General features: G+C 70.0%; 99 protein-coding genes and 1 pseudogene (1 of these 100 only partly in view). 50 read left to right on the top strand and 50 right to left on the bottom strand.

Annotated features, from left to right (window positions below; genetic code table 11):
• Together ABEB03_RS35235 and ABEB03_RS35230 are read left to right on the top strand one after the other, a co-directional pair.
• Nucleotides 1–381: the 3' portion of a CoA-acylating methylmalonate-semialdehyde dehydrogenase gene (locus ABEB03_RS35235; protein WP_345656958.1), read on the top strand. It extends 1,128 nt beyond the left edge of the window; 381 of the gene's 1,509 nt are visible here — the last part of the coding sequence; its start codon lies off the left edge, out of view; it ends in the stop codon at nt 379–381.
• Nucleotides 382–1,202: 821 nt separating this feature from the next.
• Nucleotides 1,203–2,504: a cytochrome P450 gene (locus tag ABEB03_RS35230; protein WP_345656957.1), complete on the top strand. Its 1,302-nt coding sequence runs from the start codon at nt 1,203–1,205 to the stop codon at nt 2,502–2,504.
• An 89-nt stretch (nt 2,505–2,593) separates the two neighbouring features.
• Here the strand turns inward: ABEB03_RS35230 and ABEB03_RS35225 are convergent, their stop codons facing one another.
• A complete protein-coding gene (locus ABEB03_RS35225) occupies nt 2,594–3,151 on the bottom strand; it encodes a GNAT family N-acetyltransferase (RefSeq protein WP_345656956.1) in 558 nt (185 codons plus the stop codon).
• A gap of 288 nt (nt 3,152–3,439) precedes the next feature.
• Here ABEB03_RS35225 and ABEB03_RS35220 point away from each other — a divergent pair, with 288 nt between their 5' ends.
• Together ABEB03_RS35220 and ABEB03_RS35215 are read left to right on the top strand one after the other, a co-directional pair.
• Nucleotides 3,440–3,799 carry a PH domain-containing protein gene (locus ABEB03_RS35220; RefSeq protein ID WP_345656955.1) on the top strand — a complete coding sequence of 120 codons (360 nt, stop codon included), beginning with the start codon at nt 3,440–3,442 and terminating at the stop codon, nt 3,797–3,799.
• A 350-nt stretch (nt 3,800–4,149) separates the two neighbouring features.
• The gene (locus ABEB03_RS35215) at nt 4,150–6,405 is read left to right on the top strand and encodes an MMPL family transporter (RefSeq protein WP_345656954.1); all 2,256 of its coding nucleotides are present in this window, start codon (nt 4,150–4,152) and stop codon (nt 6,403–6,405) included.
• 579 nt (nt 6,406–6,984) lie between these two features.
• Here the strand turns inward: ABEB03_RS35215 and ABEB03_RS35210 are convergent.
• On the bottom strand, nt 6,985–9,558 hold the full coding sequence (locus tag ABEB03_RS35210) for an FtsX-like permease family protein (RefSeq protein WP_345656953.1): 2,574 nt from the start codon (nt 9,556–9,558) through the stop codon (nt 6,985–6,987).
• Nucleotides 9,558–10,331, bottom strand: a complete 774-nt coding sequence (locus tag ABEB03_RS35205; protein WP_345656952.1) for an ABC transporter ATP-binding protein — start codon at nt 10,329–10,331, stop codon at nt 9,558–9,560. Before ABEB03_RS35205 ends, ABEB03_RS35210 begins: the two co-directional genes overlap by 1 nt.
• Nucleotides 10,332–10,627: 296 nt before the next feature.
• On the opposite strand from ABEB03_RS35205, the gene ABEB03_RS35200 reads away from it, so the two are divergent.
• The 5 genes from ABEB03_RS35200 to ABEB03_RS35180 all read left to right on the top strand — a co-directional run bounded on the left by ABEB03_RS35200 (nt 10,628) and on the right by ABEB03_RS35180 (nt 15,429).
• The gene (locus tag ABEB03_RS35200) at nt 10,628–11,896 is read left to right on the top strand and encodes a sensor histidine kinase (RefSeq protein WP_345656951.1); all 1,269 of its coding nucleotides are present in this window, start codon (nt 10,628–10,630) and stop codon (nt 11,894–11,896) included.
• Nucleotides 11,893–12,564 carry a response regulator transcription factor gene (locus tag ABEB03_RS35195; protein WP_345656950.1) on the top strand — a complete coding sequence of 224 codons (672 nt, stop codon included), beginning with the start codon at nt 11,893–11,895 and terminating at the stop codon, nt 12,562–12,564. Before ABEB03_RS35200 ends, ABEB03_RS35195 begins: the two co-directional genes overlap by 4 nt.
• Nucleotides 12,565–12,642: 78 nt before the next feature.
• Nucleotides 12,643–13,662, top strand: a complete 1,020-nt coding sequence (locus tag ABEB03_RS35190) for a GlxA family transcriptional regulator (protein WP_345656949.1) — start codon at nt 12,643–12,645, stop codon at nt 13,660–13,662.
• 173 nt (nt 13,663–13,835) lie between these two features.
• Nucleotides 13,836–14,816 (top strand): sensor histidine kinase, encoded by a 981-nt coding sequence (locus tag ABEB03_RS35185; protein WP_345656948.1) that lies wholly within the window; start codon nt 13,836–13,838, stop codon nt 14,814–14,816.
• A 175-nt stretch (nt 14,817–14,991) separates the two neighbouring features.
• Nucleotides 14,992–15,429, top strand: coding sequence for an STAS domain-containing protein (locus ABEB03_RS35180; RefSeq protein ID WP_345656946.1), 438 nt, complete (start codon nt 14,992–14,994; stop codon nt 15,427–15,429).
• A 527-nt stretch (nt 15,430–15,956) separates the two neighbouring features.
• Here ABEB03_RS35180 and ABEB03_RS35175 read toward each other — a convergent pair.
• The 4 genes from ABEB03_RS35175 to ABEB03_RS35160 form a co-directional block, all read right to left on the bottom strand.
• Nucleotides 15,957–16,091, bottom strand: a complete 135-nt coding sequence (locus tag ABEB03_RS35175; protein ID WP_345656945.1) for a histidine phosphatase family protein — start codon at nt 16,089–16,091, stop codon at nt 15,957–15,959.
• Nucleotides 16,092–16,156: 65 nt separating this feature from the next.
• Nucleotides 16,157–16,576, bottom strand: coding sequence for an OsmC family protein (locus ABEB03_RS35170; protein ID WP_345656944.1), 420 nt, complete (start codon nt 16,574–16,576; stop codon nt 16,157–16,159).
• Nucleotide 16,577: 1 nt separating this feature from the next.
• A complete protein-coding gene (locus tag ABEB03_RS35165) occupies nt 16,578–17,000 on the bottom strand; it encodes a universal stress protein (protein ID WP_345656942.1) in 423 nt (140 codons plus the stop codon).
• Nucleotides 17,001–17,029: 29 nt separating this feature from the next.
• Nucleotides 17,030–18,361, bottom strand: a complete 1,332-nt coding sequence (locus ABEB03_RS35160) for a YbfB/YjiJ family MFS transporter (RefSeq protein WP_345656941.1) — start codon at nt 18,359–18,361, stop codon at nt 17,030–17,032.
• Nucleotides 18,362–19,037: 676 nt separating this feature from the next.
• On the opposite strand from ABEB03_RS35160, the gene ABEB03_RS35155 reads away from it, so the two are divergent.
• Together ABEB03_RS35155 and ABEB03_RS35150 are read left to right on the top strand one after the other, a co-directional pair.
• On the top strand, nt 19,038–19,670 hold the full coding sequence (locus tag ABEB03_RS35155) for a S1 RNA-binding domain-containing protein (RefSeq protein ID WP_345656940.1): 633 nt from the start codon (nt 19,038–19,040) through the stop codon (nt 19,668–19,670).
• 323 nt (nt 19,671–19,993) lie between these two features.
• Nucleotides 19,994–20,947 carry a serine hydrolase gene (locus tag ABEB03_RS35150; RefSeq protein ID WP_345656939.1) on the top strand — a complete coding sequence of 318 codons (954 nt, stop codon included), beginning with the start codon at nt 19,994–19,996 and terminating at the stop codon, nt 20,945–20,947.
• Between the two features lie 119 nt (nt 20,948–21,066).
• On the opposite strand, the gene menC is transcribed toward ABEB03_RS35150, so the two are convergent.
• The 3 genes from menC to ABEB03_RS35135 are packed head-to-tail and all read right to left on the bottom strand — an operon-like array spanning nt 21,067 to nt 24,754.
• Nucleotides 21,067–22,185, bottom strand: coding sequence for an o-succinylbenzoate synthase (menC, locus tag ABEB03_RS35145; RefSeq protein ID WP_345656938.1), 1,119 nt, complete (start codon nt 22,183–22,185; stop codon nt 21,067–21,069).
• A complete protein-coding gene (locus ABEB03_RS35140; RefSeq protein ID WP_345656937.1) occupies nt 22,182–23,069 on the bottom strand; it encodes a GNAT family N-acetyltransferase in 888 nt (295 codons plus the stop codon). The genes menC and ABEB03_RS35140 overlap by 4 nt, the downstream gene beginning before the upstream one ends.
• Before the next feature lie 47 nt (nt 23,070–23,116).
• Nucleotides 23,117–24,754, bottom strand: coding sequence for a helix-turn-helix domain-containing protein (locus ABEB03_RS35135; RefSeq protein WP_345656936.1), 1,638 nt, complete (start codon nt 24,752–24,754; stop codon nt 23,117–23,119).
• A gap of 161 nt (nt 24,755–24,915) precedes the next feature.
• Between ABEB03_RS35135 and ABEB03_RS35130 the strand changes: the two genes are divergently transcribed.
• Both ABEB03_RS35130 and ABEB03_RS35125 read left to right on the top strand, forming a co-directional pair.
• Nucleotides 24,916–26,514, top strand: coding sequence for an N-acyl-D-amino-acid deacylase family protein (locus ABEB03_RS35130; RefSeq protein WP_345656935.1), 1,599 nt, complete (start codon nt 24,916–24,918; stop codon nt 26,512–26,514).
• Entirely contained in the window at nt 26,511–27,635 is a 1,125-nt protein-coding gene (locus ABEB03_RS35125) for a M20 family metallopeptidase (RefSeq protein ID WP_345656934.1), read from the top strand. The genes ABEB03_RS35130 and ABEB03_RS35125 overlap by 4 nt, the downstream gene beginning before the upstream one ends.
• Before the next feature lie 46 nt (nt 27,636–27,681).
• Here ABEB03_RS35125 and ABEB03_RS35120 read toward each other — a convergent pair whose 3' ends face one another.
• The 7 genes from ABEB03_RS35120 to ABEB03_RS35090 form a co-directional block, all read right to left on the bottom strand.
• A complete protein-coding gene (locus ABEB03_RS35120; protein WP_345656933.1) occupies nt 27,682–29,067 on the bottom strand; it encodes a serine hydrolase domain-containing protein in 1,386 nt (461 codons plus the stop codon).
• Complete coding sequence (locus tag ABEB03_RS35115; protein WP_345656932.1) at nt 29,064–30,101, bottom strand: ABC transporter ATP-binding protein; 1,038 nt, start codon at nt 30,099–30,101, stop codon at nt 29,064–29,066. The genes ABEB03_RS35120 and ABEB03_RS35115 overlap by 4 nt, the downstream gene beginning before the upstream one ends.
• Nucleotides 30,098–32,065 carry a dipeptide/oligopeptide/nickel ABC transporter permease/ATP-binding protein gene (locus tag ABEB03_RS35110; protein ID WP_345656931.1) on the bottom strand — a complete coding sequence of 656 codons (1,968 nt, stop codon included), beginning with the start codon at nt 32,063–32,065 and terminating at the stop codon, nt 30,098–30,100. The genes ABEB03_RS35115 and ABEB03_RS35110 overlap by 4 nt, the downstream gene beginning before the upstream one ends.
• A 6-nt stretch (nt 32,066–32,071) precedes the next feature.
• Complete coding sequence (locus ABEB03_RS35105) at nt 32,072–32,998, bottom strand: ABC transporter permease (RefSeq protein ID WP_345656930.1); 927 nt, start codon at nt 32,996–32,998, stop codon at nt 32,072–32,074.
• Nucleotides 32,999–33,129: 131 nt separating this feature from the next.
• Entirely contained in the window at nt 33,130–34,728 is a 1,599-nt protein-coding gene (locus ABEB03_RS35100; protein ID WP_345656929.1) for an ABC transporter substrate-binding protein, read from the bottom strand.
• Between the two features lie 355 nt (nt 34,729–35,083).
• The gene (locus ABEB03_RS35095; protein ID WP_345656928.1) at nt 35,084–36,316 is read right to left on the bottom strand and encodes a serine hydrolase domain-containing protein; all 1,233 of its coding nucleotides are present in this window, start codon (nt 36,314–36,316) and stop codon (nt 35,084–35,086) included.
• Between the two features lie 320 nt (nt 36,317–36,636).
• Nucleotides 36,637–37,869, bottom strand: a complete 1,233-nt coding sequence (locus ABEB03_RS35090; protein ID WP_345656927.1) for a serine hydrolase domain-containing protein — start codon at nt 37,867–37,869, stop codon at nt 36,637–36,639.
• Between the two features lie 493 nt (nt 37,870–38,362).
• Here ABEB03_RS35090 and ABEB03_RS35085 point away from each other — a divergent pair, with 493 nt between their 5' ends.
• The gene (locus ABEB03_RS35085) at nt 38,363–39,484 is read left to right on the top strand and encodes a GlxA family transcriptional regulator (protein WP_345656926.1); all 1,122 of its coding nucleotides are present in this window, start codon (nt 38,363–38,365) and stop codon (nt 39,482–39,484) included.
• A gap of 449 nt (nt 39,485–39,933) precedes the next feature.
• Nucleotides 39,934–40,515, top strand: a complete 582-nt coding sequence (locus ABEB03_RS35080) for a DUF3152 domain-containing protein (RefSeq protein ID WP_345656925.1) — start codon at nt 39,934–39,936, stop codon at nt 40,513–40,515.
• Nucleotides 40,516–40,671: 156 nt separating this feature from the next.
• Here the strand turns inward: ABEB03_RS35080 and ABEB03_RS35075 are convergent, their stop codons facing one another.
• Nucleotides 40,672–41,088 carry an ATP-binding protein gene (locus ABEB03_RS35075; RefSeq protein ID WP_345656924.1) on the bottom strand — a complete coding sequence of 139 codons (417 nt, stop codon included), beginning with the start codon at nt 41,086–41,088 and terminating at the stop codon, nt 40,672–40,674.
• 288 nt (nt 41,089–41,376) lie between these two features.
• Between ABEB03_RS35075 and ABEB03_RS35070 the strand changes: the two genes are divergently transcribed.
• Entirely contained in the window at nt 41,377–41,853 is a 477-nt protein-coding gene (locus tag ABEB03_RS35070) for a hypothetical protein (protein ID WP_345656923.1), read from the top strand.
• Between the two features lie 85 nt (nt 41,854–41,938).
• On the opposite strand, the gene ABEB03_RS35065 is transcribed toward ABEB03_RS35070, so the two are convergent.
• On the bottom strand, nt 41,939–42,637 hold the full coding sequence (locus ABEB03_RS35065) for a TetR/AcrR family transcriptional regulator (RefSeq protein ID WP_345656922.1): 699 nt from the start codon (nt 42,635–42,637) through the stop codon (nt 41,939–41,941).
• A 101-nt stretch (nt 42,638–42,738) separates the two neighbouring features.
• Between ABEB03_RS35065 and ABEB03_RS35060 the strand changes: the two genes are divergently transcribed.
• Nucleotides 42,739–43,296, top strand: a complete 558-nt coding sequence (locus ABEB03_RS35060) for a hypothetical protein (protein WP_345656921.1) — start codon at nt 42,739–42,741, stop codon at nt 43,294–43,296.
• Between the two features lie 81 nt (nt 43,297–43,377).
• On the opposite strand, the gene ABEB03_RS35055 is transcribed toward ABEB03_RS35060, so the two are convergent.
• The 7 genes from ABEB03_RS35055 to ABEB03_RS35025 all read right to left on the bottom strand — a co-directional run bounded on the left by ABEB03_RS35055 (nt 43,378) and on the right by ABEB03_RS35025 (nt 49,749).
• Complete coding sequence (locus ABEB03_RS35055) at nt 43,378–44,202, bottom strand: MIP/aquaporin family protein (RefSeq protein WP_345656920.1); 825 nt, start codon at nt 44,200–44,202, stop codon at nt 43,378–43,380.
• 75 nt (nt 44,203–44,277) lie between these two features.
• A complete protein-coding gene (locus ABEB03_RS35050) occupies nt 44,278–45,138 on the bottom strand; it encodes a patatin-like phospholipase family protein (RefSeq protein WP_345656919.1) in 861 nt (286 codons plus the stop codon).
• The gene (locus ABEB03_RS35045) at nt 45,138–46,130 is read right to left on the bottom strand and encodes an alpha/beta hydrolase (RefSeq protein WP_345656918.1); all 993 of its coding nucleotides are present in this window, start codon (nt 46,128–46,130) and stop codon (nt 45,138–45,140) included. Before ABEB03_RS35045 ends, ABEB03_RS35050 begins: the two co-directional genes overlap by 1 nt.
• 34 nt (nt 46,131–46,164) lie before the next feature.
• Nucleotides 46,165–46,827 carry a histidine phosphatase family protein gene (locus tag ABEB03_RS35040; RefSeq protein ID WP_345656917.1) on the bottom strand — a complete coding sequence of 221 codons (663 nt, stop codon included), beginning with the start codon at nt 46,825–46,827 and terminating at the stop codon, nt 46,165–46,167.
• 200 nt (nt 46,828–47,027) lie between these two features.
• On the bottom strand, nt 47,028–47,450 hold the full coding sequence (locus tag ABEB03_RS35035; RefSeq protein ID WP_345656916.1) for a universal stress protein: 423 nt from the start codon (nt 47,448–47,450) through the stop codon (nt 47,028–47,030).
• Between the two features lie 28 nt (nt 47,451–47,478).
• Nucleotides 47,479–48,732, bottom strand: a complete 1,254-nt coding sequence (locus ABEB03_RS35030; RefSeq protein WP_345656915.1) for a YbfB/YjiJ family MFS transporter — start codon at nt 48,730–48,732, stop codon at nt 47,479–47,481.
• Between the two features lie 273 nt (nt 48,733–49,005).
• Entirely contained in the window at nt 49,006–49,749 is a 744-nt protein-coding gene (locus ABEB03_RS35025) for an aquaporin (protein WP_345656913.1), read from the bottom strand.
• Nucleotides 49,750–50,210: 461 nt separating this feature from the next.
• Between ABEB03_RS35025 and tal the strand changes: the two genes are divergently transcribed.
• Together tal and ABEB03_RS35015 are read left to right on the top strand one after the other, a co-directional pair.
• On the top strand, nt 50,211–51,320 hold the full coding sequence (gene tal / locus ABEB03_RS35020; protein ID WP_345656912.1) for a transaldolase: 1,110 nt from the start codon (nt 50,211–50,213) through the stop codon (nt 51,318–51,320).
• Nucleotides 51,321–51,465: 145 nt separating this feature from the next.
• Nucleotides 51,466–53,355: a BTAD domain-containing putative transcriptional regulator gene (locus ABEB03_RS35015; RefSeq protein WP_345656911.1), complete on the top strand. Its 1,890-nt coding sequence runs from the start codon at nt 51,466–51,468 to the stop codon at nt 53,353–53,355.
• A gap of 120 nt (nt 53,356–53,475) precedes the next feature.
• On the opposite strand, the gene ABEB03_RS35010 is transcribed toward ABEB03_RS35015, so the two are convergent.
• The gene (locus ABEB03_RS35010) at nt 53,476–54,441 is read right to left on the bottom strand and encodes a pirin family protein (RefSeq protein ID WP_345656910.1); all 966 of its coding nucleotides are present in this window, start codon (nt 54,439–54,441) and stop codon (nt 53,476–53,478) included.
• A gap of 453 nt (nt 54,442–54,894) precedes the next feature.
• Nucleotides 54,895–55,920: a nuclear transport factor 2 family protein gene (locus tag ABEB03_RS35005; RefSeq protein WP_345656909.1), complete on the bottom strand. Its 1,026-nt coding sequence runs from the start codon at nt 55,918–55,920 to the stop codon at nt 54,895–54,897.
• 324 nt (nt 55,921–56,244) lie between these two features.
• Between ABEB03_RS35005 and ABEB03_RS35000 the strand changes: the two genes are divergently transcribed.
• From ABEB03_RS35000 to ABEB03_RS34980, 5 genes are all read left to right on the top strand, one after another.
• Nucleotides 56,245–56,460 (top strand): hypothetical protein, encoded by a 216-nt coding sequence (locus ABEB03_RS35000; protein ID WP_345656908.1) that lies wholly within the window; start codon nt 56,245–56,247, stop codon nt 56,458–56,460.
• 148 nt (nt 56,461–56,608) lie between these two features.
• The gene (locus ABEB03_RS34995; protein WP_345656907.1) at nt 56,609–57,385 is read left to right on the top strand and encodes a class I SAM-dependent methyltransferase; all 777 of its coding nucleotides are present in this window, start codon (nt 56,609–56,611) and stop codon (nt 57,383–57,385) included.
• A 133-nt stretch (nt 57,386–57,518) separates the two neighbouring features.
• Nucleotides 57,519–57,653, top strand: coding sequence for a hypothetical protein (locus ABEB03_RS34990; RefSeq protein WP_345656970.1), 135 nt, complete (start codon nt 57,519–57,521; stop codon nt 57,651–57,653).
• A gap of 140 nt (nt 57,654–57,793) precedes the next feature.
• The gene (locus ABEB03_RS34985) at nt 57,794–58,450 is read left to right on the top strand and encodes a hypothetical protein (RefSeq protein WP_345656906.1); all 657 of its coding nucleotides are present in this window, start codon (nt 57,794–57,796) and stop codon (nt 58,448–58,450) included.
• 50 nt (nt 58,451–58,500) lie between these two features.
• A complete protein-coding gene (locus tag ABEB03_RS34980; RefSeq protein ID WP_345656905.1) occupies nt 58,501–59,025 on the top strand; it encodes a hypothetical protein in 525 nt (174 codons plus the stop codon).
• Nucleotides 59,026–59,905: 880 nt separating this feature from the next.
• On the opposite strand, the gene ABEB03_RS34975 is transcribed toward ABEB03_RS34980, so the two are convergent.
• Nucleotides 59,906–60,232 carry a hypothetical protein gene (locus tag ABEB03_RS34975; RefSeq protein WP_345656904.1) on the bottom strand — a complete coding sequence of 109 codons (327 nt, stop codon included), beginning with the start codon at nt 60,230–60,232 and terminating at the stop codon, nt 59,906–59,908.
• Between the two features lie 171 nt (nt 60,233–60,403).
• Nucleotides 60,404–60,817 (bottom strand): DUF6193 family natural product biosynthesis protein, encoded by a 414-nt coding sequence (locus ABEB03_RS34970; RefSeq protein WP_345656903.1) that lies wholly within the window; start codon nt 60,815–60,817, stop codon nt 60,404–60,406.
• 271 nt (nt 60,818–61,088) lie between these two features.
• On the opposite strand from ABEB03_RS34970, the gene ABEB03_RS34965 reads away from it, so the two are divergent.
• Together ABEB03_RS34965 and chvE are read left to right on the top strand one after the other, a co-directional pair.
• Nucleotides 61,089–61,481, top strand: a complete 393-nt coding sequence (locus tag ABEB03_RS34965; protein ID WP_345656902.1) for a hypothetical protein — start codon at nt 61,089–61,091, stop codon at nt 61,479–61,481.
• Nucleotides 61,482–61,987: 506 nt separating this feature from the next.
• Nucleotides 61,988–63,076, top strand: coding sequence for a multiple monosaccharide ABC transporter substrate-binding protein (gene chvE, locus ABEB03_RS34960; protein WP_345656901.1), 1,089 nt, complete (start codon nt 61,988–61,990; stop codon nt 63,074–63,076).
• Between the two features lie 345 nt (nt 63,077–63,421).
• Here chvE and tnpA read toward each other — a convergent pair.
• Nucleotides 63,422–63,764, bottom strand: a pseudogene (gene tnpA / locus ABEB03_RS34955) (IS200/IS605 family transposase).
• 75 nt (nt 63,765–63,839) lie between these two features.
• Between tnpA and ABEB03_RS34950 the strand changes: the two are divergent.
• From ABEB03_RS34950 to ABEB03_RS34940, 3 genes are all read left to right on the top strand, one after another.
• Nucleotides 63,840–65,087 carry an RNA-guided endonuclease InsQ/TnpB family protein gene (locus ABEB03_RS34950; RefSeq protein WP_345656900.1) on the top strand — a complete coding sequence of 416 codons (1,248 nt, stop codon included), beginning with the start codon at nt 63,840–63,842 and terminating at the stop codon, nt 65,085–65,087.
• Between the two features lie 45 nt (nt 65,088–65,132).
• Nucleotides 65,133–65,696, top strand: coding sequence for a dihydrofolate reductase family protein (locus tag ABEB03_RS34945; RefSeq protein ID WP_345656899.1), 564 nt, complete (start codon nt 65,133–65,135; stop codon nt 65,694–65,696).
• Nucleotides 65,697–66,085: 389 nt separating this feature from the next.
• Nucleotides 66,086–67,684 (top strand): phytoene desaturase family protein, encoded by a 1,599-nt coding sequence (locus ABEB03_RS34940; protein ID WP_345656898.1) that lies wholly within the window; start codon nt 66,086–66,088, stop codon nt 67,682–67,684.
• A gap of 138 nt (nt 67,685–67,822) precedes the next feature.
• Here ABEB03_RS34940 and ABEB03_RS34935 read toward each other — a convergent pair whose 3' ends face one another.
• Nucleotides 67,823–68,815 (bottom strand): immunity 49 family protein, encoded by a 993-nt coding sequence (locus ABEB03_RS34935; protein WP_345656897.1) that lies wholly within the window; start codon nt 68,813–68,815, stop codon nt 67,823–67,825.
• A 272-nt stretch (nt 68,816–69,087) separates the two neighbouring features.
• Between ABEB03_RS34935 and ABEB03_RS34930 the strand changes: the two genes are divergently transcribed.
• A complete protein-coding gene (locus ABEB03_RS34930; RefSeq protein ID WP_345656896.1) occupies nt 69,088–70,521 on the top strand; it encodes an outer membrane protein assembly factor BamB family protein in 1,434 nt (477 codons plus the stop codon).
• A 283-nt stretch (nt 70,522–70,804) separates the two neighbouring features.
• Here the strand turns inward: ABEB03_RS34930 and ABEB03_RS34925 are convergent, their stop codons facing one another.
• Together ABEB03_RS34925 and ABEB03_RS34920 are read right to left on the bottom strand one after the other, a co-directional pair.
• A complete protein-coding gene (locus ABEB03_RS34925) occupies nt 70,805–72,121 on the bottom strand; it encodes a cytochrome P450 (RefSeq protein WP_345656895.1) in 1,317 nt (438 codons plus the stop codon).
• A 55-nt stretch (nt 72,122–72,176) separates the two neighbouring features.
• On the bottom strand, nt 72,177–73,532 hold the full coding sequence (locus ABEB03_RS34920; RefSeq protein WP_345656894.1) for a glutamine synthetase family protein: 1,356 nt from the start codon (nt 73,530–73,532) through the stop codon (nt 72,177–72,179).
• Nucleotides 73,533–73,845: 313 nt separating this feature from the next.
• On the opposite strand from ABEB03_RS34920, the gene ABEB03_RS34915 reads away from it, so the two are divergent.
• The 8 genes from ABEB03_RS34915 to ABEB03_RS34880 all read left to right on the top strand — a co-directional run bounded on the left by ABEB03_RS34915 (nt 73,846) and on the right by ABEB03_RS34880 (nt 81,839).
• The gene (locus ABEB03_RS34915) at nt 73,846–74,034 is read left to right on the top strand and encodes a ferredoxin (RefSeq protein WP_345656893.1); all 189 of its coding nucleotides are present in this window, start codon (nt 73,846–73,848) and stop codon (nt 74,032–74,034) included.
• Between the two features lies 1 nt (nt 74,035).
• Entirely contained in the window at nt 74,036–75,256 is a 1,221-nt protein-coding gene (locus ABEB03_RS34910; protein WP_345656892.1) for an NAD(P)/FAD-dependent oxidoreductase, read from the top strand.
• 13 nt (nt 75,257–75,269) lie between these two features.
• Nucleotides 75,270–76,082 (top strand): acetoacetate decarboxylase family protein, encoded by an 813-nt coding sequence (locus ABEB03_RS34905; RefSeq protein ID WP_345656891.1) that lies wholly within the window; start codon nt 75,270–75,272, stop codon nt 76,080–76,082.
• 96 nt (nt 76,083–76,178) lie between these two features.
• Nucleotides 76,179–77,639 carry an aldehyde dehydrogenase gene (locus ABEB03_RS34900; protein ID WP_345656890.1) on the top strand — a complete coding sequence of 487 codons (1,461 nt, stop codon included), beginning with the start codon at nt 76,179–76,181 and terminating at the stop codon, nt 77,637–77,639.
• A complete protein-coding gene (locus ABEB03_RS34895) occupies nt 77,632–78,573 on the top strand; it encodes a 3,4-dihydroxyphenylacetate 2,3-dioxygenase (RefSeq protein WP_345656889.1) in 942 nt (313 codons plus the stop codon). Before ABEB03_RS34900 ends, ABEB03_RS34895 begins: the two co-directional genes overlap by 8 nt.
• 10 nt (nt 78,574–78,583) lie before the next feature.
• A complete protein-coding gene (locus tag ABEB03_RS34890) occupies nt 78,584–79,429 on the top strand; it encodes a fumarylacetoacetate hydrolase family protein (protein WP_345656888.1) in 846 nt (281 codons plus the stop codon).
• Nucleotides 79,430–79,509: 80 nt separating this feature from the next.
• Nucleotides 79,510–80,145 carry a TetR/AcrR family transcriptional regulator gene (locus ABEB03_RS34885; protein WP_345656887.1) on the top strand — a complete coding sequence of 212 codons (636 nt, stop codon included), beginning with the start codon at nt 79,510–79,512 and terminating at the stop codon, nt 80,143–80,145.
• Between the two features lie 215 nt (nt 80,146–80,360).
• The gene (locus tag ABEB03_RS34880; RefSeq protein WP_425589344.1) at nt 80,361–81,839 is read left to right on the top strand and encodes an APC family permease; all 1,479 of its coding nucleotides are present in this window, start codon (nt 80,361–80,363) and stop codon (nt 81,837–81,839) included.
• Nucleotides 81,840–81,924: 85 nt separating this feature from the next.
• On the opposite strand, the gene ABEB03_RS34875 is transcribed toward ABEB03_RS34880, so the two are convergent.
• Complete coding sequence (locus ABEB03_RS34875; protein ID WP_345656885.1) at nt 81,925–82,638, bottom strand: type 1 glutamine amidotransferase; 714 nt, start codon at nt 82,636–82,638, stop codon at nt 81,925–81,927.
• Nucleotides 82,639–82,750: 112 nt separating this feature from the next.
• On the opposite strand from ABEB03_RS34875, the gene ABEB03_RS34870 reads away from it, so the two are divergent.
• The gene (locus ABEB03_RS34870; RefSeq protein ID WP_345656884.1) at nt 82,751–84,241 is read left to right on the top strand and encodes an aldehyde dehydrogenase; all 1,491 of its coding nucleotides are present in this window, start codon (nt 82,751–82,753) and stop codon (nt 84,239–84,241) included.
• A gap of 11 nt (nt 84,242–84,252) precedes the next feature.
• Nucleotides 84,253–84,957 carry a gamma-glutamyl-gamma-aminobutyrate hydrolase family protein gene (locus tag ABEB03_RS34865; protein WP_345656883.1) on the top strand — a complete coding sequence of 235 codons (705 nt, stop codon included), beginning with the start codon at nt 84,253–84,255 and terminating at the stop codon, nt 84,955–84,957.
• A gap of 51 nt (nt 84,958–85,008) precedes the next feature.
• Here ABEB03_RS34865 and ABEB03_RS34860 read toward each other — a convergent pair whose 3' ends face one another.
• The 3 genes from ABEB03_RS34860 to ABEB03_RS34850 form a co-directional block, all read right to left on the bottom strand.
• Nucleotides 85,009–85,581: a MarR family winged helix-turn-helix transcriptional regulator gene (locus ABEB03_RS34860; RefSeq protein WP_345656882.1), complete on the bottom strand. Its 573-nt coding sequence runs from the start codon at nt 85,579–85,581 to the stop codon at nt 85,009–85,011.
• A gap of 342 nt (nt 85,582–85,923) precedes the next feature.
• Nucleotides 85,924–86,442 (bottom strand): hypothetical protein, encoded by a 519-nt coding sequence (locus ABEB03_RS34855; protein ID WP_345656881.1) that lies wholly within the window; start codon nt 86,440–86,442, stop codon nt 85,924–85,926.
• Nucleotides 86,443–86,642: 200 nt separating this feature from the next.
• On the bottom strand, nt 86,643–87,119 hold the full coding sequence (locus tag ABEB03_RS34850) for an ArsI/CadI family heavy metal resistance metalloenzyme (RefSeq protein WP_345656880.1): 477 nt from the start codon (nt 87,117–87,119) through the stop codon (nt 86,643–86,645).
• 80 nt (nt 87,120–87,199) lie between these two features.
• Between ABEB03_RS34850 and ABEB03_RS34845 the strand changes: the two genes are divergently transcribed.
• Genes ABEB03_RS34845 through ABEB03_RS34830 form a run of 4 tightly spaced genes read left to right on the top strand, consistent with a single transcriptional unit; the run spans nt 87,200 to nt 89,273 of the window.
• Nucleotides 87,200–87,580 (top strand): ArsR/SmtB family transcription factor, encoded by a 381-nt coding sequence (locus ABEB03_RS34845; protein ID WP_345656879.1) that lies wholly within the window; start codon nt 87,200–87,202, stop codon nt 87,578–87,580.
• Entirely contained in the window at nt 87,577–88,320 is a 744-nt protein-coding gene (locus ABEB03_RS34840) for an aquaporin (protein ID WP_345656878.1), read from the top strand. Before ABEB03_RS34845 ends, ABEB03_RS34840 begins: the two co-directional genes overlap by 4 nt.
• Before the next feature lie 27 nt (nt 88,321–88,347).
• Nucleotides 88,348–88,770 carry an arsenate reductase ArsC gene (locus ABEB03_RS34835; RefSeq protein ID WP_345656876.1) on the top strand — a complete coding sequence of 141 codons (423 nt, stop codon included), beginning with the start codon at nt 88,348–88,350 and terminating at the stop codon, nt 88,768–88,770.
• Between the two features lie 29 nt (nt 88,771–88,799).
• On the top strand, nt 88,800–89,273 hold the full coding sequence (locus ABEB03_RS34830) for a GNAT family N-acetyltransferase (protein ID WP_345656967.1): 474 nt from the start codon (nt 88,800–88,802) through the stop codon (nt 89,271–89,273).
• 60 nt (nt 89,274–89,333) lie between these two features.
• Here the strand turns inward: ABEB03_RS34830 and ABEB03_RS34825 are convergent, their stop codons facing one another.
• Nucleotides 89,334–89,474, bottom strand: a complete 141-nt coding sequence (locus ABEB03_RS34825; RefSeq protein WP_345656875.1) for a hypothetical protein — start codon at nt 89,472–89,474, stop codon at nt 89,334–89,336.
• A 378-nt stretch (nt 89,475–89,852) separates the two neighbouring features.
• A complete protein-coding gene (locus ABEB03_RS34820) occupies nt 89,853–90,341 on the bottom strand; it encodes an HIT family protein (RefSeq protein ID WP_345656874.1) in 489 nt (162 codons plus the stop codon).
• 141 nt (nt 90,342–90,482) lie between these two features.
• Here ABEB03_RS34820 and ABEB03_RS34815 point away from each other — a divergent pair, with 141 nt between their 5' ends.
• Entirely contained in the window at nt 90,483–91,247 is a 765-nt protein-coding gene (locus ABEB03_RS34815; RefSeq protein WP_345656873.1) for an IS5 family transposase, read from the top strand.
• A gap of 293 nt (nt 91,248–91,540) precedes the next feature.
• Here ABEB03_RS34815 and ABEB03_RS34810 read toward each other — a convergent pair whose 3' ends face one another.
• The 5 genes from ABEB03_RS34810 to ABEB03_RS34790 form a co-directional block, all read right to left on the bottom strand.
• A complete protein-coding gene (locus tag ABEB03_RS34810) occupies nt 91,541–92,128 on the bottom strand; it encodes an SMI1/KNR4 family protein (protein ID WP_345656872.1) in 588 nt (195 codons plus the stop codon).
• A 132-nt stretch (nt 92,129–92,260) separates the two neighbouring features.
• Nucleotides 92,261–92,890 carry a class I SAM-dependent methyltransferase gene (locus tag ABEB03_RS34805; RefSeq protein WP_345656871.1) on the bottom strand — a complete coding sequence of 210 codons (630 nt, stop codon included), beginning with the start codon at nt 92,888–92,890 and terminating at the stop codon, nt 92,261–92,263.
• Between the two features lie 173 nt (nt 92,891–93,063).
• The gene (locus ABEB03_RS34800) at nt 93,064–93,627 is read right to left on the bottom strand and encodes a DinB family protein (RefSeq protein WP_345656870.1); all 564 of its coding nucleotides are present in this window, start codon (nt 93,625–93,627) and stop codon (nt 93,064–93,066) included.
• Between the two features lie 285 nt (nt 93,628–93,912).
• Entirely contained in the window at nt 93,913–94,437 is a 525-nt protein-coding gene (locus tag ABEB03_RS34795; RefSeq protein WP_345656869.1) for a GNAT family N-acetyltransferase, read from the bottom strand.
• Between the two features lie 213 nt (nt 94,438–94,650).
• Nucleotides 94,651–95,235 carry a TetR family transcriptional regulator gene (locus ABEB03_RS34790; protein ID WP_345656868.1) on the bottom strand — a complete coding sequence of 195 codons (585 nt, stop codon included), beginning with the start codon at nt 95,233–95,235 and terminating at the stop codon, nt 94,651–94,653.
• A gap of 73 nt (nt 95,236–95,308) precedes the next feature.
• Here ABEB03_RS34790 and ABEB03_RS34785 point away from each other — a divergent pair, with 73 nt between their 5' ends.
• The 3 genes from ABEB03_RS34785 (at nt 95,309) to ABEB03_RS34775 (ending at nt 97,146) form a co-directional block, all read left to right on the top strand.
• The gene (locus ABEB03_RS34785; RefSeq protein ID WP_345656867.1) at nt 95,309–95,830 is read left to right on the top strand and encodes a GNAT family N-acetyltransferase; all 522 of its coding nucleotides are present in this window, start codon (nt 95,309–95,311) and stop codon (nt 95,828–95,830) included.
• Nucleotides 95,831–95,992: 162 nt separating this feature from the next.
• Complete coding sequence (locus tag ABEB03_RS34780; RefSeq protein WP_345656866.1) at nt 95,993–96,772, top strand: arsenate reductase/protein-tyrosine-phosphatase family protein; 780 nt, start codon at nt 95,993–95,995, stop codon at nt 96,770–96,772.
• Nucleotides 96,769–97,146, top strand: a complete 378-nt coding sequence (locus ABEB03_RS34775; protein ID WP_345656865.1) for a VOC family protein — start codon at nt 96,769–96,771, stop codon at nt 97,144–97,146. Before ABEB03_RS34780 ends, ABEB03_RS34775 begins: the two co-directional genes overlap by 4 nt.
• 280 nt (nt 97,147–97,426) lie before the next feature.
• Here the strand turns inward: ABEB03_RS34775 and ABEB03_RS34770 are convergent, their stop codons facing one another.
• Nucleotides 97,427–104,479: a glycoside hydrolase domain-containing protein gene (locus ABEB03_RS34770; RefSeq protein WP_345656864.1), complete on the bottom strand. Its 7,053-nt coding sequence runs from the start codon at nt 104,477–104,479 to the stop codon at nt 97,427–97,429.
• 464 nt (nt 104,480–104,943) lie between these two features.
• Between ABEB03_RS34770 and ABEB03_RS34765 the strand changes: the two genes are divergently transcribed.
• A complete protein-coding gene (locus ABEB03_RS34765; protein ID WP_345656862.1) occupies nt 104,944–105,291 on the top strand; it encodes a hypothetical protein in 348 nt (115 codons plus the stop codon).
• Nucleotides 105,292–105,356: 65 nt separating this feature from the next.
• Here the strand turns inward: ABEB03_RS34765 and ABEB03_RS34760 are convergent, their stop codons facing one another.
• On the bottom strand, nt 105,357–106,088 hold the full coding sequence (locus tag ABEB03_RS34760) for an alpha/beta hydrolase family protein (RefSeq protein ID WP_345656861.1): 732 nt from the start codon (nt 106,086–106,088) through the stop codon (nt 105,357–105,359).
• A gap of 333 nt (nt 106,089–106,421) precedes the next feature.
• Here ABEB03_RS34760 and ABEB03_RS34755 point away from each other — a divergent pair, with 333 nt between their 5' ends.
• Nucleotides 106,422–107,636, top strand: a complete 1,215-nt coding sequence (locus tag ABEB03_RS34755; RefSeq protein WP_345656860.1) for a glycoside hydrolase family 3 N-terminal domain-containing protein — start codon at nt 106,422–106,424, stop codon at nt 107,634–107,636.
• A gap of 174 nt (nt 107,637–107,810) precedes the next feature.
• Here the strand turns inward: ABEB03_RS34755 and ABEB03_RS34750 are convergent, their stop codons facing one another.
• The 3 genes from ABEB03_RS34750 to ABEB03_RS34740 all read right to left on the bottom strand — a co-directional run.
• Nucleotides 107,811–110,288 (bottom strand): SpoIIE family protein phosphatase, encoded by a 2,478-nt coding sequence (locus tag ABEB03_RS34750; RefSeq protein WP_345656859.1) that lies wholly within the window; start codon nt 110,286–110,288, stop codon nt 107,811–107,813.
• Between the two features lie 336 nt (nt 110,289–110,624).
• Nucleotides 110,625–111,341, bottom strand: a complete 717-nt coding sequence (locus tag ABEB03_RS34745) for a response regulator (RefSeq protein WP_345656858.1) — start codon at nt 111,339–111,341, stop codon at nt 110,625–110,627.
• Nucleotides 111,338–114,117, bottom strand: a 2,780-nt coding sequence (locus ABEB03_RS34740) for a hybrid sensor histidine kinase/response regulator (RefSeq protein WP_345656857.1), incomplete at its 5' end; no start/stop codon positions are given. The genes ABEB03_RS34745 and ABEB03_RS34740, both read right to left, overlap by 4 nt.

Here is a 114,117-nt window from a genome sequence, read left to right as displayed (position 1 = left end):
ACCGACTCGGACGCCTACCGGGACGAGATCTTCGGCCCCGTTCTGTGCGTGGTCCGCGCGGGGACCTACGAGGAGGCGATGCGCATCATCAACGGCTCTCCGTTCGGCAACGCCAGCTCGATCTTCACCCGCGACGGCGGCGCGGCCCGCCGGTTCCAGCTGGAGGTCGAGACGGGCATGGTCGGCGTGAACGTTCCGATGCCGGTGCCGGTGGGCTACCACTCCTTCGGTGGCTGGAAGGACTCGGCCTTCGGCGACCACCGCATGTACGGCAGCGAAGCCGTGCACTTCTACACGCGCGGCAAGGTCATCACGAGCCGCTGGCCGGACCCCGCCGAACTGGCGGCCGGTCCGGACCTGGGCTTCCCCGTGACCCGCTGACCACCCCGCACCCGCGGCCGCGCCGCCGCCTACTACGGCGCCGACGCGGCCGCCACGGAATCTCGCCGCCCGCGTAGTTCTGGCGGGTGCCGGAAGGTGCGACGTCCCACGAACATCCCCTTCTCCGAGGAAGGGCGAACGATGACGGGTTGCGCGTCGCCGTGGTCACAGAGAAACGTAGAGCCCGAGGGCAGCGAACGTCGACACATCCTTGACCAATTCTTTGAGGCCGACCGATGAGTAAATATCGCGCAAAGAGAGCCTGCGTGCGACCAAAAGAACTGCCCGCTATTTTCCCGCAAACTACCGCCCGCCCATGGTCGAAATTTGAACGTCCGGCATTGAAGTGAGGGTTCGACTCTCCACGGTGACTTTCGCCCATGGCGCGGCCCGGTGCGCCATATCGCCAGTCCCGTGCACGGTCTCGATCCCGGCGTACCGGCAACTCGCCGCCGCGGGCGGTGGGCCCGAAAGCGCGCGCCTTATATCCATGCGCGCGGCTGAAAGTCCGAGTAGGTCGAATTGACAGATGTGGCACCATGGAACACGTGGCATTTAATGCTGATGGGTGCTTCCATCAGTGAACCCTCAGCGGGGAGAGCTCAAACAGGCGAGAGGAGTACATCATGATCGCCAAGCTGCTCGGGAAGCTGTCCTTCACCCGCCACTACGGTGCGTATGGCGAACACGAATGGGATGCGTACGCCGGCGCCGACTCGGCCTGACCACACTGCCGGCGGGAGCCCCTGGGCGCCCGCCGACTCCCAACTGCACTGCCGACGACATCGGCCTGGACGGGTACGAGAGCCAGGGACGATCTCATGGGCCGAACGAACGAGCCGCCGCGGTTGCCCGAAGGCGGCTTCGCGGCCTGGAGCCGCGACCGGCTGGCCGTGGCGCGCCGTGGCGCTGAAGAGTGCGGCGACGTCTGGCAGCTGGAGCCGGGTGTCTACGTAGCCGCCGCGGCCGGGCCCTGCGAAGAGGTCCTGCGCAACGCGGAGGAGTTTCCCAAGGCACCCTCGCCTCTGTTCCCGCCGTTGAAGCGGTCGAGCGGAGCGCCGACGCGCGAGGAGCGCGCCCGCGCTCACGCCGCCCGCATGCGGGGGCTACGGGCGCATGCGGTTGCCGCCCGGATCGGTGAGATCGCGCCCAGTGCCGCTCGATTCGCCGACCAGTGGCCCACGGGCGAGGACGTCGAGATTCTGCCCCTGGTCAGGCAAGCCCTGGCGGACATCGGCGTGCACTATCTCTTCTCCGAAGACGCTCCCACCCTGCTGCCCTTCGCCTCACAGCTCTTCCTGGCCCGGGAAGTGCTCGTGCGCCCCTCGCGCTGGATAGTGCCGCGCTGGATCCCCACACCCGCACGGCGGTTCCGCACACGGCAGCAAGTCGCCTTCACGAACGCTTTGCGGCCCGTCGTCCGCCGGCGCCGTTCGTCGGGCCGGCTCGGTGACGACCTGCTGGGGCAGATGCTCCGGCCCACGTCCCGCTACGGCCTCCTGTCGGAAGAGGCCATCCTCGACACGCTGCCCGGAATCACCGTCGCCACCTTCGAGACACCGTCCCGCGCCGCCGGATGGATCCTGCTCTACCTGGCCCGGCACCCCCGGGCGGCGGATCGCGTCTCCGCCGAAGCCGCCTTGCTGCCCGCGGACCCGGCCGCGACGACCAACACCCACCTCGACAGCCTCCAGTACACCCAGGCGCTGATACGCGAGGTGCTCCGACTGCACCCCCCGAGCTGGCTGCTGACCCGGCGCGCCACACGACAGACCCAGCTCGGCGGCTACACCATCGACGCCGGTTCCACCGTTCTCGTCTGCCCCTACACCGCCCACCGCGACGCGCGGGAACACTCCGAGCCGGACCGGTTCGAGCCCGAGCGCTGGCTCGACGACTCGGGCTCGCCGGCGAAACCCGGGGCCTTCCTTTCCTTCGGTACCGGGCCGCACGGCTGCGAGGGGGTCGCTCTGGCCATGGCGATGCTGACACTCCTGACCGCGCAGACCGCCCGCCGCTACCACTTCAGCGAGCCGTCCGGACCGGAACCCAGCTTCCAGGTCACCACCTTCGAAGGTCTCACGACTGCCGGCTTGCGCCTGCGTGCCACCGTGCGCAGCTGAGGGCAGACCTGCTGTCTGTGACGGGCCGCAGCCACCCGCGAACACTGATCGAGTTCAAGTGCCGTTCCGTACAAGCTCGGACAGCCGGCTCATGGTCCACTCATCGTGTGTCGCCGGTCGAACTCGTCGGCGAGCATGCCCATCATGACGAGGTCGTGGTGCCGGCCGGCGAAGAAGACGTGTTCCCGCAGGCGCCCCTCCTCGGTGAAGCCGACCCGACGAGTGAGCGCCAGGGACGGCTCGTTGTGAGCCAAGATCACTGCCAGGCATTTGTGATACCGCCGCTCGGCGAACATGAAGCGCGACAGCAGCACGAGGGCTTCTGTCGCGTAGCCCTTGCGCCGGTGGTCAGCGCCGACCATGACATCGAATTCGAACCAGCCTGAACGAGGGCCGCTGCGATGCGAGCCGATCGTGCCGACCAGCTCTCCCGTGTCCGCCGTCACGACGGCCAACCGGAAGCGGTCGTCATCGCACTCGGCGACGGCTTGCTCCTTCGCCCAAGCGCGATAACTCTCGGCGGACCGCGGCAGATCCAGCCGGCCCGCTCGCCGCCCGTCCTCGTCGGCGAAGCGCGTGAACGCTGTCCAGTCGTCGGGTTCGATGGCGCGCAGGCGTACCCGTCTACCAGTCCAGGACGATGCCATGCCCCATTGGAGCACGCTGCGGCGCACGCGAGGCCGAGGGGCACGCCGCGCTCCGTCTCGTGCCGTCGTCGCGGTCTCTCCATGTGCTGTGGGGCAGTCAGTGGCCCGCTGACGTGTGATCGCGCAGCTGTCTCCCGGAGCGAGGGGAGCGACCTGCCGGTGTCAAGCCACGAACTGCCGTGTCATGACGCCATGCGTAGGCCGCGGCCTACTTGGGACACGGGCTTCCGCTGAACATGCGGCTCACTCGCACCAACCAATCACGTTCTGCAACTGGAGACGATTCTCATGCCTCGTACGTACCAGGATCGCTGGATCGAATGCACGGCCGAGGCCCTTCGGATCCGCGGCTACTACTTTCCCTGGGGCACAAAGCGCATCCCCTACGCGAGAATCCGCTCGGTCCGCCGCGTCGCGATGAGCGCCCTCACCGGAAGGGGTCGCATCTGGGGGACGGCGAACCCGCTGTACTGGGCGAGCCTGGACCCGCAAAGGCCGGCGAAGAGCATTGGACTCATCCTCGACATCGGCTGGGGCGTGCGTCCGTTCATCACCCCGGACGATCCCGACGCCGTGGTGAGCGTGATCCGCGAGCACACGGGCCTCAGCGCCGCCGGCGAGGCCGACAAGTACGGCCCGATCCTGTGAGGCCGGCGAAGCGGACGGCCCGCCTGACCTCGAACAGTTCACGCAACCGCCTCCACGACCAGTGAGGCTCCCGTCGGAACTCGCCTTCGGCCCGTACCAGGCCAAGGTTGTGTCGGCGCCCCTCGCAGTGCCATCGGTGGCGCGTGGACGTTCGATGCCGATCAGCGCGTGCCGGGGACCGTGTCGGCCTGGTGGATGACCTCGAAGGCAGCTCATTCCTGAGGCTGAGACCCAAGTTCGTCGTGAGTGCGGAAGGACTGGGTGACCAGGCACCCAAGACTGAACGAGTGCCCTGACCAGCGGGCATTTCCCCTTCCTGAGCACATCGACTGCGAGCGGAGCACAGCCGCGTGGCTACATTTCTCTACAGAGTGGGCAGATTCGCCTTCCGGCACCGGTACGGCGTGGTCGTGGCCTGGATCGCACTTCTCGTCCTGGGCGGCCTCGGGGCATCCGCGGCGACGCCCCCCACCCCGAGCTCGTTCTCCATGCCCGGGACAGAGGCCCAGCGGGCCGTCGATCTGCTCAAGGAGCGCTTTCCCGATGCCAGAGCCGACAGCGCGACGGCCCGTGTGGTCTTCAAGGCGCCGGGCGGCCACAAGGTCACCGAACCAGGCACCCGGGCAGCCATCGAGAAGACCCTCGCCGCGGTCAAGCGGAGTTCCGCCCAAGTCGCAGGCGTCGCCGACCCGTTCCGAGCCGGAACCGTGAGCGAGGACCGGTCCACCGCCTTTGCGCCGGTCACCTACAAGGTCGGCGCGGCCGCTCTGAACGAGACGGCCAAGGACGCGCTGCTGAGCACGGTGCAAAAGGCCCGTACCGATGGGCTGACCGTCGAGGTGGGCGGCAGTGCCGTGCAGCAGGACGAGGAGGACTCGGGGGCAGAGATCATGGGTATAGCGATCGCCGCGGTCGTCCTGGTCCTCACCTTCGGGTCGCTGGTGGCTGCCGGTCTGCCCTTGCTCACCGCGCTGCTGGGCGTGGGGATCGGCGTCTCCACGATCAGTGCGCTCGCCCACACCCTCGATCTCGGCGACACCACCTCCACCCTGGCGATGATGCTGGGCCTGGCGGTCGGCATCGACTACGCGTTGTTCATCGTCACTCGCTACCGGACCGAACTGGCCGAAGGGCGGGACCGGGAGGAGGCCGCCGGCCGAGCCACGGGAACAGCCGGCTCCGCGGTCGTGTTCGCCGGCCTCACCGTGGTGATCGCCTTGGCGGCCCTGTCCGTGGTCGGTATCCCGGTACTCACCAAAATGGGTCTGGCCGCGGCCGGTACGGTCGCACTCGCCGTGATCGTCGCGCTGACCCTGCTCCCGGCACTGCTGGCGATCGCGGGCAAGCGGATAATCGGCCGGCGGGGCCGCCGGGCACTGGCGAAGCAGGCGGGCCATCGGGCACCCGCGAAGCAGGCGGGCGGTGGGTCGACCGTCGGTGCTCGATGGGCGAGATTCGTGCTGCGGCGGCCGGTGGCGGTGCTGGTCGCATCGGTGATCGGCCTCGGCGCCCTCGCCGTACCGGCCGCTTCCCTCAAGCTCGGCCTCCCCGACGAGGGTGCCATGCCGACCGCCAGCACCCAGCGCAAGGCCTACGACCTGATCTCCGAAGGATTCGGACCCGGGCTCAACGGCCCCCTCACGGTGGTCGTCGACGCCCACCGCGGCCACCATGCCGACGCAGCCGCACGGCAGGTCAGGTCCACGGTGCGGGACCTGGACGGTGTGGCCACCGTAGGCAGGGCCACCTTCAATCCGGCCCACGACACTGCGGTGATCACGGTCGTGCCGAGCACCAAGCCGGGCAGCGCCAAGACCGAGAACCTGGTGCACCGAATCCGCCACGTGGGAACGGAGTTGAGCGACGCCACGGGTGCCCCGGTCCTCGTCACGGGACAGACGGGCATGAAAGTCGACTTCTCCACGAAGATCAACGGGGCCCTGCTGCCCTATCTGGGCATCACGGTCGGCCTGGCGTTCCTGCTGTTGATGTTGGTGTTCCGGTCCGTACTCGTGCCGCTCAAGGCAGCCCTCGGGTTCCTCCTGTCCATCGGGGCCGCACTCGGCACGGTCGTCGCCGTCTTCCAGTGGGGCTGGCTGTCCGACGCGCTGGGTGTGGAGCAGACCGGGCCCATCGCGAGCACCATGCCGATCTTCATGGTGGGCATCGTCTTCGGTCTCGCCATGGACTACGAGGTCTTCCTGGTCACACGGATGCGCGAGGCTCATGCGTCGGGGCAGACAGCACGCGAGGCGGTCGTCGCCGGATTCCACCACGGCGGGCGCGTGGTGACCGCGGCCGCGGTGATCATGACAGTGGTCTTCGGCAGTTTCATCGCGTCGGGCGAGGACTCGGTCAAGATGATCGGTCTCGGACTCGCGGTCGCCGTACTCCTGGACGCCTTCGTCGTCCGCATGGCGATCGTGCCCGCTGTGCTGGCGCTCCTCGGCGAAGCGGCCTGGTGGCTGCCGGCGTGGCTGCGCAGGGTTCTGCCCGACGTCGATGTCGAGGGCCGCAAGCTGGACGGGGCAAGCGAGAACGCCGGTCCCACGGTGGTGACTTGCCTTCCGGAACAGGACCGGTACAACGAGTCCGTCCGCAGGTGACACGAGCCGTTCGGCACCTGGCGACCGAGCCCGGCTCCCTCACTGAGGGAGCCGGGCTCCACTGTTCGAGGTGGCGGCCGCGCACGGCTCTTGCCCACTTGGCCGGGTCTGGATCCCGTCGTCCTGTGCCTTCTTGCTGTTGCACGACCGACCTCAGCGGGGTGCGCGGTCGTATGGGTGGGGTACGGGCCGAAGCCGCTGCGCCGTGGAGGCCGTCCCCGGCGTCCACGACGAACCAACAACCGCGTGTAGGACAAGCCCGTCTCGCGGTCTGTCGCGGTGGAACGACAGGGGTCGTCTCGGCAGCAGTTCGCCGGATCCGGTACCAGGCGCGGGGATTCCGGTCGGTGAGGCGTGCGGCATCACTTCCGACAGGCCATCACCAAGGGAATCCCCGCGGCAGGGGCTGGACGAAGGTGAAGGGGTCTCGCGGCGGATGTCCGCTTGCGCTTGGCCGGATTCGGCGGATGTCCGCTTGCGCGTGACTGCATGCGGCCGATGTCCGCTCGCGCCTGACCGCATGCGTCGGCCACGGCTCGGTGCGGAGCTTGTCCGCCGCCGAGCCGTGGCCGCTGAGTGTTACTGTCTCGTGCCGATCGCCTCGACCGGACGGGTGCGCAGCAGGATCCGTGCCGGAACCAGTGCTGCCAGCGCCGCGAGCGCCGCCGTGGCCCCCGCGATCGCCAGGCAGACGAGAGGCGGAACAGTCGGCCAGGGACTGCCGGTCACGGCCAGGGACACCAGGACGAGGGCCGGCGCCGAGGCCAGCAAGCCGCCGCCCACTCCGGCGATGACCACTGCCAGGCTCTCCCAGCGCATCATCCGCATCACCTGGGCCCGCGTCGTGCCCGCCAGCCGGAGCAGAGCGAACTCCCTGCTCCGGGCAGTGGTGTTCATCGCCTGCGTGGTTGCGACCGTCACCCCGGCGTACGCCAGGATCAGGCCGGCCAGCAGGTAGTTGACCCAGGCGTTGGCCTCTTGCTGTCGGTGCGGTCCGCTGGACGCCCGGTCCCGCAGCACCGCGCCGGGATGGCGCCGGGCCAGTTCCTTCAGCGCCGCGTCGGTGCCCACCGCCCCCGGCGCCGTGCGGACGAGGACGGAGGTGTCCAGACGTGAGGTCGTGTGTGCGAGCAGCATGCGGTGCTCGAAGGTGACGTCCGCGAATCCCAGGCCGCGTTCGTAGACGGCCACGACGGTCGCGGTGACCGGAGTTCCGTCCCCCAGGCGCAGATCCACGGTGTCGCCGGGCCCGCGACCCAGTTGGGACGCCGCGCCGGCGCTGAGTGCCACGGAGTCGGCCGCGAGACGCGCCAGGCTGCCTCGGGAGGGCTTCAGATCCATGACGTCGTCCAGACGCCGGGGTTCCACGCCCTGAGCGCTGAGGGACACCAGTTGTTCGCGGCCGGCCCCGTCGGTGCCGGCCGTGCCGATGACGGTGGATGTGACCACGCCGGTTGCCTCCCGCACCTGCTTCAGGCCGCGGACCTCCGCGGCGACGCCCGGAGCCAGGCCCCCCGCTGCCGACAGGACGTGGTCGGCCCTGAGGCCCTGGTGCATCTGGTTCTCGGAAGCACGCTGAACGGTGGTCTGGGCGAAGACCACGGTCGCGGCGAAGGACACGGCGAGGATCAGCGGAGTGACCGCGGCGGCGAGGCGGCGGGGGTGTGCGGTGTGGTTGGCCGCGGCCAGGTACCCGGTGACCCGGGACGTACGCAGCAGGGGGCCCAGCACGCGCATCGCCGCCCGTGACAGCAGCGGGCCCAGAACGGCCACGGCGATCACGGTCACGAGCACGAGGGAATTGGCGAGTGCGGTCAGGACGGCGATGTCGCCGTCCTGCGTCAGGCCCGTGGTGAACATGCCGGCCACCGCCAGCGCGAGGAGGATTCCGGTGATCAGGCGTCCTCGGCCGGGTGCGGTGCGCTCGTCGGCGGCCTCGCCGAGTGCCTCGGTCGGTCTGATCCGGTTCGCGCGACGGGCCGAGACGAGGGCGGCCGTGTAGGCGGTGAGCACAGCGGTCAGCACGGCGGCGGCCGCGGGAAGTGGCCCGATCGACGGCTGGAAGTCGGCCGGGACGAGACCGTAGCCGGCCAGTCGGTCCTTCAACGCGCGGGCAACCGCCACACCCAGTGGCCAGCCGAGCGCTCCGCCGAGGAGGGACACCGTCAGGGCTTCCATCGTCAGCATGCGACGCACCTGCCCCGGGGTGGCCCCAAGGGCGCGTAGGAGCGCCGTCTCGCGCCGTCTCTGTGAGACGGCGAGCGACATGGTGCTCGCGACGACGAAGACGTTCACCAGCAGGACGTTCCCGGCGACAGCCGACGCCAGGAGGAGCAGCGTGGAGCCTGATGCGGCCACGTCGAGGAACTCGGCCTCGCCCCGGCCGTCACCCGTGCGTGCGTCCAGTCCCGGCTCCCCGAGCGCCCGTGCCACGTCCCGGGCCAGCTTCCGCGTGTCGGTTCCGGGATCCGCCAGGACGCCGAGGGCGTCGACGGCACCGTCTCGCGCCGCCAAGTGGCGGGTCAGCTCGTCCGAGAAGAAGACCACCGACCGGCGTGGCGACGGGTTTGCGGGGAGGGCGACCACTCCCGCGATGCGGAAGCGTTCGGGGGACGACCCGGTCGTCAGCGACACGGAGTCGCCGACCGTCGCCCGGGCTCGCGCGGCGAGACCTGCGTCGAGCACCACCTCGTGACGTCCGGTCGGCGCGCGGCCCTGGGCGAGCCGGTAGGCGCCCATGCGGGTGCTGGACCAGTTGTGCCCTGTGGACGGGACGCCGTGAGCACCGGGCAACGGGCCCCCGCTCGGACCGATCACCTGTGCCGGCACGCCGATGTCGGCGACTACGGCGGCGACACCGTCCACCGCGGTGACACGACGCTCGACGTCCGCCGGCACCGGCACGCGCTCGACGAGCGGCTGCGGAAGGGCGGCCGACGCCCCCCGGACGCTGCTCGAACTCTTGGCCTGCTGGTGGCCGGCGACGACGACGTCCGCGGACGCGTACCTCTCGGGCGGCCGGGACGCATGCAGCCCCGACTCCAGGAGGACACCGCACACGCTGAGGACGGCGGAGCCCAGGAGCAGGGCCACGAAGGTACCCACGAAGCCGCCCTTGCGCGTCCTCAGGGTCTGCAGGGCGAGGCGCAGCATCAGGCAGCCCCGCGCAGCCCGGCAATGGCGGCCGTGACGCGCTCCACGGTCGGGGAGGTCATGCCGGACGCGATGCGCCCGTTCGCGAGGAACACGGCCCGGTCGGCGTGGGCCGCGGCCACCGGGTCATGGGTCACCATCACCACGGTCTGGTGCAGGTCCGTGACGGCCTGGCGCAACAGTCCGAGGATGTCGTTCGCGGTGTCGGGGTCCAGGCTGCCCGTCGGCTCGTCGGCGAAGATCACCTCCGGACGGTTCACCAGGGCGCGGGCGATCGCGACACGCTGCTGCTGACCGCCCGACAGTTGCGAGGGCACATGACGCAGACGGTCGGCCAGGCCCACCCTGGCGACGATCTCCCCGAACCACGCGCGATCGGTCCTGCGGCCCTGGAGCCGCAGCGGGAGGGTGATGTTCTGCTCCACGGTGAGCGAGGGCACGAGGTTGAAGGCCTGGAAGACGAACCCCATGCTGCTGCGGCGCAGCCGCGTCAGCGGCGCTTCGTTGAGCCGGGCGAGTTCCGTGCCACCCAGCCGCACCGAGCCGCTGGTGGGCCGGTCGAGCCCGGCCGCGCAGTGCAGGAAGGTGCTCTTGCCGGACCCGGAGGGTCCCATGACCGCGGTGAAGGTGCCGCGTGCGATGTCCGCGCTGACCCGGTCCAGGGCCAGGACCGCCTGTGGGCCCTTCCCGTACCGCTTGGTCACCTCGTGCAGCCGAACCGCGTTGGCGGTGCCGCCGGTGGTGCCGTGCAGCTGTCGCTTCCAGCCGATCATGTGGTCGTCTCCTCATCCGGTCGGGAGGCGGTCGGTCGCCGGCGCGGGACCGCTCTCCCAGTGGATGCCGGACGGATCACCGATACCTCGGCCGAGCCGGTGACACAGCGGGTCCGTCGTCGGAGCGAGCCGTGGCGCGGCCGTCGGCCGGTGGACGGAGGGCTCGCCGGTCTGTGCCGCCGCTGACGGCGCAGGCGCTCCTCATTCGGGATGACAGCCACAAGGGCGAGGGGGCCGCTCAGGGCTCGCTCTCGTGGCAGAGGGCGTGGGGACGAAGCGCGTCTACGGTGACATACATGACCTATCTCGATTCGATGGCGCGGCGCCGAGCGCCGCAGGCCGTCGTCGACATGGTCCTGGCCCTGCTGGTCACGGTCGGGGCACTGGCCGTCCCGGAGCGGCCTCCGGCCGGGCCGCCGCTGACAGCCCCCGACACACGGCTGGTGCTGCTGGCGCTGCTGTCGGGGCTCCCGCTGGCCGTCCACCGCAAGTGGCCGCTGCCCGCGCTGCTGACCGTCGTCGCGGCCGTCGCGGCCCTTCAGGCCTGCTACTACTTTCCTCCGCTGGTGGGGCCCGGGCGTACCTGGATCGGGATTCCTTACATGGGCGCGGCCGCAGCCGTCTTCCTGACCGCCGTTCGGTCCTCGCGCCGTGTGGCCACGATCGTCGTCACGGCCGTGATCCCCGCCGTAGCCGTCGCCGAAGCGCTGATGGAGCCCGGCTTCCGCACGGCCAACGCCGCCACCATGACGATCTTGCTGGTGGCGGCCTGGGCACTGGGCCGGCTGTCCGGCGCCCGGAAGGCGCTGGCCCAGGACGCGGTGCAGAAGGCCGCCGCCCTGGAGCGGGAACAGCATGCGAACGCCCGCGCCGCCGTGGCTCAGGAGCGTGCTCGCATCGCCCGCGAACTCCACGACATCGTCGCCCACAACGTCAGCCTCATGGTCGTGCAGACCATCGCCGCGGACCGGGTGCAGGACCGGGACGCCGCCAAGACCCACGAGCTGCACCACATCATCGAACAGACAGGGCGGGCGGCCGTGGGAGAGCTGCGCCAGCTGCTGCACGTGCTGAGGGCGGACGAGAACGAGGACGGCGTCCCGAGCCGGCAGCTTCCGCAGCCCACACTGCAGGAGATCCCCCGGCTCGTGGAGTCGGTGCGCACGGCCGGGCTCGACATCGACTTCATGTCCACGGGTGAGCCGGCGCAGTTGCCCGCCGGCTCCGAGCTCGCCGTCTACCGCGTCGCCCAGGAAGCGCTGACCAACACGCTCCGGCATGCGGGGCACACCCGTGCGCGCCTCAGCCTGGACTGGGGGCCGGACCGGACGCTGACGGTGCGCGTGTGCGACGAAGGCCGGCAGCCGGGCAATACCCTGCCGACGCCCAGAGCGGCGGTCAAAGGCGCCGGTCACGGACTGGTGGGCATGCGGGAACGCATCGCCGCCGTCGGTGGCGCCTTGCACATCGGACCGCGCCCCGGCGGTGGATTCTGCGTTCACGCCACCGTTCCGGTGCCCGCCGAGGGCGACTGTGGCACGACTGAAGGAGAACAGGCCCCATGACCGCCATCCGCGTGCTTCTGGTCGACGATCAGCCCATGATCCGGACCGGCTTCCGGCTCATCATCGAAGCCGAACCCGACATGATCGTCGTGGGGGAGGCGGGGGACGGGCAGGCCGGTGTCGAAGACACTCGTGCGCTTCAGCCCGACGTCGTGCTGATGGACATCCGCATGCCGCGTCTGGACGGTGTCGAGGCGACCGAGCTCATCGTCGCGTCGGGTTCGGCCAGCCACGTCATCATTCTCACCACGTTCGACCTCGACGAACACGTTCACGACGCTCTGCGGGCGGGTGCCAGCGGCTTTCTCGTCAAGGACGGTCCCGCCGATTCCCTGGTGGAGGCGATCCGCACGGTCGCCCGGGGCGACGCGGTGATCTCCCCGCGGGTCACCCGCAGGCTCCTCGACCGCTTCTCGCGCCTCGCCGACCAGTCCGCGCCCGCTGTTCCGCCGACCCTCGACGCGCTGACCGCCCGGGAACTGGACGTGCTGCGCGCACTCAGCCGGGGACTGTCGAACGCCGAGGTCGCCCGGGAACTGCACGTCAGTGAGGCCACCGTGAAAACGCATGTCGCGCACATCCTCGACAAGTACCAACTGCGAGACCGGGTACAGGCGGTGATCCTCGCCTACGACACCGGCCTGGCCCGCCCGGCGGCTGGTTCCTGACGGTCGGCGACGGTCCGCCCGGCTACGGCAGCCCGTGCCCGCCTTGCCCGGAAGAGGCAGCGGGCGGAGGCTGTGGTCATGGAAGGTCGGACGGGACGGCGTCGTCCGCACCCGGTGGTGATGGTGCTCTTCGACGGGGTCCAGCTGCTGGACGTCACCGGCCCCCTGGAGGTGTACGCCTCGGCCAACGATCACGGCGCCGACTACCGGCTGCTCACCGCCTCCTGCCGTGGCAGGGACGTGCACACCACGGCCGGGGCCAGGCTCGTCGCGGACACGGCCCTCGAAGAGGTCTCCGGCCGGATCGGCACACTGATCGTCCCCGGGCGGTTCGACTGGCGGGCGGCCGTGGCCGATCGTGAGCTCATCGCCGGGATCGGCCGCCTGCTGCAGCCCTCCCGCAGGGTCGCTTCGGTGTGCGCCGGCGCGTTCCCGCTCGCCGCCACCGGAGCGCTGGACGGACGCCGCGCGGCCACGCACTGGTGCCTCGCGGCGGAACTCGCGGAACACTTCCCCGCGATCGATGTCGATCGCGATTCGATCTTCGTCCGGGACGGCAAGACCATCACGTCGGCAGGCGTCACCTCCGGCATCGATCTCACCCTCTCCCTCGTCGAGGAGGACTTCGGGCCCGTGGTGGCACGAGCGGCGGCGAAGTACCTGGTCGTCTTCATGGCGCGCCCCGGAGGGCAATCGCAGTTCAGCGTCCGCCAAGCGGCGCGGCAGCCCCGGCACGAGACGCTGCGGGCGGCTCTCGACGCGGTCACCGCCGACCCGGCCGGCGACCACAGCCTGGACGCCCTGGCCCGTCGGACGGGAGTGAGCGTGCGCCAGCTCACCCGCCTCTTCCGCAGTGAACTCGGCACGACCGCCACTCACTTCGTGGAGCAGATCAGGATCGAGGCGGCCCAGGCGCTGCTCGAGTCCGGCAGCGACTCTCTGGACGTCGTCGCCCGGCGCTCCGGCTTCGGTTCCGAGGAGACCTTGCGCCGCGCATTCCAGCGCGGACTCGGCGTCACCCCTGGTGCCTACCGTGCGCGGTTCCGCACCACACGCAGCGCCCACACCGTGGAGCGTGTGCCCGGGGCCGGAGGCTGACGGTCGGGGACGGCCACGCGCATCCGGACGTGATTGCCTCGGATCCGGTAGAGGTGGCTCTGTCCGGAAATGAGCGGGGTCCGCCGACGCTTTTCCCGAACAGCGCCGAGCGGTGCGACACGTTGTCCGGGATTCGACCGGGACACGCTGCGGCGCGGGAAGGAACTGTCACCATGACCGACTCCATGGCGGACTCCACGGCCGACTCCAAGACTGACGCTGTGACGGACGAGACCAGTGGCCGACCCGCGCTCGCACGGTGGCGCGTGCCCCCTCCCACCCTCGCTGCACTGCTCGCCCTGTCCCTGGCGGGCGCTGCCGTCGTGCTCCTGCTGTCTCGACCGCTCGGCGGCGCCACCACGTCTCTGGGCCTGATCGTGACGGCTCTGGGCGCGGCGGCGATCGGATGGGCCACGGGATGTCCCCTGCGGGTGCGCCGGGCCACGACGGCGGGGACGCTCGCGTACGCCGCCGCGGAACGGGAGCATCGGGCGAGGACGCGCACGGCCGTCACGCAGGAGCGCGCCCGGATCGCCCGGGAACTGCACGACATCGTGGCCCACAACGTCAGCCTCATCGTGATCCAGGCCGCGGCCGCGCGGCGGGTCCGGGAGCGCGACTCCGGCAAGATCCGCGCACTGCACGAGACCATCGAGGAGACAGGCCGGTCCACCGTTGTCGAACTCCGCCGCCTGCTGGACGTTCTTCGCGCCGAGGAGGGTTCCGGGCCGGAGGAGACGCGGGAACCCGGGATCGCGGACATTCCCTGCCTGCTGGGCGCCGTGCGTGAGGCCGGACTGCGCGTGGAGTGGACTTCGGCCGGCACGCCCCGTCCGGTGTCGGCGGGAACCGGACTCACCGCCTACCGGACCGTGCAGGAGGCTTTGACCAACAGCCTCAAGCACGCAGGGTTCACCCGCGTGGCCGTGGCCCTCCGCTGGGGGGACGAGGCGTTGACGGTGACCGTGCGCGACGACGGACGAGCCGTCGGTGGCGAGACGACCGCACTGCCGGTCGGCGGCAGGCACGGCCTGGCGGGGATGCGCGAGCGTGTGGCCGCAGTGGGCGGAACCCTGCACGTCGGCCCACGTCCCGAAGGAGGCTTCGTCGTCCGCGCGGTGCTTCCCCTGGGGGAGCGCGTCGCCATGGGATGACCGCGCGGCAGGACACTGCGGCGGAGGCGCTGAACCGCCCTCATCCTCGCGAGTGAGCCGGTGAATCAGCGCAGCGGCCGATGCCTGGTGGTCGGAGAGCAAGAAGGCTGGGACTGGTGAGCGGCCACACCCGAGAGGGCGCCGCCGAACATGCCGAACTACCTAGAGGAAGTCCGTGAGTTCCACCGTGATCGACACTGTCCCCGGCCTGCTCCCGGCCTTTCCGCACCTCTCACACCTGGTGCACGGAAAGTCGTCGCCGGTCCCGGTCCAGATCCCGGACCATTTGCGGATCACCCTGTCGAGCGGCAGCAGCGGTGCCCTCGTCCGGCTCGAGGGCGAGCTCGACATCGCCGGGGCTCCCGCCCTGACGTCCGTGCTGGCGCTGTGCGTCGGGCAGCCCGGATGCATAACGGTGGACGCGGCCGGGCTCGCCTTCATCGACGCGGCAGGAGTCCGCCCGCTGGCGGACGCGCAAGCGCTCTGCCACCGGCAGGGACGCGATTTCCGCGTGGCACCGGCGAGTGTCGCGGTACGCCGCGTCGTCACACTCACCGGGCTGGCGGACCGGCTGCTCGGCGACGAGGACGCCCGCCCGCACCGCGCGGACTAGCGCGACCGCTCGGCGATCCCCTCAAGCTTCCGACCTGGGTGTCGTCGAGAAGGCGAAAGCCGTCCTGATGCCCCTTCGTACGCCGGTGGATTGCGGGGCAGCGAGGGCGCGTTGAGCCTCTCGGCGTCCCCACGGGGTCGTCCTTGCCCGCAGCGGTCGCCTGGAACGGGCCGGGCACGCCTTCGGCAAGATGTTTCCGCACGCCGACCTCGTGGGCCCCTACGCCGAGGAGATCGGGCTGACGGGGAACAACTCGCCCAATTTCCGTGCGCGTTCACCCATGGCGTCGGCGCTCGTCGGCATGGCGAACGTGCTGAGAGAGGAACAGGAGCGGGGAGAACGACTCGGGCACGGCCGGCCACGGCGACGGCCTGTGACGGTGCGCAGAGCCAGGTGTGTGCCCGCGGCGGAGGGCTGGCCGAGTCACCGGGCGGTGGGCGGCCGGGATTCGGATGAGGCTGCCGTGGGTCACCAGCACCACGTCGCTGCCTCCCGCGAGCAGGCGACGGCAGCAGTCGAGCACCTAGTCAGGCCGTGCGGTCACCCCGGGTGGCCTCGCTCTCGCCCGCGGGCGTCAGGATGGGGCCGTACTGCCCGGCGTAGAAGCGCCCAGGCCAGTTCCACGCGGTCTCCGCGTGCCGGACGAGGATGATCTGGCGCATCGTGGGCGTCGGCCTTCCAGGGTGTGCGGCTGGGGCGGCCCTTTGGAGCACCGGGCCGCCCGCCACTACCCCTGCGCGGTGTCCGCCGCTTCGGCGCTCTGCCCGCCGCTCCCGGCGGCCACGGTGGTGATCGGCATCGCCGAGCTCAGCATCCGGTGGACGGGACAGCGCTCGGCCATGGACATCAGTCTGCGTCGCTGCTCGTCGTCGAGGTCCCCCTCCAGGACGATCTCGCGCACGACGGCCGGACCGTCGAACCGCAGCCGTACCCGGACGTCGCGCAGCGGCCACCCATGACGGTCCGCGTACAACCGCAGGGTCATCGAGGTGCACGTCCCCAGGCCGGCGAGGACGAACTCGAAGGGGTTCGGCCCGGCGTCACCGCCGACCGGCACCGGCTCGTCCGCAGCGATCCGGTGCGGGCCGACGGCTACCGAGCGGGCCATGCCCGCCCGCTCGGTGACCAGCACATCGCGGGTGGGCATGTCAGTTCCTTCCAGGTGCGAGGAGTACGGCCGTCCCGCTGGAGTGGGCTATGGCGTCGCTGACGCTCGGCGTGAACCAGGACGCGAGGCGGCCACGGTGGTGCGGGCTGACGACGATCAGGTCGGCGTCGAAGCGCTGCGCGGCCTCCTCGATGGCGGGTGCCACGTCGGACACCAGCCCGTCGAGCAGTTCGCCGTCCGCCTCGACACCCGCCTGCTGCAGGGCCGAAACGGCGTCCTGCAGGGTCCGGTGCGCGGTCGGGTCGTCCTCCAGCTCGACCACGGTGTCGTAGACCACGTCGGAGGTGTCGACGTGCAGGACCCGTACGGTCGCGCCGGTCAGCGAAGCGAGTTCGGCGGTGGTCTCGACGGCACTGTGGCACGCAGCGGTGCCGTCGACGGCGACGAGGATGCGGTCGAACATGGCGGGAACTCCTTGGATCTGCGGGCCGGTCATCGCTCTGCGGCGGACCGGTCGGCCGGAACGGGGACGGGAACGGGAACGGGAACGGGAACGAGGGTCGGGGCGTCCTGGTGCCGGTGCTCGGCGGCACCGCGCTCGCGCTGCACGAGGGCGACGGCGGCGGAGACGGCCAGCAGGACCACGGAGAGCCACAGGCCCTTGGCGATGCCGCCGGAGGAGTCCGACAGCAGGCCGGAGATCAGCGGACCGACCGCCTGGCCGACGCTGAAGGCGACGGTCAGCAGTGCGATGCCGGACGTCCAGGCGTGCTGGGGCAGCATCCGGCGGGCGAGCACCGTGACGGCGGTGGGCCCGGCCATGAACGAACCGCCGAAGACGACCGCCGAGACGATCGCGGCGACCGTGCCGTGCCACAGCAGCACCGGCAGCACACCGACCAGGACGACGACGGACACCAGCGCCGGGGCCGTGCCGCCGCGCAGCCGGCCGATGAGCCGGCCCCACACCAACAGGGTCGCGACCGCGGAAGCGGCCCCCAGCACGATGAAGAACGTCGCCGTACCCCAGGTCTTCATGCCCTGGCCGTGCAGCAGGGCGATGACGAAGGTCATGTACGAGACGTAGCCGGCGCCGAACAGGACGTACCAGGCGAAGGTCGGTGCGAGCAGCTTCAGGCCGGCCCTGCCGCGCTGGGCGGCCGCCGCGCCGGTCGCCTCGGGCACGTGGCGCGAGGCCCAGACGGCGGGAGTGACGGCCACGAGCGCGAGTACGCCCATCAGCAGCCATCCTGCCTGCCAGCCGGAGACGCCCCAGGCCGTGAGAGCCGCGGGCACCACGACGCCGGAGAGGACCACACCGATGCCCACGCCCGTCATGTAGACGCCCACCAGAGCCGCGGAGCGGGACTGGTGGCCACCGTTGTGGACGCGGGAGGCGAGCGCCGAGCCGACCACGAAGGTGATCGCTGTGCTCAGGCCGCCGACGAACCGCAGGACGGCCAGCCCGGCGAGGTCCCCGGTGGACGCCGAGGCCAGCAGGGCCAGGGCGCTGATGACCATGGACCACAGGAACACGGCCCGGGCGCCGAAGCGACGGGACCACCACGCCGCGGTGGCGGCGCCGATGATGTAGCCCAGGGCGTTGGCGGTGTTCATGCCGCCCGCGGAGGCGTAGCTCCAGTGCAGCTTCTCACGCATGGCGGGCAGCAGGAGCGCGTACGCGAAGCGGGTGAAGCCCAGCGCGACCACAGGACCGGCGGCCAGGCCCAGCGCGATCAGGAACTCCGGCCGAGACTTCGCCACCGGGGTGGAGGCGGAGGTCGTCGCGAGCTCGCGGAGATGGAGAGGAGTCGAGTCGGACATCGCAGTAGGCCTTTCTCGGACGTTCGGACGTGTGGACCGTGTGCACCCGGACCGGAATCGGTCCCCGGCGCGCACGCTCAGTACGAACCGCCCTGTCGTGGGCACCGATGGCCGGTCGACGGGCCATGGAACCCTCGGCTCCGGCCATCGGCCGCGGCGGTCGGCGCGGGGACGCGGCGACGACTGCGCAGCCGTCGGGCGGACCGGGACCTGGCAGGAGTGCCGCTCGCACAGCGGGCAGGGCATCGGAGGTGCCGTCCGCACCCGGGACCGCACCAGGACGAAGATCCCTGCTCCGACGAGCGGTGCCGTCGGACGGACACACAGCCACGCGCAGTCCACTCGGGCCGAGGACCTCGGAGCGCATCGCTCGTGCTCACGGGGCCCCGGAACGGCAGCCCGGGTACGGGTGTTCCGACCGGGCCGGGCCGCTCATGAGACACCGTCGCCGAGCCGGCGCACGACTCTTCATGAGAGGCTGGACGGCATGGGGGCGGCGTCGGAGGATCCGGGTTGTCGGGAGTTCTTGGCGGGAATCCGCATCGGAGATCTCTGCAGCGGGACCGTCGCAGAGGTGACGCGGTCTCAGGGGGTGACGGTCACCCTGGACGGATACTCGGCACGCCCGCTGGGGGTCGTCTGGCCTTTGGACGTCTCGTGGAGTTGGAATCAGTCTGTGGCCGTGGAGGTCGGTCACCGGGTCAGCGCCGAGGCGATCGCCATTGATCTGGACGAGGGGCATGTCCGGCTGGCGATGACCGCCGCCGAGAACCCGGAACTGTGGGCTTTCCTGAAAGCACGTCAGAGCGGCGAGATCCTTTCCGGCACGGTCACGGCCATCGAGCGGTTCGGTGTGTTCGTGGCGCTGGACGACGGACCCGAGCATCCGGTCTTCCCCGGCGTCGGGTTCATCACGATTCCTGAACTGTCCTGGCGCCGCATCGAAACGGTCTCGGACGTCGTTCAGGTCGGGCAACGCGTCTCGTGCGAGTTCCTCCAGTTCGACACATGGAACGGCGAGGCCAGACTGTCCCTGAAAGGGACACAGCCCGATCCTTGGCAGGCATTGACGGTTGGTCAATCTGTGCGGGGGCAGGTCACCAAGCTGGTTCCGTTCGGCGTCTTCGTCCGGGTCGCCGAGGGCATCGAGGGACTGGTCCATCTTGATGAGCTCGCCTGGACGCCGGTGGCAGGTCCACAGGATGTCGTCGAGGTCGGCGACGAGGTGACGGTCGTGGTCACGGAGGTCGACCGAGAGCGGCGCAGGCTGTCCCTGTCCCGGCGGCAGGTGTCGCCCGACTCTCGGTGACACCCGCACATCACCGTCCCGAGGCTCCGCGACATGCGTGCTCCGTTTCCTGGGGCAGGGCCAGACCTTGACCCGACGAACCTGCGTTGCCCGCACGCAAAGCCGGATCCACACCTTCGCTCCCCACCTGCCCCTGCGGAGGCCACCGGCGCCATGGGCCGACCCACCGCATCGCAACCGCCGACCTTGTCGCCGTCGACGAAGACGCGGCCCTCCCTGGGTGCCCATGCTGCTTCCGCGCCCTCCTTCTGCTCGTTGCCGGTACGGATGACATGAATGGGGCGCCTCGGAGTTGACACGACATCCTGGAAGGGGCCACGGCCATGGAGGAGAGCGGGACGAAGGTCGGCAGCCCGCCCGGCGGAGGCGACAGGGCACAGGCCGATCCGGAGCAGGTGCGGCGCACCGTTGCCGACGCGTTCGCGGCGGCCGGATCCGGCGGCGTCGTCCACGCCGTCGACATCGACAGCGGGGTGCAGTTCGAGTACGGGGCGGACGACCCGGTGGCCCTGGCCAGTGTCTGCAAGATCCCGGTGCTGGTCGAGCTGCACGCCCGGTCCGACGAGGGCACGGTCGACCTGAGCAGCCGCGTGCATGTCCGGGCGACCGGCCGTTCGCCCGGGCCGACCGGGTTGTCGGTCATGCTCGACCCGGTCGACGTCTCCTTGCGCGACCTGGCCTACTGGATGATCAGCGTGAGCGACAACGCGGCGACGGACGTCCTGTGCGACCTGCTCGGCCTCGACGCCATCAACGCCAGGATGAGCGGGCTGGGACTGAAGGAGGTCCGGCTGGAAGGAACGTGCCGGGACATCTACGACGCGTTCGACGAAGAACTCGGCGGCGCCGACGTGCTCGACCTGAGTGATACGGAAGTCGCGCGACTGCGAGCCTCCCGCGTGCTGCACATCCCGACCGCGACCCGGGGAACACCCCGATCGATCACCACCCTCCTCTCGATGATCTGGCGGGACCGGGCGGCGTCGCCCGAGGCCTGCGCGGCGATGCGCCGCATCCTCGGACTGCAGGTCTGGCCGCACCGGCTGCGCAGCGGTTTCCCGGACGACAGGGTGGCCGTCGCGGGCAAGACCGGGACCCTGCCCTTCGTCCGCAACGAGGTCGGTGTGGTGGAGTACCCGGACGGCGGCCGGTACGCCGTCGCCGTCTTCACCTGCCCCGATTCGCTGGCCTACGCGAACCCTCCGGCCGACGCCGTCATCGGTACCGTGGCCCGCGCCGCCGTCGACTGCATCCGGGCGGCGCAGCCGACCGACTGACCACCCCGGGCGACGTTCGACGCCCGGGTACGGCCGCGCACCGACCCGTAGCGAGCACCTCCGGCAGCCGGATCCCCGGGATCCGGCTGCCGGAGGTTTTCGGGCCCGCATCCCGGGGCCTAATGCAGGGACTCCAGGCTCACGTACTCGCGCGAGACCGTGACCTCCTCCAGCACGTCGAGCTGTACCTCGACACCGAGACCGGGTGCGTCAGGCACCCGCAGGTGCCCGTCGGACAGGACGAAGGGCGCGGTGATGTCCTGGGCGTAGTAACGCGCCGACGCCGACGTGTCGCCCGGCAGGACGAAGCCGGGAAGCGCGGCGAGCGCCACGTTGGCGGCCCTGCCGATGCCTGTCTCGAGCATGCCCCCGCACCAGACGGGGACTCCCATGGCGGCGCAGACGTCGTGGATGCGCCGGGCCTCCAGGTAGCCGCCGACGCGACCGGGCTTGATGTTGACGATGGAGCAGGCCCCGATGGCCAGCGCGTCGGCCGCGGCGCGCGCCGAGGTGATCGACTCGTCCAGGCAGACGGGCGTGCGGATGCGCCTGGCCAGTTCGGCGTGTCCGCGCACGTCGTCCTCGGCGAGCGGCTGCTCGATCAACAGCAGCCCGAACGGGTCCAGTTGGGCGAGCCTGGGTGCGTCGGCGACGGCGTACGCGGTGTTGGCGTCCACCTGGAGCAGCAGTTCGTCGCCGAAGCGTTCCCGCACGGCCCGGACGGGTTCCACGTCCCAGCCGGGCTGGATCTTCAGCTTGACGCGCAGGTACCCGGCGTCCAGGTAGCCGGCCACGGCGTCGAGCAACCGGTCGGTCGAGTCCATGATTCCGACCGAGACACCGGCCGGGACCCTGTCGTGCACCGCGCCCAGGTAGCGGGCCAAGGGCATGCCGGCGGCGCGCAGTTCGGCGTCGAGTACGGCCATCTCCACGGCCGCCTTCGCCATGCGATGGTCCTTGACCGGTGCGAGCAGCGGCGCGACATGGGCGGCGGACACCTCGGGAACCGCGGCGAGCCTGGGCAGGAGGAAGTGCTTGACGACGTGCTCGGCACCGTCGCAGTACTCCGCCGAGTACAGCGGGTCGCTCATCGCCACACACTCGCCCCAGCCCTCCGCGTCGGGGGTGTCCATGCGCAGCAGCAGCAACTCGCGGGCGTGCGCGGTGCCGAACGAGGTGCGGAACGGCTCGACGAGCGGCAGCCGTACACGCCGCAGTTCGCATCCGGTGATCTTCACGACGGGTTCCTCCGAGTCAGTAGGTAGTGCCCGGACCGGGTGCAGGTCCGGATTTCGTAGCCCTCGGCGAGGGCGCCGGTGAGGGCGGTGCGCAGCGCGAGCCGCCAGTGCGCGGCACGGGCGGGGTCCTCTCGGCGCACGGCCTCGATGTCCGGGGGGATCCAGCACAGTTGGGCCTCGGCGTCGCTGAGGTGCGGCTCGGGGCCGCCGTCCGGGCCCTGCACCAGCCGTGGTTCGGCGCGGGCGGCATCGGGTTCCGCGGCTCGGCGGCTCGGGACGCCGTCGAGCAGATCGATGACGTGGGGCGCGAGCAGTGGCCAGGTGAGGTGGAGCCGGTCACTCTGCTGGCCTGCGTTGATTCCGTCGGTCATGTCGCCGTAGAAGTCCGTCAGGTACTCGGTCGCCCGGGCACCGAGTTTGACCAGGTTGAAATGGGCGTTGCGCCGTATCAGCGGGTCGAAGGTCCAGGTCACGCTCTCGATCCCACGGCGGGCCGCCCAGGCGCGCTGGTGGAGTTTGAGCGCGAAGCCGATGCTGCGACCCTGGGCGCCGGTGTGGACGCCGCTGATGTGGGAGTGCAGGGTCGGCCGGTCACGCAGACCGAGGAAGGCGACGGACGCGCCGAGAAGTTCCTCGCCGTCGAAGGCGCCCACCACGTAGTTGCCGGCGTGGGCGAGTGCCCGCAGGACGTCGGTGTTGATCGGGGGCCGGTCGGTGTTCCAGATGTCCGCGAACAGGAGGGCCGCGCTTCTCAGCGCAGGGATGTCGGTCAGTTCCCGCACATCGACTCGGGCACGGGCCTGAGCGGCCGCCGCGGCGGCCGCCGCCCGGTCCGGCGCGTCGGGTGCGGCGCCCGTGAGGGCTGCCGAGGGTGAAGTAGCCACCCCCTCACTCTGTTTGCATCAGCGGGCCAGTGCTTCGTCGCAGCAGATCAATCCCGGCCGGGGACTTGGTGGGGGCCGACGACGGTCGGCGCTGCTCTGCCCTCGGAGACCAGCAGCCGCAACTGCAGCCAGAGCACCAGGCGTTCGTCCGCGTCCCCGAGGTCCACACCGAACAGCTCCCCGACCCGGCGGATGCGGTACCGGAAGGTGTTCTGATGGATGTGCAGACGGTCCGCCGCGACGGTGGTGTCACCGAAGGCGTCGAGATATGCGAGGAGGGTCTCGGCGTACCGGGTCCCCCGCTCCGCGTCATGGTTCAGCATGGCGGTGACGGAGGCGAGTCGGATCCGCGGGTTGTCGGCGATGGTCTCTTCGAGTTCCAGCAGGATCGCCTGGCAGCGTACGTCCTCGATGGAAGCCACGTGGGCGCGATGTGGTTCGCCGGCGAGAACCGCCAGGACCCGGTCCGCCTCCATGCGCGAGCGCGGTACGTCCGCGAAGTCTGCCACCGCGGATCCGATGCCGGCCCGCAGCCGGGTGTGCAGCGACTCCTCCGAGCGGGTGATGACGGTCTCGGCCAGTGACGCCACCCGTGCCTGCGGCACGTCCTCCGGAAGGGGGAGCAGGGCGTAGACGACCTGTCCCTCGACCACACAGGAGGCGGAGGCGGTCAACGTCTCGGCGCAGGCGGTCACCAGGTCCGCGACCTGCAGCCCGAGGACGTCGGCCGGAGCGCCGGACGAGGCGGGCAGTTCGAGGGCGAGCACCGTCATCCGGCCGGAGTCGATGCCGAACCTGGCCACGGGCGGGGTCCTGCCGGCGAGCAGGGAGCGGAGCAGTTCGCCGCGGGCCCGGCGTTCCAGCTCCGTGGCGCGGCGCAGCCTGAGCAGGTGGAGCGCGGCCACCCCGGCGGCTTCGGTGAGTGCCTGCTCGGCCTCGGGAGAGAATGGGGTCCCGGACTCCACCGCCCAGATGGAGCCGAGGAGTTCGGAGCCCGCCCGGACCGCCACCGCGAGCCGGGCCAGCGGTGAGGCGTCGCCGATCCGGACGGCGCCGGGCGCGCGCCACAGCCGCCGGTAGATCCGCATGTAGTGGTCGTCCAGGGGCACCTGGCGCCCGAGGATCGTGTCACGGCGCGCGTCGTCGATCGGCTGGCCGGGGAGGTTGGAGTAGGCGAGGACCCGCTGCTGGGGGTCCTCGACGGTGATGGCGCCGCCCACCATGGCCGCCACGGCGTTGGCCAGGGCGAACAGGTCACCCACGGCGGCGGCCGAGGGAAAACCCGGCGCGTCCTGCCCGGAGTTGCCCGCGGCGGCGGCGAGCAGCGCGTCGACGTGCCGCCAGGGAATGACGTCGGCGACGGCGAGCACAGCGATCCCGGCGGCGGTGGCGGCCTCCACCAGTGGGCCGGTGTCCGCCCCGCGGGTCTTGAGAGCGATCGCCGCGGCGCCCGCCCGGCCGAGCGCGGGCAGGGCGTCGAGGAGGGCCGTGGCGTCGGGACGCATACCGACGGCCAGCAGGATCGCCCCTCGGTGGGCCTGCCCCTCCTCCTCGGTGACGTCCAGGACGCTGTGCCCGGTCACCGGGTTGTCACATCCCGCCGGCGCGGCGAGCAGGCGGGCGGCGGATGTCCCGAGCAGGTCGACTATCCGCGCCAGGGAGGGATGTGCGTAAGGGGTCGTCACGTTCCGTCCTTCCAATGCCGCTCACGATCGCACGCCGCACCCGGCGCGGACATGTGCGGGGGCACATGATCGCCGCACCGGATTGGTCGCGGAGGACGAGGTGAGGGTGCGGGCCTCCGGCGAGACTGCCGTGCGCAGGCAAAAACAGTGAGGAGACAGGCGTGTACGAGCTGAAGTTGCGCGGGGGCACCGTCCACGACGGCCTGGGCTCCCCGGGCATGCGGGCGGACGTCGCCGTCACGGGCGACCGTGTGATGGCGGTCGGCCATGATCTGGGGCCCGCACGGCGGGAGATCGACGTCGCGGGGATGGTGGTCGCGCCAGGGTTCATCGACCCCCACAGCCACTCGGACATGGTCCCGATGATGTCCGATCCCCAGCCCTTCAAGCTGCTCCAGGGCGTGACCACCGAGATCGTCGGCAACTGCGGCTACTCCGCCGCCCCGATGGACGACGCGGCCGCGCAGGAGGCCCAGGCGTTGTACGGCGACCTCTCGGCCGGGGCCGCGTACACGGCGCGCTCCTTCGGCGCGTACCTCGACGACATCGAGGCCGCCGGTCCCACGAACCACATGGCCGTGATGGTCGGGCACCACACGCTGCGGCTGACCGCCAACGGCATGCGCCGGCAGCTGGCCCCCGAGGCGCTGGCAGCCATGTGCACGCTGGCGGACGAGGCATTCGCCGCGGGAGCCGTCGGCTTCTCAAGCGGTCTGATCTACACACCCGGGGCGTATGCCGACGTCGAGGAACTGGTGGCACTCGGCAAGGTCGCCCACCGGTGGGGACGCCCGTACGCGACCCATATGCGGGACGAGAGCGACGCCTTGGAGGACGCGCTGGACGAGGCGATCGAGATCGGCCGGCGAGCACGCATCCCGGTGCAGATCTCCCATTGCAAGGCGGCCGGCCGGCCCAACCACGGCAAGTCCTCGATGCTCCTGGGAAAGCTGCACGCGGCGCGGGTGGCCGGCGTGGACGTCCGCGGCGACCTGTACCCCTACCTCGCCGGAGGCACCATGCTCCACGCGATGCTGCCCCCCGAGGCGCTCGCCGGAGGCGCCGAGGCGCTGCTGGCCCGGATGGCCGACCCGGCCGAGCGGGCTCGGCTGCGCGCCAGGGCCGAGGATCCGGCGCGGGCGATGGCGGCGGGTCTCTGGCGCCAGGTGACGCCGGCCGACGTACTGATCACCCGTCACCGGGACACCGGGGTCGTCGGTCGGACCCTGGCGCAGGTCGGCGCAGAGGGCGACGCGTGGGAGGCCCTGTGCGCGCTGATCACGGCCGACGTGAACGCGATGATCGTGCCGACCATGATGGCCGAGTCGGACATGCGGACGATGATGGCCGATCCGCTCATCGGCATCGGTTCGGACAATGGCATGCCCACCGGGCTGGATCATCCGCGCACCTGGGGCTGCTTCCCACGCTTCCTCGGCCGCTACGTGCGGGACGAGGCAGTGGTGGACTGGCCGGAGGCGGTCCGCAAGGCGACCTCGGCGAGCGCGGCCCAGTTCGGCCTCGCCGCACGGGGCTGGCTGGGGCCCGGTGCCGTCGCCGACCTGTGCGTCATCGACCCGGAGAAGGTCGGCCACGACGGCACCTACGCCGTGCCCGACGCCAGGCCGACGGGCATCCCCTTCGTGGTGCTGGCCGGGGATGTCGTGGTGGACTCCGGGGAGTTCACCGGTGAGCGGCGAGGTCGCGTGCTGCGCGCGGGCCGTGGCGAGCGAGCCGCCGGAGCGGCGGTGGCGGGATGAAGCACACCGCGCTGCTCGCCGCGGCCGCCTCACAGGCGCCACGGATGCGGGCCGAACTCGCGGAGCTGGTGGAGCAGGAGTCCTTCTCCTCGGACCTGCCGGCCCTGCACGCGTGTGCGGACCTGGTCGCGGAACTCGGCGCGCAGGCGCTGGGAAGCGCGCCCAGGCGGCTGGAGCTGGGAGGCCGGCCTCATCTGCTGTGGCCGGGTTCGGGTGACGGCGACGTGCTGGTGCTCGGCCACTTCGACACGGTGTGGCCGACGGGCACGCTCGCGGATTGGCCGTTCACGGTGGACGGTGATGTGGCGACCGGCCCCGGTGTCTTCGACATGAAGGCCGGCATCGTGCAGATGTTCGCGGCCCTGCGGCTGCTGCCGTCGTCGGAGGGCGTCGCCGTCCTGCTCACCAGCGACGAGGAGATCGGCGCCCCGTCCTCGCGGAAGCTGATCGAGGACACCGCCCGCGGCTGCCGGGCCGTGCTCGTGCCGGAACCGAGCGCGGCAGGGGCGCTGAAGACCGCACGCAAGGGCATCGGCACCTACCGGCTGGACGTCCGCGGGCGGGCGGCGCACGCGGGACTCGAGCCGGAGAAGGGCATCAACGCGACCATCGAGGTCGCCCGCCAGGTGCTGCGCATCGCCGCGCTGGGCGACTCCACCGTGGGCACCAGCGTGACCCCGACCGTGCTGTCGGGCGGCTCCTCCATGAACACGGTTCCCGAGCAGGCCTCGGTGCAGGTGGACGTGCGGGCCTGGACCGCGGCCGAGCTGGCACGGGTGGACGCCGTCCTGCGCGAACTGGAGCCCGTGGCCGCCGGCGCCGCCCTGGAACTGGACGGCGGCGTCAACCGGTACGCGCTGGAGGCCTCCCATTCGGCGGACCTGTTCGCCGCGGCAGCGCAGGAGGCCCGGGCGCTGGGGCTGGCCCCCCTGCGCGGCGCTGCGGTCGGCGGCGGCTCGGACGGCAACTTCACCGCCGGGCTCGGGGTGCCCACCCTGGACGGGCTGGGCGCGGTCGGGGATCATGCCCACGCCCCGGGCGAGTACGCCGACCTGTCCGCGATGCCGCAGCGGGCGGCGCTCATGACGGCGCTCGTCGGACGGCTGCTCGGCATCGGCTGAGCAACTGCCCGATCTGGGCTCGGGAACCGGTACAAGGGCCGTGCGCTCAGCCGGTCTTCGGCGTGGCGCGACCACCGAAGTGGATGTAGCGGGAGCTGTCGCCCAGGGTGTGGAGAACGACGGGTGTCCACGCGGCGAAGTCCTGTTCCCGGGTGACGAAGAGACCGGCGTCCGGATCGACGGCGGTCAGTGACATCCGGTGCGGTGGCTCGTCGACGCCTGCCAGTCCCTCGGTGACGGTCACGGTGAGTTCCGGCGTGCCGTCCTCGGAAGGAGCGAGGTCCATGCGCACGTGGTGCCGCTCGTAGCTCCCGTACCAGTCGGCGAGATCCACGGGGAGGGGCTCCGCGGGCGGCTGCGGCGGCCCCGGCATGCGCAGCCCGGCGGTCTCGGGGAGCACCTCGTTCGCGACCGCCCGGAAGAGCTCCCGGGTGCGTCCGCCGTTGGTGAGCAGGACGATGACGACGTCCCGGTCGGGGAGGACGCGCAGGAAGGCGCTCTGGCCGATGGTGCCGCCGTCGTGCCCGTACAGGGCACGGCCCTCCCAGGTCGGCAGGAACCAGCCCAGGCCCCAGTGGTCGGCGATGGTCCAGCGGTCCGGCACCGCCACCTGCGGCTCGCGCATCATGCGTGCGGAAGCGGCCGACAGCACGCGGGTGCCGTCCGCGGCCGCGCCGTCGGCGAGGTGCATCCGCGCGAAGGTGACGAGATCCTCGGCGGTGGCGACGACGATGCCCGCCGGTCCGGCCGAGCGTGGGACGTCCCAGCGGGGCGCGGGTCGCGGCCAGTCGTCGGCTCCGCCGTCCGGCACCGGCAGGTGCCCCATGGCCGCCCGGAAGCGCAGTACGTCCTCGGGCAGGGTGAAGGTGTGGTCCATGCCCACGGGGGCGAGGAGACGCTCGCGCAGGGCGGTGTCCCACAGCTTGCCGGTGAGCACCTCGATGACCCGGCCGGCGACACCGAAGCCGGTGTTGCAGTACGACTGGGTGGCACCGAGGGGGTGCGACTGGCCGAGATCCGCGCACCGGGCGACGAACCGCTCCAGCACGTCGTCCCCGCGGCCGACGTCAGTGAAGACGTCTCCCTGGATGCCGCTGGTGTGGGTGAGCAGGTGGCGCATCGTCACCGAGGCGGTCACGTCCGGGTCGGCCACCTTGAACTCCGGCAGCACCTTCACCACTGGCTCGTCGAGATCGAGCAGCCCCTCGTCCACCAGTTGCATCACAAGGGTGGTGGTCAGCGTCTTGGTGATGGAACCGATCTGGAACAGCGAGTCGGTCGTGGTCTCCACTCCCGTACCCCGGTTGAGCACGCCCGCCGCCGCGAGAACGGTCCGGCCACCGGCGTGGACGGCCAGGGATGCGCCGGGCACGCGGTACTCACGTGCGAGCTCTTCGAGTCGTCGTCCCAGTTCTGCCTGGTCCAGTGTCAACGTTGCTCCTTCGTAGCGGTCTTTGCATCGGTGGTGGCCACGGCGGGCGAGGCGTGCCCACCGTTCGACGGACTGTCGTGTTCTTCGGCGAAGTGGCAGGCGGCCCGGTGGGGCCGCGCGGCGGCGCCGAGCTGCGGGTCCAGGGTCAGGCACACCGAACGGGAGGCGTTCACGCGCGGCCCGACGGGGCAGCGGGGGTGGAAGCGGCAGCCGTGCGGAGGGTGGTGGGGATCGGGGGCGTCCAGGTCCCCGGACGGCGTGTCGATCTCGCGCCAGGACCGGCCCAGGCGGGGCACGGCTGCCAGCAGGGCCCGTGTGTAGGGGTGGCGGGGCCGGGCGAGGAGCTCCTCCCTGGGCGCCGCCTCGACGATGCGGCCCAGGTACATCACAGCGATGAAGTCGCTGACGTACCGGACCACTTCGAGGTTGTGCGAGATGAACAGCATCGAGGTGCCGGAGCGGGCCTGGATGTCGCGGACGAGGTTGAGTACCGCGCCCTGTACGGAGACGTCGAGAGCGCTGGTGATCTCGTCGGCGATGATGACGTCGGGGCGTACCGCGAGCGCCCGCGCGAGCGCCACCCGCTGCCGTTGGCCGCCCGACAGGCGCCTGGGGAGCACATCCGCGTGCTCCGGGGACAGGGCGACCAGATCCAGCAGCCGGCCGATCTCCTGGCCGCGCTGCTCGCGCGTCGGGCGCGTACCGGCGCGGGCCCGTACAGCCTCGTCCAGGGTCGCCGCGACCGTCATCCGCGGATCGAGCGAGGCGTACGGGTCCTGGAAGACCATCTGGATCCGCCGTCGGCGGGCCGTGTCCGAGGCGATGTCCTCGTCGTCCAGCAGGACTTGGCCGGCGGTGACGGGAACGAGTCCGACGACGGCGCGGGCGACGGTCGACTTGCCCGAGCCCGATTCGCCCACCAGGCTGACGATCTTTCCCGGGGGCACGGTGAGACGTACGCCGTCGACCGCCGTCATGGCTCGGCGACCCCGCCCGAAACGTACCGTCAGTCCCTCGATCCGCAATCCGGTCATGCCGGTCCCGCCTTGGTGGTCGTCGTGTCGGTACGGTCCGCCGGAGACGGAGGACGCGGATGCCAGCAGGCGACCCGCCGCCCGTCCCGGAACTCCAGCGGCGGCTGCTCGCCACGGCACTTGTCCGATACGAACCGGCAGCGCGGTGCGAAGGCGCAGCCGGGCGGCAGCTCTAGGGACTGCGGGGGCCGACCGGGGATGGTGGCCAGCGGTTGATCCCGGTCGTTGCCCATGTGGGGCACGGCTGCCAGGAGCGCCTCGGTGTAGGGATGGGCGGGGCCGTCGAGCAGAGAGCCGACGGCGACGTCCTCGACGATCCGGCCTGCGTACATCACCACCACCCGTCGGCACAACGAGGTCACGACCGATATGTCGTGCGAGATCATCAGGACCGCCGCTCCGGTGTCCTCGTTGATCCTGCCCAGGAGCCGCACGATCTGTTCCTGCACGGTCACGTCGAGCGCGGTGGTCGGCTCGTCGGCGATGATCAGTTCGGGTTTCCCCATCAGCCCCATGGCGATCATGGCGCGCTGTCGCATGCCGCCGGACAGCTCGTGCGGGTACTGGGCCATCCTGATGGCGGGGCTGGGCACGCGTACCTGCTTCAGCCGGTCCTGTGCGAGTCGTATCGCCTCCGCGTGCGGCAGACCGAGATGGGCCTCGCTGGCCTCGGTGAGCTGACGCCCCATCTTCAGTGCGGGGTTGAAGGAGCTCAGCGGGTCCTGGAAGACCACAGCGGTCGTCGAACCCAGCAGCCTGCGCCGCTCGGGTGCGCGCAACGTCCCGGGGTCCCGTCCGGCGATCTCCAGCCGGTCGGCGGTGACCTGGCCAGGCTCCGGCACGAGCCCGGCGATCGCCATGGCCGTGAGCGTCTTGCCGCTGCCCGACTCGCCGACGATGCCGACCGTCTCACCGTGCCGGACGTCCAGGGTGACGCCCCGGACGGTGTGCACCGGCCCCGCCGGGCCGGGAAAGAGGACCCGAAGGTCGTGCACGCGCAGGGCGTACGCGTCGGGGCCGGCCGCGGGCACGGCCGTCTGCTGCGCGGTCGTCCCAGCCCGCGGCAGGCCGCCCGCAGTGGTGCGGCGCCGTGCCCCGGCGAACCGGCGCGGACGGGCGTCCCGGGCGGAGGAGGCCGCGTCGTCGCGGACGAGCGCGGCCGCGGTCTCGCCCAGGGCATTGAAGACCAGGCCGGCGACGACGATGGCGACACCGGGCCCCAGGGCCGCGGCGGGGGCGGTGTAGATGCGGTTGACGTTCTCGCTGAGCAGGCGGCCCCAGTCGTAGGAGGGCGGCTGGACGCCCAGCCCGAGGAAGCTCAGCCCGGACAGGGCGATGAGCATGCCACCGACCTGCAGGGTCGTGGTCACGATCAGCGGTTCCGCGATGTTGGGCAGGACATGACGCAGCATCAGGCGTGCTCTGGACACGCCGAGCATCCGTGCGGCGGAGACGTAGTCCGAACCGGACACCGACGAGGCGAGGGTGTACGTCAGGCGGGCGTAATTGGGGGCGGTCGCGAGGGCGAGGGCCAGAACCGCCCCTTTCGCGCCGACACCGGCCACGGTCGCGACGCACAACGCCAGCAGCAGCGCGGGGAAAGCGATCGCGGTGTTCATCGCCGACTCCCATGCCCGGCGGCCGCGGCGGCCGAGGACCGTGGGGAACGCGCCGAGCAGCACGCCGGCCGCCGAACCCAGGGCGGTCGCCAGCACCGCGAGGATCAGGGAAAGACGCGCCCCCGCCATCACACGGGCGAACATGTCCCGGCCCAGACTGTCGGTGCCGAGCAGGTGCCGCGCGGAGGGCCCCTGCTGGGCCGCGGCCACATCCAGGTGCGAGGCGTCGGCGCCCCAGATGACGGGGCCACAGGCCGCCAGGAAGAGCAGGAGAAGCAGACCGAGCGCGCCCATGATCCCTGTGGGACCGATCCGGGAGGCGTACCGGCCGCCTTGCTTGGTCACCGTTCGTCAGCTCCTCGTGAGGGTCGAGCGGGGGTCGAGCAGCCCGAGGGCCAGATCGACGAAGAGGTTCACCACCAGCACCACCGCCCCCAGGAGCAGGACGATCGCCTGCACCAGCGGGTAGTCCTGGGCGACGATCGCGCCCACCACGGTGCTGCCGAGCCCTGGCCAGGCGAAGACGTTCTCGACCAGGACGCTGCCACCGACCAGTGAGGCGAACAGGATGCCGCCGACGGTGAGCCCCGCGGTGAGCACGTTGGGCAGTGCATGGCGCAGGTACAGCCGTCGTGCAGGGAGGCGCTTGCTGCGGGCGACCCGTAGATGGTCCTGGCCGAGGACACGGGTGGTCTCGGTGCGGATGATGCGGGCGAGTTGGCAGCTGGGACCGAGCGCCAGAGCGAGCGCGGGCAGAACGTAGGAGGCGGGAGTGTCGGCGCCGGCGGGTGGCAGCCAGGGGAGGGTCACCGCGAAGACGAAGACCAGGCCCACGCCGATCAGGAAGTCGGGGACGGTGGTGCATATCCCGGTCACGCTGGTGAAGGCGAGATCCGTGCCGCGGCGGCGCCCGCCGTGCGTCGCCACGGCCACCCACATACCGACGGGGACGGCCATCAGCGCGGTGAGCAGGAACGCCAGACCGGCCAGCTCCGCGGTCGCCGGCAGCCGGGTGGCGATGACCGACGACACCGGATCGCCGCTGGTGAGCGAGGTACCGAGGTTTCCACTGAAGACGCCCCCCAGGTAGTTCAGGTACTGCGTCAGCAAGGGCTCGTCCAGGCCGAGCTCGGCTCGGCGGGCAGCCACCACAGCGGGGTCGGCCGTGGCACCCAGAGCGGCGCGCACCGGATCCCCGGGCACCAGATGGACGAGCAGGAACGAGGCCGTGACGACCACGAAGAGCGAGATCGCCAGGCGTACCGCCCGTCTGATCAAGAACCGTGCCCAGGGGGAGGATCGCCGGACGTCCTCCCCCTGGCGCCCCGCGCTTGCAACGCATGCCCGGGAACCGTCGCGCGGGACCGTCAAAGGGCCCCGGGATGGCTGAGCCATGAGGTGACGTCCCCTCAGTTGGCGCGCAGACGGATGCTGGTCGGGAGCGGCATCTCGCCGGAGATCTCGAACGTCGCGCCGCGCCCGAAGTAGCTGACGTACCGCTGCGCGATGGGCACGACGTCGGCTCGGGCGAAGAGCGCCTTCTCTGCCTCGGTCCACAACTGGCAGCCGGGCCGACCGGGGGTCTGCACCGCCTGGGCGACCAGCTGTTCGTAGGCGGTGTTGTGGATGCCCGCGAAGTTGGATCCCTTGGGGGCGCCGGGGCCCGAGAAGAAGCTGACGCTCTGCGACGGCAGCTGGGTGGCCAGATTGATCTCCGGGGCGACGTCCCAGTTGTCACTCTGGAAGACAGCCTTGAGGAAGGCGGCCGAGTTCAGGCTCTTCACCTTCACGTCGACCCCGAGCTTCTGCCACGCGGCCGAGAACAGCTCCATGCCCGCCGACGCGTTCGGCCGCTCGGAGGAGTACATCGCGGTCAGGCGCAGGCGCTTGCCACCCTTCGACCTGATCCCGTCCGAGCCCTTGCGCCAGCCCGCCTGGTCCAGCGCGGCGGCTGCGGCCGACTCGTCGAACGCGGGGATGCCCGCCGCAGCGCCGGAGTCGTCGCAGATCTGTGGCGGCACGCCCATCGTGGTGTTGCCGGTCTTGCCCTGCCGGTCGGTGAGCACATCCGCGATCTGCTTGCGGTCCAGGGCCTGTGCGAGCGCCTTGCGGACCACGGGATCGGCACCGGGATGCCCCGGGTGTTGGTTGAACACCGCCAGCGTCCCGCCGTCCTCGAAGCGGTACTCCTTCATGCTGCCCGCCAGCCGCTCCCGGTCGGGGCCGTTGACGATGCTCCCATTGAGGCTGCCGCTGGTGAGGAGGTTGGCCGCGGTGGTGTCATTGTTGACGATCTTCAGGACGATCTTCTGCGGGGCACCGGGCACATCGATCCGCGCGCCGTCGGGCCCCCAGGTGTACTCGTCGCGACGGACCAGCGTGTAGTGGTCGCCGGGTACGGCCTCGGTCAGCTTGTACGGGCCCGATCCACTGGTGGTCCTGGAGAGTGCGGTGGGGTCGGCCGTGCCGCTGCCGCACACCACGAAGAAGGCGGCCAGCGACTGGAGCAGCAGGCCGTCCGGTTTGCCGGTGGTGATCGTGACGGTGCCCGCGGTGTCGTCGGCCTTGGTGGTGAAGTCCGGGCCCGGCAGCACGATGCCGAGCAGCGGCGAGGCGGCCTTGGGGTCCTTGAGATAGTCCAGATCCTTGCTGACGACGCTCGGGGTCACCGCCGAGCCGTCGGAGCATGTGACGCCCTTGCGGAGCGTCAGGGTGACCGACGAGGGGGTGACGTCCCACTTGGTCGTGATGCCCGGAATCGGGTTTCCGTTGTCGTCCAGGGTGACCAGCGGGTCGTAGGCGAAGGTCAGGAGGTTGTTGGCCGCGGCGACAACGGTGTGGTACGGATCGAGCTTGCCCGGGTCCTGCGACAGGGTCGACGTGAACGTGCCGTTGCGGACATAGGCGCCCTGGCTCCCGGCGCCCGAGCCCGAGGCTCCTGTGGAGCAGGCCGTCGCGGCGAGCGCGATCACACACAACATCGCTGTCTTGGATCTGTGCAGTCTCATGAGAAGCCTCCAGCAGCACACCGTGGCGGATGCGGAGGAGCATCCAGCCGGCGCACCTCGGCCGTCTTCGTCGCTGCGCACCAGATGGGCACCTCGCATTCGTCGCCGGACCCCAATGGGCCCAATCAGCAGGCGGATGCCGTGGTGGTGGCCTCCAGCCCCGCCGGGGAAGCGCCGCCGGAAAGGCGGCCGGAGGCTCGGGCGGTCGCCTCCAGCCCCACAGGGACACCGCGGTCCTCGAGCGGACGGCGTCGACCACACTCGCGCCGTGGAGCCCGATCCGGCGTGACGCTCATGAGTGTGCCCGGCCCGCCGTCGCGGGCCGGGCACACCACCGGAGGCCGTGAGGAACCGGTTAGGAGGTGGGAATGTCGTAGACGTTCCTCGGGGTCACGATGTCGGTGACCGCCTTGGCGAACTTCGTGGTCAGCGACTTGCCATCGACATTGACGTCGCTGGTGGTGTGCACTACGAGCGTGGCCTTGGCCTTGGGCAGATGGACCATCACCGTCTGATAGCCGGGCAGCGAGCCGTTGTGCCCGATCCACCCGTGGTTGTCGAATATGCCGAGGCCGTAGCTCAGGCCCTCCCGGCCCGTCGGCAGCATCTTCAGCCGTTCGGCCTGGGTCGCCCTGGACAGCAGGGTCCCGTCGGCAAGGGTGGACGCCCAGGACCGCAGATCGTTCAGGTTGGAGATCATCACCCCGGACGCGCCGCCCGGCGGGGCCCAGTTCGTCGCGTCCGTGATCGAGCCGTCGTTCGACGCCTGGTCGGTGTACCCGTGGGCGTGGGGGGCGGGGAATTCGGCGCCCTTGGGCATGAAGGTGTGCTTCAGGTGGGCCGGCTTGAGCACGTGCCGCGTCAGGTAGCGGTCGAAGGGCTGTCCGGTCACCTTCTCCACGACCATCGACAAGAGGATGGTGTTGGTGTTGCTGTACTGGTACTGGCTGCCCGCGGGGAAGGCGACCGGGTGCTTGAAGGCGTAGGCCAGCAGCTCCTTGTCGGTGAACGTGCGGCTGGTGTCGGCCAAGAAGGTTTTGGCGAGGTCCTCGTCGTTCAGGGCGTTGAACAGGCCGCTGCGCATCTCGGCGAGGTGACGCAGTGTGATGTGACGGCCGTTCGGGACGCCGCGAACGTACTTGGCGATCGGATCGTCCAGGCTCACCTGCCTGTGGTCGACCAGGCGCAGCAGCGCGGTGACCGTGAAGGTCTTGGTGACGCTGCCGATGCGCATGTTGAACCCGGGGGACATCGGCTGCTTCGTCGCCTTGTCGGCTGTGCCGAAAGCCCTGACGTAGCTGCCCTTGCCCGGCGCCCACAGGCCCACCGTGACCCCGGGCGTGTGCGTGGTCCGCAGGACGTGCTGGACGGCGCGGTCGAGCTGCGCACGGACCTGCGGTGTCAGCGTCCGCATCACCGGCTGCCTCGAGACGGTCCTGTGCGCCGGGGAGGGATCGCCGGTGAAGGCCTGGACCCCCGTACCCGTCGCCACCACCGTGCCGGCGGCCAGCGCCGCCCCGATCACGGCAAGCGTGCGACGCCGGGTGACGGGCCGAACGCGGTCGCCGGTCGATGAACTGTGAGGCATGCTGCGCCCTTTCCACGTGCGGGCGGGCCCCTTGCGGCCCGTCCGGCTTCGCTTTCCATGGTGGTTTCGGCCGGCGGGCCTTTCCTCTGTCTCACGGGCGGTTTCCTCCCTCCGCCGGAGGGAGGAGACGGCGCCGCTCTCATCCCTGGCCGTCCGGTCGGGCCCTGCACGGAGGTGCCCCGACCCGATACGGGCCGGGGCACCTGCGGTGCATCGCTCTTGGGACTGGGGCTGGGGCCGGTGCCGTCGCCGGAGTCATGGCCCGGCCGCCGCGCAGCCGCCTGCGGAAGAGGCCGATCCTGCTCTTCGAGCCGTGTGGGCTACGGGACGCAGAGGGTCGTGCGTGAGGCGGTGAGCCAGGCGGAGATCTGGTCGGCGCTCCAGGTGTCCGGGTCGGCGTTGGTGGCCAGCACGAGCTGGCGGGTGCCGTCGGCGCTGGTGAACGCATTGGTCTGGGTGCCCAGGACGCTTCCGGTGTGGCCCCACATGGTGACGCCGCACAGTGTCAGCTTTTCCAGGCCCAGTCCGTAGCCCTTGGTCCGGTCGGCCGGATCGACCGTGAAGGGCCCGGTCTTGGTCATCTCGGCCAGTTGGGCCTTCGGCAGGAGCCTGCCGGTGAGCAGGGCCTTGTCGAAGCGGGCCAGGTCGCTGACGGTCGAGGTCAGCGCGCCTGCCGCCCAGGTGGTGGAGGGGCTGATGCCGAACGTGATGTCCCGGGGTGCGTGGCCCGGCCGGCCCAGCATGTATCCGTGCACGGCCGGGTTTTGGATCTTCAGGGTGCGGAGGGGGAGCCGGGTGTCATGCAGTCCGAGAGGGGTGATGATGCGGCGGTTGAGTTCCTGCTCGTAGGAGCGGTGGGTGACCTTCTCGATGATCAGGCCGAGCAGGAAGTAGTTGGTGTTGGAGTAGGAGAACTTCGTGCCGGGTGCGAACAGCCGTGCATGGCTGTCGGCCAGGGCCACCAGCCTGCGCGGCGACCAGTAGTATCCGGCGTCCCCTCTCAGGTAGGGGGCCATTGAGGCCGGGTCCTGTTCGAAGGCAGGGAGTCCGCTGGTGTGGTTGAGCAGCTGCCGCACGGTGATGCGGGCGCCGCCGTGGATGACGCCGGGCAACAGATGCTGCACGGTGTCGTCCAGACTCAGCCGGTGCTCGGCCGCCAGTTGCAGCACCACGGTGGCGGTGAACACCTTCGTGTTGCTGCCGATCCGCAGGTGGTCGTAGCCGGCCATGGGCCGCCTGGCGGCCACATCGGCGTAGCCGGCCGCGGCGGTCGCGGTGCGGCCGTGGTCCCGGACGAGAGCGATCGCCCCGGGCAGTCCCGCCCTGGTCAGCTGGCGGACGGCCTTCCGAGCGGCGCGCTCGGCGGCCCAGGGGTGGGCCGGTGCCGTGTGGTGGACCGATGTGCGGGAGACCGTCGAGCCGTGGCCGCCGCCGAAAGCTGTGGCGCTGGGGGCAAGGACGGCTCCGGCCACGCTCGCGGCGCACAGGAGGGCGGCCATCCACCTGCCGCGATGGCGTGTCGGGCGGACAGGGGTGGCGGTTTCACGGGGCATGGGGGCTCCAAGAGGAAGGAAGGTTGCGCAGGGAGACGGGCGCGTCACCAGCCTCGATGCCGCCGGGGCGAAAGACGTCCGTCCCTTGGACCACCCTCGGGCCCCGCCTTGCGGGGGAGGGCGGGGTGCGCCTTCGCCTGCCGGACGAGACCGGTGGTCCACCCACGACGGTGCAGGTACGCCGAGGAACCCGGCCCCGCCACCCGCAGGCGGCAGGCCGGAGAGGGGCAGGGGCAGACACCAGCCCTGACCGACGAAAAGAGGTCCCCTGTCCGGGAATTGCCCTGCCGGCGGGACAGGAGTGGTCCGGGCGAGGCCATGGCGTCCCGCCGTGCGTCACCGGGCCGGCGCGGGTCTGCCGGCCTTCACGGGTCCCGGGCAGCCGGCCGCACCAGACCGGGCCGAGCCGCCCGCCCAGGAGAATGGGCGATGGCCGGATGCGAGGGATATCGGTCCTTGCCCCGCCGTGAGGCCTGGCCCGACCCTGGCAGTCATGGTCACCTCGAACCGTCAGGCCGGCGCTGACAGTCGTCCGCGCACCCACGTCGTCGTGATGGTCCTCTACGACGGGGTGCAGGCGCTGGACGTCACCGGACCGCTGGACGTCCTGGCGGCCGCCAACGACCACGGGGGCCGCTATCGGGTTGTTGCGCTGTCTCCCGGCGGCAAGGAGGTGCGGACCACGTCCGGATTGCGACTTGCCGCCGATGGGAGGCTCGAGGAGTGGCCCGGGCGTCTCGGGACGCTCATGGTTCCCGGCAGCCCCGACTGGCACGTGCCGGTGGAAGACCACGGGCTGATCGGGGAACTGACGCGGCTTGCGCGCTCGGCGGGTCGGGTGGCCTCCCTGTGCGCGGGGGCCTTCCCGCTCGCGGCCGCGGGTCTGCTCGACGGGTGCCGTGTGGCCACCCACTGGAGGCAGGCCGACCAGCTGGCCGCCCGCTTCCCGTCGGTGCATGTCGACCGTGATGCGTTGTTCATCCGTGACGGACGGATCATCACCTCGGCGGGCGTGACGGCGGGTATCGATCTGACGCTGTCGCTGGTGGAGGAGGACCTGGGCCCGGAGGTGGCGCGCGCTGCGGCGAAGGACCTGGTGGTCTTCATGGCCCGGCCGGGCGGGCAGTCCCAGTTCAGTGTCCGGCTGCGCGCACGGTATTGCCGCAGCGCCGGCGTGCGGGCGGTACTGGACGCCGTGACCGCCGCTCCCCAGGCGGACCACAAATTGCCCGCGCTCGCGGCGCGGGCGGGGGTGAGCGTGCGCCACCTCACCCGACTGATCCGCCAGGAGACCGGCACCACGGCCGCCCGGTTCGTCGAGCAGATCCGCCTGGAAGCGGCGCAGAGCATGCTCGAATCGGGCACCGACCCCTTGGACATGGTCGCCCGCAGGAGCGGACTGGGATCGGCGGAAACGCTCCGCCGTGCCTTCCAGCGTGAGCTGGGGATCACCCCCGGCGCCTACCGCGCACGCTTTCGCAGCACACAGCCGGAGTGTCCCATGACCTCCTCCCACCCCACCGATCCCGGATGCCGGCCGGCAGCCGGCACTCCACTCGCCGGCGACCTGGAGACGCCCGCGGCACCCGGCGCCAAGTCCGCCACGGGCTTTTGATCGTCTGGTGCTGATGGAGACGGCAGGGGGTGATTTCCAGCGGGAGCGTGGTGTCACCCTGGGCCGCACCAGACGCGGTTCAGAACCGTTCCTCGCCCGGCCGAATTCCGGCCAGAACTCGCCGGTCGGCGCCACTTCTCATTCCGGCCACACATTCCGGTCGCGCGCTCACGGCGGCGGCGTCGGGGCCGCCGCGAGCGGCGCCGACTGCCTGTCATACCGGTGGTGGCGACGATGGTGGTGACGGCCGCGCTCTGCGGCGTCGGTCATGTATTGCTCGATGAGGGCAGGCCGGCCCCATCGGGCGGGATGACACTCTCGCCCCCTGCCCCCCCGAGGGGACCGCCCGGCGCGGCACGCCCACCCCGGCCGCCTCGACCAGCACCCCGACCCGGCCGCCCCCCTCCCCGACACGACCGCCCCCTTCCGCGACCCGGCCACCCGCTTCCGTGGAACCGGCCTATCCCGTCCATGGGCCGGGCACCTACACCTGGGCCGAGGGCAGCTCACAACGCATCGGCACCGGCGGGACGTTGATGCGTTACGCCGTCCGGCTGGAGGACGGAACCCACCTGAAGATCGCCGACGTGGCGCAGGAGATCAGGGACATCTTCGCCGACCCGCACGGGTGGACCCGGCAGGGCGTAGCCTCCTTCCAGCAGGTGGACAGACCCCCCTACGACATGCTCATCACCCTTGCGTCGCCCGACACCACGGACAAGCTGTGCGCCCAGTGGGGTTTGGACACCGGCGGCGAGGTCAACTGCGGTGTCCGACCGAATCTTGTGGTCAACCTGCGGCGCTGGATCGAGTTGAGCCCCCAGTACACCGGCCGCACTCACGCCTACCACACGCTGATCATCAACCACGAGGCCGGCCACGACCTGGGCTACGGCCACCGCACCTGTCCCGGCCCCGGCCTGCCGGCTCCGGTGATGATGCAGCAGATCAAGGGGCTCAAGGGGTGCACGGCCAACCCGTATGTGTATGACGACGACGGCCGGTTCATCGACGGCCCCAAGGTGTCGTGAGGGGGCGCGGCCGGGGCCCGATGTGCGGCGTCGGGGTTTGAGGACAGCGGTGAGACCTCGGAGTCGGACAGCCGGGCATCTGCCGACGACACCGTCTCTCGTACCCCGAAGTCTCACCGTGTACGAGGGCGGCCCTCGCTCCCGGTCTGGTTCCTTTTACCGTCCGGTCAGGTCGGCGGCGGATTGCGCCGTCGGTTTCCCGGCCGTCGTCACACGCAGCACCGCGCCCACGCGCCATCCCTCCGGCTCGCGGGTCACCTCGATCGATTCGGCCAGGGCCTCGACGATGGCCAGGCCGCGACCGTGCTCGGCCAGTTCCTGCGGGATGACAAGACGGTGTGCGGTCAAAGGCACGCCGGAGTCCGTCACACACAGGTACAGCCGGTCCGCCTGCTGGAGGAGGCGGATGGTCATCTCCGCGTGACCGTAACGGACGGTGTTGGCGGCCAGTTCGCTGACGACCAGTGCGGCCGCGTCGAGGTCGTCCGCGCTCACTCCCCACCGGGTGAGCAGGTCGGTGGTCCAATGCCGGGCGACGCTCACGCTGGCCGGCTCGGCGGGCAGCGCCAGCACAGCCGTCCGATCGGCACTTGTCGCAGACGGCGTCATCCGGCGTGGGGCGTCCACGGCCCATACGGGCTGGGGGGCTGCGAGGTGGGGATGGCGCGGACGGGACAGCATGGCGATCTCCGAGGGGGCCTGTGTGACGGAGGATCCGTCGGTACACACGGGACAACCGGGTGCGCCTGTGCGGGGATGGCCGTGCTTTCGGACCTGCTTCCCACGCTTTCGGCCCTCACTTCGTCGGGTGAGGGGAGAACGGCTGATGCCGAGTTCGGCATCCTCGGCAGAATGATCCACATGGCCATGGACAAGGACGCAGCGTTCGCACTTCCGCGAGGCGCCACGGGTTTCTTCCGGCCGAAGGACGGACCGCTACCGGACACCGACCCGCGGACGTTCCGCACAGCGCTGTATGCAGCCGCGAGGGCGGCCAAGGGCCGTGTGGGCGAGATCGAGGACCAGACGTACCCTCGTACGTTCCACACCGCGACGGTCATCGAGGACACGGGCGAGTACGTCGTCCTGTGTCACGCCCACCACCCCTGGATCGCATTCGCCCAGGAGTGCCGGGACCGGTACACCGAGGAGTTCCTCGCACCGCCGCCGTGGGCCTGTGCCTTCGCCGACCTGGGGTTCGTGGTGCTTGATCGCGTCCAGCTCACTCTGCCGCTCTCGGACGTCGACACCTCGGTCCTGACCCAGGGCGAGTGGCGCGAAGTTCGCTCCCACGGCATCACCACACTGGGCGGAGTGCTCTTCAACGCGTGGGACTGACTTCTTGCGCGCCTTGCACTCCGGCAGTGGACCGCGCCCCGGCCCGCTCGGCGCTCGACGCGGCCGGTCGCGCCCGGACCCGCGGTTACGCGCCGGGTGGCGCGCACTCCACGCCGGAGACCGTCGTGGCGGCCGAGGGGTCCCGGTCGGGTGCGGAGGCGGCGCGCTCGTCGAGCCCACGGGCGGTGTGGATCCGCAGCAGTCCATCGATGCCGCGGAGCAAGGTCTCGCCGGCCAGGACAGGGTCGCCGAGGTAGCCGGCGCTCATCGCCCCGTCGCGGAGCATGGCGAAGTGCCGCCCGGCGTGCTCGGCCTCCGCGGCCGTGATCGCGGCGAACAGTCCGGTGATCGTCTGAAGGAACCATGCGCGGTGTTGGACGACGGCACGGTGCACCGGGTGCTCGGGATCGGGGAATTCCGCTGCCGCGTTGAGGAAGGCACATCCGCGGTATCCGGGCGAGCGGATCTGCTCGACCAGGGACGCACCGATGCCCCGCAGGATGCCGTCGGCCGGCACGTCCGCGGCCGTCAGGGAGGCGATCTGGGTGCGGATCGCCTGGTCGACGCTTTCGATGTAGGCGACGGCGAGATCTTCTTTGCTGCGGAAGTGACGGTAGAAGGTGGCGTTGGTGACCTTCGACTCGGCGACCAGACGGTCGACGCCCACCGTGTGGATGCCCTCCGCGTAGAAGAGCTGCCCGGCGGTCCTCAGGAGTCGTTCCCGGGCCTCGGAGACTCGCCTGCCGGTGCCTGTGCCGATTTCCGTCCTCGTCATGACACCCATCCTAGCGGGTAGAACGCTCTCTCTTGTTTTCGCGGAACGGGTGTGCCAGGCTGCAGACAAGAAAGATCGTTCTCTCTACCGCGAAGTCACTGGAGAACCCCATGGCATCCACCGCCTCTGCCGAGTCCATCGGCGCCACGCCCGCCCTGCGCCGGCTGTACGTCGTCCGCTTCGTCTTCGCCGCCGCGTGGGCCGCGCTCCTGCTGCTGTTCGGCTCCGAGCTCACCGTCGGGGCCAAGCTGCTGCTGGTCCTCTATCCCGCCTTCGACGTGGCCGCGGCCGTCGTCGACGCCAGGTCGGCGCGCGACACCGGGCCGGTCAAGGGCCTCTACGCCAACATGGCCGCCGGCGTGCTCGCCGCCGTCGGCGTCGCGATCGCCGGCACCTCGGGCGTCGCCGACGTCCTCCGCGTCTGGGGCGCGTGGGCGATCGTCTCCGGCCTCATCCAGCTCCTCGTGGGCGTCGCGCGCCGGCCGATGGGCGGCCAGTGGGCCATGATCCTCAGCGGCGGCATCTCCGTCCTCGCCGGCGGGACCTTCATCCGGAGCGCCACACAGGACGACCCCTCGCTGACCGCCCTCGCCGGCTACGCCACGCTCGGCGGAATCTTCTTCCTCGTCTCGGCGATCCGCCTGTCCCGTTCGACCCCCAGGAGCTGAGGTCGCCGCGGCCGAAGTGAACGATCCGCAGGACGACAGCGAGCGGTGACGACTGGGCCGAGCGACCGTCGCGTACGCGCCTCAGGCCACTTGTCGGGTCCGATTTCGCAGGGCGGCGTCGCTCCCGCACAGGCGGTAGGTGCACGGTGCGGGGGTGCCCAGACGGCGCTGGAACAGGCAGTGGACCGCGGCCCCGATCGATGCGCCGACCAACGGGGCGGCCAGGTAGACCCACAGCAGTCGGGTGCCACCGGACAGCAGCGCGGGACCCAGTTGGCGCGCCGGGTTCGCCGAGCCTCCACTCAGTTGCCCCAGCACGGTGATGATCAGGGCCGTCGCCGCGCCGACGGCGTAGGGCAGCCAGCGACTGATGGCGGGGCGGGCCAGGAAGAACCCCACCATCACGACCACGAGGATGAGGCAACCGGCCTCCGTGACGGCCAGCGCGGCCGTGTTCCACCTGGGGCTGGGGTGCACGGCCGCATAGCGCAGCGAGGGCCGGGACACCACCGGTCCCCAGCACAGCCGCCCCAGCGCGGTGCCCGCCACCGAGCCTGCCAGCTGTGCGGCGGCGTAGGCGGGCACGTAGCGTCCGGGGAAGGCACCCATCAGCCACAGCGCGACGCTGATCGCGGGGTTCATGTGGGCGCCGGAGCAGCGCCCCGGCGGGGAGGTGATCAGCACCACGAGGATGATGCCGACCACCGCCCCCACGATGGCCGTCGCCGCGCGGGCGCTGTTCACGGCGAGCGGCGAGTCCGGTGGTGTCAGCCAGCGGGCGGCGGTGACCACGCAGTACAGCAGGACGGAAGTCAGTACGAACTCCCAGGCCGCGTCGGCAAGCCCATACAGAGGGCGGCGGTCCGAAGGCGCGGTGGCGGAGCCGGTCGTTCCTTCCCGGAGCACCTTTCGACGGTACGTCGCGGGACGGCCGCACGGGTAGGGAGACCGCCGGCTGCCGGCCCGGGCGTCGCGTGCGGCCTATCGGTCGGTGGCAGCGGGCCAGATGTTCCGCACAGTGCCGGTCAGCGCCATTCCCTGCCGCCTGCCCTGGCGGGCGGAGGCGGGCCGCCGGGCGGGGTCCAGCGGATTGGGGCCGATCGCGTCGAGTGCGGCGTCGTCAGGTGTGATGACCAGGACTTGGCTGTGCGGGCGCAGCAGCGGCATCTCGCCGGCCAGTCCCTGCGACGCGGGGTTGAGGCCGGGGCCGGTGTCGGGCGCGAGGACGACCACCACGTCATGGCCCAGGGCGAGGTCGGCGTTGGTCGTGGAGCGGACGCTCCCGTCGACGTAGCGCCGTCGACCGACGGTGGCGGGCGGCCAGATGCCGGGCACGGCGCAGCTGGCCGCCACGGCGGATGCCAACGGGACGCCCGAGGTGCCGTCCCACACGGCGAGATCGCCCGTCTGCGCGTCCACCGCCGTGATGAGCAGCCGGCGGGCGGGCCAGGTGTCGACGGGAAGTCGGGCTTGGATCGTCCGCATCCGCTCGGCCTCCGGGACGGTGTGTGCCGCAAGGGCCATGGCACCGATCCGGGCCCTGGTCTCCCGCTCGTCGTGGGCGCCCTCTGTCAGCTTGGTGAGGGCGGCCGCCGCGTGCTGCGGGTCGAAGACGGCCTTCACCTCCTGTGAGGCGCCGGCGGGCGCCAGTTGGTCGGCGAGGAGGTGGTGAAGACCGATACCACTGGTGGCCTGGACGGCCACGACCGATCCGGCCGAGGTGCCGACCACCAGGTCGGCGCCCGTGAGGTCCACCCCCGTTTCCTGTAGCGCCTGGAGCACCCCCAGCTCCCAGGCGATCCCCGTCACGCCGCCTCCGCCGAGCACCAGGGCCGTCGACATCAGCGACCCCCCGTCGCGGCCCGGGGTGCGGCCAGAGCATGCCGCAGTGCCTGCCCGGCCTGGTCGACAGCGGCCCGGGTGAGGGGAGAGGCCGCCAGCGCGTCCTGCGCGGTGAACGAATGGACCGCCCCCAGGTAGCGGACCGCGACCACCGGGACACCTGCCTGCGTGAGCTTGCGGGCATACGCCTCGCCCTCGTCGCGCAGCACGTCCGCCTCGGCGGTGATCACCAGGGCCGGCGGCATCCCGGCCAGTTCTTGTGGGGTGGCCCGCAACGGTGCGGCGGTCGGTTCGGTGCGCACCGAGCGGTCGGGGGCGTAGTGGTCCCAGAACCATCTCATCTGCGCGCGGGTGAGGAAGAAGCCGTCCGCGAACTGCTCATAGGACGGCGTGTCGAAACCGGCGTCCAACGCCGGGTAGAACAGCACCTGCTGCAGCAGGTGGGGACCGCCCCGGCGCTTGGCCAGCAGTGCGGCGGCCGTGGCCAGGTTGCCGCCCGCGCTGTCCCCGGCGACCGCCAATCGGGACCCGTCCAGCCCCAGTTCCTGTCCGTGCTCGGCGATCCAGGCGGTGGCCGCGTAGACCTCTTCGAGCGCGACGGGGTAACGGGCCTCCGGTGAGCGGGTGTATTCCACGAACACCACGGCGACGCCGCCGGCGTGGGCCAGGTCGCGGGTGGTGCGGTCGTAGGAGAAGCGGTCGCCCAGCACCCAGCCGCCGCCGTGGCAGTACATCACCGCCGGCAGCGTGCCCGAGGAGCCTTCCGGCCGCACGATCCGCACCAGCACCGTGCCGCGGGGCCCGATGGGCAGGTGCTGCTCGTGGATGTGGACGGGCTTGAGCACCGCCTGGGCGGCGCGCTGGGACGCCAGGGCGTCGGCCCGGGCCTCGGAGGGCGACTGGCTTTCCAGCGGCGGCGCGTCGGCCGCGGCCGACTGTGCCAGGAAGCGCTCGGCATGCGGATCCAGGTGTACGGGCGGGTGGGTGTCCAACGAATCCTCCAGGAGGGCGCCAGGGGAGCGGGGTTCAGGGGCGATGCGGTGGGGCGTCGGCGGCTGCCGGAGGGCGGGCGAGCAGCCGGTCGTCGAAGGAAGGGCTGAAGTTCCAGCCCAGCAGGCTGGGACGTCCGTCGTAGTGGGCCAGGCGTCCTATGGAGGCGGTGCGCAGTGCCAGGTGTGCCCCGGCCGCGGCGGACAGTCCCAGCCAGCGGGCGGTCATCAGCCGGATGAGGTTGCCGTGCGAGACGAGGACGACGGGTCTGCCGGTGGCGGTGAGGCGACGGGCGCAGTCGAGCACATGGTCCGCCCGGGCGGTCACCTCCGGCAGACATTCGCCCTTGCACGCTTCCGTGTGCAGGGCGTCGTCCCAGATGTCGTGGTGGCACGGTTCGCTTCGGCAGCGCTCGTCCACCGTGTGGCCGTCGGGCAGCTGGTAGCTCCACTCCCGCAGGCCGGGGTCGATGTCCGCGCTCAGGCCCGCCAGTCGCGCGGTGCGGCGGGCTCGCAGTGCTGGACTGCACAGCACGTGGGCGTCCTCGTAGGCCTCGAGGTGCGGCAGGAGCATGCCGGCCTCGCGCCTGCCCGCGGCGGTCAGGTCGGGATCGTCCCGCCCGGTGTAGTAGCGGCGGGAGCGGTTCCAGGCCGTCTCCGCGTGCCGGACGAGAATGATCTGTTGCTGGGGCACTGCCATGATGCCTTTCTCGCGGCCCCGGCGCCCGCCGGCCCGGGAGGGCCGAGGGGTACCGGGGCCGCCTTGCTTGTCAGGAGCCGGCGCCGCCGCCGACGACTGGTTGTTCGGCCTGCACCGTGGTGAGGGACGGTGGGGCCCCGACAGCGATCAGGCGGGCCGGGCCTGCCTGATCGGTGACGAGCACCGTGCGGTGGGACATCTCAGCCCTGGTCGGGAGCCAGGAGCACGGCGGTGCGACTGTTGTGGGCGATCGCGGTGCTGACACTGGGGGAGAACCAGCCGGCGAGACGACTGCGGTGATGGGGGCTGACGACGATCAGGTCGGCGTCGAAGCTCTCGGCGGCCTCCCGCACGGCTTGCGCCACGTCCGACACCAGCCCGTCCAGCAGTTCGCCGTCGGCTTGGACGCCGGCCTGCCGCAGGGCCGTCACGGCCGCGTCCAGGACCCGGTGGGCGGTGGGGTCGTCCTCCAGGCCGACGACGGTGTCGTACACCACCTCCGAGGTGTCGATGTGCAGCACACGGACCTGTGCGCCGGTCAGGTAGGCCAGTTCGGCGGTGGTACGGATCGCGCTGTGCGCGGCGGGGCTGCCGTCGACGGCGACCAGGATGCGGTGATACATGGGGGTCGTGCTCCTTGAAGGGGTGGGGTCAGCGCTGGACGGCGCTCGGGGCGCCGGCCGCCGGCGCTTCCTGGTGGTGGTGCTCTGCCGTCCGTTCGCGCTGGACGAGGGCGACGGCGGCGGAGACGGCGAGCAGTACGACGGACAGCCACAGGCCCTTGGCGATGCCTCCGGAGGAGTCGGACAGCAGGCCGGAGATCAAGGGACCGACGGCCTGGCCGACGCTGAAGGCGACCGTCAGCAGGGCGATGCCCAAGGTCCAGGCGTGCGCGGGCAGCATCCGGCGGGCCAGGACGGTCACAGCGGTGGGCCCGGCCATGAACGAGCCGCCGAAGATGATCGCCGAGGCGATCGCGGCGCCCATCCCGTGCCACAGCAGTACGGGCAGTACGCCGATCAGTACGACGGCCGAGACCAGCGCGGGGGCCGTGCCGCCGCGCAGTCGGCCGATCACCCGGCCCCACACCAGCAACGTCGCCGCCGCGGAGGCTACGCCCAGCACGATGAAGAACGTGCCGGTGCCCCAGACCTTCATGCCTTGGCTGTGCAGCAGGGCGATGACGAAGGTCATGTAGGACACGTAGCCGGCGCCGAACAGCACGTACCAGACGAAGAGAGGTGTCAGCGGCTTGAGGCCGGCCCGGCCGCCGTGGGCGGCACCGCTGGTGGCCTGCTCGGGTACCTGGCGTGCGGCCCAGGCCGCGGGTCCGATGGCGAGGAGGGCGAGCAGCCCCATCAGCAGCCACCCGGCCTGCCAGCCGGACGCGCCCCAGGCGGTGAGCGCCGCGGGCACGACCACGCCGGAGAGCACCACGCCGATGCCGACACCGGCCATGTACATCCCGACCAGGGAGGCCGAGCGTGCCTGTTGGCCGCCGCTGTGGACGCGGGAGGCGAGAGCCGAGCCGACCACGAAGGTCACCGCGGTGCTCAGGCCGCCGATGAACCGCAGGACGGTCAGGCCGGCGAAGTTGTCGGTCGCCCCGGAGGCGAGCAGGGTGAGCGCACTGATGACGATGCCCCACACGAACGCCTTCCCGGAGCCGAAGCGGCGCGACCACCAGGCCGCGGTGGCGGCTCCGATGATGTAGCCCAGCGCGTTGGCGGTGTTCATCCCACCGGCCGCCGCATAACTCCAGTGCAGCTTCTCGCGCATGGCCGGCAGCAGCAGCGCGTACGCGAACCGGGTGAAGCCCAGCGCCACCACCGGGCCCGCCGCCAACGCCAACGCAACCAGAAACTCCGGCCGCTGCTTGGCGGCCAGAGACGATGAGGCGGTCATCGCACACGCTCCCAGGCAGTCGAGTCGATCATCACAGGGCCTTTCTCGAACGATCCGGATGTCAGGATCACGGCGCTTGATCAGCGCCTTCACGGGCCTTCAACCCGTGTTGTGCGGGCTGTCATGTCCGGCCTCTGGGCCGTACTCCCCACGGATCCGGCCACCGCACGAGCCCGCGTGCAGCCGGCACGCCTCTCCCGGAGCCGGAGCCGGAGTCGGAGCCGGAGCCGGAGCCGGTGGAGGTGCAGGAGCCGGTGGCGCTATCGGTGCCGGTCAGGCGGGCAGCGCAGGCGCGTGCGGCAGGCGTCCGCGCACCAGAGCGAAGAGCCCGCCGCCCACCAGCGGGGCGATCAGGTACACCCACAGCCACGCCAGGTCGTGGGAGAACAGCTCCGGCCCGAACTGTCGGGCCGGGTTGAAACTTCCGCCCGTCCATCGCCCGGTCAGCAGGATCAGCGCGGCGATCACCGACGCTGCGACCGCCGGCAGCAGGAAGGCCAGGCGGGGCCGCGCCGCCACGAAGGTCACCGCGGCGAGCATCACGGCGGTCGCCGCGGCCTCGGAGGCGAACACGGCAGCCCACGGGATGTGGTCGGATGCCCGGATGACTGCGTAACCGACGGCGTGGTGGGCCGTCTGCTCGCCCCACACCAGCCGGCCCACCGCCACCCCCGCGACGGAACCGGCCAGTTGGGCGGCGACGTAGGCCGCCGCGTCCCGTCCCGGGAGGGCCCCCATCAGCCAGAACGCCAGCGAGACCGCCGGGTTCATATGGCCGCCCGAACGTCGCCCGAACGGCGAGACGATCAGCAGGCCGACGGTGATGCCGCTGACCACGGCGTCCGCGACCAGCCGGCCCTCCTGCGAGGGGAGGGCGCGTCCCAGTGGACCCTCGGTGCCGAACAGGTGCCTGAACAGGGTGACCATCACCAGCAGCAGGATCGCGGTCGAGGCGAACTCGCTGAGCCACGCGGGCCAGTTGTGCCGGCTGCGGTCGCGCCGACTCTGTGTTCCCACAACATCCTCCTGATCACCGCGTGACCCCACGCGTACCGACGGGACACCCGGCCCCGGCAGTGCCTCGCCGGCTGTCTGTACGTCCCGTCCACGGCCCCGGGCGGCCCTCTCCCACGAGGGCACCGGGCCGCCCGGAGCGGGTGGTTGTGCGGGGTCGACCCGCCCCCGGCCGGCGGCATGTCCGCGCGCACGGCCGGGTGACCCACGCATCGGGCCACGGCCGCCGATGCAGGACGACGCCCCCGTACCGACGGTGTGTCAGCGGCCGGCGGCCACGACGAGCCCACCCGGGGCGAAGACGCGCTGCCCACACTGGCGCGGCGCCTTGCACCGCTCTTGCACGGCCGGCACCCCACCCGCCCGGCCGCGCAGTGCAATCCGGCTGCAACGCCGCACTTCAGGCTCACCGCACACCCAGGTGGCCTGCAGCACGCCGGCCCCGGAAAGAAGGAGCGACACCCATGAGCGACCCTCTCGCCCACCTCACCGCGCACGACGTCGCCATATGGCTGGACGATCTCAACCGGCGCGACCTGGAGTCGGGCGTACTGCCCTCACTCATCCACGCCGGGAAAGTCACCGGCATCACCAGCAACCCCACGATCTTCCAGGCGGCCATCGGCGACGGCAGCGGACCGTACCGCGGGCAACTCGAGGAACTGCGGCGCGCAGGCGCGGACGTGGACGAGGCGCTGCAGGCCCTGACGACGCACGATGTGCGGCAGGCCTGTGACCTGCTGCGCCCCACCTACGAGGCATCCGACGGCGTCGAGGGGTACGTGTCCGTGGAAGTCTCCCCGCTGGTGGCCCACGACAGCGCCGCCACGCTCACCGAGGCACGCCGTCTGCACCGGCTCGTCGACCGGCCCAACGTCCTGATCAAAGTGCCGGCCACGGTGGAAGGGGCGCGCGCCCTGACCCTGCTCCTCGCGGAAGGGATCAGCGTCAACATGACGCTGCTGTTCAGTCTGCGCCGCTACCGCGAGGTCATCCACGCCTACTTCGCCGGACTGGAGCGTGCCCGGGCGCAGGGACGCCCCCTTGCCCCGATCGCCTCGGTCGCTTCCTTCTTCGTCTCCCGCGTCGACACCGCCGTCGACGCCCGCCTCGCCCAACAGGGCGGCCCCACCCAGGCCGCCCTGCAGGGACGGGCCGCGCTCGCCAACGCCCGCCTGGCCTACCACCTGTACGAGAAGGAGTTCTCCACACGGCGCTGGCGGCGCCTGCACGACGCGGGCGCCCGCCCGCAGCGACCCCTGTGGGCCTCCACCGCAACCAAGAACCCCCACTACGGCGACACCCGCTATGTCACCGGACTGCTCGCACCGGGGACCATCACCACCATGCCCCGCAACACGCTCGACGCGGTCGCGGATCACGCCGTCTTTCCGCCCCAGAGCGTGCGTGGCACCTACCAGGACTCCACCGAGGTCCTGCGCCGACTGCAGGCCGCCGGCATCGCCTACGACGAGGTCATGGCCGCCCTGGAGAAGGAAGGGCTGGAGCGCTTCGCCGACTCCTTCACGGCCTTGCGCGCCGTGGTCCACCACGCGCTGCACAGCCGGCCCTGAAACGCCGCCCACCAGCAGCGCGAGCGGCGAGGGCACGGGCCGAAACCGAGGGGTTGTCGTCCCGCCGGCCGCTGGCGGGCAGGAGTGCGGTGCGGCGAGGCTGGATGCCAGTCATTGCCCCGCACCACGAAAGAGCACCACCTGCATGCCGTCCTGCACCAACGCACTCGTCCTGGGGGACCCCGTCCACCTGCGGCTCATCGGGCCCCTGGAGCTGACGGGGGCACAGTCCGGCAACCCGCCCAGCCTCCCCAGGGGACGCGCGGTACTGCTGTTCGCGTTGCTGGCCGTCCACCGCAACCGGGTCGTCAGCAAGGACACCATCATCGAGACACTCTGGCCCGACCATGCCCCGCCCACCGCCACGCAGACGGTCGCCTCCCTCGTCAGCCGGCTGCGCAAAGTGGTCGGCACCTGCCTGGAGCGCGCAGGGTCCGGATATCGGCTCAACACCACGGGCTGGCAGGTCGACGTGGACGAGGCGGCCCGCCTGACCCGGGCGGCCGAGCGGCACCTGCACGCCGGCGAACCCGCGTTCGCGGATGTCGCCGCCCGCCGGGCACTTGGCCTGCTCGGTGCGGGTCGCGCGGTCGAGGAGTTCCAGCCCGCCGACTGGAGCGCGAACCTCGACCGGACACTGCAGCGGCTGTTGCGCCGGGCCCGCGAAGCCGCCTGGCAGGCCGCGGAACATCTGCACGACCATCGGCAGGCCGCGAACCTGGCCTCGGCGGCCGCGCACGACGACCCCTACGACGAGCCGGCATGGCGCGCCCTGATGGCCGCTCAGTACCGTCTCGGTTCGGCCGGCGCCGCCCTGCACACCTTCAGCCGGCTGCGCCGCACACTCCGTACCGAGTTGGGAACCGACCCCGACCCGCGCACCGAGGCCCTGCACGGGGCCATTCTCCAGGGCCGGCCGACCCCGCCCCCCGCGCGGACGCGGCCCGCAGCACCGGCCGACGCACCCCACCAGCGCCTCACCGGCCGGGACGATGAACTCGACCGACTGCAGGCAGGGTGGCGGCGGGCGCTGACCGGGCACCCCACCACCGTCGTGCTGCGTGGCGGGGTCGGAGTCGGCACCTCCGCTCTGCTGTCCGCACTGCGCCGCCAGGTCCAGCACGACGGTGCCACCGTCCTTGCCGCACGCTGCCCCGGGCCCGAACGTCTCCTGGACGTCCCCGTACTGGAGCAGGCCATCGAGGATTTCTGCCGCACGGCACGGCCCGAAGAGATCACCCGCGCGGCCGACGGCATCGCCGACCGGCTGCAGGCCGTCATGCCGCACCTCGACGCGATCGACGGGCCCGCCCGCCACGGCGACGAGCGCGCCAGGCCGCCGGCACACGGACACACTGACGCAGCCGCCCTCTTCCTGCGCGGACTCTCCAGCGACCACCCCGTGCTGCTGGCTGTCGACGACGCCCACTGCGCGGACGCGCGCACCCTGGAAACCCTCCACCACCTGTCCCAGGACGCCGCCGGCCACCGGATGATGGTGGTCCTCGGCGCGCGGGAGGACGGCGCCGACCGCATCGCACGACACCTGCCCCACTCCACCCAGCTGCCCCTCGAACCGCTTGGGCTTCGCGCCGTCGCCGAGCTGGCCGCCCGCCACGACGTGCCACAGGCAGCCCACCGCGTCCACCAGCTCACCGCCGGCCGCCCCGCCCTGGTCCTGGCAGCCCTTCGAGCCGCCCGCGCGGGCGCGCCCCTGGACGACCCGGACCAGCTGCCCGACACACTGATCAACGCGGCGCTCGACCTGGTCCACCACGTCGCGGAGCCGATGACGCACCTGCTGCGCACCGCGGCTCTCATCGGCCCCACCTTTTGTTTCGAGCAACTGCTCAGAGCCGCAGGCACCGACGGCTGGAGAACAGCACAGCAGGTCGAACAAGCGCTCCGCGTCGGCCTCCTGACAGCCGACGGCGACGCCCTCACCTTCGTCGGCGAGCTGCTCCACACCGCCCTGTATCGAGCGGTGCCCGCCCCCTTGCGCGCCGGCCTCACCGCCTACGTCCGCTCCCGCTGACGACGGCAACACCCCCAACAGCGCCCGCCGTTCCCATTCCCGGAGGGCGCTGTCCTTGCCCGCACCGGACGCCGTTCGCGTCGACCCCGGCGTGCTGAACGTCGGCCCCCTGCCGCACCCCTACCGCGTTCCCAGGTGGGCTGCGGGAATGTGGCCCATCCTGCCCTGCTGGTAGTCCTCGACGGCCTGCCGGATCTCCGCCTCGGTGTTCATCACGAACGGGCCGTAGCGGGCGATCGGTTCCCTCAGCGGCACACCGCCCAGCAGCAGCACCTCGAAGCGGCCGGTGCGGCCGCGCTGATGGTCCCCCGCCTGCACGGTGATGACATCGCCCGCACCGAACACCGCCAGTTGCCCCTCCCTCACCGGGCGCCTGTCCGGGCCCACGCTCCCCGATCCCTGCAGGACGTAGACCATCGCGCTGAACTGCGGATCCCACCCCGTCCGCAACCGCGCCTGGGGGAGCAGACTCGCGTGCGCATAGACGATCGGGGTGTAGGTCACGCCCGGTCCCTGGTAGCCGCCGAGTCCACCGGCGATCAGGCGTACCAGCGCCCCGCCGTCCTCGGAGGTGAGCAGCCGGAGTCTGTCCGCCCGGACGTCCTGGTAGCGCGGCTGCGCCCACTTGCGGGTGCGGGGCAGGTTCACCCACAGCTGGATGCCGTGACTGAGGCCGCCTTTGGCCAGGACCTCCTCGCTGGGGACTTCGTCGTGGAGGATTCCCGACCCTGCGGTCATCCACTGCGTGTCCCCATCCGATATGACGCCTCCGCCACCGTTGGAGTCGTGGTGCACCACCGTGCCGTCGATGACGTAGGTGACCGTTTCGAATCCGCGGTGAGGGTGCCAGGGGGCGCCCTTGGCCTCGTAGGGCTGGTACACGGTCTCACCGACGTGGTCGAGCATCAAGAAGGGGTCCGCGTCGTGCAAGGCAGCGCTCGGGAACGGGCGGCGCACCATGAAGCCGGCCCCCTCCCGCTGCTGGGGCGCGGTGACCACCTGACGGACGGGGCGGTCGGCGACGGTCGCTTCAGGGTGCGGGAGGCGGGGGAGGACCAGGAGGTCCTCGACGGTTACGGCGGGCATGGCGGGTCCTTCGTATGTACGGTGCGGACGACGTCCAACCGACGACGTCTTGTTGGGAGAGGGGACTTGGGTATCTCTGCCGGGCAGAACCCCCGGCAGGCGGGCGGCGCCCATGGGCATGACCGAGGTTCGGCAGCGGCCTGGCAGCCGTTGATGCGTCCGCCCCGACCCACGGGGCGTCAGCGGCCGCCACCGCCTTGGGATGGTGTACCGCCGAATGTAGCTCGCAGACCTTGCACGGTCGCTGCCCGAGGCGGCCATACGTGCCACATATCGGGACCTGTCTGTGCGGCCAGGCCGACACTCCTGCCCGCGGGCGCGAGCGCTGCCGGATCGGCCGCAAGAAGCACCACCGCCACGTCAATGTGCCCCCGCCGCGGTAAGCCTCCTTCGGCCGTCGACGTCCGGGGCCGACAAACGTGTTGCCGGCCCCGGACGCTTCACGACTGGCGGCTACCTTCCCTTGTGCGGCTTCGTGAAGAAGTCCTGCCAGGCGTTGGTGTCGACCGGAACGTCCTCCATCTTCACGATCTTTCCGTGGCGGACGGTGTAGTACATGGTCACGTCGATCGACTTGACCTCCGAGTCCCAGGGGCGGTTCATCCGGATGAACTCACGCGCGAAGCCTCCGGCGCTGTCGCCCGCCATCGCGGACACATCCAACTTGTACCGGCTGCCGACGGTGGCCATCACCCGCTCGCGGAATTTGAGGAAGCCGTCCCATCCCTTGTAGACGCCGGAGATGTCGGAGTGCCCGGGGATGCGCACCTCGACGTCGTCCGAGACCATGCGATGGACCCCGTCGAGGTCCCCGCTCCAGAACGTGTTGTAGAAGGTGTTCAGGAAGCCCGTGTTCTTCGGGGAGACGGCGTGCGCGGCGTCGGGCAGGGACGGCGCCGGCTGGGAGGAGGCCGGTGTGCCGCGGGGCGTGTCGAGCGACGGTGTCCAGTAGGCGTCGTAGGCCTCCTGTTCCTCGGGCATGGTCCATGCCTCCGAGACCCGGCCGTTCTTGATCTTGTACTGCATGGTGAAGCGCAGCGTCCAGATCTTCGCCGGATCCTTCTTGCGGTTGAGCGTCACGATCTCGCGGGTGAACGCGGTGTCGCCGTTCACCGCGAAGTGCGGCACCTTCAGTTCGAAGGTGCCGCCGTTGTAGTCGAGGATGTGGCGCATGAACTCGCGCAGCCCTTCCTTGCCCCAGTACTCCCCGGCGTTGAGGCCCTTCCCCGGCACATGCATGATGAAGTCGTCGGTCACGAACTTCTGCGCGGCGGGAATGTCTCCCTTGGCGAAGGCGGCGTAGAAGCCCTGAATGAGCTTCACCGTGCTCTGCGAGGCAGGTGCGGACGCCCCCGCGGAACCGCCGGCGAGCGTGGTCCCGCGCGGTGTGGTCGCCGCTCCGGCCGGTACGGCGAAGACCGTCGCACCTACGGCGACAACGAGGGCGGTGGCCATGGACAGTGACGAAAGTTTGCGCATCTCGAACTCCTCGCGGCTGTGCGGACCCAAGGCGGCGGGCTCCGACACGAACCCGGTCCGGCAGCAGCCGCAGTGATGTGACTGATCAAACCTTGAAATGAGGGGGTGCTTTCGCGTGCCGTGAAGGCAGACGCACAGCACTTCGGCCCGTCCGGTATCGCGGACGTCGCCCGACACCGGCCGTACCGAAATGACCCCGTGACTACAGCGTCCCTGCGGCTTTTGCACCGGACTTGCACCATGCCGGCCCTGCGGGGCCGGGCATTCGGCGGACTGGAGTCCTTTCCCGGGCGGCGGGAGAAGATGGAGCCGTTGATCGTCCACATGCCGGAATTCGCAGGTTTGGTGCCCGTCGGTGGACCGGCGCTCTCCGGATGGCAGTCCAATGCGGGCTGCGCGGCTGTCGCCTGCATCGGCGTGCTCATGGCACTTCGGATGTGGACGCCCGCGCCGGCCCTTCACCGCTGGTCGTCCGACAGCGCGGGGCGCAAGGACGACGGCTCGTACAACTCCGTGAACCGCGGTGACAAGCTTCCTTGAGCTCCTGCGCGCAGGGAATCTCTCCCCACTCCGCACCTGGGCGCGCCATGCCTGGTTGCGATGTGGCAGCGACGATAGTTGCAGCCGTGGAGGAAGCCCGCGCAGATGGCGAATGCCCACGGGAAATCAAGCACGATAATCTCGCGCCATGCCCGAGACATCGGTGGCGCGCTTCTACGACGAACTGGCAGACGACTACCACCTGATCTACCCGGACTGGGACGCGAGCACCCGCCGGCAGGGAGACGCTCTGGACGCCCTGATCGGTAGCGAGCACGCCCAGGTGCTCGACTGCTCCTGCGGCATCGGCACGCAGGCCATCGGCCTGGCGCTGCACGGGCACCGTGTCACGGGGACCGACCTCAGCCCCCGAGCCGCCGCCCGCGCTGCCCGCGAGGCCGCCCACCGGAACCTGAGCCTGCGCACGGCCGCCGCCGACATGCGATACCTGCCGTTCCTCGACGGCCGGTTCGACGCTGTCGTCTGCGCTGACAACGCGCTGCCTCATCTGCTGACAGAGCGGGATGTGCACGCTGCCCTGGCCGAGATGCGTCGCGTGCTGCGTCCCGGCGGCCTGCTGCTGGTCAGCACACGTCCCTACGACGATCTGCGGCGCGAGCGCCCCGCTTCGATGCCGCCACAAGTTCACGGGCACGCCGACGGCGCCAACGGCGAGGAGCGAACCGTCACCTTCCAGCTCTGGCACTGGCATGACGACGGTGAGCGCTACGACTTGGAACACTTCCAACTCCTCCCGACGGGCGGAGAATGGCGCGTGCAGGTCCGCCGGACCACCTACTGGGCTCTCGGCCGGGACCGGCTGACGACCCTCGCGGCCGAGGCCGGGTTCGTCGACCAAGAGTGGCGACTCCCGCAGGAGACCGGCTTCTTCCAGCCGCTCCTCATGGCGCGCGCCGGCGAGTAGGCGAATCCACGGCGCGACGACGTGCCAGTCGTGCCTGCTGCACGGCCTGGACAGTGATCACGACACGGGGGCCTCAGCATGGACTGCCGAGCGCCGTGACGCCGCCGCCCGACGCCAGCTCGACGAGATCGCGGTGCACACCTACGACGCCCAGCTCACTGTGGGCGCCCCGCTGCCGCTGCCGTACGAGGTGGCACTCGACGGTGTCGAGGAGTTCCTGTCCACCATCTGCACGACGACGGTCGCGTGCGTGGGCTCAGCCCGGTGAAGGGAGTTGTCCAGGACGGCTCCGACGCCGTGATCACACCAGCCACGCGGTGATCATTCCATGGGTGGACCAGGACTTCTGGGCGAGAAAATCACCGAGTACGGGCCCGTCGTGGCATCACGTCAGTCCAGAATGCTGCCGTGACCGAGAAGGCAGAGGACACGGAGAGGGAGCGCGCGTTCCTGGCGTGCGCGGTGGAGGTGGCGCGCCTCATCGGGGTCGACGTCGATCGACCGGGGGCGACGGCCAGAGGGCATGCGCGCTCCCTGGCCGGTGCAGTGAAGCGGCCGCTGCTTGAGCACGCGCACCTGCCAGAGGAGTTGTTCACCCCCCTTATGGCCGCGGCCGTTCACGACCCGGACCCCAGCTTCTGCCGCTGGTTCGTCGAACCCGCCCTGTATTGCTTCGGCCGCCGCCGGGTGCTTGAAGCACTTGTTGAGTACCTGCGAACTGGCACGGATCTTGAACGTGCGGGTGCAACACGAGCCTGGTACTGGGCACATATGCCACTTCGCGCCGACCGTTCGCCGGCCTACGCACCGGATGGAACCCGAGACCCGGCAATGGACACCTCACGGGACGCGGAGGATGCCTGGTTGGAGGTGTCGATGCAGGTCCTCGTCGAGGCCACGGACGTGGGTATCCGCAACCGCGTGTTGCGCATGTTGCCCATCTCGCCTGAGGCGTACCCACCACGACTGCACGACCTGTTCGAAAGATCCCTCAGCGCCGCTCGCGCTGACCCAGACGAGGACAATCGACGTTGGGCCAGAGCCGTGGACCGCGCCAGATCATGAGGTTGCCAGTCCCTTCATTGGATTGCGGGACAAGCCTTAAGTTGGCGAGCATGACGATGCGCGGGTGGAGCTATGACTATGTCGGACCTGCCGAGTTGAGGAGCCTCGTCCGGCCGGACGCCTCAGGTCAGAGCATGCGTTCACCGGCGGATTTCGACGAGTGGGTCCTGGCCCGGACGGCGGAGGAGTTGGCCGAGCCCTTCACCTTCGTCGTGGATCAGGCTGGCGTCCTGCGTCTCGCACCGCGTCGTGGAGAACACGTCGTGTGTGCCGGCGGAGAAGCGGTCCTGGGTGCCGGCGAGATCAGCTTCCGCGAGGAGTCGGGGCGGTGGGCGGTCGACGAGATCAGCAATCAATCGACCGGCTACTGTCCGGACGTAAGCTCGTGGGCGGCCGTTGCCGAGGCCATGGACCAGGCCGGGATCGTTCACCCGTCCGGTTTCACTCACGAGGTGGTGTTCCGACGTTGCCCCACCTGTCGACAGCTCAACATCGTGCGCGAGGAGGACTTCGTCTGCGTCTTCTGCGACGAGGCCCTGCCGCGGGAGTGGAACGTCGACCAGCCCGGACGCTAGGCGTTCGGCGGCTTGCCGTCGGGTTCTTGGCCGCGTGTTCCGCCGATCGCTGGTGCCGCTCATGATGCCCTGGTGACTGCTGCTGCTGGTCGGCCGGTCCGGACTCGGCGACGTCTGCGTCGGGCGACAGCGGATGGCGGGCGCTGGGAGCCCGGTTGCTCGGGGTTCGAACCCGTGACCTTTCCTCCGGTATTGCGCTGCTCCATGCGCTGAGCTGCAAGTGCGTCAATTATTAGACGGTAGAGGGCATTTGCGTTGGGCGTGGCGACTGCGAGCGAGGGTGGCCCGACCGGCATCCACCAGCACCGAGGCGTATAGGGTCAACGCGCTCGATGCCGGCAGCCAATGCGAGAGTTCGCGGGGGACTCCGAATCCTGCGGGGCTGCCGAGCCGGTGAGCCCGTAGACAGAAGGTGCTGATGGTTGTCGCGCTCGGTCTATGGCTATTGCTGCCCGTCGCTTGGGCCGCGCTGCCCTGGCTGCCTCCGAACCGGACGTTGGGCCGCCTCGTGGCAGCGGTGCAACTGCTGCTGTCCGTAGGGGTGCTCACCGTCGGAATACCGGCGGAGAATCTGCCGGCATGGTTCCTCGTACCAGGGGTGGTCTCCTCTGGAGCGCGACTGGTGCCTGCGCCCTTGATTCGCCTCAGGAAAGGATGAGCGACGCCGTCCGGCGATGATCTCGACGGGAGGAGTCTGCGAACTGTTACGCCCGCTTTCGGAGCGAGGAGGTTGGGCGATCGCGGGCCCATGTGCGGGCGCCCTGGCTTGGCATGGTGCGGCTGCGCTGCCCGCTCCGCGCGCCGATTCCCTGTGACTCCCCGCCCGTTCCGGCGCGGCAGTGGCACGACCCGCGGGTCGCGCCGTGCCTCCCTCTCGGGGTCACGGCTCCACCAGCTGATCGGGTCGAACGTCGAACTCAATCCGGTCACCTTCTGTGGCTTCCGGCCGTCCACCCGTAGAGATCCTGACGACCTCGTCGCCGTCCGGATCCGAGGTGCGACTCAAGATCACGCAGCCCATGGTCACGGTGATGGGGTACGTGGCTTTGGGGCCCAGCGCGTCACCGCCACCGAAGATCGGCGGCTTGTCGAAGAAGACCCATTGCCGGCCATGGGCGTCGGTCAGGCGCACCTCGACCCATCCAGGGTAGAAGTCGTCGTCGTCATCGAGCGCCCAGCGAGTGGCTTCGCACAGCAATGAGGTCATTCCGCCTGCTCTCTCGTTCTGCCTCGGCCCGGAGTATGTATCCGGTGCGATGATGCCTCGCGACGGGGGCAAGTAATGAGAAATGGCCCCGTCTCCCCTGAGGCCCGACCTTGGGCGTCGCTGTTCGCGTCCATTGGCGTCAGCCGTTGAAGATCATGTCGGGTCCGGATCTCAACTGTGCAGCCACGGACGGAAGCTGTCGCCGGCCGGCAGAGTCAGACGCTCGGCCAGTCGCTCCGCCTCGGTCACTGCTTCATCAGCGTCGGCTGTTTCGAGCACCGTGCCGACTGAGCGGGTACGCACGACATAGAGGCCTTCAGGAACGAGTTCGATGGCCACCGGCAGAACCTCGCCCTCGCCGAGCCAGTGACGCGGTCCGGTGCTGAACGTGAGTGCTGTATGGCTGGTGACGGGGTAGAACCGCCCCAGCGTGCTGTTCCGTGCTCTGTCGACCAGGGCCCGCCTGATGGGCGGAACCCATGTAGAGGTGGAGGTTCGGGACCGCTCGTCCCAGGCCTCGGCCGCACGCGCCTGAAAGTCCCACGCCGCCGCGATCGGGTCGTCGATCTCGCTCCCCGCGTCCAAGTTGCCCTCCCCCGTCTGACGTCCCACCGGCACGGTACCCCGGGAGCGTTGCACCGTAGTGCGATGGCCGGCGAGATGTTCACCTGCGTGTATTCGAGAGGATCCCCACGGCTCCCTGTAACTCGCTTTCCGCTCGCCACTCGATCGGGCAGGGGGAGGGTACGGGCGGCCCTGTCAGGCTTGTTCGGCTGGGGTGATGACGGAACCTGTGGGGTAGCACCTCAGAGCGGAATGCACGGGCGTCCGTGTCGTCGTCGCGTCTGGCATGAGGATGGTTGAGCCGATCGAGGTGGAGGCGGACATCGCCGGGTTCCGGCTTTGTGGTGCCATGAGTACGGGGGCCATGCCGACGGGTGGCTTGAGGAAAGTGTGGGGGAGGGCCGTGTCGATGTTGGCTGTCGCGGTCGGCGACGTGATGGCGCTGATGACAGGCGTGGCAGGTGTGCTTGCCATGGCGACTGGACGTATCGCGTTTCCCTGGCTGCGAGGGAAAGTGAGGCGACCGGGTGTATGGGGTGCTGGCGCCTTGCTGCTGGCGGCGACACTCGCGACGGCACATCTCGTGCCCTTCGGCGTCCGGACCGTCATCGGGCTGAGTGGCCTGGTGCTGATCGGGCTGGGTCATGTCTGGGAGCGTCGAGAGATGCCTCCGGCAGAGAAGTGAGGCCGGCGGAGTCTGAATGGCCGAGTCGAAGAGCTACTGGCGGGCGCAAGGCGAAGGGCCTTTCATCCCGCTCGAAAGCTGCTGCCTGTCACCGTAGTTGACACCCTTCACTCGGACTCCTAAGGTCACGCCAACGCTTCGAACGTGTGACGAAATTTCGAACATTCAGTGAGCAACAGCCTGGTGTGGCAACGCAGTTGACGTGAACAGGGGCCGACTCCCGCAGTGCAGTGCACCAAGGTCCTGACGATCTCGGCAGGCGTACGGACGGGGGAGGCTGACGAGCCGCCCGACGCGCGCATGCCGCCCTGGTCGAGGTCCCGGCCGGGGGAAGCGCCGTAGCCCGGCCTGCGTCGCAACTGCGGTATCGGAGCCGGAGATACGGGTACGGCCGACTGGCTTCGAGTCCGTGTACCCGCTTGCTGCCTCTCCCGCGTTGCGCACCGAATCCCGCCCTGATTGCCTGTCAGTTTTCTCAACGACGAGAAGAACAAGGAACGATCACCGTGCACAACCGAAGAACCGTCTTCCTGGTCGTCGCCGGGGCCACCTCCGTGTCCCTCGCCCTGTCGGCTTGCGGCAAGAGCGAACCGGAGGACTCCGCGAAGGGCGACACCGTAGGCATCGCCATGCCCACCCGGGCGTCCGAGCGCTGGATCACGGACGGCAACACCATCGTCAGGGACCTGAAGGGCAACGGGTACAAGACTCGGCTGGTCTACGGGGACGACGACCCGGCGCAGCAGGTCGAGCAGATCCAGGACCTGATCGATCAGCACGTCGACGCCCTCATTGTCGCGGCCATCGACAACAGGTCGCTGAGAAAGGTGCTTCAGCAGGCCGCCGACGCTGAGATACCGGTGATCTCCTACGACAGGCTCATCCTCGGCACGAAGAACGTCGACTACTACGCCTCCTTCGACAACGAACAGGTCGGCCGGCTCCAGGCCCGCTACATCATCGAGAAGCTCGGCATCGAGGACAGCAAGGGCCCGTTCAACATCGAGCTGTTCGCGGGGTCCAAGGACGACAACAACACCAAGTACTTCTTCGACGGGGCGATGCAGCTCCTTCAGCCGTACCTGGACAAGAAGCTGCTGGTCGTCCGATCCGGGCAGACGAAGCTGGACGAGGTCACCACCCTGCGCTGGGACGGCGCCACCGCGCGCAAGCGCATGGGCCGCATCCTCGCCGAGTCGTACACCGGAAGCAGGGTCGACGCAGTCCTGTCGCCGTACGACGGCATCTCCATCGGTGTCCTGGCCGCGTTCGAGTCGGACGGCTACGGCTCCGCAGGCAAGCCCCTTCCGGTCGTCACCGGTCAGGACGCGGAGCTGGCCTCGGTCAAGTCCATCATCGCGGGCCGGCAGTCGCAGACCGTCTACAAGGACCTCCGGCACCTGGCGGAGGTGGCCGCGGCGATGGCCGACGACCTGCTCCACGGCCGGGAGCCGAACGTCAACGACACCAGCACCTACAACAACGGATCCAAGGTCGTACCCGCGTATCTGCTCCAGCCGGAGGGCGTCGACAAGACCAACTACCGGAGTGTGCTGGTGGCGAGCGGCTACTACACCGAGGGTGAACTGAAGTAGCGGACCCGATGGCCGGCATGGACGGCCGAGATGCCACCTGCCGTTGTACTTAGTGGTGACACGCGGCAGGTGGCGGTGAGGGCGCTCGACTTCGATCCGGCGCCCGCGGTCGCTCAGCGTGCGGGCCAGGCTTTCCACGAGGCCGCACACGGCGGTGCAACCGTGATGGGCCCTGTCCGTTCCTGTGGTGTCCCGCAAACGCAGCCAGGCCCTGCTGTGAAAGCAGGGCCGCCCTTCGCGACGTTCTTCGCGTGGAGCCGGGAGATCTGAGGGGATACCGCGAGCCGCGATGAGTCCTGCGGTGTCCGGCGGTCTTACCGGGACTCTTGCAGAAGGCCCCGGCGTTCACGCCGGGGTTGAATGCATCTCAAGGCTACTCTGACGTGCACTTTGGAGCGGCGTNGACCACAGGTGTCCGTGCATGATGGCGCGGTTGATCTGACCGGTGAACTCCTGCCGTATCCGGCGGGCGGATACACCTTTGAGGCTGTTGACCAGCTTCGAGACGGCGACCTTGGGCGGGGAGCACACCAGGAGATGGACGTGAACGCGTTCGCCGTTGAACTCCTTCAGCTCCGCTTTCGAAGTCCTCGCAGACCTTGCGTATGATCTCATCGCAGCGCGTCGGCATCTCGTCGTTGAACACCCCGCGCCGATACTTCGTCACAAAGACCAAATGCACGTGCACTGCCCAAACTAGGTATCTACCTCGTCTTTATTCGTTCTGCTTATCCATGAGATCAATCGCAGTAAAGTCTTGTTTGTGCAGCTCCGCTACAACTACCGGGCCTACCCGGAGGCCTCCCAGCGCCGTGCGCTGGCCAGTGCGTTCGGGTGCGCCCGCGTGGTGTGGAACGACTGCCTGCGTGACCGGAAGGAAGCACACGCAAGTGGGCTGCCGTATGTGAAGTCGGCTGAGCTGTCCCGGCTGCGCATTACCGAGGCCAAGCGCACCGCCGAGCGTGCCTGGCTCGCCGACGTGTCGGCGGTCGTCCTCCAACAGTCCCTGCGGGACTTGGACACCGCCTACAAGAACTTCTTCGACTCGGTCAAGGGCAAGCGGCAGGGCCGCAAGGTCGGACCGCCCCGCTACAAGTCGAAGAAGGACACCCGGCAATCGATCCGCCTCAACACCAACGCCTTCTCCCTTCAGGACGACGGCACGGTGTACGTGGCCAAGGTCGGCAACCTCAAGGTCAAGTGGTCGCGCCGGCTTCCGGCAGCACCGACTTCTGTGACCGTCACCAAGGACAGTTGCGGCCGGTATTTCCTCAGCTTCGTCGTCGACACCGAGCCGGACATCCTTCCGGAGGTGGAGACCGAGTGCGGTATCGACCTGGGGCTGTCGGTCTTCGCTGTCCTGTCCGACGGCCGCAAGATCGACAGCCCGCGTTTTCTGCGCCGGGCCGAGAAGAAGCTCAAGCGCCTTCAGCGGGAACTGTCCCGCAAGGCCAAGGGGTCGAAGAACCTGGCCAAGGCCCGCATGAAGGTCGCACGCCAGCACGCCAAGGTGGCCGACCGGCGTCGGGACTTCCACCACAAGGCTTCCACACAGATCATCCGCGACAATCAAGCGGCGTATGTGGAAGACCTCGCGGTGTCCGGTCTCGGACGCACCCGGCTGGCCAAGTCCGTGCACGACGCGGGATGGTCGACGTTCGTCGGCATGCTCCAGTACAAGGCGGCTCTGCACGGCCGAACCTTCGCCAAGGTGGACCGGGCCTTCCCGTCTTCCCAGGTCTGCTCGGCCTGCGGCTTCCGGGACGGCCCCAAGCCCCTGCACGTCCGCGAGTGGACGTGCGGCGAATGCCACGCCGTGCACGACCGCGACCACAACGCAGCACGTAACGTCCTCTTCGAAGGACGCCGAATCGTCGCCGCCGGACGGGCGGAGACGCTAAACGCCTCGTGGAGCGCTGGTAAGACCGGGACGAAAGTCCCGGCACAGCGCGGTGAAGCAGGAAGCCCCTGGAAGGGTCAGACGACCCAGGCCGGAATCCCTGGACTTTAGGCCAGGGAGCACGTCAATGTCGAACCCGACCTGGGAGGGCTTGTGATGCGCAGCGTGACCTATTCGATGAACGTCTCACTCGACGGCTACATCGTCGGGCCGGACGGCGACTTCAACTGGACGGAACCCGACGAGGAGGTCTTTCGCTCCTGGATCGACGAGATCCGAGAGGTCGGCGTTCACCTGTTGGGACGACGGCTGTACGAGACGATGCTGTACTGGGAGACCGCCGACGAGGACCCATCGCTCGACGACTCGAGGCTCGAGTGGGCCGCGCTCTGGAAGCCGCTCCCGAAGGTGGTGTTCTCCACGACGCTGTCCGCGGTACAGGGCAATGCCCGCCTTGCCTCCGGCGGCGTGGCGGAGGAGATCGAGCGGTTGCGAGCCGAGCCGGGGGAGGGCGACATCGCGATCGGCGGCGCTACTCTCGCCGCCGAGGCGGCCGCGTCGGGTCTGATCGACGAGTACCGGGTCAGGGTCTATCCGGTGTTGGTCGGCGGTGGCGTTCCGTTCTTTCCCCGGCGCGAGCGACAGGTGGATCTCGAACTCGTCGAGACCCGAATCTTCGGCTCAGGAGTCGCCTACCTCCGCTACCGCGTCCCGCGCTAGGCGTGTTGTTCGCACACGTCGGCGACGCGGCCGGCCGCGGTTGGCCGACCGGAGAGGGGGAGGCCAAGCGTTGCCTCCAAAGGGGTGAGGCGCATGTCCGGGGCCTTGCAAGGTCCCGGCGGACGGGGGATCACTGCCTCTGGGGGCGGGAACAGACCCGCCCCGAGAGGACCAGCGAGAGGCACACGTGCGATGGGACATGGCGGAAGTGTGGTCGAGAAGCTGATGGCCGACCGTCGGCGGGCCGAGGAGATCTTCGGCCGGATCCGGACGATGACCTGGCAGGGGCAGGGGCAGGGGCAGGGGCAGGGGCAGGGGCAGGCCCGGCACCGTGGAGCCGGAGTCGAGCGGCGAGCTGCGACCGGCCATGCACGGGCGGCACTGGGACGATGACCAGTTACGACGCGATCGTCGTCGGTGGAGGCCACAACGGTCTCGTCGCGGCGCTGTATCTCGCCCGCTCCGGTTGGTCGGTGGCTGTTCTGGAGCGTAACGACGTCGTGGGCGGCGCGATCGCAAGCGGCGAGGTCACCTTGCAGGGTTATGTCCACGACCTGTACTCGACGAACCAGAACCTGTTCCTGGGGTCGGCCGCCTACGCGGATCTCGGGGCCGACCTCACGCGCTTGGGCCTCAAGTTCCGTGTCACCACGTCCCCGTACGCCAATGTCTTTCCCGACGGCCAGAGCCTGCGGGTCTACCAGGACTACGCGAAAACCCGCGACACACTCGCGGCCCACGACCCCAAGGACGCCGACGGGTTCGACCGCCTGTACGCGGTCTACCAGCGCTACGCCCCCTACTTGTTCGCACTGTACGGCTCCGCACTTCCGTCATGGGCCGCCGCCCGCGAGGTCGTCCGTCTGCTGCGCAAGCAAGGGAGGAGCGGTGCTCTGGATCTCGCCCGGACACTCCTCATGAGCACGCGGGAACTGGGGGAGACCTGGTTCGCCAGCCGCGAGGCGCAAGCCATGGCCGCCTGCTGGGGCATGCACCTCGACTTTGCTCCCGACGTGGCCGGCGGGGCGATGTTCCCGCTCCTCGAGCTGTTCGCCGACATGGAGAACGGCATGTCCGTCGTCGAAGGCGGCGCACAACGACTGCCCGAGGCCCTCGCGGCTCTGCTCACCGAGAAGGGCGGCGAGGTCCACACCGGGGCAGAAGTGGACCGGGTGCTGTGCCAGGGCGGGCGCGTGGTCGGCGTACGGACCGTGGACGGCACCCAGCTGCATGCACGCCGTGCGGTCATCGCCAACACGGGTCCGGGCGCGCTGTACGAGCGACTCCTCGAACCGGAGGACGTCCCCGCCGACGTGCGACGCCGATCACGCGCTTTTCGATACGGCCCGGGCACATTGATGGTCCACCTCGCACTCGACGGACCGTTGCCGTGGTCCGGGGTTGGGGACCTGGGCGAGTTCGGATACGTGCACGTCGCACCGTACGTCGACGACCTCGCGCGCACCTACGCGGAGGCCCAGGCCGGACTCCTCCCGACCGACCCGCTGCTGGTGGTCGGCCAGACGACGGCGATCGATCCGACGCGCGCTCCCGCAGGCAGACACATTGCGTGGATTCAGGTACGCACCGTGCCCGCCGTCGTCCGCGGTGACGCCGCGGGCACCATCAAGGCAACGGCATGGCCCGAGATCGCGGAAGCAATGGGGGATCGGGTGCTGAGCAAGCTCGAGCGCTACGCGCCCGGTGCTTCTTCGCTGATCACCGGCCGCGCTATCCGCTCGCCGCAGGACCTCGAATCCGCCAACCCCAACCTGGTCGGTGGCGACAGCGCTGGGGGCAGCCACCACCTGCCGCAGAACTTCCTGTTCCGCCCGCTGGGCAGCGGACACAACGGGTACCGCACGGCGGTCCGCCGGCTCTATCTCACCGGTGCGGCGACCTGGCCGGGGGCGGGCAACAACGCAGCCTCCGGACGGCTGGCGGCACTTCAGGTCCTTCGAGACGCGCGGAGCCGAAGATCCTCCTGAGGAACTCGGCGGCGGCCTTGGCGATCCGGGTACCGGCCCGATCTCATCGGCGGACGCCTTGCCGGCACTGGGCCCACCAGGCCGTGTCTTTCGGGTCATCGCGAAGGACACGGACTGAGTCCGGCGCCGTCGGGTGGCCTACTTGGCGGCCCAGTAGCCCAAGTTGTTCCGGTTCCCCTCCGCAGCCCGGCGTGGCGCGTCCGGCGATCCCAGCAGACCGTACGGCAGATATCCGGACCGGACACCGAGCTCCCACCCATGGACCTGGACGGCGAGGCAGGCCAGGGCGAGGGTGCCGAGGGGGAGGAGGGACCGGGGCGCGGGATCACCGGCATCGGCCTCGACGCTCTCCCGGTACGCGACCAGCCGGGCGACGAGGGCGTCCTCGAAGGCGTGCTGGTCGTCGTCGAGGAGTACGCGGAGCAGCCGCTGGTCCGCGCTCAGCGCGTCGCCGACCTCGTCGAGCCGTCGGGCGGCCTGCGCGCGCTCTCCGGCGTCCGGCTTGCGCAGCGGAACCGTCGGCCAGTCGCGGGGCAGATGCCCGGCCGACTCGGTGAGATAGGGGCACAGGGCGTCCATGGCGGCGAGGTCGGCGGGGTCGGAGACGGAGGTGTACCGGTTGTAGGGCACGCCGTCACGGATGGCGGCCGCGTAGTCGTCGCGCAGCAGCAGCCCGGTGACCCGCTCCCAGTCCCACACATGCCCGCTGACGACGCACATCTCGAACATGTCGAGCCAGGTCCGCGCGGTGGGCGCTTCCTTGACGACGTCCCGGAAGGTGATGGGCCCGTCCCCGAACTCGTCGTCGTCCGGGTCCGTGCTGATCCGCTCCCCGACGAGGGGGAACCGGAGTTCCTGGTCCCCGTCCGGGAAGCACATGATGCTCAGCACTCCGTGCACACACTCCGCGGCGGTGACGGCGACCGTGCCGGCCGCAGCGTCGAGCCCCGGCTCCGTCACCGTTCGCGCGGCGACATGGTCGAGCAGTTCGTCCGCCATGGCCTGGATCAGCGTCGGCGAGATGCTGCCGTACCGCAGCGAGTGCCATCGCGTGTAGGCCCGCCCGTCGATGTCGTCGAGCGCGTCGGCCAACTGCTGCTCGCCGACCTGATGGCATGTCACATCCCGCACGTACCCCGTCCCTTCCTGATCTCCACGACTGGACGAAGCACGATATCAACGGGCGCTGACAGCACGCGTCGGCCCGGGCGAGCAGAGCGGTGAAGGCCTCCTCCCAGGTGCCGTCGGCTGCCTGCTTCCGCAGCCGGTTGTGGGCACCTTTCAACTGCCTGGCGCACTAACGGGATGGGAATGCCAGTGCTTCGAGGCGGGCGTGGCACGCATACCGCGGTTCTGATTGGACGTCAGTTCGGTTCGGCCGCATTCGTTGATCACGTATCCGTGTGGCCGACGGGTTTCATCGGCTGTCCCACTTGCCTGGCTCCTGTACGAGGGTGAAGATCCCTGGGCCGTCGTGTCACCGTGGCAGGCGGCAGGGGCCTGTGGGGGCAGTGGTGGCACAAGGGAAGAATCCGCTCGGTGAACCAGGGGTGGGGTCGACGGGGGGTTCGAACCGGCCTGTTCCGAGCCGCGGGGACGTGCTCAGGGCCCGCGGGCGGGTGTTGGGTAGGTTCATCGTGCTGGTGGTCCTTCTTGTGATCGGTTCGCTGAAGCTTGGGCACCAGTGGGGGGACGTGTTCACCGGAGCCCGTGGCCCCTTTCCGGCCGCGTTCGCTCCAGGTGCCCCGGTTGCGCCTGACCGCGTCGTACGCCGGACGACGGATGAGCAGGCCTTGGTGCACGGGCTGTCCGTCCGGTGGACGGGCTCCGGTGTGACCGCGATGAACCTTCGGACCGGTGAGGAGTATTGGCGCTACGAACGCCGGGAGCCGAAAGCCGTCGTGGGCGAGTCGGCGGTGTCGGAGCGCACTGTGGTGGTCGGCCACAACGACGGAAGGCTGGTCGGCATCGATCTGCGTTCAGGAAAGCTGCTGTGGCGCGTGGATGTCCGGGAAGACGGCTTTCGGTTCGTGCACCTCGCCGGAGGCCAGGTGGTCACCGGGGCGCCCGGCGCCGTGCGCGCCTTCGATGAGCGTGACGGCCGGAGTCTGTGGACGCTGAAGGTGTCCGAGTCGTGTCCCGTCGTACTCGTCGTTTCCGCTCACGCCCTTCCCGACCACCTGAGTGTCGTCCACGTCATGTGCAACGTGACGAGTCTCGACCGGGACGGGTACAACCTTCTGCTCGGTGTCGACAACCGCACGGGCGAGGCCGTCTGGCGACAGCGCACCGTGGACCCCGAACAGATGGCCTGGGGTGATGGGCACACCCTCGTCACCTCGGACCCGGAACGCCCGGTCCAGTTGCTCGACATGAACCGTCAAGGAACCTCTCGACGCGCCGCTCTGCCCCCGGACGAGTGGGACGTGGTCGCTGCGGGCAGCGGCACCGTGCTGACCGGCACCGACCCGAAAGAGGACTCCGACGACCACGACACAGTCCTGCACGCCTACGACTCACGAGACGGTCGACGCTCCTGGCAGTTGCGGGCGCCGACCGGCCAGGAGTACGGGTTCCCCGCGATTGCCGACGGCCGGGTGTACGTCGTGTGCCAACCGCTCCTCACAGCGGCGGACGCTGGTCGCCGGATCCAGTCCGACCTGGTCATCCTCGACGCCGACACCGGCCGCCGACTCCACACCCTCAGGCTGCCGGCCATGACTGCGCCGGACGACTCCGACGACTTCGGGAAACTCGACGTCCTCGACACCGGCGACGGCGCGGTGAGCATCGGTTGGCGAGACGGTGGTGGAGACTTGCTGGTCGCCACGGACTGACCCTCGTTGTCGGCCGCGACGAGCGTGGGAGCCGGTCGGGACTGTGTGGGTGACAGGTGGTCGGGGTGCGGTGCAGTCCTGGACGCCTCCACCGCACCGGAGGTCTCCGCCATGATCAACGCCTGCCGGTGTCGCCACGCTCGTGATCGACACAGCTAGGCCCTGCCTGACCATTCCCGCCGTCGTCCGAAGGGCGGCCCGGCGGGAATGGTCAGGTGAGGCCCGGAGGACCTGGTCCGCGCCGGAGAGTGGTCCTGGTCGAGAGTGAGGGGACTCGCCCAGGTCAGGCGAGCGTCACCTCCACCGGCAGCTTCTTGATGCCGTTGACGAAGTTGGAGCGGACGCGCGGGACGTCGCCGGCCAGGCGGATGTCCGCGATGCGCGGGATGAGCTCCTCGAACATGATGCGGATCTCGGTGCGCGCGAGCAGGTTGCCCAGGCACAGGTGCGGGCTGCCCTTGCCGAAGGTGACGTGGTCGTTGTTCTCGCGGGCGACGTCGAAGTCGTAGGGGTTGCCGAAGACCTGCTCGTCGCGGTTGCCGGAGGCGTACCACATGACGACCTTGTCGCCCTCCTTGACCTGCTTGCCGCCGAGTTCGACGTCGCGGGTCGCGGTGCGGCGGAAGTGGTAGACGGGGGAGGCCCAGCGCAGGAACTCCTCGACCGCCGTGGGGATCAGGGACGGGTCGTCCTTGAGGCGGGCCAGCTGCTCGGGGTGCTGGAGCAGGGCCAGCATGGAGTGGGTGATCGTGTGGCGGGTGGTCTCGTTGCCGGCCACCACCAGGAGCAGGAAGTAGTTGTCGAAGTCCTGCGCGGACAGCGGCACTCCGTCGCGCGGCAGGGTGTTGACCAGCTTCGAGACCAGGTCCGTGCCGTCGCCGCCGCGCCGCTGACGCGCCAGCTCGCGGCCGTACTCGAAGACCTCGATCGACGCGGGGGAGCGGAAGGGCAGGTCGCGGTACTTCTCGCTCTCCTCGCTGTGCAGCAGCACGTCCGCGTAGTCGGGGTCGGTGTTGCCGATGATGCGGTTGCCCCAGTCGATGAGCTGCTGGTTGTCCTCGGAGGGGACGTCCAGCAGTCGGGCGAGGACGTTGATGGGGAAGTCCGCGGAGACGTCGGCCACGAAGTCGAAGCTGCCCTTGGCCAGCGCCGCGTCCAGCGTCTTCGCGGTCAGGCCGCGCAGGAAGTCGCTGTAGCTGTTGATGACGCTCGCGCCGAACTGGCGCTGGATCACGCTGCGCAGCGCGCGGTGGCGGACGCCGTCCATCTCCAGGATGGAGGCGCGCTTCTTGATCTGGTCCTCGTCGACCTCCTCGAGGTTGACGAACTTCGTCGAGGTGAAGGTCTCCGGGTCGCGGTCGACGGTGGCGATGTCCGCGTGCCGGGTGACCGCCCAGAAGCCGGAGTTGGGGGCTTCCTCGGGCTGCCAGTGCACCGGGTCCTCGTGGCGCAGGGTGTGGAACATCCGCCACGGGGTGATGCCGTCGGCGAAGTTGTCGAGGTCGGCGAGGTCCACCCGCTCGATGGGCAGGGGCTCGGCGAGGGCGGCGCGCAGTTCGGCGCGGGTGGTGGGTACGGCGGGAACGGTGGGGCTGGTCATGGCGGTGGATCTCCTGAACGAGGCTTCGGGGCGGCGGAGTCGGGGGCGCCGCCGATTACAGGTGGTAGGCGTACTCGGTGAACTCCCAGTCCGTGACATGCCGGCCGAAGCGTGCGAGTTCGTCGCGCTTGTAGGTGAGGAAGGAGGTGGTGAAGGCCTTGCCGAGCACCTCGGTCAGGGCGGTGTCCGCCTCCAGCGCGTCGAGCGCGGCGGACAGGGTCTGTGGGAGGAGGGTGGACCGGGACGTGTCGTAGCCGTAGCCCTCCAGGGGCGCCGACGGTTCCTCGCCGGCCTGGACACCGAGCAGGGCCGCCGCGATCGTGCCCGCGATCAGCAGGTACGGGTTGGCGCTGGCGTCGCCGAGCCGAACCTCCAGCCGGGCGCCGCTGCCGCGCTCCGGCGGGATGCGGACCATGGCGCTGCGGTTGTCGAGCCCCCAGTCGATCAGCCAGGGCGCGAGGGTGTCGGGACCGAAGCGCTTGTACGAGTTCACGGTCGGGTTGGCCAGCGCCGCGAGCGCGGGGGCGTGGGCGAGGATGCCGGCCACGGCGTGCCGGGCGGTGGCGGAGAGGCCGTAGGAGCCCGCCGGGTCGTCGAAGGCGTTGCGGTCCTCGGCGTCGTTGCAGGACAGATGCAGATGGAAGCCGGAGCCGCCCGCGTCGCCGAAGGGCTTGGCCATGAAGGTGGCCATGTTGCCCTCCTGGCGGGCCAGTTCCTTCACGGCCGCCTTGAAGCGGAAGGCGCGGTCGGCGGCGTCCAGGGCGGCGGAATGGGTCAGATTGATCTCGTACTGGCCGCCGTCGAACTCGTGGTTGCCGGTGATCACGCCGAGACCCAGGTCGCGCAGGTGGCGCAGGGTCCGCAGCAGGTGGTTGTCGGGGTCGGCGCGCAGGCCGGCGGTGTAGACGGAGCCGGTGGTCTCGGGGGAGCGGCGCCAGCCGGTGGGTGTGCCGGGGGCGGGCTCCAGCAGGAAGTACTCCAGCTCGGGACCGACGACGGGGCGCAGCCCCTGCTCGGTGGCCCGGGCAAGGACCGTGCGCAGCAGGTCGCGGGGCGATTCGGGGGCGGGGGCCCCGGTCGCCGGGTCGGTGACCTCGCCGAGGCAGGCGGCGACGCCGGGCTCCCAGGGCAGGACGGCCAGGGTGGACAGGTCGGGGCGCACGGTCACGTCCGGCAGTCCGGCGTCCAGGCCGCCCGCTACGGCGGCCACATCGCCCTGCGGGCTCGTGTGATAGACGGCCCGGCAGAAGGCGAGGCCGTGGTCGCAGGCCGACGGAAGGTGGTCCAGCAAGACGTCGCGGGCGCGGTCGGTGCCGATCAGGTCGGGATAGACCACCCGGACCACGTCGACGCCCTCGGCGGCGAGCCGCTCCATGTGCCGGCGGATGTCTGGGGTGTCGGATGCGCTCACCGGTGTCTCCTTGGCGGAAGAGTGGGGGACTCCCAGGCGTACTCCGGACCTACGGACGTATCCCGGAGTGATTCGTTTGAACCCGAACGGTATGGAGGGAGTCGCCGCCCCGCAAGAGGGTGGTCGAAAGAATTTATCCATCTGGACAGGTATTGACCAGGGTCCCGAGGGTTCCTATGTTGTTTGAAGCCAAACGAGTCAGGGAGGCGGCTTCCACGGAATCCGTCCCCTGTGGCCGAGGGGCCCGTCCCGTCCGGGTCGGGCCCCTCTTTCCCCTCCACTGCCCGACGCCCTCACCCTCAGGAGGACCGCCATGAAGGTCGTCGTCGACATGAACAAGTGCCAGGACCACGGCCAGTGCGTCTTCGCGGCCCCCGACGTCTTCTCGATGGACGAGGCCGGCCACCTGGCGTACGTGGCCGACCCGGACGACGCACTGCGCGACGAGGTCGAAGAGGCCGCGGACGTGTGCCCGCTGCAGGCCATCCGGATCGAGGCCTGACATGAGCGGCCGTATCGTGGTCGCCGGCGCCTCGATGGGTGGCCTCCGGGCCGCCGAACAGCTGCGCGCGGCCGGCTGGACCGGGGCGATCACGGTCGTCGGCGACGAGCCCCACATGCCCTACAACCGGCCTCCGCTGTCCAAGGAGGTCCTGGCCGGCAAGGCCCCCTTCGAGTCGTTGGCCTTCACCCCGAAGGCCGCTGCCGCCGATGTGGAGTGGCGGCTCGGCGCGAAGGTCGTCCAGGCCCGGCTCGACGAGCGCACGGTCGTCCTCGACGACGGCTCGCGGCTCTCCTACGACGGACTCGTCGTCGCCACCGGCATGCGGCCCCGGCGGCTGCGCTGCCCGGGCCCGCTCACCGGCCGGCACACCGTCCGCACCCTCGCCGACGCCCAGGGCCTGCGCGAGGAGCTGACCCGCCCCGGCGCCCGTGTCGTCGTGGTCGGCGCCGGATTCATCGGCTGCGAGGTCGCCGCCACCGCCGTGGGACTCGGCGTCCGCGAGGTCACCGTCGTCGATCCGCTGCCCCTGCCCATGGTGGGACCGCTCGGAGAACTGCTCGGCCAGGCCCTGCTCAAGCGGCACGAGGAGCGCGGGGTGCGCTTCGAACTCGGGGCGGGAGTCGCCGGGTTCGAGGGCGAGGACCGCGTCACCGGCGTCGTCCTCGGCGACGGCACCGTGCTGCCCGCCGACGTGGTCGTGGAGTCGGTCGGCTCCGTCGCCAACGTCGAGTGGCTTCAGGGCAACGGCCTCGACCTCGGCGACGGTGTGCTCACCTGCGAGCAGCTGCGGGTCGGCGGGCGGCCCGAGGTCGTCGCGGTCGGCGACGTCGCCCGCTTCCCCAACGCCCGCTACGACGGCGTGCCCCGCCGCGTCGAGCACTGGTCGATCCCCACGGACACGGCCAAGCACGCCGCGAAGGCGCTCGTCGCTCATCTCACCGGGAAAGAAGGGGAGTTGGCGCCCTTCGCGCCGCTGCCCACCTTCTGGAGCGACCAGCACGAGTTCCGGCTGCAGTCCTTCGGGGCCCCGGTTCTCGGCAAGGACGACGTACGGATCCTGGACGGCGACCCGGAAGGCGACGTCCTCGTCGGCTACCACTGCGACGGCCGGCTCGTCGGGGTCGTCGCGCTCGGCGGCCAGGCCGCCGCCATGGGTGCCGCCCGCTACCGCGCCCAGCTGCTGAAGCAGCCCGCTCTCACCGCGTCCCTCACCGCGTAAGGAACCCTCCCTCATGTCTGCTGTCCGTGGTTACTTCCACCCCAAGACGGCGACGGGCGCCTCGTCGCTGATCCCGTCCCCGCCGTGGCGCTACTCGGGCGACCTGCTGACCGTCGAGTACCGCACCGACCCCGCGCGGGTGCGTGAACTGCTGCCCGAGCCGCTGGAGTTGGCCGACGAGGACCCGGGCGCGGTCGCGTTGATCTGGGCCGACTGGCAGTCCTGCTCCGCCTCCGGCGACGAACTGCTCGACCCGGTGCTCTCCCAGTACAAGGAGGCCTTCGCGGTCGTCCGCTGCCAGTACAAGGGGCAGACCTACACCCGCTGCGTGTACATCTGGGTCGACAAGGACTTCGCGATCGCGCGCGGGCTGCACCAGGGCTACCCGAAGAAGCTCGGCTCCATCCACCAGACGCGCCCGCACCCGTACGGACCCGCTCCGCGGATCGAGGCCGGCGCCCGCTTCGGCGCGACCCTCGCGGCCGCCGACCGGCGTCTCGCCCAGACCGTGGTGACCCTGCGGGAACCCTCGGAGACGAACGGCTTCGTCAACGGCCACCCCATGGCCCACCACCGCTGGCTGCCCTCGATCGAGAAGGGCAAGGGGCTCGCCCTGGACGAGCTGATCGAGTCCGGCGCCGCGTCCTTCGAGGGCGGCCGGCCCTGGGTCGGCGACGCCGAGCTGGAGCTGTTCGAGGCGCCCACCGAGGAATTGGCCCGGCTGGAGATCCGTGAGCCGATCGCCGCGTACTACCGGCAGGTCGGGGTGGTCTGGGACGGCGGCCGCCTGCTGGAGTCCGGCACCTCGGAAGCGTCTGCGGGGTGAGGTCGGCGACCGGCTGCGGGTCCGCCGTGGCCGGTCGCGCAGTTTCCCGCGCCCCTAGGTGGGCTGCATTCCCCCCGTTCAACAGGAGCCGTTCTCATGACTGACAAGATCACTGTCGCCGGAGTCGCCGTCGACACCCGGCACTGGATCGGCGGCGAGCGCGTCGCCTCCGCCGGCACCTTCACCGACGTCTCGCCGATCGACGGCGGCGTGATCGGTGAGATCGCCCGCGGCACCGCCACGGAGGCCGCGGCCGCCGTCGCCGCCGCGAAGGCCGCCTTTCCGGCCTGGGCCGCCACCCCCCGCGCCGAACGCGCCCGCCTCCTGCACGCCGTCGCCGACGGGGTCGAGAAGCGGATCGAAGAGCTCGCCATCGTCGAGACCACCGACAACGGCGCCCTGCTGCGCTCGCACCGCCGCGGCGTCATGCCGCGCGTCGCGCACAACTTCCGCTTCTTCGCCGACTGGCTGCTGTCGCTGGAGCACGAGGACTTCGACACCCGCGGGCACACCAACCACGTCGACTGGGACCCGGCCGGACCCAGCGTGCTGATCACGCCGTGGAACGCGCCGCTGATGCTCTCGACCTGGAAGATCGCCCCGGCCCTCGCGGCCGGCAACACCGTGGTGCTCAAGCCGGCCGAGTGGACCCCGCTGACCGCTTCGCTCCTCGCGGACATCGCGGCCGAGGCCGGGCTGCCCGCCGGCGTGCTCAACATCGTCCAGGGCTACGGCTCCGAGATCGGCGACGCCCTCACCTCGGACCCGGACGTGCGCCGCATCAGCTTCACCGGCTCGGTGCCGACGGCCAAGCGGATCTCGGCGTCGGCCGCCGCCAACCTCACCCCGCTCAGCCTCGAACTCGGCGGCAAGTCCCCGCTGCTGGTGTTCGCCGACGCCGACCTCGACCTCGCCGTCGACCTCGCGGTGGAGCAGTACGACAACGCCGGGCAGGTCTGCCTGGCCGCCACCCGCATCCTGGTCGAGGAGTCGATCGCCGAGGAGTTCACCCGGCGCTTCACCGAGAAGGCGGCCGGCATCGTGCAGGGCGACCCGCGCGACGAGGCCACCGACATCGGCCCCAACATCCACCCCCGCCAGCTGGACAAGATCGACGGCTTCGTGCGGCGGGCCGTCGAGGCCGGCGCCCGCGCCGTCATCGGCGGGCACCCGAAGGACGGCCAGTACTACGCGCCGACCCTGCTCACCGACGTGGCACAGGACAGCGAGATCGTCCAGGAAGAGGTCTTCGGCCCCGTCCTGACCCTCCAGACCTTCACCACCGAGGACGAGGCCGTACGCCTCGCCAACGACACCCGCTTCGGGCTCGCCGCCACCGTCGCCACCGGCGACAAGCAGCGCGCCGGGCGCGTCACCGCACAGCTCGTCGCGGGCACCGTCTGGGTCAACTGCTTCTTCGTACGCGACCTCCAGGCGCCCTTCGGCGGCTCCCGCCACTCCGGCGTCGGACGCGAGGGCGGCAACTGGAGCTTCGACTTCTACTGCGACCTGAAGAACACCGTCACCGCCCCGAAGGGATGGAAGGACCATGGGTGAGATCGTCGGGGCGGGGCTGCTCGCCCATGTCCCCACCATCGTGCTGCCCGAGGCAGTCCGGCTGGAGCTGAACGAGGGCAAGGAGATCACCCTCGTCACCGGCCTCGAGCAGCTGCGCAAGGACGTCTTCGAGCGGGACGACTACGACACCGTCGTGGTCCTCGACTCCCACTGGGCGACCACCGTCGAGTTCGTCGTCACCGCACAACAGCGCCGGGCGGGGCTCTTCACCTCCGAGGAGCTGCCGCGTGGCATGTGCCGGATGCCGTACGACTTCCCGGGTGACCCCGAACTCGCCCAGAACATCGAGAAGTTCGCGGACAAGCACGGCACCTGGATCACCGCGGTCGAGGACGACTACCTGCCGATCTACTACGCCACCATCAACCTCTGGAAGTTCCTCGGCGAGGGCCTACCCGACAAGCGGTGGGTGACCATCGGCGTCTGCCAGACCGGCGACATGGAGGACCATCTGCGGCTCGGGCGGGCGCTCGCCGACGGCATCGCCGCCACCCCCGGCCGCCGCGTCCTGCTCATCGCCTCCGGCGCCCTCTCGCACACCTTCTGGCCGCTGCGCGAGCTGCGCGACCACGAGTCCAGCGACACCGCCCACATCTTCACGCCCGAGGCCCGCGCCGCGGACCACGAGCGGATCGCCTGGTTCAAGGAGGGCCGCCACGACAAGGTCCTCGACACCATGGGCGAGTTCTGGAAGTTCAAGCCCGAGGCGAAGTTCTTCCACTACCTGATGATGGCCGGCGCCCTCGGCGAGCAGTCCTGCACGGCCAAGGCCCGGCAGTACGGCGAGTACGAGAACTCCATCGGCACCGGCCAGGTCCACCTCTGGTTCGACCGCCCGGCCGACGGCTGGACCGGCACGGAAGCGTCCGCATCCGTGCCCGCCGCGCCCCACAACCCACACCGTCGCTTCTAGGAAGGCTGTCATGCCCGAATACCGCCGCATCCTCCTCGACGGCGCCGCCGTCCAGGTCACCGTCGACGGGGACGAACTCGTCGCCGGGGACGGCCGCCGCGTCAAGACCGAACAGGCCCAGCACCTGCCGCCGGTCGTGCCCTCCAAGGTGATCGCCGTCCACCTCAACCACCGCAGCCGGGTGGACGAGTTCCAGATCGGCCTGCCGGACACGCCGACCTACTTCCACAAGCCGACCTCGGCCCTCAACTCCCACAAGGGCGCCATCGTCCGCCCCGAGGGCTGCAAGTGGCTCAACTACGAGGGCGAGGTCGCCATCGTCATCGGGAAGACCGCGCGGAACATCTCCCCGGCCGAGGCGGGGGAGTACATCGCCGGCTACACCGTCGCCAACGACTACGGCCTGCACGACTTCCGTGACACCGACGCCGGCTCCATGCTCCGCGTGAAGGGCTCCGACACCCTCTGCCCGCTCGGCCCGGGCCTGGTCACCGACTGGGACTTCCACGGCAAGAGCCTGCGGACGTACGTCAACGGCGAGGTGGTGCAGGACGGTTCGACCGACGAGATGCAGTGGGACATGCACTACCTCGTCGCCGACATCGCCCGCACCATCACCCTGTACCCCGGCGACGTGCTGCTGTCCGGTACCCCGGCCAACTCCCGCCCGGTCCAGCCCGGCGACGTCGTCGAGGTCGAGGTCGAGGGCCTGGGCCGGCTCACCAACCACATCGTCACCGGCCCCACCGCCGTCCGTACCGACGTCGGCGCCCAGCCCACCGAGTCCGAGGAGGTGCTGTCCACCGCGCTCGGCGGCGACTGGGAGTTCCGCGGCATCCGCCCGCCCCGGCGGTGACCCCGGCCGCGAGACGGCCTCGCGGCGGTCCGGCGACCGAGCCGCCCGGTGCGAGGGTCCGCGCAGGTAGGGTCGCTCGCATGACCGACTCCGCCGACGCGCCCCAGAGCCGGAAGCCACGCAAGCGCCTGCATTACGGCGAGGGCCGCGAGGCCCTGCTCAACGCCGCGGTCCGGGTGGTGGCCCGCGGCGGCCTGCGCAAGCTCACCTACCGGGCCGTCGCGGAGGAGGCCGGGGTCACCCACGGCCTCGTCGTGCACCACTTCGGCTCGCGCGACGCGCTGATCGAGGCGACCCTCGCCCACACGATCCGCACCTCGCTGACCACCAGCGCGCTCGAACCGGGCACCGGCAAGGTCGCGGACTTCGCGGCCGGGGTCTCCGAGATGGTCACGGCGGACCCCGACCTCCAGGCCTTCCAGTACGAGCTCCTGCTGGAGGCGCGCCGCAGGCCGGAACTGCTGGCACCGCTGCGCGAGCTGTACGACGAGTACTTCGACGCGACACAGCGCGAGCTGCGCCGGATGCTGCCCGCCGGCGCGGACAAGGCGCTGACCCGGCTGGTCTTCGCGGCCCTCGACGGCCTCGTACTGCATCAGCTCGTCCTCGGCGAGCCCGAGGTCACCGTCGCCGCCCTGGAGGAGCTGCGGTCCCTGCTGCGACTCCTTCACGCCGACGGCGAGGGCGACGACCCCGGCGAAACAGGCCGCTCGTGACCATCTGACGTGCTGCGCAGCGCGGGCCCCGGACGTTTCGCGTCCGGGGCCTTTCGCCGTTTCCCGTCCGGTGCGGCAGTGCTGGGGGCGCCCCTGCCGCCACGGCAAAAAACATCGCCCGACCCCCTTGTCATCTGGATAGTTCCAGCCCAGTATGAGGCAACTCGTTTGGCTCTAAACAATCCTCCTTCCACGTCCCCAGGCAGGTGATCCGCGTGGACAGTCAAACGGTCCAGAGGAGTCAGACGATGCAGGACGACTCCGCGACAGGCCGGCTCAAACCCAACTCACTCGGTGTGCTGGGCATCCTCTTCTTCGTCCTCTCCGCGCAGGCGCCGCTGACCGGCATCGCCGGGGCCGTGCCGATCGCCGTCGCCATCGGCAACGGCGCGGGAGTGCCCGCCGCGTATGTCGTGGCCGGCCTCGTGGTCCTGCTGTTCTCCGTCGGCTTCGTCGCCATGGGGCGGCATGTGGTGGACGCCGGCGCGTTCTACACCTACATCGGCAAGGGGCTCGGCCGTCGCGTCGGCTCGGGCAGCGCCGGTGTCGCGCTCTTCGCCTACTGTGCGATCCAGGCCGCGATGTACGGGCTGTACGGCAACATCGTCAGCGGCCTGGTCCAGCAGTACGCGCATGTGCACATCGCCTGGTGGGTGTTCGCCCTGGTGACCATGGCGGTCGTCCAGGTCCTCGGAGCCGCCGGGATCGAGATGGGTGCCAAGCTGCTGGCCGTGTTCGTGCTGGCGGAGTTCAGCATCCTGTTCGTCTTCGCCCTGGTCACCTTCTTCAAGGGCGGCGGCCCCCAGGGACTGGACTTCACCGACAGCTTCTCGCCCGGTGCCGCGCTCCAGGGCGCACCCGGTGTGGCGCTGATGTTCGCCGTGGCGTCGATGTTCGGCTTCGAGGCCACCGCCATCTACGGCGAGGAGGCGCGCGAGCCCCGCAAGACCGTGCCCCGGGCCACCTATCTCTCCGTCGTCGTGATCAGCGGCTTCTTCGCGTTCACGTCATGGATGCTGGTCTCCGCCCACGGCGCCTCGCAGGCCACCGCCGACGCCGGCAAGGCGCTGAGCGGCGGTGACGCCTCCGGATGGGTCTTCGCGCCGATCACCGCGCAGTTCGGCGGCTGGGTGGGCGACGTCCTGCCGATCCTGCTGGCGACCTCCCTCTTCGCCGGCATCCTCGCCTTCCACAACTCCGCCAACCGCTATCTGTTCTCGCTCGGCCGCGACGGCCTGCTGCCCCGCGGGCTGTGCAGGCTCAACAAGAGCCACTCCCCGTGGACGGCCGGCGTGGTGCAGTCGGTGGTCGCCGTGCTGCTCGTCATGCCGTTCGCCCTGCTGGGCAAGGACCCGGTACTGACCCTGTTCTCGTGGTTCAGCGGAGTCGCCGTGCTGGCGATCATGCTCCTGTACTTCCTGACCTCCGTGTCCGTGGTCGCGTTCTTCCGCCGCGAGCGGCTGGACACCCGACCCTGGAACACCCTGATCGCCCCCGTGCTGGGCGCACTCGGCATCGCCGGCGCGATCTGGCTGATCCTCGCCAACTTCACGACCCTCATCGGCGGCGACTCGGCAACGGCGACCTGGCTCGGCCTCATGGTGCCGGTGGTGCTGGTCCTCGGTGTCGTCGCGGACCAGGTGACGCGCAACAGGAGGCCCGTGGAGTCCGCCCGGGCCGCCGAGGCCGCCTGAGCAGGCCACTGCCTCCCCGCGGTGCGGCCGGTCCGGGTTCCCGCTCGTCGGGCTCGGACCGGCCCACTCGGCCGCGAGGAACGCGTCACCCGGCAGCCGCGCCCGCCACCCGGTCGAGGAACGCGTCGACCAGGCGGCGGGCGTTCGCCCGGCCCGCCCGCTCCAGCTCCACGGTCACGGCGAGCAGTTCGTCGGGGTCCACGCCGTACTGCAGGCACTGCTCCGTGCCGCCGTTGTCGAGATACCGGCGCACCGTCGTGGCGGTGATCTCCGGATGGAACTGCACGCCCAGGCTGCGTCCGAGTCGGAAGGCCTGTACGCACACCGCGTTGCGGGCCAGCTCCGTTGCCCCGGGCGGCAACAGGCAGCGGTCGTAGTGCCACTGGAACCAGGGGCCGGGGCCGACCAGTGCGGGGTCATCGGTGCCGACCTCGACCCAGCCGATCTCCGCGCGCGGCGATGGCTCCACCGAACCTCCGAGCGCGGTGGTCAGCGCCTGGGCGCCGAAGCAGACGCCGAGCACCGGGACGCCGAGGTGGTGGGCCTTGCGCAGCAGGGCCAGTTCGCCGCCGATCCACGGGCCGACGGCCGCCTCGTCGTAGACCGACCAGGGGGCGCCGAGCGACACGATCAGGTCCCAGCCGTCGGCCGCGGGAAAGTCGAAGCTCACCTGGGGCGCGTGGTGGCGGTGTTCGGGCACGACCGTCACGACGGTCAGGTCGTAGCCGCGCTCCACGAGCCGGGCCCCGACCGGGCCGGGGTCGGTCACATGGTCGTGCTGGATGACGAGTGCGCGCACGGCGGGCTCCTTCCCGGGGTTCGCGGATCCGCCGCAGCGGTCCGTGAACTCTTGTGATGGCTCTGCCCACACCATATCGTTTGGAATCAAATAAACTCTCTGGAGGTTCCGCATGCTGGACATCACCCACGAGGAGTGGCTGCGCCGAGCCAAGGCACTGGACCTGTCCGGCCTGCATCACATCGACGGCGCCGACGAGAGCGGGGGAGGGGCCGTCTTCGCCGCCGTCTCGCCCCGTGACGGCCAGGTGCTGACCCAGGTCGCCGACGGGGGCGCACAAGAGGTCGACGCGGCCGTGGCCGCCGCCCGTCGCGCCTTCGACTCCGGGCCCTGGCCCCGGCTGGCACCCGCCGACCGCGGCAGGACGCTGATGCGCATCGCCGATCTGCTCGAAGAGCGGCGCGCGGAGCTGGCGTTGACGGTCAGCCTGGAGATGGGCAAGCCGATCGCGGACGCGTACGACATCGAACTGCGGGCCGTGATCACCACATTCCGCTGGTACGGACAGCTCGCCGACAAGGTGCACGACGAGTCGCCCCACACCGCCCCGGACGCCCTCGCGCTGGTCACCCGGGAGCCGGCAGGCGTCGTCGGTGCGGTCGTGCCGTGGAACTTCCCCCTGACACTGGCCGGCTGGAAGATAGCCCCGGCGCTCGCCGCGGGCTGTACCGTCGTACTGAAGCCGTCGGAGAACTCACCCCTGTCGGCTCTGCTGCTCGGCCGGATCGCCACCGAGGCCGGACTGCCGCCGGGCGTGCTGAACGTGGTGAACGGCGACGGGCCGGTGGCCGGGCGCGCCCTCGGTCTCCATCCCGGCGTGGACGTCCTGGCCTTCACGGGCTCCACCGCCGTCGGCCGCCGCTTCCTGCACTACTCCGCCGACTCCAACCTCAAGCGGGTCTGGCTCGAACTCGGCGGCAAGTCGCCGAACATCGTCCTGCCGGACGCCCCGGACCTGGAGAAGGCCGCCGCCACCGCCGCCTGGGGCATCTTCTTCAACCAGGGCGAGATGTGCACCGCCCCCTCCCGGCTGCTCGTGCACTCCACGGTCGCCGAACAGGTCACCGAGGCGATCGTGCGGCGGGCCCATGAGCTGAGGGTCGGCGACCCGCTCGACCCGGCGACCGAGATGGGCGCCATGGTCGGCGAGCACCATCTGGAGCGGGTCCTCGGCCACATCGGCACCGGCCTGGCGGAGGGTGCCCGCCTGCGCGCCGGTGGTGACCGCACGGCCGGCGAGACCGGCGGAAGCTTCCTGCAGCCCACCGTCTTCGACCAGGTGGACCCGGGCATGCGGCTGGCCCGCGAGGAGATCTTCGGCCCGGTCCTGTCCGTCCTCACCTTCGACGACCTGGACGAGGCGGTCCGCCTCGCCAACGCCACCGAGTACGGACTCGCGGCCGGCCTGTGGACCTCGGACCTGTCCACCGCCCACCGGGTCTCCCGGGCCCTGAAGGCCGGCACGGTCTGGGTCAACTGCTACGAGGAGGGAGACCTGACGGTCCCCTTCGGCGGCATGAAGCAGTCCGGCAACGGCCGCGACAAGTCCGTACACGCGCTTGAGAAGTACACCGAACTGAAGACCACCTGGATCCAGCTGTGAGCGGTACGAGCATGTCCACGCGCCCCTTGATCGCGATTCCCGCCCGCTTCGCCGCCGGCACCTCCGCGCTGCGCTACGCCGCCGAGGTCAACGCCCGTGCGCTGATCGAGGCGGTGTGGCGGGCCGGCGGCGAACCGGCGAGCATCCATCCCGCCCCCGGCGACGTGGCCGGACGTCTCGCCCGCTTCGACGGCCTCCTGCTCCCCGGCGGCGGGGACCTCGCCCCGCACCGCTACGGCGCCACCGACACCCACGACAGCGTCTACGACGTCGACGACCTCCAGGACGACTTCGACCTCGAACTCGCCCGGCAGGCCATCGACTCGGGCGTGCCCCTGCTGGCGATCTGCCGCGGACTCCAGGTCGTCGACGTCGCTCTCGGCGGCACCCTGGAGCAGGACATGGGCGGCCCGGAGAGCGAGCACCGGCACGTCGTGCACCCGGTGGCGATCCGGCGCGGCACCCTGCTGGAGCGGGCGACCGGCGCGGAGAAGGTGGAGGCGTCCTGCTACCACCACCAGCGGATCAGCCGCACCGGCGCGGGACTCACGGTCACCGCACACGCGGCCGACGGAACCGTGGAAGGGCTCGAACTGCCGGGCTCCCGTGGATGGTTCACCGCGGTGCAGTGGCACCCGGAGGACACCGCCCACGAGGACCCGGCCCAGCAGGGCCTCTTCGACGCGCTCGTGCGGGCCGCCGGCGAGCGGGGCTGAACCGGGTCGCTCGTACGAGCCGTCGCCGGACCGGGGCCGCCCCGGTCCGGCTCAGCCCTGTGCGCGGCGTCCGCTGCGGCGCGGGGCCGGAGGGGCGCCGTCGAGCAGGGAGAGACGGCGCTCCTCCCCGTTCTCCTCGACCTGGAGCACGACCTGCCGCAGCGCCTGCGCGATCCCGCGGCACTCGTCGTCGCTGAGCCGCGCGGCCACGAAGGCCTCTTCCTGGTTGAACGCGGGGAAGAGCCGCTGCATCAGTTCCTCACCCTCGTCGGTGAGGCTGAGCAGCACCAGCCTGCCGTCGGTGGGGTGAGCGGCCCGCTGCACGAGCCCGCGCTTCTCCAGGGTCCGCGACACTCCGGTGAGCGTCCCCTTGGAGATCCCCGCCTCCTCCGCCACGTGCCGGGTCTCGGACTCGCCCCACACCCAGACCACCCACAGGACGACGAACGCCGTCCAGGTCAGATCCGCGCCGCGCAGCACGGAGTTCTCCAGGTGCTGCCGGACCGCGGCGGCGGCACGGTAGATGTTGGCCACGACGGCCATCTGCTCACGGTGGATCGGGATACCGCCGAGCTTGGCCTCCGCCAGCTTCTCGGCTTGCGTGATCGATCGTTGGCCGGGCACGGGCACACTCCTTGATGCCGCGGGGGCATGTCGGACCTCGAATGTCGTTCGGATCCAAATTGTACGTTCCCGCAGCCGGCGTCCCGTGGAGCGGGCGGTCGCACGGTCGCGAGCGACACCTCGGCCGACTTGATCAACGCGACGACCGGCGACAGCAGCGGCGGCGCGGTACCTCCAGCGCAGTCGGCCTCGACGGGAAGAGGCATGCCCGCTCGTGAAGGCCGCCTCGAGGAGTTCCGGCGGTCGAACCTGCTGGCCAATCCCGCCGAGACGGGCGTTGCAGTCGCACCACTGGCACGCGCCGCCCGGACCGTTTTCAGGCGAGGTGAGCTCCGTGGGCCGTCACCGTACGGCAGTTGCCCGTGGATTGACCGCACAGAGGCTGATGGCGTCCACGGGTCCCGCGCCGGCAGCGGCCACCCGGACCGGCGCTTTGCTCTTCGCGGACACCGTCACCTCGTCGTAGGACTCGCTCATGGTGAAGCCGTGCGCGTCCTTGTAGCTGATTTTCACGCCGAAGACGCCTTGGCGCGCGTTCGGATTCCTGACCTCGACGGTCGTGTACGGGTCGTCCGAGTCCGCGCAGTGTGTGAGCACGGCGGTGCCGTCCTTCAGAGGCCGGGTGGCGGTGACGAAGGGGGACGCCGTGGGGGTGGAACGGTCGGTCGGCTGCGTGCCGCCGCTCTCGCCGGTGTTCGCCCCAGAGTCGGCGCTGGGGGAGCCGACCGCGCCGCCGGACTTTGCGGTTGCCGCCGACTGCGGGGTGGACTTCGCTTTGCCCGACTTCTCGGCACCGCATCCGGACAAAGCTATGACTGCCGCCAGAACCACTCCGGCGGTCATGTACACCCGCTTGATCACGTCACTCTTTCGAAGAACGGAGCCGCCGGATCGATTCCGGGGCGGCTGCGCTGGTCAGCGCGTGCAGAGGGTACCAGCGGGCGGAGATCCGGAACCGGGCTCCGTGAGGCGACGACGTGATCATCACGGCCTCGGCCGACCCGTTCACATATCCGAGGGGAAGAGACGCAAGCACCGCCGCCCGCTTTGCGATCGGCCGGTCAGTCGCGATCGCAGCCGCATGCCGCTGCGGCGGGGGCCGGGTCCTTGGCCTGGCTGGTGCAGCACCCCTCGTCAGTGGCGTCGGGGACGGCGCTCTTGCCCAGGGTGTCGGCGTCGGCCTTGACCACGTACACCTCCCAGGGCTCCTTGCCGGGGCCGTGCACCCACACCTTGTCCTGGAGCGCGTAGCAGCAGGAGGTGTCCTTCTCCTCGAAGGCGGCCAGGCCGGCATCCTTCAGCCGGGTGGTCGCGGCGTCGACCTGGTGGACGGACTCGACCTCGACGCCGAGGTGGTCCAGACGGGTTTCCTCGCCGGGCTCGCCCTCGATCAGCACGAGCTTGAGCGGGGGCTCGGCGATGGCGAAGTTGGCGTAGCCCTCGCGCCTCTTGGCCGGTTCGGTGTCGAAGAGCTTCGAGTAGAAGGCGATCGACGCTTCGAGATCGCTGACGCGTAGGGCGAGCTGGGCACGGGACATGACATGACTCCCATCTGCTTGCATTGATGTCTGTCGATACAGAGCTTGCGCCCTGGATCGACATTCGTCAACATAGAAGTATGTCGAAGCAAGAACTTGTGGTGCTCGGGCAGGACGACGGGTCCGGCGCCTGCTGCCCTGGACTGGTGACGGCGCCCCTCGACGAGGACCAGGCGGCCGAGCTGGCGAAGATCTTCAAGGCCATGGGCGACCCGGCCCGCCTGCGGCTGCTGTCCATGATCGCTTCACGGGCGGGCGGTGAGGTCTGCGTGTGCGACCTGACCCCGGCCTTCGACCTGTCCCAGCCGACGATCTCGCATCACCTCAAACTGCTTCGGCAGGCGGGCCTGATCGACTGCGAGCGTCGCGGCACATGGGTCTATTACTGGGTGCTGCCCGCCACGCTCGACCGGCTCTCCGCGTTCCTGACGACCACACAGACGGCGGAGGCCAAGGCGTGAGCGCTTCGCTGGGACGCCGGGCCCTTGCTGAGGCTGTCGGTTCGGCCGCGCTGGTCGCGGTGGTGGTCGGCTCCGGGATTCAGGCCACCGAGCTGACCCAGGACATCGGCGTGCGACTGCTGGCCAACTCGCTGGCCACCGTCCTCGGACTCGGCGTACTGATCGCACTCCTCGGGCCGGTCTCCGGTGCGCACTTCAACCCCGTCGTCACGCTCGCGGCCTGGCTCACCGACCGACGCGACGGCGACGGACTGAACGGCCGTGACGTGGCCGCGTACCTGCCGGCTCAGACCGTCGGAGCGATCGGCGGGGCGATCCTCGCCGATGCCATGTTCGCCGAACCGCTGGTGCACTGGTCCACGCACGACCGCTCCGCCGGCCACCTGTGGCTGGGCGAACTGGTGGCAACGGCCGGACTCGTCCTGCTCGTCGTCGGACTCGGTCGCACCGGTCGGGCCCACGGTGCCCCCGTGGCTGTGGCGTCCTACATCGGGGCGGCGTACTGGTTCACGTCCTCCACGTCCTTCGCCAACCCGGCCGTCACCATCGGCCGCGCCTTCACCGACACGTTCGCCGGCATCGCGCCCGCCTCGGTCGGCCCGTTCATCGCGGCACAGATCACCGGTGCGGCGCTCGGCCTGGCACTCGTGGTCGCGCTGTTCGGGCGTACCGAACCGGCACGCACCGCCCGTATCCCTGCCGCGGACGAACCAGAACTCGCCGCACCCACCCACCCCTGAACCGCCCCTCCCAGAAGGACAACCGCCATGACCACTCCCGCCGAGCGTCCGTCCGTGCTGTTCGTCTGCGTCCACAACGCCGGACGCTCGCAGATGGCCGCCGCCTTTCTGACCCACCTCTCCGGCGACCGCGTCCAGGCGCGCTCGGCCGGTTCCGCTCCCGCCGACACCGTCAACCCGGCCGTCGTCGAGGCCATGTCGGAGGCGGGTATCGACATCTCGGCCGAAATACCCAAGGTGCTGACCACCGAGGCCGTTCAGGCGTCCGATGTTGTGATCACCATGGGCTGCGGCGACACCTGCCCCGTCTTCCCGGGCAAGCGCTACCTCGACTGGGAGCTCCCCGACCCGGCCGGACAGGGCGTCGACGCGGTCCGACCGATCCGCGACGAGATCGAGAAGCGCATTCGGGGCCTGCTCGACGAGATCAGCCCGGCGGGTCTGGTGTGACGGCGTCGGCCGGCGTCCGCATCGTCGCCATGGGCCCCGAGCACGCTGATCAGGTACTCGCGATCCATCGGCTCGGTATCGAGGAAGGCAACGCCACCTTCGAGACCTCGGCGCCCACCTGGGAAGAGTTCGAGGCCGCCAAGCTGCCTGAACATCGACACGTCGCGCTCGACGAATCGGGCAGATGCCTGGGCTGGGTCGCCGCGGTCCCGGTGTCCGACCGGTGCGCGTATGCCGGAGTGGTCGAACACTCGGTGTACGTCCATCCCGATGCCCGTGGCCGCGGCATCGGCTCAGCCCTGCTGAGCGCCTTGATCGCATCGACCGAGGCAGCGGGCATCTGGACCATCCAGTCCGGCATCTTCCCCGAGAACACCAGTAGCCTGGCCCTCCACCAGAAGGCCGGATTCCGCGTCATCGGAACGCGCGAACGCATCGGCAAGCACCACGGCGTATGGCGCGACGTCGTGCTGATCGAGCGTCGCAGTCCTGCCGTCTCCTAGGCGGCCTTGCGCATCTCGGCAGGTCGGCCGCGAGGTCCCCTCGGGGGACTTTGCCGGCCGTCAGCAGCCGAGGCCGGTCGAGGGGTTGGTGCAGGTGTTGCATCCGGGCCCGCTGTCATTGGAGTTGGTGCCGACACCACTGTCGAGGTGGTCGTTGGCCTCACCGCCGGTCTGCTGGATGTCACAGAAAGAGAAGGTCAACCCCCCTTTCGACGCAGAGTCGTAGGACGACCGTCAGTTGTCGGGTGTCATCGAGGCGCTGTTCGAGGCGCGGGTCGCCAATGTCTGTTTGCCATTGCTCGGTGATCGCCTCCACCCTGAGTAAGATCGCGGCGCACTCGGTGGGCGCGAGCTCGCTGCCGCCGTCATCTGGACGATTGAGGAGGGGCGCGAGCGCAGTGGAGACGTCACGCCAGGCCCGCTTGCCGTGATCGCGGCGTCGGAGGCGTCCTGAACACGTCCTGGAGGCACAATGAGCCTTTTTCAACCTCACGTTGAGGGTGCGTGACGGGGAAGACTGCAGCGCTTCCGCACATGCGTTCACCCGACTGCGCCGCGATGTCGGTCTGGCACCGGTGATCAGCTGCGGTCTTCGGTGCTGCTGTCGGTGATCGCTCGGAACAGGTCGCGAGCCCGCTCGCAGAACTGCTCGACCTCCGTGACGTCCGGCTCGTCACCATCCGCAAGCATCCGGGCCTGGAGCTGCTCGGAGCGCAGCCCGCCGTAGCGGGCCCGCACCTCCGCGGTCACCGGCTGGACCGCGATGTGCAGGTGCTTGCGTGCGTTGCGGCCGTGTGACCACATGCAGACGTAGGTCTGCTCGGGCCGGCACAACGTCTCCACGACACGAGCGGTATCGCGCAGCAAGGGGCCGAGTTCCGCCGCTGCCGTGTCGTCGAGTTCCGCGATGGCCACGATGTGGTCCCGCGGACCGACGATCAAGGTGCCGATATTCATCGGGCCGACGACGTGGTTCACCACCCAGGCAGAGGTTTCGTGCAGGACACCCCCGGGCAACTCCCGGCGCCCGGTCAGAAGGTCACACCCAAGACACCCCGTCACATCCATGCGCACAGCCTATGCAGAGCCCCAAACAATGAAGTCGGCCGCCAACCTGGCTGATCAGTCCGCGGGTTGGCCTGCGCACGCGATGAAGCTCCTGGTAGACGGGTTCACGACCAAGATCGCCCGTGCCGCCAGGAGCTTCGTGTGCTTGTCTACCCGTCTGCCCTCGACCTGTCCACCCGGCATCTGCGGTTCCTGACCGACCGGTTGGCCGCGCATCGGACGGCATGCGGGACTCGGTGGCGTCGGCTGTCCGCGGGCCGCCAGGCGCTACTGGTGCTGGCGCACCTGCGCCTGGGGCACACCTACGCACAGCTCGCGGCCGGGTTCGAGGTGGGCGTGAGCACTGTGTACCGGTACATCACGGAAGCCGTCGATCTGCTCGCGGTGCGGGCACCTGACCTCGCCACGGCGGTGACGGCCGCCTCGGCAAAGGCGTTTGTGATCCTGGACGGCACGCTGCTGCCGATCGACCGGATCGCCGCCGACCGGCCCTTCTATTCCGGCAAACATAAGAAGCACGGCATGAATGTGCAGGTCATCGCCGATCCACACGGGAAACTACTGTGGGCCTCGCCCGCCCTGCCCGGCGCCGTGCACGACATCAAGGCCGCCCGAACCCACGGCATCATCGACGCCCTCACCGAGGCGGGCCTGGCGTGCTGGGCGGACAAGGGGTACCAGGGCACGGGCGGCACCGTGCGGGTGCCCTTCCGCGGCCGGTGGGAGCGGCTCTCGACAGGTCAACGCGCGGTCAATGCCGCGCACGCCCGCATCCGGGCCCTCGGTGAGCAGGCCATGGCGACCTTGAAGAACTGGCGCATGCTGCGGAAACTCCGCTGCAGCACCACCCGAATCACCAGCCACGTCCAAGCAGTCCTCACCCTCCACCTGACCTGCTCAAAGTGAGGTTGGCAAAGGCTCAATGAGCGAATGCTTCCTCCTCGCCTGCTGTGGACCGATCCGCGGCCCATTCCCCGGTTTAACAAGCAGGAGACGGTGACACAGATCCTTCGCTCCCCCGGCTTCTACGAGCCGACAGATGGGGACGACTGCACGACGTTCTGGTACTTCTGCCAGTCCCTTGACTTCCTCCCCCGCCTAAAGCGAGAGATTCCAACGGTTGCCCGCTGGGGCGACGTACCCGAGCCTGCCGCCGCCCTTTCCTTCGTCCGGCACGGGCCTGGTAGGGGCGGCGGTGGTCAGAGCTTCGGAGCGAGACGGTAGCGATGCGGATGAGCGTGAAGTGTCGGTGAGGTCAGTTGCAGGGCTCGGTTGTCCATTCCGGCGGCCATGTGGTTCAGCCAGCGTTCGTACCAGGCGAGGAAGTCCGGGGCCGAGGAGACATTCGGGCCCCAGAAGCCGTCGGAGTTGCCGATGAGCATGCGCCCGGTGAGAGGGCCGGTCACGCCTACCAGGACGAGATCGCTGCAGCCAGGTTCGATGACGTGCAGGAAGAGGTGACCGTCGCGTGTGGGACGGTAGGCCCGGTTGAATCCTCTTGGGCCGGTGCCGGCAGCGTTGGGGTTCATCGTGAAGAGTGCGCACTCCTCCAGCGGGATCAGTCCGTAGTACGGAGATGCACCGCTGCCGCCCACGTTCGTGAGGAAGTCTCGATAGGGCTTTGGGAGTTCCACGTCATGCTCGGCCTCAAAGGCGTTCGCCCGGTCTTCGGGCAGGCGGGGGCCGAGACGAAATTCGTGCCGCTCCTCGCCGAAGGAGTGGCTTCGGCCGGGCGTGTAGGGGATGCGTGCCAGCTTGCGTCGCAGCCGCGGGATGCGGGAGTCCATGCGAGCTCTTCTCTCGTGTCACCCATAATCTATCGCGTGACGCACGAACGCATCACGCGAGTGCATCCGGTCGGCGCGTGATTTCAGACGATCTTCATGCCTGCGGATGGTCCACCGTGAGCTCGTCCCAGGCTATGGGCGGCGGGCCAGCACGTGGGTGTCGAGGAAGCCCCGCTCCGAGGCCGGGTCGTGGAGCAGTCGAGCCACCGTGACGAGCCCGGCCCCGGCCACCAACTCGGTGAACCGGTCCACCGGCCAGCTGTAGGCGGGCGCCACCTTGTGGTCGAAGCGGACCGGCTCCGGTCCCTCGGTCCCGAAGAGTGAGACCAGGAGCAGGCCCCCTGGTGCCAGGACACGCACCTGCTCGGCGAGCAGTGCGGGGAGTTCGCCGGGCGGCGTATGGATCATCGAGTAGCGGGTCAGCACTCCGCCGAGCGCACGGTCCTCGATCGGCAGGGACTCCATTCGCGCCTCGTCGAACCGCAGCGCGGGATGGGCCCGCCGAGCGTGGTCGACCATGGCGGGGGAGAGGTCGAGCCCGAAGGCGTCCAGCCCCAAGTCGTGCAGCATGGCCGTCAGATGTCCGGGCCCGCACCCGAGGTCGGCTGTCCGCAGGTTCCCCGTCTCGCGCACCAATTCGGCGAAGGTGCCGACCATGGCCCGCGCGAACGGCTGAGTCTCCAGCCGGTCGGCGAACATCGACGCGTAGAGCTCGACGACACCGTCGTAGGCCGCCCTTGTTTCGTCCTGGTGTTCCGCCACGGGAAAGAAGCTAACATCCGTGCCGTGCAGGGCAGTTCGCAGCCCTTCCTCGGCTGCCAATGGCGACCCCTTCGCCTTGGGACTGACGGGCGGAGCTTCACTGAAGCTCGCAGCCGCGGAGCGTCACGGAGTCCACGTCGGTTCCCGAAGATCGATCCCCGGTTGCCGGAAAGTCATGTTCGGCGCGGTCCGGCTCCGTCCTGCCAGAGGTAGAGGTCGCGCAGCAGAGAAATCTCGGCGCCGTGGTGGATCAGCTCCCTGTTGACGTGCAGGACCCTGTTCTCCATGGGAAACCGCTCGGGACCCACCGGGGGCGGATTCTCCAGGTCGGCGTCCGAGAGCTCGCGGACCCCCGCGTTCCATCTCCCGTACATCTCATCGAGCTGTTTCAGCGCCTCGTCAGCGGTTCCTGCGTAAGCGAATGTCTCGGAGTCGATGTCCTGTCCGCCGAAGTACCATCCGACCCGATAGCCCAGGCACGAGACGATGAGGTGTGCCAGCCGCCAGGCGATCGTGGTCACCGGCGCCGGCACCGGGCCAGGGGACGCGAAGTCCAGCGTCCATTCCCCCGAACCCTCCGACATCGGTGCGGCCGACGTGCCGCGCGGGCGGATGCTCCAGCAGCCGCGCACCGGCTCCCAGAAGTACTCCTCGTCGGTGAGACCGTCCAGCCGTGGCCGCAGGTTCTTGTGCCAGTGCCAGTCCAACTGCTCCGCGAGCCGCGCGCTTCTCGTCATTGCCGCACACTACACACAACGGGACCTCGCGGACGCCGTCGTCGGCCGTGGGCCGCGAGAGCGTACCGAGCGGGCCCGAACCGGTGATCTCGCCCTGTTGTTGTGGTCGACGGCGACGAACAGCGCGTGCCGGCCCGGGCGATGTTCGGCAGACCCACCACGGCGGCTCCAACTGCCCCCAGCTCACGAAAGATTCGTGAAGATCAGACGTCGTGAAGTGGCTCCGGAGGGCGGTTTGATCTGGGAGCACCGGCCGGTGTCGGTGGAGGTACGGGCAGAGGTGGATCAGGACGTCGGCACCCAGTAGCGGCGCTTGTCGCCGACCCTGTCGATGAACTGGCCGCCGTTCGTTTCGATCACGCGTTGGGAGGCGGTGTTCGTCTCGTCGCAGGTCAAGAGGGCCTGCGTGATGCCGAGCGAGTGGGCGATGGGCAGGGCGGCGGCTCGCATCGCGGTCGCGTGCCCCTGACGGCGTGCGCTGGGCCGGACGTCGTGTCCGATGTGGCCGCCGGCCTTCTCCAGAGCCGAAGTCAGCCGGTGGCGTATGGCCAGCCTGCCCAGCATCTCGTCACCCTCGACCCACCACAGCGTCGTCATGGGGACGAACCAGTCCGCTCGCCGCACTCCTTTGTCACGATCGCTCAGCACGCGCGTCACATAGGCGGCGAAGGACGCGGTGTCGGTCAGAGCCGTAGGATCAACGTCGTCGACGAAGCACGGAGTCGGGTAGTCGTGATCTTCGTTGAACTCGCTCACCGCAGCCAGGAACGACGTTCGCAAGCGCACGGTCGGATCGATCAGCTCGGCCATCCCGTCATGATGCCTGTCCGTTCTGCGTGGGCCCACGCAGTGCGGTGCTCCATCTCCTCGGATGCGGGCATCCAGACGAATGTCGTGTCGGCCGTCGTCGTGCTCGGCGGCGCTGCGTCTGGTGCCTTGCGGAAGGTAGCCGCCATTCCCGGACCTGGCCTCGGAGGAAGGCCGGCGCGCGTGCCGGCGGCCGGGCAGGTAAATCTTCCTGGATCAGGTGTCGTGCGCCAGGAGGGACAACTGCAGGCGGACGGCGGCGCTCACCCGGGGCTCGTCGTGCGTGGCGAGAAGGTCGAGCAGGGCTCCGCGCAGCACCGCCAGGACCAGGGTGCGGCGGACGGTGCCAGCCTCACTGTCTCTGTCCGGCTGCGCCTGGCAGGCGGCGAGAACATCGAGCCAGTCGTCGACGGTGGCCCTGGCGAACCCGGCCCAGGCGCCGTCCGGTTCTACGAGGGAACGCGTGTAGGCCTCGGCCCACAGTCGCAGGAGTGCGCGATGCTCGTCGGCGGCGAGCCACGCCCACACACGGTTGGCCGCCGCCGCCAGGCCCACTGGGTGGTCAGCCTGGCGGAGGTCGTCCAGGAGTGCCAGCTCATCGGTGCGAGCTCGCTCCAGCAACGCCTTGACGAGCCCGTCCTTGTTGCCGAACAGGAACATCAGGACTCGCGTACTTGAGCCGATGGCCTCAGCCAGCGGGCGCAGCGACAGGGAGGTCAGGCCGTGCGTGAGCGCGAACTCGTAGGCGGCTTCGAGTAGCTGGGTGTGGCGGGCGGAGGGGTTTGCAGCTTCGGAGGGCATGGATCTAGCCTAGAGCTACTGACACAGTTGTGTCAGTAGCTCATTGTCATGCAATGTAATCGGAGAGTGTGCGATGCCAGAGGGAGTCGACCAGCGGCAGGTGGTGATCCGCCGTGCCGACCGTCCGGGCGACCTTGGATGGGTGGTGATGGCCCACGGCGAGATCTACGACCGGCAGTTCGGCTGGAACAGCGAGTTCGAGGCCCTGGTGGCCGCGATCGTTGCCGACTACGCCGCACGGTACTCCGCGGCCACGGAGGGGGCGTGGATCGCGGAGGTCGACGGTGAACGCGCGGGCTGCGTGCTCCTGGTCGCCGGCGACTCGCCGGGGGTGGCCAAGCTCCGGGTCCTGCTCGTCACCCCGGCCGCCCGGGGCCTCGGGCTGGGCACCCGTCTCGTCGCGGAGTCCCTGGCCTTCGCCCGCGGGGCCGGGTACCGGACGGTGACACTGTGGACCACTGGCAACCTGGTGTCGGCGCGCAAGATCTACGAGCACTTCGGCTTCACTCTCGCCGACGAGGAACCCGGCCGCAGTTTCGGTCACGACCTCGTCAGCCAGAACTGGACTCTCGACCTCGAAGGCAGGCCTGCGTAGACGCGCGATGGCGGGCTGGAGTTCCGGAGTGCCGAGCCGCCTCTGGAGTTGAGGTGACGCCGCCTGCGCGATCCGACTCACGACGTGGCTCCGTCTCCCAGTGGTGAGCGCCGGGCTCCCAAAAGCAAGGTACATCAATTCGGATTGATGTATTTTGGCTTCGTGAGGCCCTCGAGTCCCGACGCCCCGGCGTTCGTGCACCTTGCCGCCCACCCGCTCCGGTGGCAGCTGCTGTCCGAGCTGGCCGCGAGTGACTACCGGGTTCGTGAGCTGGTGGAGCGGGTCGGCCAGCCGCAGAACCTGGTCTCCTACCATCTGCGGCTCCTGCGTGACGGCGGGCTGGTCGCCGCCCGCCGCAGCAGCTTCGACGGCCGCGACAGCTACTACCACCTGGATCTGGCACGGTGCGCCCGCGCGCTCGCCGATGCAGGTAGCGCCTTGCACCCGGCGCTGGGTTTCGCGCCCGCTCCGCCGTCCTTGCTGACCAAAGCGTCGAGACGCCCCGCTGTCCTGTTCGCCTGCACGGGCAACAGCGCCCGCTCACCGATCGCCGAGGCGCTGCTTCATCACCGCGCCGGCGGTCGGGTCGAGGTGACCAGCGCCGGCAGCCACCCCAAACCGCGCATCCATTCCGTCGCCGTCCAGCTCCTTCGGGAGCAGCACGGCATCGACATCTCGGGGCAGCATCCACGGCACCTGGACACTCTGGTCGGCCGCCGATTCGATTACGTGATCAGCCTGTGCGACAAGGTCCGCGAAGTGTGTCCCGACTTCGGCGGCCAGCCGCGACTGGTCCATTGGAGCCTTCCTGATCCCGCCGCAGCCAGTGGCCCGGGCCCGGTCGGCTACCCCGCATTCGTCCGCACGGCAGCGGAGATCGACACCCGTATCCGCTACCTGCTGCCGCTGCTCATGCCCACGCCACAGGAGGTTCAGCCGTGACCACGCCCGACCAGTTTGCCGGCGTCCGGTACCTCGTCGACGACGTCCAGGCGGCCGTCGACTTCTACACCACCCACCTGGGTTTCACTCTGCGCACCAGCGCCGCCCCGGCATTCGCCGACGTGACGCGCGGGCCGCTGCGGCTGCTGCTGTCCGGCCCGGCCAGCTCCGGCGCCCGCGCCACACCCAGCGACCTCGGCGCCGGGGGCAACCGCATCCACCTGATCGTCGACAAACTCGACACCGAGATCGAAAGGCTGCGTAGCGCCGGACTCGCCTTCCGCAGCGATACGGTCTCGGGCCCCGGTGGGCGTCAGATCCTTCTCGCCGACCCTGCCGGCAACCTCATCGAACTGTTCGAACCCGCCCGCTGACCCACAGTTGTCGAGGGCTCCCAATACTTCGCGGCGGCCGGGGCCGGCAGGCGTCGGGCGGTGCTGGGTAGCCTGCCGACCGGCGCTCTGTTGCTGGCCTTTTCCAGGTTGAGCATGCTCTTGAAGGTGTCGATGACGGCCTCGATACGTCAGAGTACGCCGACGGCCCCTTTGGATGAACCACAGTGGTTCATCCAAAGGGGCCGAGCGCTACCGGCGTTGCCGCGCGAGGATCAGCAGGATCCTGGCGCCGCTCCACGGCGCACAGCTGGTCCGGCGATCACCGCGTGCCGTTGGCGCCGTCGGTTCTCAGGGGCTCCGCCCACTCCGCCGCCGGCGACCAGAGTCCGGTGCCGTCGGCGGAGCCTGCTCCGTTGCCTGCGGGGTTCCACAGACTGGATGCGCCGGCGTCGCGGTCACCGCCGTTGCCTCCGGCCGCGACCGGCCGGTCGTCGCGGTCCGTGGGCTGGAACCCGACCGTGTAGGTCCTGGTGAACGAACCGTTGGCCGAGGTCACCTTGATGGTGCGGGTGGTGAACCGGGAGCCGGCCGACGAGAGGACCGAACTGCCGTCGGTGACCTCGACCCGAGCGCCGGACCGGGCCGGTGTGGCGGAGACGGCCGGGATCTTCTTGTTCTTCGGCCAGTCGACGACGTACGTGGACACGTTCGGATCGAACCCGTCGATCGCGACACCTCCGACAGTGATCGACTTGGCGTCGGCGACACTGGCCTTGGTGGCGTCCGAGAAGTTCTTCACCGTGACCGACCCGTCGGCGCCCACGGCCACCTTGGCCGCCATCGCCGCCGCCAGGTTGATCCGCTGCCAGCTCGCCCGGCCGTCCCCGGTGAGGTCGAGCGGGTACCCGGAGTCCGTGGCGGTCTGCTCCAGGATCTGGGTGCGCTGTTCTGTGGTGAGGTCCGGGAAGGACGTCAGCAGCAGGGCCGCCGCGTCCGACGGCGCCTCAAGAGCCTGGCCGGCCTTCCCGACCTGGGAGAAGCCGTAGGTCAGGCGCCGCGTGTACAGGTCGACGTCCTGCGCCTCGCTCAGGCCGGAGTAGGCGTCGCCCTCGCAGGCCTCTAGGGTGTCGCCGTATCCCTGCTTCTCGCACTGCGCGAGCAGGACGTTCTCCATCTCGGTGTGGGCCTGCATCAGCAGATCCGCGAACTCGGGATCCGCCCACCGGTGCGCGACGGTCGCCTGTCCGGAGATCCGGCCGCCCATGACGTCCAGCGGGTAGTGGAACCCGAGGACGATGCGGTTGTTCCCGTACTCCGAGGTGCGCGCGAGGATCGACGGTGCGAGCTCCGGCAGGAGCGTGGCAAGGATGGTGCCTGCCTCGTAGCCGCCGTAGGTGTGGCCGCTCGGGTACGAGCCGCTGGTGGTGAGGCTTCCGTACGAGCCGTCCTGCGACTCGTAGATGTGGCCGCCGTCGCCGACGAACCCGAGTCGCACATACGGGCGCAGGTAGCTGTAGTGGTTCTTCGCCGCGTCGCCCTTGTCGAGGCTCTTCGTGACGCGGGAGAACAGAGCGCTGGTCTTCGGTAGTTGGCCGCCCTTCAGAGCATCGCTGTAGATCTGGCCGAGCCGGGAGCCGAGGCCGTCGGCCATCGTGACGGTGGAGCTGTTCGTCGCGTCGACCTCGGCCCGGTCGACCTCCTTCTGCGTCGCCGCGTTGTTGATGCGTACGGCGATCCGGTCGTTCTCAGCGGTCAGCGGGGTGCCCTGAGACACCTTGGTGTTGGCGCCCAGGATGTCGGAGTCGAGGTCGTCGAAGCCGTTGAGCAGGTCGTAGAAGTAGTCGGTCCCGTCGCCGGTCCCCGGCCACTTGTCCGACGCATAGGTCGCGTTCAGTGTGTCGTCCGGGAAGGGGGACGGCACGTACGTCGGGTCGGAGGCGTCCGCCGAGGCGGTTGCGGCGGAGGTGTGCGCCGACGTGGCCGCGGGGGAGTCGTCCGAGTTTCCGGCCAGGGTGAGCGCGGTGACGGTCGCGGTGTGCGCCTTCGCCTTGCCTGCGGCCGCGAGCAGCGCCGTGTGGGTCGTGGCGGAGACGTGTGTCGTGGTGCCGTCGCTGAGGGCGACGGTGTAGCCGATGATCGGGAACCCGCCGTCGCCGGCCGGGCGCCAGGTCACACGGACCAGTTTGCCGGCGGTGATCACACCTGTGACCGTGGGCTTCTGCGGCTTGCCGCCGTCGGTCACCACGGGTGCGGTGGCCGCGCTCGGCTGCGAGGTGCCGACGGAGTTCACCGCACGGACGCGCGCCGTGTACGGCTTGCCCGTCCGCAGCCAGGTGAACGTCGTGCTCCGGCTGTTCGGGTCGCGGATCTCGACCTGGTGGCCGTCGTCCAGGGTGACCCTGTAGCCGGTGAGCGGGGAGCCGCCGGTGTCCTTGGGCGCCGACCAGGCGACGGTCACGCTCGTGCCGGACGAGGTCGCCGACACCGCGTCAGGCGCGGCGGGCACCGTCTTGGGCTTCGTGGTGAGTGCGGACAGGGCGTGCTGGAGCGCGTCGTACCGTGCCGCAAGGCTCGCGTCCGTGGCCGTGTCGTTCACCAGCGCGGTCTTCGCCTCGGCGAGTGCCTTGGTGAACGCCTGCCACGACGCGTCCGTGTAGCGCGCGTCCTCGAGGGCCGACGCGGTCGTGACCAGGTCCTCCAGTCGCAGCCTCGGCAACGGGATCAGCTGCTTGGCGGCGAGGGTGAGGCTGCGGCTCCGGGTGTCGACTTCGAGCTGGGTCGTGCCGTCGGCGTCGACGAGGGTGCGTGCGGCGGCGAGTTCGCGCCGGTACACACCGAAGTCGATCGTGTCGTAGCGTGCCGCTTCGGCGGAGAGCCCCTCGTACCGCTCGATCGCCTTGCGCAGGGCTGACTTGTCCGTGACGGCGGGCGTCTCGACGTGGTTGAAGGTGATCCGGCCCAGGTTCGCGACGTACGGGTGCGAGGAGTCCGGGTTCGTCGTCAGCCGCAGGTGGACGGTGTGCGTGCCGGTGATCGCCTTGGGCAGCGTCAGGCTCGTCGTCCCTCCGGACGACCACGCGGCTCCCGTGACCGGCAGCGGCACGGTCGCGTACGGCGTGCCGGGGTCGGCCGTGTCGAAGGAGTCGAGGTACAGCTCGACGGCGGAACCGGTGCCGCAACGGGCGGAGTTGTTGACGTAGGTGATCGTGACGGTGCTCTTCGAGGAGCTGCCGAAGTCGATGTCCCCGTAGTTGAGCCAGGCTCCGTTGTAGGTGCCGCCGAGGTCGGTGGTGGAGCCCGCGCCGGTCCAGCCGACCGGCTCGCTCTTGAGCCCGCCGCCGCTGTTCGAGCGGAACGCGGTGGCGTCGAAGCCGACGGGGGCGTCGGTGTCCTGCGTCAGGGTCAGAGAGTAGATGTTCCCCACGTAGGGCTGGGAGGACGACTGCGTGCTGGAGACGAAGTCGGCGTATACGTCCTGGACGCCGGTGAAGACGCTCGGATCGAGGTGGATGCTCGTGGTGGCGATGGTTCCCCAGCCCGAACCGCTGTAGTCGAGGGGGACGTTCACGGTCTTCGGGCCGTCCTTCGAACCGAGATGCAGTTCGATGTGCGAGTCCGACGCCGCGCGCGACTGAGGTTTGTCATAGCGGACGGTGACGGTGTCGGCGCCGTCGCGCAGGTCGGTGTCCTTCCATTCGGCCCACGCGCCGTTCGTCACGTTCTCGAAGATGCCGTTCGAGAGGTTGAGCGGGGCCGAACCACCGCCGGTCGTGGTGCTGTTGACCGCGGTCAGTGTGGCGAGCGTGGTCGCGGGGGACGTGGAGACGTCGTACGGCGAGAACTGGTACCAGTCGAAGTTCGACACCCACTGCTGGCCGGCCGGGGCGTGGAACACGAACGTGGCACTGGAGGCGTCCATCAGAGCGTCCGGGTCGGTGACGGCCGCCTGCACCGTGCTGTAGTACTGCCAGCCGCCGGTTCCGGGAAGCTGGACGGTGGCGACGAGGGGCCCGTCGGCAGCACCGGCGTGGATGTCGACACTGCTCGGCTTCGCGTCGGTCGCCTGCGAGTTCGCGTAGCGGACCGAGACGGTCCGCGGGGCGACTCCGCCGAAGTCCAGTTTGGTGAACCGCTCCCACGAACCCTCGGTGACACCACCGAGATTGCCGTCCGAGTTGTTCTTCTCGCTGGTGAGGCTGGGGCCTTCCTTCTGGTCGGGGGACTCGGCCTGCAGGACGGCGTAGCCGCCCTCGTCGATGGTGAGCGTGTCGATGGCCGACTGGAGTGCGTCGTCCGCGGCCATGATCGTGCCCGTCGCGGAGTCGGTGTCCGCGAGGACGGTCCGCGCGCGTTCGAGCGCCGAACGGAACAGCGTCCAGGAGCCGTCGGAGTAGTTGCCGCTGCGCACCAGCACCGCCTCGTCGACGCGTGCGCGAAGGGCCTTGCGGTGCACCGCGGCGGCGGAGACGACGAGCGGGTCGGTCGGGGATATCCCGGTGCCACGTACCGTCGAGGCCGGAACGCCGTGGGCGAAGGACTCGTCGTGGAACGTGATGCCGATGTGCGCGTCGACCTGCGTGGCGCCGGTGAGTGACAGCGTCGCCGTGCGCGAGCCGGTGACACGGAGGTCCGCCGTGACACCGCCCGGCAGGCCGGTCACGGTCGCCGCTCCGGTCCTGGTCAGGCTGGTTCCCTTGCGGGCGGCGAACGACGCCGGGCCGGACAGGGTGAGCTTCACGGCGCCGTCGACGGTGCCGTCTCCGTCGGTGTCGACGGTGCCCGGACGGGCGGAGACGATGGTGTCGCCCTTGCCCGTTCCCGTTCCGCCGTCACCTGTGTCGCCGGAGTCGGTGTCGAGCGAGTACGCGGGCTCGGTGTGGGCGCCCCACTGGGAGGGCTTGGAACCCATGGTGAAGTCCAGGGTTCCGCCGGAGATGATCTGCGAGTAGTCCAGCCACGTGTTGTCGAACCGCTTGCCGTTGAGGGTCGCGCTCTGCACGTAGTAGTCGCTCGGCGACACGCCGTCGGCCTTCACCGTGAACCGGGAGCCGTTGGCGTAGGTGATCGTCGTCGAGTCGAAGAACGGGCTGCCGATCTGGAACTGGCTGGATCCGGCGGTCACCGGGAACAGGCCCAGGGCGGCGCCGACGAACATGGTCGACATGGTGCCGGCGTCGTTGTCCATGGTCGGCAGGAAGCCGTTCGGGGAGAGCTTGTAGACCTGAGTCCTGACCGGCGGGGTGAACTGGCCGCCGGAGCTGGGGGCTTCGTTCGTCGAGCCCGTCGCGATGTAGCGGTTCCAGGTCGTGCCGGTGTAGATGGCGCGCACCCACTTCTGCGTCAGGCTCGGCTCACCGACGTAGTTGAAGAGGTAGGGGGCCTGGAGGTCGATCTCGTTCGCGTTGGAGTGCAGCATGGTCGAGCCGTCGTCGACGGTCGAGTCCTCGCCGAACATGTGCTTGACCGCGGCCTTGCCGGCCTTCTCGCCGCCCATGGCCTTGATGAGGCCGCCCATGTCGTACGCGTCGTACCAGTGGTACTGCCACAGCGTGCCCTGGTAGAGGCCGGCCGCCTCGAACTTCTCGTAGTCGGCGCTCTGCCAGTCGCCGTTCGCCGCGCGCGGGGTGAGCAGACCGACCTTGGTGCCGTCGGACGCGGTCCAGGCACCTGACTTCACGAGGTTGTCGATCGCCATGGTCGACTGGGTACGCAGCTTCTTCGCGTCCGCGTCCTTGCCGAGCGCGTCGGCCACGACGGACAGCGCCCACTGGTCGTAGCCGCGCTGGACGGTCGTACCGGGATCCCCTGTGACGTATCCCTGCCGCAGCTGCGCTCCCGTGTAGTACCCGGAGTACGACAGCAGCGCCGGGTACGCCTCGTCGAGCCGGTCGAAGTTCTTGAAGCCTTTCGACAGCGCGTCGGCGACCAGCACGGCCGAGCGCTCCCAGCGCACGGTCGGGACCGAGTGGGTGAGGCTGCCGAGGCTCTTGCCCGAGGTGCGCGTATCGGCGAAGAGCACGATCAGCGACTGGATCATGTCCCGGTAGGTGGCCGGGTCGATGTACGCCTCGACGGAGTACTTGCGGAAGTCGTCCCAGGTGGACCAGCCGTCGTAGTACGTGAAGCCGTTCGCCTTGTGCACCGCTCCGTCGGCGCCGCGGTACGTACCGCTGGTGCTGGTGGCGTTCACCGGCAGTGCGTACATGCGGTACAGGTGTGTGTAGAACTCCTTGGTGAGCGTCGACCCGGGGTCGGACTTCGCCGAGGAGCGCACGTCGACGGCGCCCAGCGCGCTGTTCCACTCCGCCTTCGTCTGCGCGCGCGCCTGGTCGAAGGAGAGGCTGCCCACCTCGCTCTGCTGGTCGGTCGCGGCCTGTTCCGCGCTGATCGGCGACAGCGTGATGCGCAGTTCGATGTCGTCCCCGTGGGACTTGTCGAACCCGAGGACGGCGCCGGTGTCGGACCCGTCCTGCGTGGTCGCCCCGCTCAGCTTGCCGTCGCCGCCCCAGCTCTTCAGGGAGGTGACGGGGACGTTCGTGGTGGCGTCGTAGTACAGCTTGTACGAGGCGCCGTTGAACGACCCCGCGACGAGCCCGCTGATCGACGTGGTCCCGTCCGGGAGCGTCGTCGTCTTCATGGTCGAGCGGGTGCGGCTGGTGAAGTTGTTCGCGAGGTCGAGGACGAGCTCGGGGTTCGACCCGGCGGGGAAGCTGTACCGCTGCAGCGCCGTGCGGGTCGTCGCGGTCATCTCGGCCTTGATGGTGCCGGAGTCCTGCTTCACCGACGACGCGGTTCCGGAGATCGCGCCGAGGCCCACCTGGTAGGAGCCGGGCGTCGCGGTCTCGTCGTCGTGGCTGTACGCGTGGGCGTACGTGCTGGGGGCGGGCCGGTTGTCGTACTGCACGGAGGTCGGGACGACGAGCAGGTCGCCACCGCCTCCCGAGCCGCCGACACCGTCGAGGTTCGTCGCGGTGAACCCGGCGATGTGGTCCTCGTTGTAGTCGTACCCGGTGTGATTGCGGTCCGGCGTGGTCAGCGGGTTGACCTTGGCCAGTCCGTGGGGGGCCTGAGCGCCCGGCAGGTCGTTGCCGTCATCGCCTGCGGTCGACACGAACGGGTCGACAAGTCTCGTGTAGTCCGTCCCGCCGGACCCCGTGGCCGTGGCGGCGACGGGCACTGCCACGGCCGCGCCGCCACCCGCCAGCGCGGCGACGCCGAGCGCCCCGGTGAGCAGCGCCGCGACGGCCGCGCGCACTGGCCGGCGACGCCGGACGGCGGCTCTCGGAGGGATCACGCGGGGGAAGGGGGGATGGGATCTGATGGGCACGGAACCTCTCCAGCGTTGCTCTACGCACGCTCGGTTCGGCTCCATCGGTATGACAACGTTGTCATCTCGGGCCGCCGGGCGTGCAACCCAGAGTGAGAAGGAAGTGAACACCCAGCATCGCACCCAAACATGGGATTGCACCCGCCGCGTTCACGACCGTCTGCCATGACACACGGAAAAGGCGTACAAGGCGCGAACAATGATCGAACAGTACGAGCGTGCCGGACGCCGTGAAGGCGACGCCGAGGGGGAGTGGTTGCGGAACTGCGAGCCGAGTAGCCGTTAGCCGACGCTTCACCGGGGCCTCGTATGCCACCGCGCCTCGACGCACGCGCTGATGCGGGACAAGCCTTAAAGGGTGTTGCACAACAGTGATCACGCTCAGATCCGGCCACTCGCAGCAAGGTCAACCGCCCGGATGTGCACCGTTTTCCGCCGTCCTTACAGGGGCTTCAAAGCCCCTTCGGAGAGATCAGTCCGCGTTGTGCAACACCCTTTAGGGTGCCGACATGGCTGTCATGGAGATCCGCAACGATTCAAAAGGGTGGCTCACGATGTGGCTCGAGCCACTCGGTGAGGATCGATGGCTCAGGCCTGACGAGACGTTCCGAGTCCGATCTGACTACAGCGGTGACGAGTTGGCGTTCTCCGTGGTCTTCTGGGTGGACGACGACGACCGGTCGGCAGGAATCGAGAATGTCGCCGTCTGGATCGAGGCCGGTGACTGCTACGCGGAAGTCGTCGACCAGGCGGGCCGTCTCGTCGAATGCGGGCACCAGCGGCCCGATGACGTCAACCGGCGATGGGGAGCCGCGCTCGAGGAGGCGCGAAAGCGCGCAGCGGAGCGCAAAGCCTGAGGAGATTCACGTGCCGATCGGGATCGTGGTCCCGATCGGCACGTCATCGACTGCGGTCGATGGTGTCAGCCGAGATGCCGGGCAAAGAACTGAAGGGTGCTCCCCAGCTCGTGGGCCGGAACCTCGCCGTGCTTGCCCGGGTTGGCGTGCAGTGTCTTCTCGGCCGAGGCCAAGGCGTCGAACAGCGCCAGGCCTTGGTCTCGCGGCACCCGCTCATCGTCCCACTGCAGCAGGAACCGCACGGGAACGGTGATGCGCCCGGCAGGCTCGCCTGCTGCAAGCGCTCCGCCGAGTCCCAGTACCGCGGCGCGCACCCGGGATTCGGCGGCGACGAACGGTACGCCGAGTCCACACCCCAGCGACACACCCCAATAGCCCACGGGACCGGTGCCGACGTGGTCGAGTCGCTGAACCGCATCCAGAACCGTCTGCCATTCCGGGACGGTCCGGCGTGCCACGAGTGCCTGGAAGGCGGCCATCAACGGGGCCAGCTCCTCGCCGGCCGCCACACGCGCCTGGTTTTCGGTCGCGATCCGGTCGTAGTTCTCGTCAGTGGGCCGGTCACCGTGGCCGGGCACGTCGACGGCCACCACCGCGAATCCGTATGCGGCCACCAAGGGGTAGGCCAGAGCCAGGATCTCAGGAGCCTTCTTGTGCCGGCCGCCGCCGTGTCCCATCAGGATGAGGGGCCGAGTGCCGACGGCGGCTTCCGGGGTCCAGAGCACACCGGGTATCTCGCCGAGGGTGAAGTGTTGTTCGCGGACGCCGTCAACCGACGTCGCAGTGCCGAAGCGCATAGCCATTCTGGCCTTTCGGGATGCCTTCTGCGGGCACTCCCTGGACCATGCGAGTGAGGGAGTCCCGACCTGTCACAGCGTTGATCGGTCTCACCTCCAGAGCTCGTAGTGGTGCACGGCGCAGTGAAGCTACCATGCGGACACTCAACAGCGCAGACCTGCAATGTGGTTGACGCCTGGTGAGTGACTCGGTTCAGGCGACTCCCGGACCGTGCTCCTGCCGACGGCATCGGCCTGAGGGTTCAGTCCCCGCGCGTTGATATCATGAGTTCGGCAACTGACCACCCGCTCAGAATCCGAGCGGCCCGTCGCAGGCACACTCGGAGTCTCTTCATGGCATTGCACCGGTCGCCCGCCCACCCCTTCGGCATCAAGCGTCCCGTCTGGTTCGCGTCCTCGCTGGCGCTGTCGCTCGCGGTGGCGGGAGTGGCAGGCGTGCAGATCTCGCAGGCCGCCATCATCGACCCGTCCGGGACGCCCAAGAACCTCGCGGCGAACACGTGTGCCGACAGGACCTTCAGGGCGATGACGGTGCCGCAGCGTGTCGGTCAGCTCTTCATGGGATCGGTGACGCCGTCCGCGCCGGACAGCACGCGCATCGAGCTCATGCGCAAGTACCACGTCGGCTCGGTGTTCCTGGCCGGCCGGAGCAGTGCCGGAACCACGGCGACCAACACCCTCGTCCAGGGTCTGCAGGCCAAGGCTGACAGCGCGGCAGGGCACCGTGTGGGCCTTCTGGTGTCGACGGACCAGGAGGGTGGACAGGTGCAGGTGCTGAGCGGGCCCGGATTCTCGACCATCCCGAGCGCCTTGACGCAGGGAAGCTGGACGACGTCGAAGTTGCGTGACGAAGCCGCCGTATGGGCCAAGGAGCTCAGGGCAGCCGGTGTGAATCTGAACCTGGCCCCCGTTGCGGATGTCGTGCCCGAAAGCCTGGGCAGGGCCAACGCTCCGATCGGCCGGTACGACCGCGAGTTCGGACACACCGCTGCGACCGTGGCCCCCCACAGTGACGCGTTTCTTGCGGGCTCCGCCCAGTCCGGAGTGATGGCCACGCTCAAGCACTTTCCGGGGCTCGGCTACGTACGGGACAACACCGACACCACAGCCAACGTCGTGGACACCGTGACGACGAGCGAAAGCGCGAGCATCACCACGTTCGAGTCCGGGATCAAAGCCGGAGCGCCGTTCGTCATGATCTCGTCCGCCACCTACAGCAAGATCGACCCGACTCACCGGGCCGCGTTCTCGTCGACGGTGATTCAGGGCCTGCTGCGCAAGACTCTGGGCTTCAAGGGCGTGGTCGTATCGGACGATCTCGGCAACGCGGTGGCGGTGAAGGCCGTGCCCGCGGGCGACCGGGCGGTGAAGTTCTTGTCTGCCGGCGGTGACTTGGTCCTCACGGTCGAACCGAAGCTGATCCCGGCCATGACCCAGGCAGTGCAGGGTCGCATGACACAGAGCGCGACCTTCCGCGCGCAGGTGGATGCAAGCGTCCATCGCGTTCTGAACGCCAAGCAGAAGGCCGGCTTGCTGTCCTGCGGATGACCCGGACACCCCGAGGTCTTCAGGCATCCGCTCGATGCCGGCGTCTGCCGACCACCGGCGGAGGCGGGTCAGCAGCGAGGCTCACAACCCGTATCGCCGTGCCGACATCGGCCCTCCGACCACGCGCCAGGTGTGGGCACGTCGGCACGCACGCCGTTCGGCTTCCTGCGCGCGTCACGGGTCAGGGGGACCGTTGCCCGGCCCGGGCAGGGAGAGTTCCGCCCAGATGACCTTGCCGTCCTCGGTGGAGCGGGTGCCCCAGCGCAGGGCGAACTGGGCGACGAGGAACAGTCCTCTGCCTCCTTCGTCACCCAGCCTGGCCCGTCGCATGTGCGGAGTGGTGCTGCTGTGGTCGGAGACGGCGCATATGAGTTTGTTCTCGGTGCGGATCAGGCGAAGCTCGATGGGGGCCTGGGCGTGCCGGATGGCGTTGGTGACCAGTTCGCTGACGATCAGCTCCGCGGAGAACGACAGATCCTCCAGCCGCCACCGCGCCAGGCAGTCGCTGGTCACCTTGCGGGCCTGCCCCACCGAGGCGGGATCGAACGGGAGGCTCAAGGTGCCGACGTTCTCGGCGGCGATCGGGCGGGGTCGCGCGACGAGGAAGGCGACGTCGTCCGGTGAGCGTTCCGGCAACAGGGCCTGCTCGATGGTGTCGCAGATTTCCTCCAGAGGCCGGTCGGGGTGGGCGAGAGCGAAGCTGATGCGTTCCAGTCCGGTGTCCGCGTCACCGTCGGCTGCCGTGAACAGGCCGTCCGTGTACAGGGCAAGGACACAGCCGTCCGGGACGTCCACCTCGGCCGACTCGAACGGCAGGCCCCCGATACCCAGCGGGGGACCCACGGGGATGTCGGGGAACTCCACCGCCTTGTCCGGGTGGGCGAGGGCGGGCGGCGGGTGGCCGGCGCGGGCGACGGTGGCGCGGCGCGTGACGGGATCGTAGATGCAGTACAGGCAGCTGGCGCCGACCACGCCCTCGACTCCTGTGGGGTGTGCCGCGTCGGCCTCTTCGGCCAGGCGCTGGACGAGGTCGTCGAGGTGCGAGAGCAGCTCGTCGGGTGGCAGGTCGATGTCGGCGAGAGTGTGGACGGCGGTACGGAGCCGTCCCATGGTCGCCGCCGCGTGGAGGCCGTGGCCGATGACGTCTCCGACGACCAGTCCCACCCGGGCGCAGGCCAGGGGCAGGACATCGAACCAGTCGCCGCCGACCCCCGCCTCGGTGTCGGCAGGCAGGTAGCGGTACGCGGCCTCGACGGCCAGGTGGGCCTGCAGTTCGTGCGGGAGGAGGCTGCGCTGCAGGGTGAGCGCGGACAGGTGCTCGCGGGTGTAGCGGCGCGCGTTGTCGATGCAGACGGCGGCGCGTGCGGCGAGCTCCTCGACGAGCAGCAGGTCGTCGGACGCGAAGGCTTCCGGGGTACGCCAACGCATGAGGGTGGCCACCCCCATGGTGATCCCTCGCGCGCGCAACGGAACGACCAGGTGTGAATGGACACCGAGGGTGCGCAGGCGGCCGCTGCGCACGCTGTCCTGAAGCAGCCATGGGCTGGAGAGGTCCAGGACGGCGTTGAGGACGGGGTGGCCGGTGGCGAGGCAGTGCCTCTGAGGGGAACCTTCCGGGTAGTCGACCGGCCGACCGGGTGTGACGACGGCTTCGGGCAGGTCTTCGCGTACGGAGCGATGGACCGCCCTGCGCATGGCCTCGTCACGGCCGGGGCACCGGGCGTCGGGTTCCCGACCGTCCAGTACGTCGCCGAGCAGGTCGATGGCGGCGAAGTCGGCGACCTGCGGCACCAGCACCTCGGCCAGTTCCTGGACGGTGCGGTCGAGGTCGAGCGTGCTGCCGATCAGGACGCTGGCCTCGTTGACCAGGGCCAGGCGCCGTTGTGCCTGGTGGAGGTCGGTGACATCCACGGACTCCTCGCACACGCCCAGTGACCGTCCTTCGTCGTCCTGCAGCCGGTAGTAGGACAGCGACCACACATGTTCATGGTCCGGATCGGAGGGAGGGCGGCCGCGGTAGTGCAGTCCCACCACGGTCTGCCCGGTACTGAGCACCCTGCTCATGAGCTGGGTGACCGTGGTGGGGTGCTGCGCGGACAGCACCTGGCTTCCCGGATACAGCTCGTCCTCGCTGCGTCCCAGGTAGTCGGCGAACGGCCCGGGCAGTTCCTGCCGGGCGGCGGCGTTCGCCCAGGCCACCCGCAGGTCGGGGCCGTAGATCGTCATGCCCACCGGGGACTGCGTCGTGATGCCGTGCAGCACGGCCTGCTGTGTCTGCCAGGCTCTGAAGTCCTCGGCATCCGTGAGGAACAACAGGAACGCCGGACCCGAGACCGTGTCGGCAAGGCGATGGCGGACCACCGTGGCCCGCAGGAGGTGGCCGTAGCGGTGACGGAAGGTGAGGTCGCGGCGACACTGGGAGGCCGGCTGCTGCGTGAGCCACGCCGCCGGCCCCTGCCCCTCGGCTTGTGCCGTCAGCGTATCGATCGAGTGCCCCAGCACCTCCTGTGCGCCGTAACCGAGCAACTTCTCGGCCTCCGGGCTCCAGCCGGTCACCACTCCGCGCCTGTCCAGCATGACGGCGGCGGTCTCGAAGCTCCTCTGCTCGTCGCCGAGGCCGACCGCCTCGGGACCACTCGATGGTGTGGTCATGGCACGTCAGCCCTTCGCCACCCCGGTTGCTGGGCGGGCCCGCCCGCTGTCTCAAGGATCGACCCGCAGCGGGTGGAGCACAAACGCCAGACCCCTCTCTGCTCGGCCCGGAGATGACCCTGTGCCCGGTTGAGGAGGCCGAGGCCCTGGACACTCGTCGGTAGGGCCGCAGCGCGTCTCCGAGCCCTGTCGCGGGCCGCGGGCGCGGTGGTCCGTGTACGCGCGGCGCCGGTGGTCCGTGCGCGGGCGGCGCCGGTGGTCCGTGTGCGCGCGACGCCTGTGCTCCGCGTCAGGGCGGCGCCGGTGGACGGCCGATCCCGGGGACGGCCCCTGCTGTCACTCGGGTCGCAGGAGCAGACTGCCGACGGCTCGTTCGAGTTCGGCCACGCGGTTGGCGAGGTTGGGGGTCTCAGAGCCTTTGGTGTCGCGCAGCAGGAGTTCGACCTGCGCCAGCTGCTCGCCTATCTCCGCCAGCCGTTCCTCGGGCCATGCAGGCGTGGCACGTGGCGCGGTCTCTGGTGATGGCGGTCGATCCTCGAGGCTTTCGGGCGTGGCTTCGTCCTCGGTCGCCCCTGCGAGGGCCTTGGGGGCCGTGGCGGTCCCGGCCTCGGCGAAGAGACGGCGCAACTGCTCGGCCTGGGAAGCCAGTTGGCGGTTCTTCCGATACAGGTCGAGAAAGATGCTGACCTTGGTACGCAGCAGCCACGGGTCGAACGGCTTCGTGAGGAAGTCCGCGACACCGATCGAATATCCGCGGTAGGCATAGTCCGCCTCGACCTCGGCCCCGGTCAGGAGGATGACCGGCACATCTTTGGTCTGGTCCAGACGCTTGATGTTCGCGGCGGTCTCGAAGCCGTCCATGCCGGGCATGAGGACGTCGAGCAGCACAACGGCGAAGTCCTGCCGCAGCATGGCTTTCAGCGCCTCCTCACCGGAGTGGGCGCGCACCAACTTCTGGCCCAGCGGGCCGAGCAGGGCCTCGAGCGCGATCAGGTTCTCTTCGATGTCGTCGACAATCAGGATGTTGCACTTCTCGGTCGCGTGTGTAGTCATGACCCCTGCCTCGACGGGTCCACGTCGTCTTCGACGACGTCCTGCGCCTGCTCGGGCGGCGGACTCGCGGACTGACCCTGCGGGTCGAGCAGATCGCAGGCCACGGACAGCAGGTGGTCCACGTCCACGGGTTTCGGAACGTACTCCGAAGCGCCCGCTTCGAGGGCCTTCTCCCGGTCTCCCGGCATGGCCTTGGCGGTCAGCGCAATGATCGGCACACCGGCGAAGCGGGAGGATCGCCGCACGGCGCCGATGGTCTCGTACCCATCCATCTCGGGCATCATGATGTCCATCAGAATCAGCGAGATGGCGGGCACACGGTCCAGCATCTCGAGTCCTTCGCGTCCGTTCTCGGCATATTTGGCGGTGATGCCCACCCGGCCGAGCACATGCATGAGCGCGAAGACGTTACGGATGTCGTCGTCCACGATGAGGACGGTGCGCCCGGCCAGCACCTTGCGCGGCCGACCGGTGATCCACTCCTTGAGCCGCGTGGTTTCCGGCCAGCTCGATGTGTCCCGGCCGGTGGCCGCTGCCGTCATGCCGACGGGGAGCTCCGGGACGCTCGTCGTCCGCGCCGCCGAGGGAGCGTCGAGCGGCCCGGCCGACAACAGGGAGGCGGGCGGCGTGGTCTCCGCCTCCGGGCTCGCGGGGATATTCCGAGATTCGGCCGTGGGCGCAGCTTCTGCGCTGTAGCGCGCGGGCACGTACAGCGTGAACCGGGAGCCGACGCCGGGTTCGCTGTCGGCGACGATCCTGCCGCCCAGCATGCCGGCGATCTCCCTGCTGATGGAGAGTCCGAGCCCGGTGCCGCCGTACTTGCGGCTGGTGGTGCCGTCGGACTGCTGGAACGCCTCGAAGATGACGGCCAGCTTCTCCCGCGGGATGCCGATTCCGGTGTCCTCGACATGGAACGCGAGGATCGGTTCGCTCGTCGGCAGTCCCTCCCGCTCGATCTCCTGGCCCGTTGCCCGTTCGACCCGCAGCTCCACGCTGCCCGACGACGTGAACTTCACCGCGTTGGACAGCAGGTTCCGCAGAATCTGCTGGAGCCGCTGTTCGTCGGAATGCAGCTCGCTCGGCACGCCGTCGCCGATCGTGACGTCGAAGGACAGTCCGCGCTCGCTCGCGAGCGGCCGGAACATGGCATGCACGTAGTTCAGCAGCTTGGTCAGCGGCAGCTTCCTGGGATGGACGTCCATCCGGCCCGCCTCGATCTTCGACAGGTCCAGGATGTCGTTGATCAGCTGGAGCAGGTCCGATCCCGACCGGTGAATGGTGGCCGCGAAGTCCACCTCCTGTTCGTTGAGATGCCCGTCGGGGTTGTCCGCCAGCAGCCGGGCCAGGATCAGCAGCGAGTTCAGCGGGGTGCGCAGCTCGTGCGACATGTTGGCCAGGAACTCCGACTTGTACTGCGACGAGCTGGCCAGCAGGGCGGCCTTGTCCTCCAGCTCCGCGTTGGAGCGGCGTAGTTCCGTGGTGAGCCGCTGCGACTCCGAGAGCAGGGCCTCGGTGCGCGCGTTGGAGAGAATCGTGTTGATCGAGACGCCGATGGTGTTCACGAACTGGTCGATGAAGGCCAGGTGGACCTCGTTGAACCTGCTGAACGAGGCGAGTTCGATGACTCCGAGCACCTCGCCCTCGAACAGGATCGGGAGGACGACGATGCTGGTCGGCGGCGCCGAGCCGAGCCCGGACTCGATGCTGATGTATCCCGGCGGAACCGCGTCGACAAGGATGCGCTTCTTCTCGAGAGCGGCTTGGGCGATCAGTCCCCGCACCGGCTTCCTCGTGTCGGGGTGGGTGCTCTCGTCCGGGCCCTCGGCGCTGCCGTAATCGGCGATGAACTGCAGGCCCCGGCCGGGTTCGGCACCCGCCTCCGCCAGGAAGAAGGCCCCGAACTGGGCGTTGACCAGTGGGGTGAGCTCACGCAGGATCAGGTCCGCGACCTCGACCAGGTCGCGGTGGCCCTGCATGAGTCCGGCGATACGGGTGAGGTTCGACTCCAGCCAGTCCTTGGCGCGGGTGGTCTCGCGGAGGTTGGAGACCATCAGATTGACGTTGTTCTTCAGCTCGTTGACCTCGCCGCTGGCCTCGACCGCGATCGAGCCGGTGAGGTCGCCCTGGGCCACTGAGCTGGCGACCTCGGCGATGGCGCGTACCTGCGTGGTCAGGTTGAGGGCGAGTTCGTTGACGTTCGTCGTCAGCCGCTTCCAGGTGCCGTAGACGCCCTCGACCCGTGCCTGGCCGCCCAGTTGGCCTTCGCTGCCGACCTCGCGGGCCACGCGCGTGACCTCGGCGGAGAACGAGGACAGCGTGTCGACCATGGTGTTGATGGTCGTCTTGAGTTCGAGGATCTCGCCGCGCGCGTCGACGTCGATCTTCTTGGACAGGTCGCCCTGGGCGACGGCGGTGGCCACCTGGGCGATGTTGCGGACCTGCGAGGTGAGGTTGTCCGCCATGAAGTTGACGTTGTCGGTGAGGTCCTTCCAGACTCCGGAGACGCCGCCGACCTGGGCGCGCCCGCCCAGTTGCCCTTCGGTGCCCACTTCGCGGGCCACGCGTGTCACCTCGTCGGCGAACGCCCGTAGCTGGTCGACCATCGTGTTGACGGTGTCCTTCAGCTCGAGGATCTCGCCGCGGGCGTCCACCGTGATCTTCTTCGAGAGGTCACCGTCGGCGACGGCGGTGGTGACCTGGGCGATGTTGCGCACTTGGGAGGTGAGGTTGGAGGCCATGAAGTTGACGTTGTCGGTGAGGTCCTTCCAGACTCCGG

Origin of the sequence: Streptomyces siamensis (genome assembly GCF_039543605.1) — a bacterium.
In the GTDB taxonomy this organism is placed as follows: Bacteria; Actinomycetota; Actinomycetes; order Streptomycetales; family Streptomycetaceae; genus Streptomyces; species Streptomyces siamensis.
Note: the sequence above shows the minus strand (reverse complement) of the source record. Positions and strands in the feature narration are given on the sequence as shown.

What these genes read in the sequence shown, in the direction of transcription:
- ABEB03_RS34790 (WP_345656868.1), bottom strand. Translation starts at nt 95,235, where the DNA reads ATGCCCTCCGAAGCTGCAAACCCCTCCGCCCGCCACACCCAGCTACTC.
- ABEB03_RS35040 (WP_345656917.1), bottom strand. Translation starts at nt 46,827, where the DNA reads ATGGCAGTGCCCCAGCAACAGATCATTCTCGTCCGGCACGCGGAGACG.
- ABEB03_RS35210 (WP_345656953.1), bottom strand. Translation starts at nt 9,558, where the DNA reads ATGCTGCGCCTCGCCCTGCAGACCCTGAGGACGCGCAAGGGCGGCTTC.
- ABEB03_RS34895 (WP_345656889.1), top strand. Translation starts at nt 77,632, where the DNA reads ATGGGTGAGATCGTCGGGGCGGGGCTGCTCGCCCATGTCCCCACCATC.
- ABEB03_RS35125 (WP_345656934.1), top strand. Translation starts at nt 26,511, where the DNA reads ATGAAGCACACCGCGCTGCTCGCCGCGGCCGCCTCACAGGCGCCACGG.
- ABEB03_RS34845 (WP_345656879.1), top strand. Translation starts at nt 87,200, where the DNA reads ATGTCGAAGCAAGAACTTGTGGTGCTCGGGCAGGACGACGGGTCCGGC.
- ABEB03_RS34905 (WP_345656891.1), top strand. Translation starts at nt 75,270, where the DNA reads ATGTCTGCTGTCCGTGGTTACTTCCACCCCAAGACGGCGACGGGCGCC.
- ABEB03_RS34870 (WP_345656884.1), top strand. Translation starts at nt 82,751, where the DNA reads ATGCTGGACATCACCCACGAGGAGTGGCTGCGCCGAGCCAAGGCACTG.
- ABEB03_RS34835 (WP_345656876.1), top strand. Translation starts at nt 88,348, where the DNA reads ATGACCACTCCCGCCGAGCGTCCGTCCGTGCTGTTCGTCTGCGTCCAC.
- ABEB03_RS34810 (WP_345656872.1), bottom strand. Translation starts at nt 92,128, where the DNA reads ATGGACTCCCGCATCCCGCGGCTGCGACGCAAGCTGGCACGCATCCCC.
- ABEB03_RS35015 (WP_345656911.1), top strand. Translation starts at nt 51,466, where the DNA reads ATGCCGTCCTGCACCAACGCACTCGTCCTGGGGGACCCCGTCCACCTG.
- tal (WP_345656912.1), top strand. Translation starts at nt 50,211, where the DNA reads ATGAGCGACCCTCTCGCCCACCTCACCGCGCACGACGTCGCCATATGG.
- ABEB03_RS34910 (WP_345656892.1), top strand. Translation starts at nt 74,036, where the DNA reads ATGAGCGGCCGTATCGTGGTCGCCGGCGCCTCGATGGGTGGCCTCCGG.
- ABEB03_RS34975 (WP_345656904.1), bottom strand. Translation starts at nt 60,232, where the DNA reads ATGACCTCATTGCTGTGCGAAGCCACTCGCTGGGCGCTCGATGACGAC.
- ABEB03_RS35005 (WP_345656909.1), bottom strand. Translation starts at nt 55,920, where the DNA reads ATGCGCAAACTTTCGTCACTGTCCATGGCCACCGCCCTCGTTGTCGCC.
- ABEB03_RS34755 (WP_345656860.1), top strand. Translation starts at nt 106,422, where the DNA reads ATGGCATTGCACCGGTCGCCCGCCCACCCCTTCGGCATCAAGCGTCCC.
- ABEB03_RS35000 (WP_345656908.1), top strand. Translation starts at nt 56,245, where the DNA reads ATGCCGGAATTCGCAGGTTTGGTGCCCGTCGGTGGACCGGCGCTCTCC.
- ABEB03_RS35175 (WP_345656945.1), bottom strand. Translation starts at nt 16,091, where the DNA reads ATGCGCCAGATCATCCTCGTCCGGCACGCGGAGACCGCGTGGAACTGG.
- ABEB03_RS35070 (WP_345656923.1), top strand. Translation starts at nt 41,377, where the DNA reads ATGGCCATGGACAAGGACGCAGCGTTCGCACTTCCGCGAGGCGCCACG.
- ABEB03_RS34885 (WP_345656887.1), top strand. Translation starts at nt 79,510, where the DNA reads ATGACCGACTCCGCCGACGCGCCCCAGAGCCGGAAGCCACGCAAGCGC.
- ABEB03_RS35030 (WP_345656915.1), bottom strand. Translation starts at nt 48,732, where the DNA reads ATGACCGCCTCATCGTCTCTGGCCGCCAAGCAGCGGCCGGAGTTTCTG.
- ABEB03_RS35085 (WP_345656926.1), top strand. Translation starts at nt 38,363, where the DNA reads ATGGTCACCTCGAACCGTCAGGCCGGCGCTGACAGTCGTCCGCGCACC.
- ABEB03_RS34945 (WP_345656899.1), top strand. Translation starts at nt 65,133, where the DNA reads ATGCGCAGCGTGACCTATTCGATGAACGTCTCACTCGACGGCTACATC.
- ABEB03_RS34995 (WP_345656907.1), top strand. Translation starts at nt 56,609, where the DNA reads ATGCCCGAGACATCGGTGGCGCGCTTCTACGACGAACTGGCAGACGAC.
- ABEB03_RS34925 (WP_345656895.1), bottom strand. Translation starts at nt 72,121, where the DNA reads ATGACCAGCCCCACCGTTCCCGCCGTACCCACCACCCGCGCCGAACTG.
- ABEB03_RS34965 (WP_345656902.1), top strand. Translation starts at nt 61,089, where the DNA reads ATGGTTGAGCCGATCGAGGTGGAGGCGGACATCGCCGGGTTCCGGCTT.
- ABEB03_RS35035 (WP_345656916.1), bottom strand. Translation starts at nt 47,450, where the DNA reads ATGTATCACCGCATCCTGGTCGCCGTCGACGGCAGCCCCGCCGCGCAC.
- ABEB03_RS34770 (WP_345656864.1), bottom strand. Translation starts at nt 104,479, where the DNA reads ATGGAGCCGAACCGAGCGTGCGTAGAGCAACGCTGGAGAGGTTCCGTG.
- ABEB03_RS34865 (WP_345656883.1), top strand. Translation starts at nt 84,253, where the DNA reads ATGTCCACGCGCCCCTTGATCGCGATTCCCGCCCGCTTCGCCGCCGGC.
- ABEB03_RS35065 (WP_345656922.1), bottom strand. Translation starts at nt 42,637, where the DNA reads ATGGGTGTCATGACGAGGACGGAAATCGGCACAGGCACCGGCAGGCGA.
- ABEB03_RS35170 (WP_345656944.1), bottom strand. Translation starts at nt 16,576, where the DNA reads ATGCCCACCCGCGATGTGCTGGTCACCGAGCGGGCGGGCATGGCCCGC.
- ABEB03_RS34750 (WP_345656859.1), bottom strand. Translation starts at nt 110,288, where the DNA reads ATGACCACACCATCGAGTGGTCCCGAGGCGGTCGGCCTCGGCGACGAG.
- ABEB03_RS35010 (WP_345656910.1), bottom strand. Translation starts at nt 54,441, where the DNA reads ATGCCCGCCGTAACCGTCGAGGACCTCCTGGTCCTCCCCCGCCTCCCG.
- ABEB03_RS34785 (WP_345656867.1), top strand. Translation starts at nt 95,309, where the DNA reads ATGCCAGAGGGAGTCGACCAGCGGCAGGTGGTGATCCGCCGTGCCGAC.
- ABEB03_RS35090 (WP_345656927.1), bottom strand. Translation starts at nt 37,869, where the DNA reads ATGCCCCGTGAAACCGCCACCCCTGTCCGCCCGACACGCCATCGCGGC.
- ABEB03_RS35190 (WP_345656949.1), top strand. Translation starts at nt 12,643, where the DNA reads ATGGAAGGTCGGACGGGACGGCGTCGTCCGCACCCGGTGGTGATGGTG.
- ABEB03_RS35150 (WP_345656939.1), top strand. Translation starts at nt 19,994, where the DNA reads ATGGAGGAGAGCGGGACGAAGGTCGGCAGCCCGCCCGGCGGAGGCGAC.
- ABEB03_RS35225 (WP_345656956.1), bottom strand. Translation starts at nt 3,151, where the DNA reads ATGGCATCGTCCTGGACTGGTAGACGGGTACGCCTGCGCGCCATCGAA.
- ABEB03_RS34795 (WP_345656869.1), bottom strand. Translation starts at nt 94,437, where the DNA reads ATGGCCGAGCTGATCGATCCGACCGTGCGCTTGCGAACGTCGTTCCTG.
- ABEB03_RS34800 (WP_345656870.1), bottom strand. Translation starts at nt 93,627, where the DNA reads ATGACGAGAAGCGCGCGGCTCGCGGAGCAGTTGGACTGGCACTGGCAC.
- ABEB03_RS35160 (WP_345656941.1), bottom strand. Translation starts at nt 18,361, where the DNA reads ATGTCCGACTCGACTCCTCTCCATCTCCGCGAGCTCGCGACGACCTCC.
- ABEB03_RS35050 (WP_345656919.1), bottom strand. Translation starts at nt 45,138, where the DNA reads ATGTCGACGGCCCTGGTGCTCGGCGGAGGCGGCGTGACGGGGATCGCC.
- ABEB03_RS34890 (WP_345656888.1), top strand. Translation starts at nt 78,584, where the DNA reads ATGCCCGAATACCGCCGCATCCTCCTCGACGGCGCCGCCGTCCAGGTC.
- ABEB03_RS34760 (WP_345656861.1), bottom strand. Translation starts at nt 106,088, where the DNA reads ATGCGCTTCGGCACTGCGACGTCGGTTGACGGCGTCCGCGAACAACAC.
- ABEB03_RS35165 (WP_345656942.1), bottom strand. Translation starts at nt 17,000, where the DNA reads ATGTTCGACCGCATCCTCGTCGCCGTCGACGGCACCGCTGCGTGCCAC.
- ABEB03_RS35195 (WP_345656950.1), top strand. Translation starts at nt 11,893, where the DNA reads ATGACCGCCATCCGCGTGCTTCTGGTCGACGATCAGCCCATGATCCGG.
- ABEB03_RS35200 (WP_345656951.1), top strand. Translation starts at nt 10,628, where the DNA reads ATGACCTATCTCGATTCGATGGCGCGGCGCCGAGCGCCGCAGGCCGTC.
- ABEB03_RS35095 (WP_345656928.1), bottom strand. Translation starts at nt 36,316, where the DNA reads ATGCCTCACAGTTCATCGACCGGCGACCGCGTTCGGCCCGTCACCCGG.
- ABEB03_RS35115 (WP_345656932.1), bottom strand. Translation starts at nt 30,101, where the DNA reads ATGACCGGATTGCGGATCGAGGGACTGACGGTACGTTTCGGGCGGGGT.
- ABEB03_RS35060 (WP_345656921.1), top strand. Translation starts at nt 42,739, where the DNA reads ATGGCATCCACCGCCTCTGCCGAGTCCATCGGCGCCACGCCCGCCCTG.
- ABEB03_RS34915 (WP_345656893.1), top strand. Translation starts at nt 73,846, where the DNA reads ATGAAGGTCGTCGTCGACATGAACAAGTGCCAGGACCACGGCCAGTGC.
- ABEB03_RS35100 (WP_345656929.1), bottom strand. Translation starts at nt 34,728, where the DNA reads ATGAGACTGCACAGATCCAAGACAGCGATGTTGTGTGTGATCGCGCTC.
- ABEB03_RS34850 (WP_345656880.1), bottom strand. Translation starts at nt 87,119, where the DNA reads ATGTCCCGTGCCCAGCTCGCCCTACGCGTCAGCGATCTCGAAGCGTCG.
- ABEB03_RS34830 (WP_345656967.1), top strand. Translation starts at nt 88,800, where the DNA reads ATGGGCCCCGAGCACGCTGATCAGGTACTCGCGATCCATCGGCTCGGT.
- ABEB03_RS34940 (WP_345656898.1), top strand. Translation starts at nt 66,086, where the DNA reads ATGACCAGTTACGACGCGATCGTCGTCGGTGGAGGCCACAACGGTCTC.
- ABEB03_RS35205 (WP_345656952.1), bottom strand. Translation starts at nt 10,331, where the DNA reads ATGATCGGCTGGAAGCGACAGCTGCACGGCACCACCGGCGGCACCGCC.
- ABEB03_RS35220 (WP_345656955.1), top strand. Translation starts at nt 3,440, where the DNA reads ATGCCTCGTACGTACCAGGATCGCTGGATCGAATGCACGGCCGAGGCC.
- ABEB03_RS35230 (WP_345656957.1), top strand. Translation starts at nt 1,203, where the DNA reads ATGGGCCGAACGAACGAGCCGCCGCGGTTGCCCGAAGGCGGCTTCGCG.
- ABEB03_RS34745 (WP_345656858.1), bottom strand. Translation starts at nt 111,341, where the DNA reads ATGACTACACACGCGACCGAGAAGTGCAACATCCTGATTGTCGACGAC.
- ABEB03_RS34980 (WP_345656905.1), top strand. Translation starts at nt 58,501, where the DNA reads ATGACGATGCGCGGGTGGAGCTATGACTATGTCGGACCTGCCGAGTTG.
- ABEB03_RS34820 (WP_345656874.1), bottom strand. Translation starts at nt 90,341, where the DNA reads ATGGATGTGACGGGGTGTCTTGGGTGTGACCTTCTGACCGGGCGCCGG.
- ABEB03_RS35185 (WP_345656948.1), top strand. Translation starts at nt 13,836, where the DNA reads ATGACCGACTCCATGGCGGACTCCACGGCCGACTCCAAGACTGACGCT.
- ABEB03_RS34765 (WP_345656862.1), top strand. Translation starts at nt 104,944, where the DNA reads ATGGCTGTCATGGAGATCCGCAACGATTCAAAAGGGTGGCTCACGATG.
- ABEB03_RS34900 (WP_345656890.1), top strand. Translation starts at nt 76,179, where the DNA reads ATGACTGACAAGATCACTGTCGCCGGAGTCGCCGTCGACACCCGGCAC.